We start from the raw sequence: 115,343 nt of genomic DNA on the forward strand, positions 1-115,343 counted from the left end.
GAAAGACTCCACCCGTACACGCTGTGCTTTTGAGGTTGGTGCATTTGATCAAGGTGCGAATGTCACTTATTTAGGCCCCAGTGGTAGCCAAATTGGGCATAAAGAATCGATTGCAGATACCGCGCGCGTGCTAGGTCGAATGTATGATGGAATTGAATATCGTGGTTATGGTCAAGAAATTGTTGAAACGTTAGCAAAATATGCAGGTGTGCCAGTCTGGAATGGCTTAACGACCGAAGCACATCCAACCCAAATATTAGCCGATTTTATGACAATGAAAGAGCATATAGGAGATCGACCATTAAGCAGTATTAAATTTGCCTATTTAGGTGATGCTCGGAATAATATGGGAAATTCATTAATGGAAGGTGCAGCGTTAATGGGGATGGAGATTCGATTAGTTGCACCAAAGGCTTGTCAGCCGGAAGCCGAACTTGTGCAAAAGTGCCAAGATATTGCCAAAATGACAAGAGCAAACATTATCTTAACTGAAGATGTGACTTTAGGCGTTAAAGACGTCGACTTTTTATATACTGATGTATGGGTATCAATGGGTGAGCCTAAGGAAGTTTGGGATGAGCGAGTTAAATTATTAACACCTTATCAACTGAATGAAAATGTTATTAAACTTACCAATAATCCAAATGTCAAATTGATGCACTGTTTACCAGCTTTTCATGATATGAATACGACAGTGGGTAAACAAATGGCAGCACAATATGGCTTAACCAATGGGCTTGAAGTAACTCATGATGTATTTGAATCTGAGCATAGTATTGTATTTGACGAGGCCGAAAACAGGCTACATACCATTAAAGCGGTAATGGTTGCAACATTAACCAAAGACGAATAATATTATCACAATTAATACAAAGGTGTTTTGTTAACATAAGCGCCTTTCTTTTTGCCGACTTAATGTCGGCATAATTTTATCTAAAAGAATATTGAATCATGACCAAACAAGAGCGAAACAAAAATTTTAAAAAATACCTAAAACTGACCAATCCCATTCATTTTTTAGCAGTAGGATTGGGTAGCGGCATGTCACCGATTATGCCGGGAACCATGGGTTCATTAATGGCTATCCCGTTATGGCTTTTGTTTTATGGCTTACAGCCAGCTTTATACTGGATATTTATTTTAGTGACTTTTATTTTTGGTTGTTTTATTTGCCAAAAAACATCGGATGATACCCATACGCACGATTCAGGGCATATCGTTTGGGATGAATTTGTCGGCATGTGGATCACCCTATTTTTTATTCCGCAACTTTCAGTTATGTGGATTGCCATAGCTTTCGTGGCATTTAGAGTGTTTGACATGGCAAAACCTTGGCCAATTCGCTGGTTTGATAAACGTGTCCCCGGTGGATTTGGCATTATGGTAGATGATGTCATTGCAGCTATCTTTTCATCATTCACAGTTTTTGTCATGACATTAATTATTTAAGATGAAATTTTATACTAAAACGTATAGTTTCCTGAAAGTTTTTGACAAAAAAAGACTAAAACATTTTTTGTGACCAACCTAATTTGGTTGAAAGATTATTAAAGTAATCATAATCTTTGGTATGAATCAAATTAAATTCATACGAAGATCGGCGAATAATCACATCTTGTGTTGGTTTGACCGGTAAAATAATTTGGCTATCACAAGCGATATTTAAATCAAGTGCTGTCGTTGGGAATTTAAGATGAATAGGCACATCGCCCTTGATGACTAATGGTCTGACAGCTAATGAATGCGGAAACATTGGTGTAATAATTAATGCGTCTAAATGAGGTGCTAAAATAGGTCCACCCGCCGATAGTGAATAAGCGGTAGAGCCTGTCGGTGTTGCAATAATCAGCCCATCAGCTCGCTGTGAAAACGCATTGCGTTCATTAATGTAAACATCATAGTCAATCATGTGGGCAACCGTATTGGGGGTCACAACAATTTCGTTCACGGCAAAACTTGAATTAATTAAATTGCCTTTATCATAAATAGAAACTTCGAGTAAAAAACGAGGGTCATCGTCATATTCGCCAGCAATCACAGGGCTTAATTGTTCAATCACTTGTTCGTGTGATATGTCGGTTAGAAAACCTAAATTGCCACGATTAACACCGATCACTTTGATTTTATATGGTGATAAATAACGCGCGGAACGTAACATATTGCCATCCCCCCCCACAACAATGGCAAGGTCAGCTTGCTGACCAATTGTTTCTAACGAAGCGTAATGGCTAACGGGGAATTGAATGTGCTCCGCCAAGCGATCTTCCACTAACACACGAATACCAAGTTTAACAAGCCAATCATAAAGCACTTGATGGGTTTCAATTGCTTCTAACTTACGCGGAAGTCCAATTAGACCAATGCATTTAAATAGTGTTTGCATAAAATATCCTTGTAATTTATTACATAAACGCTATGTATTTTTTCGTGACAGGTCAAAAAATTACATATCAATGTACTGATAAGCTTGTAATCATAAAAATTGTCCCCATAATAACCGTTATTCACTAAGTTTTCGACTACATTATTTGGAGTACCTTATGACAGAACAAGATAAAAATACGTCAGAAAATGAAACTAGCATTGACACACCAGCAGAAGACACCATCGAACAAGAAGCAGCGCCACAGCCAAATCTTGAAGAGCAATTAAGTGCAAAAGATGCTCGCATTGCAGAGCTTGAGCAAGCCTTACAATTGGCGAAAAAAAATGAAAGCGAAGCCATGATTCGTGCACGGGCTGAAATTGATAATGTTCGTAAACGTGTTGAGCAAGATGTTGATAAAGCACGTAAATTTGCACTAGAAAAATTCTCTAATGAATTATTACCGGTTATTGATAATCTAGAACGCGCTTTAGAATCGACAGACAAAGCGAATCCAGAACATAAAGCGACTGTTGAAGGGTTAGAATTGACATTAAAATCATTCTTAGATACGGTCAAAAAATTTGGTATTGAAGTGATTAATACCGAAGATTCACAATTAAATCCTGATGTACACCAAGCGATAAGCATGGTTGAATCACCAGAACATCAATCAGGCCAAATCGTTAATACGATTCAAAAAGGTTATACCTTAAATGGTCGTTTAATTCGTCCTGCGATGGTCATTGTTGCTAAATAATTTAGTTTAAACCAGTTAACCGCCAACCCTTTGGCGGTTAATTTTATTTATTCCGTTGCTCTTCGCGGGCAAGCTTTTTCATTTTTTGCTCGATTCGTTGACGTTTTAATGGTGAAAGATAATCAACAAAGAGTTTACCTTTTAAGTGATCCATTTCGTGCTGAATACAGATAGCCAGTAATTCGTCGGCTTCAATTTCATAAGGATTACCATTACGATCAAGTGCTTTGATTTTGATTTTTTCAGCCCTTGGTACAAAACCTCGACAATCAGGTACTGATAGGCAGCCTTCTTCTATACCGGTCTCACCTTCTTGACTGATGATTTCTGGATTGATAATCACATAAACTTGACTTTTATCTTCTGATACATCAATCACAATAATTTGCTCATGCACATCCACTTGAGTTGCAGCAAGGCCGATTCCATTTTCGTCGTACATGGTTTCGATCATATTATCAATGATCGTTTGTAACTCTGGTGTGAACTGGGTAACAGGTTTAGCAACTTTGCGAAGCCGCTCATCAGGAAAACGTAATACCGGTAAAATAGCCATAAATTATTCGATCTACTCCTCAAATATCGGGTTTATTCAAGCAATTGCTCATTGTAAACATTTATCATACTGATGAATAGTCCTTGTTGGCTATTGCTAGTATTTATCTTATCAATTCAAGATAGTTAAATTATTTAAAATGAGTGCAAAAAGGTTATGATGAGTAAATATGAGTTCTTATTGCGAATTTCAATGCTTGGACACGGCAAACAAGCCATTTTTAAAAAAATTGGACAACTTTTTGCAAATGATTTACCTGATAAAATACAAAATGTGCCTTTTCTGTTAGATAAGCTGGGCTTATTGGATGTTCAATTAGCGCGTTTTTATGAAACTTCATATCTTCATTTTGAACCGACACTTGAATGGTTAGATTCACCCGGCTCACAAAAACACCTTATTGCCTATTGTGATAGTGATTACCCATTATTACTCAAACAAATTTGCTCTCCACCATGGTTACTGTTTGTTTTAGGTAATCGACAGTTATTACATTCTCCTCAATTGGCTATGGTTGGAAGCCGTGAATTTAGTGAATATGGAGCACAATGGGGACGATATTTTGCAGGTGAATTGGCTATTAATGGTTTAACCATAACCAGTGGCTTGGCGCTAGGGTTAGACGCTATTTGTCATCGTGGTGCACTTGAGGCATCGGGTCATACAATTGCGGTGTTAGGCAGTGGTTTAGCAAAGATTGCACCAAGATCAAATTTAAACTTAGCCAATGATATTTTGGCACAAAATGGTGCAATTGTGTCCGAATTTTTGCCGTTTGAAAAAGCTAGATCGGCTTACTTTCCTCGCCGAAACCGAATTATTAGTGGGTTAAGTTTGGGCACCTTTGTGGTTGAAGCATCAGAAAAAAGCGGCTCGTTAATTACAGCACGATATGCACTTGAGCAAAATCGCGATGTATTTGCCTTACCTGGTGATATTAATAATGAAAACTGCAGTGGAACTCACTATTTAATTAAACAAGGAGCTTATTTAGTTTCTAAACCGGCTGATATTTTAGAACATTATTGCAGTTATTTATCTGTAGTAAATAGCTCTCGTAATCAGCGAAAAGAAGAACAAAGTCATTCTATTTTGTATCCTGAAATTTTCGCTATGATTCATCATCAACCTATTCCGGTTGATATTATTGCTCAGCAAGTAAATATGTCAATTTCAGAATTAACCACCAAATTATTAGATATGGAACTAGAGGGATTAATTAAAACGGTAACCGGTGGTTATATTCGTAATCGTGTGATTTAAAAATAGGATGATTTCTATTAAAAAGTTTCAGAAAAGTAGTCGGTTCAGTATAATATCCGCCGATATAACTCGGCGGTATAGTTCAGTTTTTATTTATCTTCATGTTCTAGGGCAATTTCCGATAAGATAATACCGGTGTTATCAGCATAAATAAAATCACCCGAAAAGAAGGTCACTCCACCAAAATTAACACGAATATCGATATCACCAACGCCTTGATCTTCGGCTCCTACTGGTATAGCTGCCAGTGCTTGAATACCAATGTCAGCTTCAGCCAAATAATCAACTTGGCGAACTGCGCCATAAACAACAATTCCTTCCCATTGATTTTGAACGGCAATATCTATCAGTTCTGCGTCAATTAATGCACGACGAACAGAACCACCACCATCAATAACAAGGATTTTACCTGAACCATTCGATTGTAATATTTCGTATAGTAACCCGTTATCTTCAAAACATTTAACTGTTACAGCTTGACCTGAAAATGATGCAACTCCACCAAAATTACTAAATATCGGCTCAACTACGTTAACATCTTCTGGGTAATAATCGCAAAGAATTGAAGTATCAAACTTCATCATCAAGTCTCCTTTTGCTGTGGTATATAAGTTTGTCTAGTATAACGCTAACTCTAAGTAAAATGATATTAAATTTAAATAAAACGTGAACTAACTCAAAATAATTCCCAAACAATAAAGTAAATTAGTTAATAAAGCAAGTTTCACCATCTGTAATAACAAAGGAACCCCTTCTTTGTGCGTATTAAATTGAAAAACCATATAAATATGCTTAATAAATAACGGTAACGTTAATATAAACAAACCGCTCCAAATTGTGTGTAATTTATTGTATGCAAATAAACTTAGCGAACAAAATGCTACAAACAATAGCAATAGATGATAATATCGCCCCATACCTTTACCAATCATTACCACTAATGTGCGCTTATTACTTTTCCGGTCTATTTCTATATCACGAAGATTATTGATGTTAAGCACAGCAACAGATAATAACCCAGAGCCTAAAGCGGGTAAAATAATAGGTAAATAGAGTGCTTTGGTTTGTAAGTAGTAACTGCCCATTACCCCAATCAAACCAAAGAAAATAAGTACTGATAGATCGCCAAATCCATTATATCCATAAGGTTTTTTACCTATTGTATAGGTTATTGCTGCAACAATAGATAATAAACCTAATAATATAAAAATAAATAATTCATAAATATTATTACAAGAAAATATAAGTAAAATTAGCCCAAATAAAATGCATAAAAAAGCATTAATCCATAGAGCTATTTTTAGCTGCTTAAGTGTAATTAAGCCCAATTGTATACCACGAGTATGAGCAGTAAGATTGTTTTGATCGCTGCCTTTAATTTCATCTCCGTAGTCATTGGCTAGATTAGAAAGAATTTGCAATAATGACGCTGTAATTAACGAAAATAGAAGTATCCAAAAATTAAATTGGTGTTGCCAATAAGCTAATGCATTTCCTACTAATACCGCAGAAAGAGATAAAGGCAGGGTTTTTAACCGTAAACTAATAATCCATGGAAAAAATTTCTTATACATTCAACATGTTATTTATAATGAAAACTGTTAACCATAATAACAGGAATGCAGGAAAAGTTCACGATATTAGTGATAAAAAATACCCCTAATAAAGTTAAGATTATTTTTCCAATTATAGACTTTATCCATATTTATCATTTAACTGCGCATTTTTAAATATCGAAAAGCTTTCATTATTCTAAATACTTTTCTAACTTTTCCTTCCCGTAATGCTGATATAAAAATACCAAGCGTACTATATATTACGCCAAGTAAAAGTATCATAAATATGTTCAGCCAATTATCTGATAAGCTCAGTCCCATTTGATTGACTCCAGCAATCATATTGGTTGCCCAAGTTGAAGGTAGGGAATAAGAAACGCATCTCACCCATAGTGGCATTGCACTCAGAGGCCAAATAGTTCCTGAAAGATAGAACACAGGCGTGGTTAAAAATGCTAATGTAAGGTATATCATCTCTGTACGACGTAAACATTCTGTCAGTAATTTACTCAAGCCCAGTGCACCAAGTAATAGCGGGAATGTCATAACTAATATTTCAGGAATACTCGCCAATTGCCGATAACCAAGCATCCAAGGCCATAAACCAAATAGCACAATAGATAAAAATAACCAAATAGGTAATAGCCCACATAAACTGCCAAGCACGACAATTTTAGGAGGTTTGCCTTGGGGACGCGAATTTAGGGTGATATTAGTACGGGTTGAAGCAATTAAAAAAGAGTGTTGTAACAACATGACTAACAAACCAGGAAAGGTAATAGCAGCAAAACTGATACCGGCATTATAAAGAGGTTCTGTTTGACCTTTTATAGGCGATAAAATGATATTGATCTGTTCATCTGAAAATCCACTATTCCGCATTATTTTGGTGTTATATTCAGTCAATATCTGCTGATAAATTCCTTTTATATCAACTTGTATTAAACCATTGGCTAAACGACTTGAGGCATCACCATATGCAGGAATGGTAACTTCATCACCGCTTATTAGACGTTTTTCAAAATTTCTAGGAATAGTGATCACAGCAAAAAGTTTGTGATTATTAATATCATCATAAGCTTGTAGTGAGCTTTCGTAGATAATCGTATCAATTTTTGAGCTCATCTCTAATGATCGGATTAAACCGCGGCTTGTTGGGGTATGATCTTGATCTACAATTGCCACCGGTAAATTAGTAATAGTACCATTGATATAAACAAGACTCATTAATGATACAGACAATAGCAGTAATAACCACATTGGTCGACCTAATAGATAAAAGAATATTCTTATAAATGAAGAACCAAATATTTTAAACATCTAAATCTACCCTCTTACTGTGAATGTAAACGTCTTACTAGGCGCTTTTTGACTAATACGGTAATAATCACTGGATAGATCATTAAAATACTACAAGTTTTTAACACTGAAAAATAACTAGAGTGACGTAAAAACAGATCGAACAGTTTATTAAGTGCATAAGTTAATGGTTCTAATGATGAAATAAACCTAGCAATCCATGGCATGGATAGTTCAGGCACAACAACACCAGAATAAGTTAATGCAAGTCCAACCAACACACCTATATAAGTATAGGCATCAATGGGGGTTTTAGTAAATGTATATAGCAAAATACCAATGCTTTGTGCAGCAATAACATAGAAAAATACTACCGTCATCATAGCAAAAGGTGAACCTGATACACGCGCATTAGAAAATAAAACGAGCATGGCAATTTCAAAAATAAGCAGCATGGTAAACCAAATTGTATAAGGCGCTAATTTTCCTAAAACAAAAGGATAGTTAGGTCGAGTTCGCTTTGGTAATTGCGCTAATATATGAATTGTTGTGGTTACAACAAATAACTGCAATAAATGTACTACCGCCGAAAATTGTTGGAAGTACATTGAATTACCACTAGCATTAAATAATCCATCATAATTAAAATTAACTTTTGCCAATGGCGGAACTGGCATGCCAATGCTTGTAGCCAAAGTGGTTCGATATTGCGTATTTATCGTTGCTATTAAACCTGAATAATCCATGATCGAATATAAACCAGCACTATAGTACAAAGCATTATAGTAAAGCATTGGCGTTGGTTGGTGACCTGATAATACATCTGCTTCAAAATTAGGTGGAATATAAAGCAGTGCATAAATTTTTGCTTTTTGCAGATCACGTTCAGCATCAAAAATTTGATTGTCATAATTGATAAGATCTGCATGCGCTGCTGCATTAAGATTACGTATAATTTCACGCGATAACGTACTTTTATCGTGATCAATGTAGCCGACTGGCAAATCAAATAGTACACCTCGATAGAAGATGCTACTAATTAGAAAAAAAATAATTAGTGGCATAATCCACATTAACCAATGAAACGTAAACCGCCTAAAAATTTGCGGTATTTCATCATTAAATGCATTTATAAAACGGTGCCAGAAATCTAACATTATTTGTCCAACTTCCATAAAGTGCTCATACCAGCACGTAAACCTTCAACCGGTACAACGGGATAGAGTCTTACTTCAAAAGTTTTCAAATCAAAATCTCCTGTTGCTCGTGTTGCACGTTTCGTTGCATAATCGCCCATTGGTGCTATATAACGAATTTCAGCTTTAATCTCTCTATGATTAAGAGCTGGTACTTCAAGCGTAATATGATCGCCTTTACGAATATTAGACATAATATCTTCGCGCAGGTTAAACACAAAGTAAGCTTTAGGGAGTTGAATCACTGTTAATAATGGGCTATTAGCATTAAATAATTCGCCTACTTCAGCAGGAATAGAGCCTATTTCACCAGCTACTTGTGTTTTAACTTGTAAATCATCGTATTGTATTTGTAGCTGTTTAAGCTGTTCTTGAGCTTCTTCTAATTTGGCTGCATAAATTTCACGTTGTTCGATTCGATCACCATTTTTAGCTTGATCTAAATTAGCTTGAGCTGATTGAACCTGTTGAAAGGCTGAATCACGCGTTTTTAAAGCATTATCTAAGATTGATTGCGAAACATAACCTTTGGCCGAAATAGCTTTGTTACGATCATATTCTTTGGCGGCATTATCATATGCTACCTTGGCTTGCTCAAGTATTGCTTCGTAATAACGAATGCTTTCTTCACGTGTCCCATGATCCGAAAGAGCTAATTGAGCTTTTGCTTGGTCTCGCGCAGCTTCAGCAGCTTTGACTTGAGCTAACAGCTCTGGACTGTCGAGTGTAATGAGTACATCATTAGGTTTAACATCATCTCCGCGATGGACATGAATGACTTGCACTCGACCTTTGGCTTTAGACGCAACACTAACATTTGGAGCATCGACTTCACCTTGTAGGATAAGTTGACTATTGTGTGAGCGAATTAAGATCGTCATTGATATTAAAATAACGATTAACGCAATAATAGTAAAAATTTTTTTGTTCATAAAATTTTATATAGAGTGGTATTAAAGAGATAAGACATAGAGAATTAAAATTATTATATGCTTTGTCTAATAAACATACGCAAATTTTTGTCTCCGCATTATACGAAAAGTGCTTTGTTTGCACAATTAATGGCAATTTAATTTAAAAACCAAATAATATCAATGATAAATTACTATTTCAGTAAATACAGTAAATAATTTTGTATACCTCATTTAGATAACTTTTAATAATTATAACCTACCACTTTAATAGTTTTTATGTATAAATGTTATCAGTCAAAAGAAATAGATAAAAACCTAGTTATTTAGTATGATATTACTAAATAAAATAATAAGGTATAAAAATATGAAAAAAATAGTTGTTATTGGTGGTGGTGCCGGTGGATTAGAACTTGCAACAGACCTTGGTGATAAACTAGGCAAAGGCAATCAAGCCAAAATTACACTGATTGATAAAAACAGTTATCATTTGTGGAAACCTTTATTACATGAAGTTGCCACTGGTGTTTTGAATGAACAAGCGGATAAAATTGATTATGCAGCACAGGGACAACAACACAATTTCCAATTTGCTCAAGGTACGTTTACTAATCTTAATCGTGAAGAAAAGCAAGTTATTATTGATAATTTAAATAACGAATCCATTTCAATTCCATATGATATTTTAGTTGTGGCAATAGGCAGTACTTCAAATGATTTTGGCACACCAGGTGTTAAAGAACATTGTATCTTTTTAGATGATCAAAATGCTGCTATTCGTTTACGTGAAACACTTATTGCAAAATTTGCTAGTTTTTGTTCAATTATTGATAAAAATGAAGCAACAACTGAAGATAAAATTCGTATCGCTATTGTTGGTGGTGGCGCAACTGGTGTTGAATTAGCTTCCGAATTACCTCATATGGTTGAAACATTTGGTGCTTGTGGCCAAAATAAAATGTGTTCAGATTTGCTGGATGTATCGGTTATTGAAGCAACTGATCGTATTTTACCTGCGTTACCTGAAAAAACAGCATTAGGTATTACCGAAACATTACAAAAACGTGGCATTCATGTGTTAACAAAAACCATGATAACTAAAGCGGAAAGTGATGGCTTTTATCCCAAAGATGGAAACACCATTCACGCCGATATTATGATCTGGACTGCCGGTGTAAAAGCGCCTGACTATTTAAAAGATATTGCTGGTTTAGAATCAAGCCGTTCTAATCAGCTTGTAGTTAAACCGACACTGCAAACAACACGCGATGATAGTATTTTTGTTATTGGTGATTGTGCTTACGCAATGCAAGATAGCGGACGAGCCGCTCCTGCTACGGCGCAAGCTGCACATCAGATGGCAAAAATTTGTTATGAAAATATTGTTAACATGTTGAATAATAAATCATTGAAATCGTTTAATTATACTGATAATGGAACGATTATTTCTCTACATGATACAGCACAAGGTGTGGTTAAAATTGCAGGCAAACGAGAAATGAATGTTAAAGGATTTTTTGCTTTAACTATTCATCGCCTGCTCTATCGTATGCATCAAGCAAGTTTGTTGGGTATTTTCAAAACAATCCGATTTGCTAAAGCCAGCAAAGAGATGTACAAAAATAAATTTGCATCCATTTTTACACATCAAAATTAGTTTTTCCGCCTTAGATAGCTACTTACAAATCATTCTTTTATAAGTAGCTATTTGGAGTTATTTTTATTAGTATTGCTAGTTATATAACCCTTAAGATGGCGATATTATTTTGCGATCCTCACAATTAGGACACAAATTGAACATTAAATAAGCAAAAAAAATCCTAGTACAGTTACATGAGAATTATTTTTGTTAAAAACAGTTCGCCTTATAATATCTAGTTTAGTTAGTATAATGATTATATTTTTCTTTGATATGGAAAATTTAAGGTAAGGCATTTAAATTGAAAATTTGACACTTACGAACTATCAAAGATTTTAATCTTTCATCACCTGCCATTTAACAAAAATTAAATGAACGTTATGATAATAATACTCCTTATCAAGAAACAGTTATTTCACCAGTTGCTATGTTTAATTCACCATTGCTGATAAAGTTGATAGCAATGGTAGGATTAAAATAACGTTAACTTCTTGACAGGTGCAAAGCTTTTACGATACAGATGATTAATACCGTGTTGTTCGATTGCCGCTAAATGTGCTTTGGTCGGATAACCTTTATGCTTAGCCAGGCCATATTGTGGATACAACTTATCAAGCTCAACCATTTCACGATCACGAGTAACTTTAGCCAAAATTGAAGCTGCACTGATTTCTGCAACTAATAGGTCGCCTTTCACTACGGCTTGTGTTTGAACGCCAAAATTAGGACAACGGTTTCCATCGACTAACACAAAATTGGGTTTAATAGATAACCCAGTTACAGCACGCTGCATTGCTAGCATAGTGGCATGTAATATATTTAATTTATCGATTTCATCCACTGAAGCGCGGGCAATATTCCACGCTAAAGCATCTTGTTTGATTATGTCAAACAGTTGTTCTCGCTTTTTTTCAGTCAATTTTTTAGAGTCAGTTAAGCCTTTAATTGGCTTGTTTGGATCTAAAATGACGGCAGCAGTAACAACATCGCCACAAAGTGGACCACGCCCGACTTCATCGACACCAGCAATTAATGTGGCATCTGGATAGGTAAATTCTAACAACAATGTGCATCCCCTAATACATCAAGTACTGCTTTAGCTGCTTGCTCATCGGCATTACAACGGATTTGTTTATGCAAAGATAAAAATGTTTGTTTTAGCTCAGTATTATCACCCTCTAACAAGGCAATAATGTGATTAGCGATATTTTCAGGTGTGCAATCTTGCTGTAATAACTCTGGGACCAGCGCTTTACCAACTAAAATGTTAGGTAAAGAGACATAAGGTGTTTTAATTAATTTTTTAGCGAGCCAAAAGGTGAAAGGTTTCATTTTATAGCCTACAACCATAGGACATTTGGCTAACATACATTCTAGTGCCACAGTACCAGAGGCTAAAATTGCCGCATCGCTAGCAATCATTGCTTCACGGGCATGACCGTCTAATAATTGTATGTCAAGTTGTGGTGCAACTTCTGCTTTAATCTGTTCAAACTCTTTTCGTCTTTTTTTATTCACTAATGGTACAACAATATGTAAATCAGGATAACGTTGACGTAATAGTTGCGCAGCTTCTAAAAAAGGAGTCGATAATAATGTCACTTCTGCATGTCGACTACCGGGTAATAAAGCTAAACAACGGCAATTTAGTGGCACATCTAATTGTTGACGCATTGTCGTTTGATCTGGATTAAGTGGAATATCATCAGCCATCTTATGACCAATAAAGCGACAAGGCACATCAAATTTATCATAAAAGGTTTTTTCGAATGGTAAAAAAGCCAAAATGAGATTGGTATTACGTTTTATTTTGAAAACCCGTTTTTGCTTCCAAGCCCAAACGGAAGGGCTAACATAATGAATCGTTTTAATACCGGCTTGTTTTAATTTACCCTCTAAGGAAAGATTGAAATCGGGCGCGTCAATACCGATAAATATATCGGGGTTAAGTTCAATGAGGCGTTTGCTGATATCTCGGCGAATAGATAAAATACGACGTAATCGTCCCAATACTTCAACAATCCCCATAACTGACAATTCATCCATTTCATACCAAGCTTGACAGCCTTCGGCTTGCATTTTAGGACCAGCAATACCAACAAATTCAATATTGGGATGATAATTTTTTAGCGCACGAATCAATCCCGAACCAAGAATATCGCCAGAGGTTTCTCCAGCGACTAAGGCAATGGTTAATGGTTTATTGGTCATTAACGGATAATGCCACGCGTTGAACGGGCAAAAAAGTCAACAAATAGTTGGGTTTCAGGATATTGTTCGGCAATGGTTGCAATTTCAACTTTAGCTTCATCCAACGTTAAGCCATTTCGATAAAGGACTTTGTAGCTATTGCGAATCGCTTGTAAGGTCTCTTTGCTAAACCCTCTACGCTTCAAGCCTTCATAATTTACGCCATGAGGAGTTGCATGATTGCCTTGGGCAATAACATAAGGAGGAACGTCTTGCGCAACGCCAGAACAACCACCGACCATAACATGCGAGCCAATCACACAAAATTGATGAACAGCTGTCATGCCACCAATAATGACATAATCGTCTAATTGTACATGTCCTCCTAAAGTAGCGTTATTTGCTAAAATACAGTGATTACCAATATGACAATCGTGTGCAACGTGAGCGTTAATCATCAATAAATTATCACTACCAATACGAGTTAACTCGCCACCTTGAACTGTACCACGGTGAATAGTGACGCTTTCGCGAATCATATTGCGATCGCCAATTTCGGTGCGCGTCGGTTCGCCACGATATTTTAAATCTTGGTTTACTTCACCAATTGAGACAAATTGATAAATGTGGTTATCTTTACCAATTTTGGTGTGACCGTTGATGACAACGTGTGATTTTAAAAATGTTCCGTCACCAATTTCAACATTTTCACCAATAAAACAAAAAGGACCAATTTTGACGTTATCGCCGATTTTAGCACCTTTTTCAATGACTGAACTTGGGTGTATTTCTGTTGCCATAGTGTTTCCTTAAAACAATTTGGAATATGTAAAATACCAAATATTATTTACGAGCACACATCATTTCTGCTTCGCAAACTAACTTACCATCAACAGTTGCAACACCATGGAATAGTGCTATACCACGACGCTCTTTAATATATTCAACATCCAATACAAGTTGATCACCTGGTACGACAGGACGTTTAAACCGTGCTTTATCAATTGAAGCAAAATAATAGAGCTGACCTGGTGATAACTCATCAATACTTTTGAATGCGAGTATTCCTGTTGCTTGAGCCATTGCTTCTAAGATCAAAACGCCAGGAAAAATAGGTTTATTTGGAAAGTGTCCCTGGAAAAATGGCTCATTCACAGTGACATTTTTTATCGCTTTTAATGTTTTACCTTTTTCGTAACTAATTACTCGATCAACCATTAAAAATGGATAACGATGAGGTAATAAACTGATGATTTCTTCAACATCAAGGGCATTAAGTTCGGTAGTCAAAATAGCTATCCTTATACATTATTTACTATAAATTTTTTACATTATAACTGAGGATACCGCTTTCACTCAAGGATGATTTAATTTTCGGCAAATTGCTTATCCTAGTTTATTATCAGTACATTAATATAAATTTATTAAATAAATGATTTGTAAACACTATATTATCATGTTAAATCATATATAATAGCTAAAATAATTAGCTAAATAGTTTATAACTTGGAGAAGTAGAATGAAATCATTGATTAAAATGACCTTAGTCAGCAGCGCAATTGTATTAGCATTAGCTGGTTGTGATGATAAAAAGTCATCCCAAATAACAATTTCAACTGATGCACAAAAAGAAGCGTATGCATTAGGTTCTTCGTTTGCAACATACATGAAGACAAACTTAGAACAAAATGAAATTAAACCAGACCAAGAATATTTAATTAGTGGTTTTAATGAAACATTCCGAGATGCATCTCAACTTTCGAAAGATGATGTTAAAACTATTTTAGATGCGTTTGGTAAACGAATTCAAGAAGAAAGCAAAGCACGTTTTGAAAAAGAAAAAACTGAAAATACAGCTGCCGGTGACAAATTCCGTGAAGAATTTGCTAAACAAGATGGTGTTAAAAAAACTAAATCTGGATTGCTTTATCAAATTCTTGAAGAAGGTTCAGACCGTCATCCAACAGCTGAAGATACCGTTATTGTTCACTATACAGGTACATTAACAGATGGACGTAAATTTGATAGTTCTTATGATCGCGGCGAACCAGCTACCTTCCCTCTTAATGGTGTTATCAAAGGTTGGACTGAAGGAATTCAATTGATCGGCGTGGGTGGTAAAATCAAACTTGTTGTACCACCTGATTTAGCTTACGGTGACCAAAGTCTTCCTGGCCAAGAAGATAAAGCAGGGATCCAACCAGCATCCACATTAGTATTTGAAGTTGAATTGCTTGGTATTGATGGTGATAAAAATCAAGAATCTAAGCCATCTCAAAAACAATTAGAACAATCAGCTCAATAATTTGATTAGTTCATTAAGTTACACTCTTATTGTGATGGGTCCTGCTTATGGGACCCAATCTGCTTATTGTGCATATCAATTTGCACAAGTTTTATTATCTAGTACCCCTCATACCATCAAAAATATCTTTTTTTATTCAGATGGAGTTTATAATGGTAACCGCTATACCGATCCTGCCAGCGATGAGTTTGATTTAGTGTCTGCATGGCAGGAATTAGCAAAAACATACTCCTTAAGTTTAACTGTTTGTGTTGCAGCAGCACAGCGACGCGGTGTTATCAAAAAAAATCTTGCAGATCATTTTCAATTAACTGGCCTTGGCGAATTAAGTGAATCAATTGCCACTACAGATCGCACTATTCAGTTTTAAGATTAAGGATTCAAATGAAAAAAGTAGCAATTATGATTAGCTCACCACCTCATGGAACGGCCAAAGGTCGCGAAGCACTTGATATCACATTAGCCACCTCAGCTATTAACCATATTTCTGTTTTTTTTGTTGATGATGGCGTATTTCATTTGTTACCTAATCAGCAACCAGATCAAATTTTAATGCGCGATTATATTGCAACTTTCAATATGCTTGAGCTTTATGATATTGATGATGTATATGTATGTGAATCTTCACTTAAATCAAGAAACCTAATGCAGCTACCTCGTAATATCCCTAGTAAACTAACCAATAATCAGTTATTAACTCAATTATTAACCATTCAAGATGTAATATTACGATTTTAATTTTATATTGAATTACAAAATCTCATACTACAACAATAGATTTGATATCTAAACAAAAAACATTCAGAAAAAGCATTGATTTTTTTATTTTTGTTTTTTAACAAAATAACCAATTTTTCATAAAAGATACATTTTCGCGTTGATAGATAGACTAATGGAATTTCCGTAAGATTAAAGCAAATAAATAATCCACTCTATTTTTATTATGCTTAAATAAAGTGGATTATAATTCATTTAATTTAGTTTTTATTTTATTAAACTAGAATAATTTCTTCATTTGATCGGCAATTTTTTCGGCCTGAGTACCGACAACAATTTGTGCACCAGTCTTACCTAACTTAATCACGGCCATTGCACCTAGCGCTTTAGCCGCTTGTTCATCAATAAGATCAGAATCATTAACGCCTAAACGTAAACGTGTAATACAAGAGTCAATGTTGGTTAGATTCTCTTTACCACCTACAACGGCTAAATATTGTTCAGCAAGTTTTGTTGTATCTATATTGCCTTGTACTGATTTTGTCATTTCACTTTGTGTTGAATCTACCTCATCTTCACGACCCGGTGTTTTAAGATTAAATTTAACAATTACAAAGCGGAATGTGGCATAGTAAATAATAAAGAAAACTAAACCTTGAAGTATAAGCATATACCAATGTACTGCAAGTGGATTGCTTGATTGTAGTAACATATCGGTTAACCCTGCGCTGAAACCAAACCCACATATCCATTGCATTGAAGCGGCAATAAACAAAGAAATACCTGTTAAAACGGCATGTAATAAATAAAGTACTGGTGCAACAAACATAAATGCAAATTCTAGCGGTTCAGTAACACCAGTCAAGAATGCCGCAAATGAAGCAGCTAACATGATTGAAGCCGTTTTATCTTTATTACCTTTTTTCGAGGTATGGTACATCGCTAATGCCGCACCAGGTAAACCAAACATCATAACAGGGAAAAATCCAGCTTGGTAACGACCAGTAATACCTACTGTTGCTAATCCAGCTTCAATTGATTTTTGCCCACCTAAGAAGTTAGGAATATCATTGATACCAGCAACATCAAACCAAAACACAGAGTTTAAAGCATGGTGTAAACCGACAGGAATAAGTAAACGGTTGAAAAATCCATAAAGACCAGCCCCTACAGACCCCAATTCTTTAATATATTTACCGAACGAAACAAGTGCATCATAGATAGTTGGCCAAATAAAATATAAAACAGCCGATATTAACAACATAACTATTGAGACAATAATAGGGACAAGTCTTTTTCCACTAAAGAAAGATAGTGCTTTATGTAATTCAACCTGACTAAAACGATTATAAAGTTCGGCTGCAATAATACCGACAAGAATACCAATAAATTGGTTATTTATTTTTTGGTATGCAGCTGGAACTTGTTCTAACCAGTCATCAGCTTTTGTATCAATACCATTAAATAGTGCAATCGAGCTAGGAGAAAGTAAAGTAGTAACCACTAAAAAACCGACTAAACCAGCTAGTGCGGCTGCACCGTCTTTATCTTTAGACATACCATAAGCCACACCAATAGCAAAAAGTATTGGCATATTATCAATAATTGCGCCGCCAGATTTAATTAAAAAAGCGGCGACAATGCTATTTTGCCCCCAACCATTAGGGTCAATCCAGTACCCTAAACCTAGTAGTATTGCAGCTGCAGGTAGTACTGCGACAGGTACCATCAGTGAGCGCCCAATACGTTGCAAGTAAGCTAAAATTCCCATAAGTTAACCTCATATATTTTTAAGGGCATATAAAAAATGTCATAAAATTTTACATTTTTAAACGATGATAAGTAAGACTTCTTTATTTCACTCTATATTATTTTACTTCGCAAATTAATTATTACTTTTTTGTGACAAAAATCACTATATTTTTTGATTAATTGTCTTAATATAGTACAATTAATCCAACATATTTTACTTTTAAAAAAAAGAATTTATTTAATTATATCAAAAGAGGTGATATCTCATGAGACTTATTCCTTTAGACAATGCACAAGAAGTCGGTGCTTGGGTTGCACAGCGTATTGTTAATCAAATTAACCAATTTAAACCAACAGCAGATCGACCATTTTTACTCGGTCTACCAACCGGAAGCTCGCCGTTAGTCATGTATCAACAATTAATCAAACATTATAAAGCTGGTCATGTTAGCTTTAAACATGTCGTGACTTTTAATATGGATGAATATGTAGGCCTTCCTGAAGATCACCCTCAAAGCTATCACACATTTATGTACGAAAATTTCTTTAACCATATTGATATTGATAAAAACAATATCCATATATTAGATGGTAATGCGCCAGATATTGATGAAGAATGTCGTCAATATGAAGCAAAGATCAAAGCTTATGGCAAAATCAATATTTTTGTAGGTGGGGTTGGACAAGATGGACATATCGCATTTAATGAGCCGGGATCTTCGCTTTGTTCTCGCACCCGTATCAAAACATTAACTGAAGATACGCGCATTGCCAATTCTCGCTTTTTTGATAACGATACGAACCAAGTACCAAAGCATGCACTAACTATTGGTGTTGCAACTTTAATGGATGCTCAGGAAGTCATTTTATTAGTTTGTGGTCATAACAAAAGCTTAGCATTACAAGCTGGTGTTGAAGGTAGTGTTAATCATCTTTGGACGGTGACCGCACTACAAATGCATCCAGCATCAATCATTGTTTGTGATGAGCCAAGTACTGATGATCTTAAAGTGAAAACATTAAAATATTTTAAACAAATGGAAGCTGATAATCTTAAAGTAACCATTTTATAAAGGATAAATCAATGTACGCATTAACAAATTGTCGTTTTTATACAGGTTATGAAATTCTTGAAAATCACGCTGTCATTATCAACGGTGATAAAATTGCTAAAATCTGTAAACAAAGCGAATTACCTGCGGATATCAAGATTGAAAATTTACAAGGTGCAATTGTTGCACCAGGTTTTATTGATATCCAAGTCAATGGTTGTGGTGGTGTGCAGTTTAATGAAACGCTTGATGCATTAAGTGTTGAAACGTTAGAATCCATGCAAACCACAAATCTTATTTCTGGTTGTACTAGCTATTTGCCTACATTAATTACATCTACTGATGAGTTTATGATAAAGGCAGTTACAGTGATGCGTGAATATTTAGCCACGCATGCCAATCAAGCACTGGGTTTACATCTTGAAGGCCCTTATATTAGTCCAGAAAAGAAAGGCATTCATGACGAGAATATTATTCGCCAACCTTCACAAAAAATGATTGATTTTCTTTGTGAAAATGCTGATGTCATTAAAATTATCACTTTAGCACCAGAAAAAGTTGAAAGTCATTACATTAGGCAACTGGTTAATGCTGGGATTCATGTATCAGTTGGTCATTCTAATGGTCATTATGATGATTGTCGTCGTGGATTTAACGATGGTATTCGTTTAGGAACACATCTATTTAATGCCATGCCTTATATTTCTGGACGCGAACCAGGTGTAGTTGGTGCAATTTATGATGAACCAGAAGTTTATGTAGGTATTATTGCTGACGGTCAACATGTAAGTTGGGCAAATATTCGCAATAGTCACAAAATTAAACAAGATCATTTAATCTTAATTACCGATGCAATGCTACTTGCTGGCTCTAATTTAGAATCTGGTGTATTTGCAGGTAAAACCATTTATTACAAAGATGGTCGCTGTGTGGACGAAAACGGTACACTTGGTGGTTCGGCATTAACCATGATTGAAGCAGTAAAAAACGCTGTTGAATATGTAGGTATTGCATTAGATGAGGCGTTAAGAATGGCGACACTTTATCCAGCCAAAGCAATCGGTGTGGATAAAGACCTTGGTAGTATTAGCGAAGGGAAAATCGCCAACTTAGTTATTTTTAATCGTGATTTTACTGTCACTAAAACCATTGTAAATGGAGAAATACATCTTTAGAATGCAGATAGTTAATAAAAATATTGAGATGTAATATGTTATTTAATTATCTGAATTTAGTGGGAAATGCTGAGCTAATTAAACAACTTAATTATGCAATGATCTACCGTTTAATTGTTCAGCAAGCTCCTATTTCCCGTATACAACTGGCTGAAATGAGTCAATTAGCACCAGCCAGTATTACAAAAATTACTCGGCAATTATTAAAAAATCAGCTGATCAAAGAAGTTGATGCACAGCAATCAACGGGCGGGCGACCTGCGGTTTCCATTGAAGCTAAATTTGAGCATTATCAAGCTATTGCGGTGCAATTAAGCCGCTTTCATGTCACTATTGAACTTTTTGACTTGGGGTCTAAATGCCTAATATCCAAAAGAGATCCTCTTACTCATTTTACCGAACAGCAAGTACAAACATATTTAATCGCTTTAATTAAAGAATTCATACAGGAAAATATAAAAAAAATAAAGCAGTTAGTTGCAATATCTGTTGTGCTCCCTGGCTTAATTGATTCTGTTAATGGAATTGTCCGATATACACCACACATCCAAGTGAAAGAATGGGCTTTAGGAGAAGTACTACAAACGGAATTCAATGTATCTATTTTTTTGGGAAATGATATTCAAAGCCTAGCATTAGCCGAAAGTTATTTTGGGTCAACACAACATGTTGATGATTCCATTTTAATCCGTGTACACCGAGGTGTAGGCTCTGGCGTTATTGTTAATCAACAACTACTAACAAATCATAATCAAAGCGCTTGCGAAGTTGGACACATTCAAGTCGATGCATTAGGTGAACGCTGCCATTGTGGTAACTTCGGTTGCCTAGAAAACCGCGTAGTCAATAAAGCCATTGAAAGCCGAGCGAAGCAGATGATTGAGCAAGGTTATAGATCAAGATTAACAACAGATCACTGTGAGATTAATCATATCTGCCAATATGCTAACAAAGGAGATGAATTAGCAATAAAACTCGTCAAAGATGCGGGTGAAAACCTTGGCAGAGCAGTTGCAATTATGGTTAATATCTTCAATCCTCAACGAATCGTGTTAGCCGGTGAACTCACCAAGTCGCCCGAAATACTATTAAATGCAGTCAATAGTGCATTAAATGCTCAAAGCTTAGAAGATTTACGAAAAAATCTGACTATTACTTGCTCATCACTTAATGATAGATCGGCAATAGGAGCATTTGCACTAGTGCAGCAAGCTTTATTTAATGGCTCATTATTAATGACATTGTTGGACGATAAAGAACAGTAATCGATTATTATAAATAATAAAGCCCGACCAATCGGGCTTTGCCATTTTATGTTTAATTTAGGCTAAAATGCGTAACATTCTTCGTAATGGTTCAGCCGCACCCCATAATAATTGGTCACCAACAGTAAAGGCAGATAAATAATCTTTACCCATATTAAGCTTACGTAATCGGCCAACTGGTGTAGTTAAGGTACCTGTTACTGCGGCTGGTGTCAGCTCTCGCATGGAAATATCACGATCATTTGGCACGACTTTTACCCAATCATTATGAGCAGCAAGCAGTTTTTCAATTTCAGGCACACTGATATCTTTTTTCAATTTAATCGTAAATGCTTGGCTATGACAACGCAATGCGCCAATTCGAATACACAGCCCATCTACAGGAATAACTTGACTGGTACCTAAAATTTTATTGGTTTCTGCTTGTCCTTTCCATTCCTCTTTGCTTTGGCCATTATCAAGCGCCTTATCGATCCAAGGAATTAAACTACCCGCTAATGGCACACCAAAGTTATCAGTAGGCAAACTACCATCACGCATTTTTTGGGTCACTTTTCTCTCAATATCTAAAATAGAAGAATGCGGATTTTGTAACTCTTTGGCAACCTCAGCATTTAGCATGCCCATTTGAGTAAGCAGTTCACGCATATGGCGCGCACCACCACCTGAAGCCGCTTGATAAGTTGAAACCGAAACCCAATCAACAAGATTTTCAGCAAATAAACCACCGAGAGACATTAACATTAAGCTCACAGTACAGTTACCACCAACAAAGGTTTTAATACCTTTATCTAAAGCAGCATCAATGTTAGCTTTGTTCACTGGGTCGAGCACGATAATTGCATCATCAGCCATACGTAATGTTGATGCTGCATCAATCCAATAACCTTGCCAGCCCGTTGCACGTAGTTTTGAATAAATCTCGGAGGTATAATCCCCACCTTGGCAAGTAACAATAATATCTAACGCTTTTAATGCATCAATATTATCTGCACTTTGTAATGTGCCTGTTTTACCGCCAAAATTAGGAGCAGCTTGACCTGCTTGAGAAGTAGAAAAGAAAATAGGATTGATATAATCAAAATCGTGTTCTTCAACCATACGTTGCATAAGAACAGAACCTACCATTCCACGCCAACCGACAAAACCAACATTTTTCATATTTTATTTCCAAAAGTAGATGTTATAAAAAGATATTTTCACTATTAAAGCAAAATATCTTCATAAAACAAGTCAGATAAGAATTATTTTTGTAGGCAGGGCTTTAATAACATGGTGTTATATATTGAAAGATAAAATAACCACAATAACCAGTAGAAAAACGAATCATCATCTGCAACTAAATACCACTTCTAGAAATTTTTATTTACTATGTTAATATATTGATTAATTTTATTTATTGAAATGATAAGGTTACTAGTTGACTTATTTATAACAGCTTATATGTGCCTAACGTATTTCTTAATTGGATTATTTCTGAGTCCATGTAGGTACATAAAGAGTAAAAAAGTTGTATGTTTTGTTGGATGTCTTATTCCCCTTTATTTATCATATAAAATATTGCCTTCTTTCTTTAATGGAATATTAGATGAGGTTTCTGAATTTACACTGATCATCTTATTGGGTTTTAGGTTTTGTCAGTATTATGACATTTGTTTCGTTTATTCTAACTTATCAAATGAATAAACGTAAAGCAAAACGATTAAACGAAGAACATAATAAAAGCCACAGAAGAGCAATAAAGAAATAAGATAGAAAAAAATAAAAAAACTTAAAAAATAATCTTTATTTGTTGCCAAAACAGCTCTATCTTTAAAAAAGGTAAATTTGTTGCCTAAAAAACAAAATTACCTCATTAAAATAGCTTGTTAAATACTATAATTGGATTGATTAGATTGTCTAAAATTCCTCTTTTTGGCTTTTATTATCAATTATTGAGGCCATGTTATAGTGTTCTATGCCTTGTACAGATGTTTCAATTATTTCTGGTAATAAATCGCTTAAATTATCTTCATCAGTTCTTAACATAAAGGTTGTTAATAACATCGGCACATTTACACCAGTAATGATTTCTATATTAGGATATTCAGCAATCAGATTGACTAAAATATTAAATGGTGTTCCACCTTTTAAATCAACAAAACATAAAACGTTTGAGCTTTCATGTATTAAATTTTCTAGCTTTTGTTCAATCTGCTGTTGAAAATCATCTAACGATTGACCCATTGAAAAGGGTACGGCTTCACACAGAGTTTGTTTGCCACATATCATTTCAGTCGTTTCAATTAAACTATTAGCCGTTATGCCGTGAGTACTTACTAACACTGCAATCATACACGACTCCTTTTAGTAATCTAAGCAACGATAATAACGACGAATTGACATTGGATGACGATTTAAGTGCTCAATATATGCGTCAATACGATTATTAATGGCTCGGAAAACAAATGGGGAAAGATTACCCCGATATTTTTCAGAGATACCTGGCAATTCGTAATCTTTAGTATCAATAATGGTATAATTACCACAAATCTGAGGTAGGAACTTTGCAACTCTTTCACTTAATGGGCGCTGAGTATCTTCACCAACATAAACAGTAACAGCAGTATCACGATCGATAACTTCTAATGTTCCATGGAAAAACTCAGCTGATTTAATGGACTTTGAGCGTAACCAGTGTTGTTCTTCCCAATAACACATAGCATGTGAGTAAGTTGCTCCCCATTGATTACCCGACCCTATAAAATAATGCATTGTATCATTATGATGTTTATCGGCAACTTCTTGTCCAAATTTATCTGCTTTTTTTGCAACAGCAACAATGTTTTTTGCAAAATGATGATCCATTTGTCCATAAAAATCATCATAATCCGGAAATTCACCCGCTAAATACATTAGACGGTCAGCAGTCATAAAGAATTTTAATTGTTCATTCATTGGATAAGAAATAACATGATGAACCATTTTACCTAATGGTGAATTCGCTTTATCCAAAAATGCCAAAACAGTTGCACCTATTTCTTTTTGGATTTTATCGATTGCGTCAACCACTTCTTGAGTGGAACCTGTTACTGATGAGATAATAATTAACGTATCTTTAGTTATGCGCTTATTACCAGTTACTAAATATTCAGCTGCATGTTGAACAAAAGTCTCAATTGCTGATTTTTCTTTCATGTGGATAACCGCTTGCATGGAAGATGCATAAGTGCCACCAATACCTAACCAACATACATTGCTATAGCCACGCTGGTGGATATTATCAATAAAATCATTAATCTTTGGACGTAAAGCTAATGCGCCATTCATACTGTCTAGTTCTTTTTGTTCATCAAATTTTCTCATTTTATAATCCTCTTAATTTTAGATTTAGTTATTTGGTCAAATTCTGGGTATGTTGATTTCTCAAGATTATGACCTTTTAACTGTGATACCTGATAACTTAACAAGTGAATGGGCACTGTCATAAATAATGAAGTTAACAATTCATCACATTCAATATTTAGGCAAAAATCTATTGTTTTTAAGCTACTTGTATTTTGAGAGTAAATAGTTAAAACATTTGGAACATATTGATTCAAAAATTCTTTTAAAGTTTCCGCTCTTTGTACTAATCGCCCATGTGGTTCAATAAAAATAATACAGTCGTCAGTATGTAGACCTAGGTATGGACCATGCATATATTCTTCCAGCTCTTTACCAAAAGCCGTATTTCGCACTGTTTCTGTAAATTTCGTTTCGCCTTCCCTAGCTACACCATAAGTTGCACCATAACCAATGAGAATGACTCTTTGGGCATGATAAAAAAGATCTTGATATCTATTAACCCAAATTTTTGATTGTTTTATAATTTGTGGAAGCGATTGTGTAATATTGCGCATTTGTTCAAACAAATCGTCAAACTGTTTCTGGTTTATACGCTCTGTTTTTGTGCCAATAACAAGTGTAATTAACATTAAATCAAGAATAGTCACACTATAACCAACACTGACATAAGGCATTTCTTCAATAGGCATACCCATGGATAACACATGGTTGCTTACCTTATATAATGGACTTTTCGGATTGCTAGTAAGGGTGTAGATAGTTTGATTATTATTAACAAACTGTTCAACCAAATAAATGGTTGAATAACTTTCTCCTCCTTGTGAAATAGCAAAATACAAGGTATTTGGATCATTATAGTACAAATAGTTAGCAGCCATTGATGGATCTTCAATATAGACGGGCACCTTTAATAATTTACTCATAAAAGGCCTTGCACCATAAGCGGCATTAGCACTTGAACCTGTTGCAAATATAACAATTGCGTTAAGTTGTTTAACTTTACTTAAATCAATGGTATTGCCAAATAATGTTTGATAGTTATCTAAAATATTTTGATAATATTCAGGTTCTAATGCGACATAATCTGCGATACTTTTCATTTTTTTCTCCTTACTAGCCTAATAACCCACTCCAAGCTCCCAAAATACCAATAGCAGCAATTAATAAGAGAATCCAATGGGCTTTAATCCCTTTTTTGACTAACACAAAGATAAATAGTGTAAAAAGTAAAGGTAAGATTTGCGGTATAACACCATCAAAAATATCTTGTAAAGATGAAGCATTAGTTCCTGAACCTAATTTTAATGGCATATTTAATATCACCATGGTGGCAACCATAGCCCCAACTACACAAAGTCCCAAAACTGATGCACCATAGGATAATTTATCCATTAATCCAGTCTTTTGAACTTTTTCAATAAACGATGCACCAATGTTATATCCGATTAATAAACCAAAATAACGTGTTAACATTGCAGGAATATTGAAAATTAATAAAAATAAAAGAGGACCTAAAATATTACCTTCAAGTGCTAAAGAAGTACCTATTCCGGTCGCTATGACACGTAGTGTTCCCCAGAAAAATGAATCACCTAAACCACTTAATGGTCCCATTAACGCTATTTTGACGTCATTAATAGAGCTTTTATCAAAATTACTATCTGTCGCATTTTGTTCTTCCATGGCAATAGAAATTCCTAAAGGAAAAGTAATTAACCATGGTGTAATATTGTAGAATTCTAAATGCCGTTGATAAGCATCCGTTAATGCTTCTTTGTTATTGCTGTAAATTTTCTCTAAAGCAGGACGCATAGAATAGGAATAACCTAAGTTCATTTGTCGTTCATAATTCCATGACCATTCAGCAGTAAAAGATCGCCAAAACGTGCTTGTTAATTCTTTTTTAGTTATTAATTTAGAATTCTTCATTTTCATAATTGATCTCCTGTACACCTAACGTGTTGCCAGTATTATTATTTAACCTTTGATTGCCATCTTCTGTTACGTCTTTTTTTCCATTAAATGCGGAATAACCTGTCAAAATTAGAGCAATACACGCACCGAAGATGGCCACTCCAGTAACAGGCACTTTCATATAAACAGCCAAAGCAAAACCAAGAACAAAGAACGTTGCATTGGTTTTTTTTATCATTATTTTCATTAACATAGCAAAACCAAACGCAGGTAATAAGCCCGTTGCGATACCTAAACCATCTATAATAAATTTAGGAATCATTTCTAATAAGTCATTGATCGCCGAGCTGCCAAATAGATAAGATAATCCTACAACTAAACCAATTGGAAGATTAACAGAAAAGAATCCACCTAATAGATTCATTCGGTCCATACCTTTACCATTACCTTCACATGCGTATTGATCGGCTTTATGAACAAAATAAGGAAGGATAAAAAGAAAGCATAAATTTTTAACTAATAAAACAAATGAAGCAATAGGAATACCTAGCGTTAAAGCTATTTCCGTACTTTTACCTGCACCTATTGCAAAGGCGGTACCTAAAATACTCCCTGAGATAATTTCAGGGGGAATAGAGGCTCCAATAGAAAACGATCCAACAAAAGCTAATTCTAATGTTGCTCCAATAATAATGCCTTGTGTGATGTCTCCCATGACTAAACCAACCAAGGTACAAGTTACTAATGGTCTTGATAACATTGATGAACCTAAAAGGTATTCACTATTGGCTAACATCGCAACCAAAGCTAATAGAAATGCAGTTAATTCGATACTCATTTTTTGTATCCTCTAAACTATTTTTGAAATTTTTGCTTTGATTCACTTGGGATTTGCTGAATGTAAACATCAACACTATCTTGTTGTAATCTCGTTAATAAATCTACCTCGAGAGCAGTTAGATTGATTGTTTTAGAATAATTTTTAGTTCCTTCACGTGGTTTAGTTCCACCTAAATTGAGGCTTGTTATTTTACCGTGTGTGTTTCGTATTAATTTTTCAGCATCAGCAACAGACTCAACAACTATTAGCATTTGATATTTATCCGTTATACCTGAGTTAATGGCTGCAATGCTATCATCTATTGACTTCATTACTAATTTTGCATGTTCAGGTTTAGCTAAACGGATAGCTGACTTACGTAACTCATCATTTGCAACGATATCATTAGCAACTAAAATGGTATTTGAGCCAACATTTTCGAACCATGAAACAACAATCTGACCATGCAATAATCGGTGATCAACACGTAATAATTTAATCATTGGTATACCTCCTAGGTAAAATCGACTACATATTTAGTATTGCAAGCAAATTTATACTCAATAGCAATCGGCTCGCTATTAATATCAAAATAGTGATTAGAAATTTTAAATAATGGGTCGTTGAAGTTGCATCGTAATTGTTTAGCTAATTCAGCATTGGCTACAATTAATTGTAAATTTTGTACTAATTTATCTACTTTTTTCTTTCCAGAATTAGTAATTTCAAGCGCTGATAAAATTTTTATTATCGACATTTTAAAGTCTGGAAAATGGTTCAAAGGTAATAAAAAAATTTCTTTAACTACATTGTTTTTAGCAACTTCTAAAAAACTAATATAATAGATGAGTTCAGATGGTTTTATTTTTAGTAATTGGCTATAGTAACTTCCAGCTTGTCTTAGATAAGATTCTTTTATGATTTTCTTATAATTGTAATAAATATGAGGTTTAATAATTCCGGTCATATTTAGAATGGTTTTTGTAGAAAGTGTTGGAGCAATAAACAAACCAACACCTTTTTTCCTAACTACCATATTTTTATCAACTAACAGATCAATAGCTTTTCGGATGGTTGTTCTACTTACATTATAATCTTTTTGTAATTGCCCTTCTGGGGGTAATTCTGATCCTACTCCATATTGCCCGGTGTTAATTTGCTCCATTAAATGAGCAGCTATTTTTTCAAATAAACTCATTTAGTTTTCCTTGTACTTGAAAATATTGTGAGCAGATAAATGATATCTAAATTTATTTCCTACTAAATATTGAACGGTATGCTCAAAAGGCTGAAAATTAACATCGAAACTGTAACTTGATACCTTATAAATCGGCGTACCTTCGACCACTTGTAAATTCGTTGCTTTATCCCCAGTTGCTATCTGGTAAATAATTTCTTCACGACCATGACTTGGAACAAGGTGATAATGATCTTTCAAAAATTGATAGAGAGAAACATTATTTAAATCTACTTGGTCTAAATGTTGGAATTTTTCGGATGATAAATAGGTGATTTCATAAGATAGAGGAATTGTACTCAATAAACGTTGCCTTATAATTCTAATTAATTGTTCATTTGAACAAAAAAATGTTCTTAGCTCTGCTGGCATTTTTATAATTTTATTAGTAAGGACTTTTATTTTGATTTGAGTATTATCATCTTTTTTGACTTCTTCACTAAATGAAGACATTTTTAACATATTTATCTCAAAGACTTTACTGTACTCTAAATTTTTTTCATTTTGAGATAAATAACCTCCCATTATTAAATCATTTAATGCTTTTCTCACTGTTGTACGACTAACATTGAAGTGTTCGGCAAGTCCTCTTTCTGTCGTTATCTTCTTAATAACAGATGGATTTGCTTTAATTTGTTCTTCAACATAAGTTTTAGCAGCAATATCACGATATTCCAAAAACATTTTCCTCATATTTTTTGGATTCTTTTATTCAAAAGATGTATCTGAATCTACATAATAATCACCAAAAAATAAATAAAAAAATACAGGTTGTTAATTTTTAGTTCCAGAATTGTTGCCTTGATCACAATTTTTGTTATGAAGGATAATTAAGGTAAAAATAAGAAATGGTAGAGCTAAATAATCGTTATAGTTGAAATTTATAGAAAAAAGGTAAACAATCGTTTTAATTATTTATTATGGCTGTTAGCGATGAATTAATTGTTTAGAAGACAATAAAAAAGCCCACTAGGATAAAGCAGGCTTTTTTTATTTAAAATTGGTCGGCGAGAGAGGATTCGAACCTCCGACCCACTGGTCCCAAACCAGTTGCGCTACCAAGCTGCGCTACTCGCCGTTAGATGTTCTTTGCATTCTATAAATGGGGTGGCTAATGGGATTCGAACCCACGACAACTGGAATCACAATCCAGGGCTCTACCAACTGAGCTATAGCCACCATAGAATCAGGACGAGATATTACGCATAAAAAATAATATTGTCCAGTACAATTTAAAAAAAATACGCCGACTGGTCATATAAAAAGCGCCAAGAGTATAAAATTTGATATCTCCCAATGCCGATTTAATATGACCATTTTTAATGCCAATATTATCTTCTAAATAAATAATCCGATTATTATTAGCAATTTTAATTTAATTTTACTTATGTCTACTAACATTTTTGCTTAAATATTCTTTTTGCTATAAATCTTTTTATTACTTCAAGTCTAGCATTTGCATCATCACTAACCACACCTATAGTTGAGGTAATAGATAGTCCTACAATAACTATTCTAGGGGTAGATCCCTGTCAATTTTCATTAAATTATGAGAACCATATGCAACAAATGCAAAAATATTGGCATTGTTTAAGTAACAGCCGGTAAGAATTCAAATTTTACCAAATTTATTTTGGTCATATCACTTGTTGTTTCATTTTTTATCTCCATATTCTATCTATTAAGCAATATTAGATTGTGAAATATTTTTACACTATTTCAATATAGTAAATTTAGTCATCAGAAACGGTTCAAAATATGTAATATTTTAGTAAAATAACCTGACTTTTTTTAATTATTGCAATAATGTAAAGACCTAAAATTAAATGACAATGGCGACTGCAATTATGATAAATATTTTATTAATTGATGATGATATTGAACTATCACAAATGCTTAGTGAATATTTGACTAATGAAGGTTTTAATATCAAAAGTGTTTATTTGGGTAAAGATGGTATTGATGAAGCACTATCAGGTAAATATCGCGCAGCAATTTTAGATGTGATACTACCAGATATTAATGGCATTGATGTTCTTAAAAGCATCCGTCAACAATGTAATATGCCAGTGATTATGTTAACAGCAAAAGGCGATAATATTGATCGAGTTTTAGGGTTAGAATTAGGTGCTGATGATTATATTCCTAAACCTTGTTATCCCCGTGAATTATTAGCAAGATTACGTGCTGTTTTACGACGTTTTGATGAACGTTCAGTTGAAATAGTTGATGATAAAAAATACCATTTTAATGGTTTGACGTTAGATCTACCACAACGATTATGTACTTGGAATGGACAAGTTATTGACTTAACTTCAACCGAATTTAATTTATTAGTTTTATTGGTAAAGTATAGTGAGCGTGTGGTAACCAAGGAAGAATTGTCAGAAATTGGGCTTGGTCGAGCTCGAGAACTTTATGATCGTAGTGTTGATGTTCATATCAGCAATATTCGTCAAAAATTACATCAAGTTGCACAAAATGATGTAACAATTGAAACGATTAGAGCGGTCGGTTACCGTATTCGTTAACAACCTAATAGGCTTGATATGAATCGTCGATTATTTTGGAAAATACTCATTATATTTGGAGTTATTTTCTATCTTACTTTCCAATTAACCTGGATTGCATTTTCTATTTATGTAGAAAATAAAAATCAAAGATTCCTTAATCATATGCCGACAAAAGTCGATATGATTGCCCAGTTATTACATGTTGCAGGTGAAGATGAAACACTTAATTTTATAGCACATATGCCTGAGCGAGAAAGAGTTTTATTGTCAATAAAATTAGTTTCTCCACTAAATGATCAAGTTAATATTTTGACAGATGAGTTAGAAACACCAACTTATGCTTATCAACGCATGGCTGTAGCACCTGACGGAACACTTTATTCTGTTTCATTTAAGGAAGATAAGGATGAGCGTGGTAGAAAAGCATTGTTCAATATGCCAATGCTAATTGTGTTAATGGGAATATGTGTTGGTCTTGTTTTTAGTCTTTTTTTAGCATGGAATTTAACTAGGCCAATGAGGCTATTAAGACAAGGTTTTTTCAGAGTATCTCAAGGCGATCTTTCGGTCAGATTATTCAATAAATTAAAACCTCGCCGCGATGAGTTAAGTGAGCTAGGTAAAGATTTCGATATGATGGTTGAGCAACTTAATATCTTGATCTCTGATCGTCAATCTCTCCTTCATGATGTTTCTCATGAGCTTAGAACGCCACTTGCTCGTTTACAGCTAGCAATTGGACTTGCTCAACAAAATAAACAAAATATTGATACGGCTTTGGCTAGAATAGCGTTAGAATCAGAACGATTAGATCAATTAATTGGTGAAATTCTAAATTATTCTCGTGCTGAAATGAATAATCGTACTGATGAATATTTTGACTTAAAAGACTTAATAAGAGTAGTAATCAACGATGCTAACTATGAGGCTAATCATCAATTAATTGATGTACATTTCATTTCATCATCTATTACTCATTCAATTGTTAAAGGTAATTCAGAACAGATACGCCGCGCTGTTGAAAATATTATCCGTAATGCCATTCGCTTTTCAAAAGCTGAGCAAGCAGTAGAGGTTTCATTAAAAGAAACAGGCAAGTATTTGCAAATTGAAGTTAAAGACCGTGGACCAGGTGTTGAAGCAAATAAATTATCTAGTATTTTTGAACCATTTGTCCGAATTCAATCTCCACAATTAGGCAAAGGTTATGGTTTAGGGTTAGCAATTGCTAGAAAGACTGTCATTATGCATAACGGTACTATCCAAGCAAATAACCGTGATGGTGGTGGACTTGTTGTGACAATACGTTTACCTTATTGGAGAAAACGTTAATAATAAAAATAGATTAATAACAATCAGTATTAACTGTTAATACATACTCTTTAACTAATCCTTCCAGCTTGATTTTATCGTGACCCATAAAATTTAAGTTTTTCATAATAGCATTTGGATCGCTTTCTAATATAGCTTTATATTGTGCAATATATTGGCTAGCGATCGGTTTGTATGACCAGTGCCATTCTTCCGGTTGATATCCTCCTTTTCTTCCATCATTAAATGCTTGGCAAAACCCATATTTAGGAAGATTTTCTTGCAGCCATTTATAAAGAATTATGCCTTTTTTATCATATCTAAAATATTCTGAAGAAACACTCGTAATATCGATATCTGTACCCCAATGATGGCGAGATGTACCTGGCATTGATGAATATTTTAAGATCTGTTTCGCTATTTTTTGCGGATCATGGAGCTTAGCAGACAATACATCCCATTTCCGCTGCCAAATACCATTTTGGTAAGTGTAACTCCTCGTTGCGCTTACTACGATAAAAGGAATGTCTGGATGAACTTTTTTAAAGTCATTATAAGCCTTTATAAGTTGTCCAGTTGGCTCTTTCTGCAGGTACATGCCTTTTTTATTAACAGGCAATATAGTTGAGTCCAATGCGATAAAATCACCGTCTTTTTTTTCATCAAACTGCCCGATCAATTTATTTAATGGGATTTGTTTTGCCATAGTAAAAGTAGAAAATAGAAGTAACGCTAAGTTTAAAGCCAAAATGCCAATTTTTTTAAATATTATGGATTTTTTCATCTTTTGGTTATTGCCAATATTCTATTAGCCAGATTAAGTTAAAAACAGTATAATCCTTTTCTTAAAAATTGAAATAGCCATAATGTGTAAAAACGAGGCCTTATGTTAACACCATCTACATCTTCTAACACGTCTGTTAATTGTTCAGGCGCTACAAATAAAATGAATCTTAATACAACTAATCTTCCAAACGAAAAAATAAATTTACTCAATTTTACACGCCAGCAATTAAGAGAATTTTTTATTTCGCTTGGCGAAAAGCCTTTTCGAGCCGATCAAGTGATGAAATGGATTTATCATTTTGGGATAGATGATTTTGATCAAATGACCGATATTAATAAAAAGTTACGTGAGCAACTAAAAACTTTAGCTGAAGTTAAAGCACCAATGATTGCAATGGAGCAACGCTCATCAGACGGCACAATTAAATGGGCACTTGATGTTGGAAATAATCAAATGATTGAGTCTGTTTATATTCCTGAGCGTGATCGTGCAACATTATGTGTTTCATCACAAGTTGGTTGTGCATTAGCGTGTAAATTCTGTTCCACAGCTCAACAAGGATTTAATCGAAATTTAACTGTCTCTGAAATTATTGGTCAAGTATGGCGCGCATCAAATGCCATTGGTGTAACCGGTAAACTGGCTGATAGGCCTATCACCAATGTTGTTATGATGGGGATGGGAGAGCCACTACTTAATTTATCTAATGTGGCACCAGCTATGGAAATCATGTTAGATGATTTTGGTTATGGTTTATCAAAAAGACGTGTAACACTATCAACGTCAGGAGTTGTTCCCGCTTTAGATAAACTAGCTGGTATGATTGATGTAGCATTAGCAATCTCACTCCATGCACCAAATGATACTATTCGCAGTGAAATTATGCCAATAAATGAAAAGTATAACATGGCAATGCTACGAGATTCTATTTTACGCTATCTTTCTACTTCAAATGCCAATCATGGTAAAGTAACAATTGAATATGTATTACTTAATCAAATTAACGATGGCGTTGAGCATGCCCACGAGCTGGCAAAATTTCTTAAAGATGTACCTAGTAAAATTAATTTAATTCCTTGGAATCCATTCCCTGGAGCACCGTATGCTCGCTGCTCTAATACACGCATTGACCGTTTTATGAAAACTCTGATGGGATACGGTTTTACAGTAATTGTTCGTAAAACACGTGGTGATGATATTGATGCAGCATGTGGGCAATTGGCTGGCGAAGTTGTTGACCGCACCAAAAGAACACTTTATAAAAAACAAAATCTAGTTCAGCAAACAATATAAAGATAAATCTTTATAAAGGAAGAATAGATGCAAAAATCGTTAATTATATCTAGCTGTTTTTTGATGGTGATACTATCGGGCTGTCAAACAAAAAACAGCTATGAGTTTGATCCTGAAAAGGCGGCTTTAGCTAGAATGCGACTTGGATTAGGTTATCTTGCTAAAGCTAATGAGTCAGAAGAAAATGTCAAAGCAGCACACTATAATCTTAAATTAGCGGCAAAGTATTCCCCAAATAATCCTCAAGTTATGTTAGCTATGGCAATGTTTGATCAACAAGTTGGCGAATACAACGAAGCCGAAATAATTTACAAACGAATTACGCAGATGCAACCAGGTAATGGATTATATCATGTGCATTATGGTTCTTTTTTATGTGGTCGGGATCGTTATCAAGAAGCAAAGCAGCAATTTCAGCAAAGCCTTGATTTAGATCGCCACCGTTGGAAAGCCGATGCTTATGAGCAATATGGCTATTGTGCTATCCAAAATAAAGATAAAAAAACAGCTGACTTAATGTTTAACCTACTTTTTCAATATGATGCAAACCGTCGAGATAGCGTCAAACAAACAGCTAAACTTTATCAAAGTAAAGGCGATATAAAAGTCGCAAATTATTTATTTTCAGTAACAAAAAAATAAATCATAACGAATGAATATTCAATAATAATTAAAGTAATATAATGTAAACCAAGAGTATATGTCATGAGTTTTTGGGCTATTTTGTTGTTAGCACTGGCTATGTCAACCGATGCCTTTGCTGTCGCTGTATGTCGTGGAGTTTCGCTTAAATCAACCCCATTTTTAGGGGCACTCAAAGTCGGGATTTTATTTGGTGTTGTCGAGGCTATTACGCCATTACTGGGTTGGTTAATTGGCTATATTGCACTGCAATATATAGAACAATGGGACCATTGGGTTGTTTTTACTGTCATGTTATTTTTGGGTATTAACATGATTTACAGTAGTTTTAAAAATTCTGATGAAGATTGCCAAGATGATAAAGGAGCCTCATCAAAAAAATCTTCTTTAATATTAATTTTTACAGCGATATCAACCAGTATCGATGCATTTGCTGTTGGGGTTGGGCTGGCATTAGCGAGCGTCAATATCTGTTTTGCTGCAACAATGATTGGGATAGCAACCTGTTTTATGGTTACCATTGGGCTATTGCTAGGCAATAAATTGGGATGTTTAATTGGAAAGCGAGCAGAATTTTTAGGTGGTTTGGTACTTATTGTGATTGGTATAATTACACTTTATCAGCACCTATTTAATTAATCTTTTCTGACGTCCATCTAGCATATTTATGTAATTATCCATGAACCGTTAACACCTAAAGATAGCAGTTTATGAAAAGCACTTCTATTTGCTCTTTTTTTAAATTTTACAAAATGTCATATCAAAACTATGTGTATCTTGATTATAACCTGCTTTGAATGTTCCTTTATCATGATGATTTTATAAATTGAGTAATCATCTGTTAATGATTAAGTTACAAATCTTTACTGGTTAACATGACCATTTTGTAGAATTTCTATATCAATTTATATTTTATATCTATCAATTAAATTTTATATTTTTATTTAGCTTTAACTAATAGTTCTCGGAAGGGGGAATTATGAAAAAAAACCATCCGCATCAGCGGATGGCTTAAGTTGATTTATATCGGTTGGATTATTGACGAAAATTACATCATTCCGCCCATACCACCCATGCCGCCCATGCCGCCAGCAGCACCTAAATCAGCTTTATCATCTTTAGGTAAATCCGTCACCATACATTCAGTGGTAATCATAAGACCAGCAACAGATGCAGCGTATTGTAATGCACTACGAGTTACTTTAGTTGGATCTAAAATACCCATTGCAATCATATCGCCATATTCTTCAGTGGCAGCATTGTACCCATAGTTACCTTGACCACCTTTAACTGCATTAACAACGACTGATGCCTCTTCACCACAGTTAGTCACGATTTGGCGTAATGGTGCTTCCATTGCACGAAGTGCAACTTTGATACCCACGTTTTGATCTTCGTTCGCACCGTTAAGTTCTGAAATTGCTGACGCAGCACGAACAAGAGCAACACCACCACCAGCAACAACACCTTCTTCAACGGCTGCACGGGTTGCATGTAAAGCATCTTCTACGCGAGCTTTTTTCTCTTTCATTTCAACTTCAGTTGCAGCACCCACTTTAATTACAGCAACACCGCCAGCAAGTTTTGCTACGCGCTCTTGAAGTTTTTCTTTATCATAATCAGACGTTGACTCTTCAATTTGTTTACGAATTTGTTCAACACGAGCAGAGATTAAAGACTCTTCACCAACGCCATCAATAATTGTAGTATTGTCTTTATTGATAACAACACGTTTTGCTTGACCTAAATCTTCAAGTGTTGCTTTTTCAAGCTCCAAACCGATTTCTTCTGAAATAACAGTACCAGCAGTTAAGATAGCAATATCTTGTAACATCGCTTTACGACGATCACCAAAACCAGGTGCTTTTACCGCAGCAACTTTAACAATACCACGCATGGTGTTAACAACTAATGTTGCTAATGCTTCACCTTCAACATCCTCTGCGATAATTAATAAAGATTTACCTGCTTTAGCTACAGCCTCTAAAACTGGTAATAATTCACGAATGTTAGAGATTTTTTTGTCTACTAATAAGATATAAGGGCTTTCTAATTCAACAGTTGCCGTTTCTGGTTTGTTGATAAAGTATGGAGATAAATAACCACGATCAAATTGCATACCTTCAACAACATCAAGCTCATCTTGTAAACCTGTGCCATCTTCAACAGTAATAACACCTTCTTTACCTACTTTCTCCATTGCTTGAGCAATTAAAGTACCAACAGTTTCGTCAGAGTTAGCTGAAATTGTACCTACTTGTGCAATCGCTTTAGAGTCAGCACAAGGAGAAGATAATTTTTTAAGTTCTTCAACTGCGGCTACAACTGCTTTATCAATACCGCGTTTTAAATCCATTGGATTCATACCCGCAGCAACAGCTTTTAATCCTTCATTAACAATCGCTTGAGCAAGCACGGTTGCAGTAGTTGTACCGTCACCTGCTGCATCATTTGCTTTAGAAGCGACTTCTTTCACCATTTGTGCGCCCATATTTTCGAATTTATCTTCTAATTCAATTTCGCGAGCAACAGAAACACCATCTTTAGTAATAGTTGGTGCACCAAATGATTTATCTAATACTACGTTACGTCCTTTTGGACCTAAAGTTACTTTAACTGCATCAGCTAATACATTAACGCCTTGAAGCATTTTGATGCGAGCGTCATTACCAAATTTTACATCTTTAGCTGCCATTTTCGTATTTCTCCTAAATTCTGTCTATCGTTTAATTATATGCCTATTATGATTGAACAATGGCTAGAATATCGCTTTCTGATAAGATAAGCACTTCTTCGTTATCGATTTTTTCAGTTTTAACGCCATATCCTTCATTGAAAATTACGGTATCACCCACTTTAACATCTAACGGCTGTACTTGACCATTTTCTAAAATACGACCATTACCAACAGCTAAAACTTCACCTCGTGTTGATTTACCAGCAGCTGAACCTGTTAAAACAATACCTCCAGCTGATTTTGATTCTATTTCTTTGCGTTTAATGATTACGCGATCATGCAATGGGCGAATTTTCATTAGTTATCTCCTAGCACTAATTTTAATTAAGATAATTATTAACAAAAATCATATAATTATGATTTTTTAATGTAGTGCACAATATATGGGGATATTTTAAAATTCTTCAAGAGAAAAAAATTAAAAAAAAGTCCAATTGATTATTTATTCATCACTCTTATGTTTAAACTCACCTTCAATAATGTCACTATCTTGCTCATGTGTTTGTGATGACGAAAATTTTGATGTTATTGGTATTTTTCGAATAATAAATTCCACAATATGTTTTTGAACATGGGGTATTAATAAAATGACACCTAAAATATCAGTTAAAAACCCAGGAATAAGTAAGAAAAAACCAGCAAAAAGTAAAGCTACACTTTTAATGATTTCATTTTTAGGACTTTGGTTATTTGCTATTTTTTGTTGCATGATACTAAGATTCTTCAAGCCTTGAGATTTAACTAATGAAAAACCAAGAATAGACGTTGCAATAATACAAATTAAAGCAAGAAAAACCCCCATTGTATTTGCAACTGTTATGAAAAAACTAACCTCAAAATAAACATAAATGAAAAACATAATAAAACCAATAAATCGCATATAACAATTCCTATAAGCATAGTGACATATTATTAGAAACTAACTATTAATATGAAGATTATTAGCTATTTTTCAACCAAACGGCACATTTTTTTTAAAAAATCTTACAAAAGGGATTGACGGATAATCACTAATCGTGTTTAATGTGCATCCATTGTTGCCCGGATAGCTCAGTCGGTAGAGCAGGGGATTGAAAATCCCCGTGTCCGTGGTTCGATTCCGCGTCCGGGCACCAATCACCAAATTCTAAGACCTGCTTCTAGCAGGTTTTTTTATGCCTAAAGCCTTTTAGGATAAGCCTTTCATCTTGTTTCACTACTCAACCGAATTCAACTGAAATTACCCCAAATCAAGTGGAAAATCGGATACAAACCCGGTTACATTTGGTTCGATAATGGCGTGTATCCATAAAATGGCTTTAAAGATTGTTTATAAAAGTAATTATGGGAAACTATTGCTCTTAATGAATATATTCAATCTGTAGCAGATTTAATTAACTTTGCTTTCAATACTTATGTAATATCAGCTACAAATATGATTTAGATGATAATACTACTATAAGGCTTACTTAAATCTTATAACAATTACTTATTAAGTTTTCCATGGTTTTACCTTAATGCATAAATTTTGTGAGCTATTTCACAAAAATAATGTAATATTTGCAATATAAATTCATTTATTGCATTTGGATAGTGTGAATATTCAAGAGTTAATACAAAAAATTACCGATATCACCATTTGGAAAAAAGGGGATCAACGAGCACCTCATAAACCATTATTGCTTCTATATGTACTATCACAATATAGACAAGGCCACGAGCGTTTATTTAATTATGGTACGGAAATTGAAGCTCCTCTTTTTGATTTATTGAATCGCTTTGGGCCACAGAGAAATCATTATTATCCAAATATGCCCTTTTGGCGTTTACAGAGAGATGGCTTTTGGCAATTGACTAATATTGAAAATTGTATTAATAACAATAAACCGAGTAAAGAACCAACCAGCAAGCAGCTTACATCATGCCAAGTTTATGGTGGATTTGATGAACCAACCTACCAATATCTAACAAAACATCCTCTTATTATTAATCAATTGGCTGAAAAAATTTTAAATCAGCACTTTCCCGAAAGTGTTCAGGAAAATTTAATCAATCAACTTGAATTTGATTTTACTGATTTTTACCGTCAACGAGATCCAAAGTTTAGACAGTTGGTGTTACGGGCTTACAACTATCAATGTGCTATCTGCGGTTATGATTTAAGGCATGACTCAGTTTCAATTGGTCTTGAAGCTGCCCATGTAAAATGGAAACAGCATGGAGGGCCTTGTATTGTAAATAATGGTTTAGCTCTTTGTTCATTACATCACTCCGCTTTTGATATGTGATCCTCGCCAAAATATTAGACAGTGCCCACCTCTATCATTTTTTCATTTTGGTAATATTGTTGTTCATATTGTTCAGGTGATACCCAGCCATTGGCTGAATGACGGCGTATCCGATTATAATAGATTTCAATATATTCAAATAGTGCTTTATTAGCCAGTTTCCTCCTTTTGTAGTAACAGTCATGAATAATATGTGTTTTGAGTGTATGAAAAAAACTTTCAATAACCGCATTATCAAAGCAGTTTCCTCTTCGACTCATGCTTTGCCTTAGCTCAAATTGCTTGAAATCAGTGCTGCCATATTGGCTTCCTTGGTCACTATGGATGAGTACATTTTTAGGAAATTGACGCCCAAATAAGGCTTGTTTTAATGTATTACACACTAAATGGCGGTCTATGTAGCGACTCGTTTGCCTAGCAATCACTTTTCGTCCATATAAATCGATAATCACCGACAAATATAACCAACCTTCACCCGTTTTAATATAAGTAATATCGGTTACCCATGTCGTATTCGGCTTATCAGGGTTAAATTGCCTATCTAACGTGTTGGGCGCAATATTGTGATAAGCCGTATCTGTTTTATACTTGAATTTACGTGCTGCTTTACTCCGTAATCCCAATTGTTGCAAAACACGGCTAATTGTCCTTTCTGAAACTTGATAGCCCGCTTCTCTTGCATCATGAAGCAGGCTTGGCGCACCCAAACGGGCTTTATGTTGCCAATACTGCTTTTGGATATACTCGCTGAGTTTGGTTGATTTGTTTGCTCTTTTTAACCAAGCATAATAACCCGATGAACTGACACCAAGTAATAAGCATATCCTAGTAACGGGATAGCAGATTAAATGATTTTTCATATAAGCGTACTTCAGCGTCTTGGATTGTTGATGAAGTACACATGCGCCTTTTTTAGTATATCATTGGCCATTTTCAGTTCTTTAATCTCTTTTTCTAACGCCATAATCCGCTGTTGCTCAGTTGTTAACTCTCGACGGCTGGTTTTATTCGGGAAAAGTTGCCTAATCCATTTATCTAGGGTTGATTTACCCACACCTAGATGGTTGGCAAGTTCGCTGATAGAAAGGTGTGCATTAGATAACGCATAATCCACTGATTGTTGTTTGAATTCGATACTAAATTTTTTGACCATGATATTGTAACTATCCCCTAAAATAGTACAGCACAAAAGTAGAAAATTCTCTTTATTAACCCACAGAGGATTTAAATATGAAAAAAATGACTGAACATCAGATTGTATCTATTTTAAAAGAAGCTGAAGCCGGTATTCCTGTCAAGGAGCTCTGTCGTAAATATGGCATGGGTAATTCAACTTTCTATAAATGGCGGGAAAAATACGGTGGTATGGAAACTTCGGACATCAAACGCTTAAAGGAGCTGGAGGCTGAAAACCGTAAGCTTAAACAGATGTTTGCCGAACTGAGCTTAAAATCCCAGCTTCAGGAAGAAATTATAAAAAAGCTTTAGTGCCCACAAAGGCACGTAAAACGTGGGCACAGCAACTAAAATAAAATCATTCAGTTACTATTACTATGAGTTGTGCCATTGTTGGCTTAAGCCGTTGTGCTGACTATTATCAACCTAAGTTACTGGATGATTCGGTGATTGTTTCGGTGTTGAATGCTATCACAGACCAACATTTACGCTGGGGCTTTCCCAAATGTTTTAATCGCATCAGAAAGCTTGGCTATAAATGGAATCATAAACGTGTTTATCGGGTGTATTGTGAATTAAAGCTTAATCTCAGGGTAAAGCGTAAACAGCGCATTCCTCCACGAAACCCAGAAAGGCTATCAGCACCCAATAAACAAGGTGAATGTTGGTCAATGGATTTTATGAGTGACAGTAGTCGTAATCAACGTCGCTTTAGGACATTCAATGTCATTGATGACTTTAATCGTGAGGCGTTAGGTATTGATATTGCAGTAAGCTTACCGGCAGTGAGAATTACCCGTTATTTAGATAAACTGGCCGAATATCATGGGTATCCATTAAAAATACGCGTCGATAATGGGCCAGAATTTACAGGAAAAACCTTTATAAACTGGGCTAAATCACATGATATAGCCATTGATTATATCCAGCCCGGTAGTCCTTATCAAAATGGCTATATTGAACGATTTAATCGTACCTATCGCACAGAGGTATTAGATTTATATTTATTTAATAATCTGGAACAAGTAAGAAAGGTAACCGAAGAATGGCTAACCAGTTATAACACCGAAAGACCTCATGAAGCACTAAATAATATGACGCCGATTGAGTATAAAACACTAAAACAGGCAGCTTAATTTTCTACGTGAGTTGTGTACTAGGTTTGGGGTATTTACAATATTATTTGTGTTTTCAATAGTTAAATTCAATTGTTTATACAGAGCAATTGACGTCTATTAATCGGCGTGGACGATCAAAAATAAAATAAGTATAGTGAGTTATTGGTTTTGTGTTTTATTTAGTGAATTATCTATAGTAATTAAGTGAGAATTTATTTTAATATATTTTGATGATAAAAAGAGGAAGGAGGAAAATCAGCAAACACTTCCTCTTTTTCTGAAAATAGTCATAAAAACCATTAACAGAATGCGCTGATGTGTGAGCACCATATTAGAATTTATAGTTAAAAACATAACAAAAATTTCTAAGTGCTATTCTGGACTGATTTTTAGCGCAACTTAGTATACCTCTCTAGAGTGTTTCACGTAAAGTTCTTTTAAAAAGTCAAAATTACTCCAGACAGTAAACCATTGTTGGATTTTTTTATGTTTTTTAAAATTACACATGTTGGCCAATAATGACACATCAGTAATTCCATAATTATTTTTCAATAGTTCTTCTTTTATATTTATATCTACATAGGGGCAAGATAATATATCCATCAAAAGCAATATTGATTCAGTGTCTCTCCTATTTTTGTTTTTAATTATTTTATTTTTAATTGAATTAACAACAATACTGTGTAGTTGTTTATATTTTTTCTTATCTTTTATATAAAACAAAATAGTAATTAAAGCAAAGTAGCTTAGATGCAAATTTTTATTTTGACTAAGATCGATATTAAAGTAGGAAGCGAGTCTTAATTCTGAAAATGAATATTCTTTCCCTAATTCTGCAACACTTAGTAATAAATAAATTGTTTCTATATGCGTATGTTTTTTTATCCGGTTTGCATCTAAAACTATACAAATATTTTCATATAAAAAATGCTCAATTATATTTTGGTTTTCTTTATTCAAATTTGATTTTTTTAAGAAAAATAGTACCTTACCTATAATTCTAGATAATCTTATTGTCGGGCTAACTTGAGGGTTGATTGTATACACAAAGAAAGTAAAATTTAAAATATTTCTTATAGATAAAATCAAATTTTCTTGCTTTTTATGTTGTAAACTTACTTTATTATATTTTTTAAAAATTAATTCTATTTTTCGTTCAATTATGGAAAGTGTATAGTTTAATATATTTTTATACTCGACATTACTTTCTTTGAGGATTATTTTAAAATCACGAATAAGGGTATTATTGTTAATATATATATTTCCTTTTGTAGTTTTTTCTTCAAGCAAATTTAAATTATCATTTTCAACTGTTTCTAACTTAAACTCTAATCTTTCATTTAAAATTGAAGATATTTTTGTTTTTGCTATGGACATTTCAGTAATGATAGGTTTTTGATAATCAATCAATTTGGATGTGTTGAGATTTAATTTATATTTGCGAATATTATCTTGAATCGTTTGTATTAAAATTTCCTTATGACTATTATTGTTATAAAATACAAAGTAATCATCAATATAACGGAAAATATTATAATTAACACCTTCGATTAGTCCATTATCCATCAAATTTTGTTTTATACTTAAATCGATGGATTGTAGTATTATTTCAGCAAATATTCTTGAGATTTCTGGACCAATAATTATTCCATTAGTTTCATTATAGTTACTTTCTTGCATTAATTTATCAAACGCACCAGCAAAAGTTTTAGCACTCAACGATATTGCTTCTTTAGTTTGTTTAAACCCATTAATAGCCCAAGAAATTGAGTGTGTATAAATGCTGTCAAAACATTTAGATATGTCTAATTTCATTAAATTATTATATTTTTTCTCTTGTTCATGAAATAATGAAGAATCATAGAATGCGTGAATGTTACTTACATCTCCATAAACAAAAAAAGATCTTAAGTTCTCAGACTCTTCTTCATCTAATTCTAAATTGGAATATGTATTATCAACTAGTTGGTTATAATGAGTTCTATCTTTATAAAAAATATATTGTGCAACTTTAACTGGTTTGCGGATAGAAAAAGAACTTAGTGAACAATAATAAATGATTAATTCTTTATATCTTTCATAAAAATCAATAATAATTAATTGTGTTAGGGGGTGAGGAATTGATAATTCACGGAATATATTGCTATGATGAGTTATTTTGAAATTATAAGGTATTGTATCACTATTAAATTTTTTATCCTTCTCATTATAAATACGATTATTTCCAATTTTTTCTAAAGTTGATTCAATTTTTAAGTTAAATAGAATTTTTATTAAAGAATCTAAGGCATCAGAACCGTGAATATTTATCCAACTTATTTTCTTAATGCCATTAGTATTTTCAAATTTTATTCTGTTTTTTAAGATGAAATCATAGAAGTTTTTATTATTAAATATTATTGGAACTTCGAATGGAAGAGTATCTGATAATATACATCTTTCTTTTTTATATTTTAATTTTATAAATTTATTCATACACTATACTTCCATAACTGTTGGATTTCTTTTATAAATTTTTTAGGAAAATTAACATAGATTTTTTCTTTAAATCCTTTTTTAAAAGAAAATGTTCTTAACTGAGTTTGAAGAGATGGATCAGTAATTAAATTTACTTTATTTTTTAAGTGGTTATCTAAATCTTCTAGTTGAGAATAATCTGTAATAAATTTATTAGAAAAATAAATACCAGTCATTACATTTTTTTTGTTATGAACTAAACGAGTATTTGATGTTAAATAACGTAATCTACTTTTTAACATGACATTTGCTTTATTAGGGGATTTTATAAATTGTCTAAAATAAGATTTAAAACATAGTTCGATTTTTTTTATATAATTATCGTATCTTTTTTGTGTTAAGTTTATTTTTTCTAAACTTCCACTTTTTATGTGAAATGTATAACCAAGATAGTCAAATGTCTTATTCTCATTATTTTTAATAACAACTTTTTTATTATTATTTAGTTTCAGTTGCTTTTTTCTAAGCTGGTCATTTATTATTTTAAGATATTCTTTTTCAATGATTTCATTTGTAAAATCACTTGATGGATTGAAAACAATAATAATATCATCTACATAACGGGAGTAATATGAGCATTCAGGGTGAGTTTTAAAGAAATCATCAAAACTTTTCATGTAATGTTCAGCTAAATAAGCACTTAATCCAATCCCTCTTGGAATACCTATTTTATTAGCATATTTTTTTTCTAAACATTCAAATATATAACATATAGTTTTTCTTGTTTGCAAGGATAATTTAGGGTCATCTTGGATAGTTTGGATAACATCAACTCTGGGAATACTTTCATAAAAAGATGAAATATCTATTTTGAATGTCATTTTGGAAAAACCATTCGATAAAATAATTTTTAGCTGTGATAACAAAAAATTTCGATTGGCTTGTTTAATAACATATAAGTTTTTTAAATTAAATTGCAATTGTTTAAGTAGAAAAAATATTTCAGGAGTATCGGTGTTAGCTGTATAAATATCCTTTCCTTTCAATTTATTATGACTTAGAGATACTTCATAATTATTTGATAGTATATTTAGACTAATATTTTCTAATTTTTTTATTAATAGTTCCTCCTTTTCTTTTTCAAATTCCTTTTTGATTTTTCTATAATACTTTAATGCGATCAATCTACCAAAATCATGTTTGTCCATTCTCAGATAATTTTTAATTTTCTTTTTTATACAACTTATTTTTTCTGTAAGAATTACGACATCAGGGAAATAAATTTTTTCGAGGTTATTACCTTTTCTATTTTCTAGATCGTATATTTTTCTAATGTTTTTTTCGGAAAATGATTGTTTTATCATATGCGGATCCTTAACTAATCTTAAAAGAGAAGTTCAAGTTTTTATTGAAAAGTTTTGTTATTCTAACTTAAGTCTAAGATTTTCCATGCAATAAAAGGCAAGCTTATCAAACAGGTTAAATTTAAGCAACTTTCATTCGTGATGTAATTCTGGATATTTTAATATCCTAAACTCAATTTCCATAAACATTATACGAATATAATTGATCCTCGTCAAAAAAGTGGACAAAAGTCACCTCTATGATATAAACAAAAATAATAGGAGACAAATATTGTAAATACCCCAAACCTAGTACACAACTCACGTAGAAAATTAAGCTGCCTGTTTTAGTGTTTTATACTCAATCGGCGTCATATTATTTAGTGCTTCATGAGGTCTTTCGGTGTTATAACTGGTTAGCCATTCTTCGGTTACCTTTCTTACTTGTTCCAGATTATTAAATAAATATAAATCTAATACCTCTGTGCGATAGGTACGATTAAATCGTTCAATATAGCCATTTTGATAAGGACTACCGGGCTGGATATAATCAATGGCTATATCATGGGATTTAGCCCAGTTTATAAAGGTTTTTCCTGTAAATTCTGGCCCATTATCGACCCGTATTTTTAATGGAAACCCATGATATTCGGCCAGTTTATCTAAGTAACGGGTAATTCTCCCTGCCGGTAAGCTTACTGCAATATCAATGCCTAGCGCCTCACGATTAAAGTCATCGATGACATTGAATGTCCTAAAGCGACGTTGATTACGACTACTATCACTCATCAAATCCATTGACCAACATTCACCTTGTTTATTAGGAACCAATAGCTTTTCTGGTGTTCTCTGGGGGATACGTTTTTTGCGTTTAGCTCTAATATTAAGTTTTAACTCACAATACACCCGATAAACACGCTTATGATTCCATTTATAGCCAAGCTTTCTGATGCGATTAAAACATTTGGGAAAGCCCCAGCGTAAATGCCGGTCTGTGATAGCATTCAACACCGAAATAATCACCAAATCATCCAGTAACTTAGGTTGATAATAGTCAGCACAACGGCTTAAGCCAACAATGGCACAACTCATAGCAATAGTAACTGAATGATTTTGTTGTAGTTGCTGTGCCCACGTTTTACGTGCCTTTGTGGGCACTAAAGCTTTTTTATGATTTCTTCCTGAAGCTGGGATTTTAAGCTCAGTTCGGCAAACATCTGTTTAAGTTTACGGTTTTCGGCCTCAAGCTCCTTTAAGCGTTTGATGTCTGAAGTTTCCATTCCGCCGTATTTTTCCCGCCATTTATAGAAAGTTGAATTCCCCATGCCATATTTACGGCACAGTCCTTTAACGGGAATACCGGCTTCAGCTTCTTTTAAAATAGATACAATCTGATGTTCAGTCATTTTTTTCATATTTAAATCCTCTGTGGGTTAATAAAGAGAATTTTCTACTTTTGTGCTGTACTATTTTAGGGGATAGTTACAACACCATTTCACTTGTATAGCAATTTGATATACAATATATACTACAGTACTTTCATACTAAATTAAAAAACGGCAATTAAAATGAGAACTGAAACCAAAGAATCGCCTATTAATATTAGAGCTAAGGCATCCCAAAAAGAATTGATTGATATTGCGGCTCATTTACTATCTAAATCACGCACTGATTTTATTTTAGAAGCGGCCTGCTCAAAGGCTGAAGATGTTTTGCTTGATCAGCGTCTTTTTTTAATCGACGATGAACAAATAAATGCCTTCAATCATGCAATAGAAGCCTCTTTTGATAGTAATGAAAAAATTCAAGCTTTATTGTCGCGAAAGTCACCATGGGAAAAATAGAAGCGCCACACTTATTGAATGAACATCATGATTTTACGTCATTTGATTGTGAAGAGTTGTCTTTGAATGAATGGTTGAAGAAAAAATCCTTAAAAAATCAAAAAAGTGGTGCTTCCCGTACATTTGTGATTTGTGACAATAACAAAGTAATCGGCTTTTATTGTTTATCAACTGGAAGTATCCAACATCGACAACTAACATTGAGTAGATTTAAGCGCAATATGCCCGATCCTATTCCGGTTATTATCTTAGGCCGTTTAGCTATTGATAAAAATTACAAAGCAAAAGGATTAGGTGCGGCATTATTAAAAGATGCTATATTACGCTCGAAAGAAGTCTCTAAACAAGTTGGTTCTAGAGCACTATTGGTACATAGCTTAACAGATGAAGCTAATGTGTTTTATATTAAATTTGGATTTGTTGATTCTGGGATTCAGAAAAGAACAATGCTAATCTCTTTATGGTAATAAAATTGAACTTAATTGTACATTTTTAAAGCGGTTCAATTTAGGGATACAAATACGGGTACATTTTTCATTTAAATTTTTCAAATCCTGTAACCACAAGGCTTCAACCCACATCTTCGATTCCGCGTCCGGGCACCAATCACCAAATTCTAAGACCTGCTTCTAGCAGGTTTTTTTATGTCTAAAACCTTTTCAATTTCCTTTTTTCTAACATAATATCTAATTCTAAAGACATCTCCACTTTTAAAATGGTAATTTTTACCATATGCTAAAATATCTTGGTTATCTAATTTAACTTTAACTCGATAATAGGCAGCTTTTTCATTATTAAATTGTTGAGAATAGATACTTAACGACTTTAACTTATTTAAATATAACGTATTGCTTGAAATTTTATTGATTATTCCTTTTTGCTGGCCAAATTTTTGATAGGGGAATGCATCGTATCGAATTGATACAGGTAAGCCTACTTTAATAAAACCAATAGCACTAGATGGAATAAATAAATTAGCTTCAAGTGTAGGATCTTCAGAGAACAACGTTGCTATAATGACATCATAACCAATGCTTTGTCCTTTTGAAACCATAATAGTACTGATTATTCCACCTTTAGGTGCTACGATAGTCATCAATTTTTGTCCATCATTTTCAATAAGTTTTTCTTCAATTGAATTTATTTCTTGTTCAAGAATGGATCTATTTTTTCTTGGAGTGGTATTTGAAGTAATTCAGCTTCTACATCATAACTTTTGCGATTTATAGAAGCCAATTTTTGTTCTAGATCAAATAATATTGACTTTTGATCAAGTGATTCTGATTGTCGGTTACTATAGTCAATTACTGATACAGCATCGGGATTAAAGAGCTTTCTGTACTTTTGTGATATTTCATCAGCAATTCCGACCCGTTCTGTTTGTACTGCTTTTTGAGATTGTAAAATAATTTTTTCTTCTTCAATATTTGTCTTTGTTTGTTGTATTGATATTTTTTTGACATTAATCTGTTCTAGGAAGATTTTGTTCTAAAGTATTAGGCTATCTTTTTTATTAAGCAGAAATTTTTGCACTGCATCATAAGTGGAAATATATTTTAAATTTCTTAGAACAAATAAAGGCTGCCCTATTTTAACAGTTTGATTTTCTCTTACTAGAATCTGATCAACAATGTTAGGCTCTGAGGATAAAAAAGTAACAACTCCATCAATTGGCAATAAGGCACCACTTACATGGATTTTCTTGAATAATCAAAAAAAATAAAAAGAAAAATTATTGTAATAAATATCATTAGAAAAAAGTCATTTATTAGATTTATGCTATACGGACTAATTAGCATTATTTGGTCGACAAGTGTCACTTTATTGTTTTCTACACAGTCTTTTCTAAAGAGAGATTTATTTGATTCATATTATTAGGCTAATCTCTAATACATTAAAATTGTTTAATTATTTACATATCAGCTAAACGTCGGTGTCTAAATTGATAGTTGTAATGTAAAAAATAAGGTAAATCTTCAAATAGCAACATCAACTATTTTCTGGATCTTCAGGTAGAAGTTTTACCCATATTTTTTTATATCTAAAATCGATTTTAATTATATGATTATAAAAAAATCATAACCTAACACCCCATCAAATGGCATTTCATTGGTTATTTCATCAAATACTCCGAAGTAATTTTTATCATTTGGAATATCGACGAATGCGAGTACTGTAAATGGAAAAGGAATGTCCTCTTGCCTCATTATTTCAGCTTTTTTAGACAGCCTTTGTGACATTATCATATTAGAGCCAGCACCTGTATCTAGTGCTAATGTGTAATTTTTTCATTATCCGTTACACTTAGCAAAAAATGTCCTTTAGGACTGGTAGAAAAAGGGACTTCTAACCAAACACTTGCTAATTGAAGGGTGAAATCATCAGATATGGTTAATTTGTGATTTCGAGTAACCATTTTATCTATAAGTAGCCCTAAACCAGCAACAGGTATCTGTTTTTCATTCATCTCTTTTTGTTGATTAGCTATTTTATTACCCGATTCAATATCTAAAACAAATCCCCAAGGTTGATATTCATCAACAACCAACTGTTCATAAAACAGATTGTTAATGGTTAAATTATGTAAAATAAATTGCTTTGTATAGCGTACATTTCCCAGTCCATCAGTGAATTTTAGCTTATCTTTTTTTTCCACTTTATCTTCAAATTTATTCAGCACATTCAGCGGTAAACTTAAAGCTGTTGTTGAACCTGTATCTAATTTGAAATCCACATTTTCATTATTGATTTTCAGGGTTACCATCTGCTGACCCAGATCATTTACATCTAACGCCCACTCTACTTCTTTAGCTTGAACTAATACGGTAAATAACGCAAAAACAGAGATAATTACTCTTTTATTCATTTAAATATCTCTACAATATATAGTGTTATATCATGCGGTAATATGAATTACGGCATGATATGATAAGGTTGAAATTCAATTAAAGGCTAGAAACGGGGGTATACAGCTAATGCCGTCTTTTAACCATCACGACAACAAAACGTCAAAAGGAACCTAAAGTGATGGTAACAGGCACTGCTCTGTTAATGAAGCTGTGCTGCCTCAATCAGACGAGCAATTAGTCATGCATAATGAATCTGATGCTATCGAATATGAAGTCTTGCCAACAAATGATGCTGCTTTGGAGTTTGACATCCACTTTGTACCACTGGTTTAAAATATACCAAAAATATGGCAAAGCAGGTTTTTCAATGAAACCCAGCCCACAACGAGGAAAAGCTGCTAAAAAATAGCCCCAAAAGTTAAAAAAATAGTGAATTAAAAGCGCTCATTATCAAGATAAAAATTTGGTAAAGTATTGATCCCTTGATAACAAATGGCTAATAGGGCGTTATTGGGTGATTGTGGAACTAGATAATATATAAGAAGTTGGCTCCTCCAACAGGACTTGAACCTGTGACATACGGATTAACAGTCCGCCGTTCTACCGACTGAACTATGGAGGAACCGAAATGTAGCGCGCATATTATAGATTTTATGGTACTATGTCAATAGTTAAATGCTTTTTTGTCTAAAATTGCCTCCTTTATAATCATTCAAGTGTTAGGATTGTCTTGAATAAGTGTTTTTGTCTGAGTAATTGTTGTGGATGCGAACCGAGCTCTTGTTGTGGGATGCTCTGTTTTAGATCGCGATAATAATCAATCCAATAAGGCAAAATTTGATTTGTTGTTACATCCTTAAAATTCATTGGATATAATGCGAAATAATCACTACCTTGTTTAGTTTTAAAGGCATAAGTAATCAGTTCACTGCAATAAAAACCCTCCGCATTGGGATGAAAGCTATGATTGTAAGGTGATCCTAAGCAATTTTTAGCTCGCTTTAATGCATTTTGAATAACAGCCAAATCATGGATTCTTCCAATGATATTACGTCTAGCCGCACCAACAAAATCAGTCAAAGATTGTTCAATTACGCCATATTTTTGTGTCGCTTCAATGACGCTATTATTGCCAATATATAAACCGACATGATTGATATTTCTTGTTATCTCATCCATATTAGGCACTGCGCCAGAACGGTTTATAGCATCACTAAAATCATTATCGTCGTTAAGGCTTTGGAAGATGATATCGCCACTTTGAATATTATTGATTTTTAGCACGATAACGCCATAGCGAAAACATTACACAAGTTGCAATAATAAATTTAAGTGCATCAATACCAACAAATGGAAAATACCCTACTTTTAACGCATCAATAAGCGTAATATGTAAATAGCCCATTAAATAAACAACGCCAAATACAAATAACAATTGATGCGCACAAGCAAATGCAATTAAGCCTAAAATAAAGCGACGATCATATCCCTTTTCTGCTGCAAAACCAGCTAAATAGGCACTAAATACATAGCCATATAAGTAACCCGAAGATGGTGACGCTAACGCCATAATTCCACCACTGCCATTAGCAAATAGCGGTAATCCCATCGCACCTAAAAAAAGGTATTGGATTATTGCTAATGCGCCTAATTTACGACCTAAAAAAGCACCAATTAGCAATACTGCCAATGATTGTAATGTAAATGGAACAGGATAAGTCGGAATACTAATATTAGCGGCTAATCCTAAAAGTAATGCTGCGCTGGTGGTGGCCAATAATTTACGTTGCCAAGAAGATAAATTGACCAGTGTCGTGATAAATGTTGGATAATACGAAGTGAGTTGTTGCTTCATTATTTTCTACCTTTGATACATAAATAGTAGAACTATAATAGCGCAACGCACTTTAATGTAAACTGTTTTTTATATAAAAAGTTTACATTAAAGTGAAGTTGTTGCTATCCCACTTTAAGATAAAGAGCGTGATAGCAAAAAAACAAGGTTTTGCTTAAACTAAGTATGGATTGCTGATTCGTTCGTGACCAAAACTTGACATTGGACCATGTCCAGGCACAAAAATAAAGTCATCGCCAAGAGGTAATAATTTGTTAGTAATTGATGAAATTAAATCGGTATGGTTACCTCGAGGAAAATCAGTTCGTCCGATACTGCCTTTAAATAATACATCGCCGACAAAAGCCAGTTTATCCAAATGATTAATAAAAACAATATGTCCTGGTGTATGGCCTGGGCAAAAAAGAACATCAAGGGTAATGTTACCTACTTGAATCTGGTCGCCTTCTTTTAGCCAACGATCAGGTAAAAAGCTATCCGTATAAGGAAAACCAAATTGTACGCATTGCTGTGGTAAATTTGTTAGCAAAAATTCATCTTCTTGGCTTGGTCCAATAATCTTTACATTATAATGTTGAGCTAATGTGGTTGCCGCACCAACATGATCCAAATGTCCATGGGTTAATAAAATCTGTTTAATATTTACGCCCAGTTTTTCAACGGCTTTTTTCAGTAGTTCTGGTTCACCACCAGGATCAATCAATGCGCCTTCCATGGTTTGATCACACCAAATAATGCTACAGTTTTCTTGAAAAGCGGTAACGGGGATGATTTGATACTGAAACATATACTTATCTCCTTGTTTTTTAACGATGGTTGGTTAGATTTTGGCCGTCTTCTTTTTTTAGTTGCGCAAAAATAACGCTGGATAGCACTGTAACCACACCGAGTATAACAAATGTTAATTGAAATGCATGAATAGTACTAGCTGAGTTGCTAATTAATCGCAGTAAAACTGCCCCAAATCCTGTACCAAAACTAATAGCAAGTTGTTGATTCACTGCCATTAAACTATTGCCACTACTTGTATTTTCGTTTTCTAAGTTCGCTAAGGTTATGCTATTCATCGCGGTATATTGTATAGAATTGATACCACCGATACAAAATAGCAATAAACTGATTAAGATAAGGGGCGTCGATAAATTTAGTAGAGACATTAAAATAATCATCACGCCCGCTAAAATGGTATTAGCAACGAGCACAAAACGATAGCCTAAACGAGCTAAAATACGAGGAATAACGATTCGAGTACAAATTGAAGCAATAGCCATTGGCATTAGCATCACACCGGCAAAAATAGCCGAGTAGCCAAAACCGACCTGTAATAACAAGGGAATTAGAAAAGGTACGCCAGATATCCCTAATCGGCAAATTAAATTGCCAATAATGCCTATTTTGAACGTATGAATCTTAAAAAGTGATAGGGGAAATAATGGTGTGGGTTTCTTTTTGGCATACCCATAATAGATAAGTAAAAAAAAGAAGCTGATTGCGGCAAGTAGCAATGAAAAATAATATGTTTGATTTTGGTTTAAAAACTCTACACTTAAAGTGGCACTAATAAAGGCAATCACAATAAATATAAAGCCAAACAGATCAAAAGGCATGCGTTCACCCTTTAGATTCGGCATATATTTCCAACTAATTATCACGCCTAAAATACCAATGGGTAAATTAATAAAAAACACCCAATGCCAACTCACCATATCAACCAGATATCCCCCTAATACTGGTCCCAAAACAGGTCCAATTAAACCAGGAATGGTGGCAGTATTTAAGGCGGCTAAAAAATCACTACGCTTAAAAGATTTAATTAATACTAAACGTGATATCGGTACCATCATTGAGCCACCAATACCTTGAATAACGCGCGAGATATCTAAAAAAATTAATGAATTAGATAAAGCACAAAGCAATGAGCCAAGTGTGAACAGTGAGACAGCCATCACAAAAATATTTCTAGTGCCAAATTTATCCGATAAAAAGCCACTGACTGGAATAAATAATGCTAGGGTTAAAGCATAACTTATCACTGCCGATTGCATATTTAAGGGTGATTCATTAAGATCTTTTGCCATCGTGGGAAGCGCAGTGTTTAATATCGAGGTATCAAGCGATTGCATAAAAAATGCAAATGCTGCAATCCATGGTAATATTCGATAAACAAAAGGCGGTAACTGTAATTCGCTATTCATTTTAATTTGGCCTGAAATTAATTTAAATGCTAGGTGAGCGGTTGAATATAAGCTCGGAAAATTAAGCTCTCTTACTACCTATTTTATTAAGAAAGAGAGTGGATGAATGCTATTTTACAATATTATTTGTTAATTATTGGCTTTTTTCTTATTTTTAACAGGCTTATATTACCAATAGCCAGCTATTAATGAACCAAAAATATTGTGCCAAACCGAAAATACTATAGCGGACAGCATTGTTAAAAGAGAGGTAATCGATCGAACAAACAGTTGATGAAATTGTTTGGTCATGTAAACCTGCTATGGGTATAATTAATAATAAAGTTATTTTAGTTGTTTTGTGTGATTTTTATTCTATTAATGCTACTAAATAGCGTTAAAGTATTTGTTAAAATCGTGTTCAGTATGTGATCTGCTGATTCATTGCGTAATTGGGTCAAAATTTTAAATACTTCAGCGATATATTCAGGGCGATTTATTTGTCCTTGGCGGCCACTTAATGGCATATCGGGGGCATCCGTTTCAAGCACAAGGCTCTCTAGCGGTAATTGAGCAATTGTATTGCGAGTTTTGTTCGCTCGTTCATAACTAATTACGCCACCTACACCAATATAATAACCCAGCTTAACAAATTGCATGGCTTGCTGATAGCTACCTGAAAATCCATGTATTACACCACGACAAGGTAAGTTGGCTCGATGTAATTCGTGGTACATAATATCGTGCGCTTTGCGTGAATGAATCAAAACGGGTAAATCAAACTGTTTGGCAAGCGCTAATTGTGATCTAAAAAATAATAATTGCTGTTGCCAATCAATACGTAAATCATAGCGATCGAGTCCGATTTCACCAATGGCAATTAATTTTTTAGGTTTCGTTTTAACGATATCGGTTAACCGATCTAAATCAGCTATGGTATGTTGATAAATAGGATGCAATCCCAAAGCGGCATAGAGTTCATGGTAATTATTCGTTAGTTGTAAAACAGTATCAAAATAGTTAGCACTAACTGCAGGTATGATTAACCCAACAATATCCGCTTGGCGAATCTTATCTATTGAATCGGCAAGATAATCGGTAAAAGGTGGAAAATCAAAATGACAATGTGTATCAATAAACATAATACCCTCCCCTTATTTTACCGTTGTTTGATGTAATAAAATAGGCAATAAAAACCGCTGGCAAGCAAATATAATTTGTTCAATTAATGTATCCGTTAAGTCAGGATAAAGGCGAGTATAATAACTGTCGCACTCAGCAGATCGGTTACATTCGCCTTGCCAAGTATTTAAAAGCTGATTGTTAGCTTTATCGCTCGCGACAATCTCACCGGTTTTTTTATTATAAGCAGCCATTAACCAACTCCATGCACTTTGCACTGGCAATAATAAAGGCTGATTAATACCGTGTAAATAACCCTCCACTAATGTGGTTAATATTGCAATTGCTTTATCATGGGGTAAGTGTAAAAAACGCCATTCAGTATCTTCCCGACCATAGAGGCGGCTTTGATTTTCAACTTGATCTGGATTTAAGATACAATAAACTAAATGATCAATCCACAGCGAAATACCATCTCGAATCGACAGTTTTGCAGGACGCCATGCCAATATACCGTCTTCTTGCACATGGGTTAACCAACCTTGTAATTGGACATGTTGCCCATTGGTCAAAATAGTTAAATTGACCTCTTGCGTTGTCATAACCAATCGTTCTTGGTTAATTTTATTCGCTAATGGTTGCAATGATTCGACTTGTTTATCATAAATAATTTCACCAAAGGCACCATCTGGTAATTCACCCGTTAAAGCTAAACGTTGATAAAAATCATCGAATTGTTGCGGTTCATTGCTGATCAGCTGATTTAAAATCAGCAAGTTCAATTGATAACGTTTTAAACTATCAAGATTAAAATTTTCGGCATCGGGTAAGGTATCATCCAGATAATTGATATAAAAATTAAACCGTTTTTGTAAAAAAAATCGAATAGAGTGTTGGTAAAATCGTTTTAATTCATCGAGATTGATATTATCGACATCAATAACAGGTATTTCACTAATAAATAATTGGCTTTCACCTTGTTGCAATGCCGCAGGTAACCACTCATCGGCATAGCTTTTTGGTTCTTGTAAAAAATTTTGAGGATTAAACGGTGTGCGTGTATGGTTTACACGTAAAAAATCCAAGCTGTTAGTAGAACTAACCATGTTATTTGCAGGTATATTATAATATTGGGCAATATACTCCCAAAGTTCATCAACTAGTATAGAGGGATAACGTTCACTGTTATCTTTCATCTCACGACCAATATAACTGATATACAGCTGTTTTTGCGCAGATAAAATTGCCTCTAAAAAAAGGTAACGATCATCGGTGCGACGACTGCGATCGCCTCGTCTTGGATGCTGTGCGATTAAATCAAAGTCAAGTGGAAGCAACGTTCTTGGATAATCCCCATCATTCATTCCCAATAAACAAACAACTTTAAAGGGAATGGAGCGCATTGGCATCATGGTACAAAAGTTTATCTTACCGACTAAAAAACGATGTGCTAAATGATTTTGTTCTAAGCGTGATTGCATAGCGTCATGCAAAATCGTGATAGAAATACTATCCATATAATTGGCAGACAAACCACTATTAATCAACGCTTGCCATTCTTGTGCTATCATCAATAAAATGGATTCACGTTGTGAATTGCTGACAAAAAAATCATTAATCAATTCAAGACAACAAGGCTGCCAATCAATGAGCGGTTTTTCTTCGTTTAAGATAACAAACCACTTCTTTACCACTTTAATAAATTCGGCTAATTGACCGATTAGTTCGGCATCTAAACCGGTTGCACCATCATAAGGTAATATCTGTTGCCACCCCCCATGCTCACTACTCATCGTATAGCCAAGTAATAACCGTTCAAGCCCAAATAACCAACTATGTGCACTATCAAGCCCAAAACGAATGCCTGACTCAACAATCCACGTCCTCAACAAGGTTAGCTGTGATTGATTAATTGTAAATTTTTCAGAAACAGCCGGGATCTCAAGCAAATTAAAGAGTTCTTCTGCTGTAAATCGACTATTTGGAAAATTTAAAATAGCAAAAAAACCTTGAACAATCGGATCGATATTTCGTGCTTTTTGATCTGAAATAGTAAAAGGTAAATAGCGCTTCTCATAAGCATTACCAAAAACAGCGCGAATATAAGGCACATACTTATCAATATCCGACACCATAACTATGCAATCGCGTAATTCTAGGGTGGGATCTGTGTCAAAAACTGATAGCAGATAATCATATAATACTTCAACTTCACGTTGCTCACTATGGCAAGCATGAAACGAAATTGACTTGTCTGTTGCTGCAATATGCTCATTACCAAAATCGTTTTGATACAGATCTAAAATATCTTGCTGAATAGCATTTAATAAACAAGATCGCCCCTGATCGACAAAAGCTTCAATATCTTGTTTATTATTAAATTCCTGTAACAGGAATAGATTATCACGGCCTAGTTTTCCCCACGAGGTTAAAAGGGGGTTGGGGATTTTATCGGGGGTATTGAATATATCTGACAACTGCTTTTCAACAATATCTCCCCAATACCATTTACACGGATTGTTAAACATCAAATGGACATCAATATGTTGCCCTAGTGCTGATAGTATCGAAAGATAAATAGGGGGAAGAGAAGTAATACCAAAAATAAAAATACGATTAGGTAACGGATCTAAACGTGAACGATCAAAGTGATTATCTAACAAAATTTCAAGCATTTGTTGATAAATATTAGCGCGATGATAAGGTTGACTGATGGATATTAGCTTTCGCCACAGCTCTGCTTGCCACCTTTCATCAGAATGATGATTTAATTCGCTAACAGTATGATTGGCTTCCCATTTTGCAAGCCAATCAGGGCGATAAACTAAGTATTGGTCAAATAACCGCGCAATACGCGTTGCAAGCTGATATCGTTTTTTATCTTGTTTATCAATATCCAGATAATGTTTAAGTGCGCTAAACTCAGGTTGTTCAATAACTTGGGGCAATAAATAATACAAACGCCAACTCATTGATTCAATACTATAACTATTTTCAATGGGGGCATCGGGCAATAATTTTTGATAAAGTTGCCAAATAAATTGAGTTGGAAAAAGAAAATCAACATTAGCTACAATACCCAGTTCATCCGCTAACGCAATTTGCAACCATTGTGCCATACCTTGGCTTTGCACCATGACTACATCAGGTGTAAATACATCCTCTAATGGTTGCCTGCGCATCAATTCACTCAATAGCGTCTTGAGTAAATCAACCTGATTTGAATGATAAATGGTAAACATAATAACACTAATTATTGATAAGAGAGGACTAAGATTATCGTTGATCGTTATTAATAAATCTAGTTGTTATGCTCTTTTCATAAGAAACTCCTTTCTATTATTAAATAAGTTTTCACTAAATTAGTGAGCAAATCATATATATTTGTTACCTTTATCTAAATAACCTATCCAATCTAGTATTTATGATCGATACTGTGATGGATAATGACTTTTTACTCTTTATCGCTAATCTTATTACATGATTATAATTTATAGTTGAACATTATACTTTTGTTTGATTTCCGCAAGCGCTTCTAATGATGTGGCATTAAACGCTTCGACCATCCATTCGGGCCAGCCTTGTCCTTTAATAATGTTGTCTTTAAATTGGGTTTCTTGTTCCCATTTGTATTTGCCATCGTTTAAACCGGCTAATTTGTTCGCGCACATAAAGTTATTGACCCAACCCCAAACAAAATAACTACCTATGCCACCACGTAATGGGTCTAACAAGATATGGTCGATTGTTTTATGGGTATTCGGTTTGCACACCATTAAAATAGTGGTGTTGAGTGAGTAGCGTGAAAAGTTATGCACCACCACCCCTTGTAAATCTGCCCAGTCATATTCTTTTATGCGTTTTTTATTGGGGTGCAAAAAGGTTAGTGGATTGCGTAACACTTTAAAATTAAAAAAATAGCTTTCATTGATATACACTTTACCCGTTTTACGATTAAAAATAATGGGGCTACCTCGGCGTGTAAATAAGTTATGATATAATTCAGGAATACAAAGATACATAGCAACAATACAGGCAATCAATGTAACTATCACTGTAATGAATATAGCTGACTCTGTTATAGGACTTAAATCCAAAATCAATGAAAAACCCAAATATATAATGGGTATTGAAAGAATTAAAACAATTATAAGCATAAATGAATAAAAAATTTGACTAGATTTTGTTTTACGAATAAAAGCACAGTAGTTATCATTGGCATAGAGCAAGCGATCATCGGCATCGGTTAGAGAGTTGCCGCCTTTTACTAAATCGCCTATCCAACCAAAAATTTGGGGTTGATATTGTGATGGCATTGTTCTGCTCCTTAATTTAAATTTTATTGTTTTTAGTCACAATTAATGGCACGCCTTCACGGTTATTGTAAAGTAGGCGGCGTTATCCTTTCCCGCCCTGAGCTATTAAAACTTATTGTTTGACATGATGTCGTTGTTTGATTTCGGCGAGCTCTGCTTGCGATGTGGCATTAAACGCTTCAACCATCCATTCGGGCCAGCCTTGTCCTTTAATAATGTTGTCTTTAAATTGGGTTTCTTGTTCCCATTTGTATTTGCCATCGTTTAAACCGGCTAATTTGTTAGCACACATAAAGTTATTGACCCAACCCCAAACAAAATAACTACCTATGCCACCACGTAATGGGTCTAACAAGATATGGTCGATTGTTTTATGGATATTCGGTTTGCACACCATTAAAATAGTGGTGTTGAGTGAGTAGCGTGAAAAGTTATGCACCACCACCCCTTGTAAATGGGCCCAGTCATATTCTTTTATGCGTTTTTTATTAGGATGCAAAAAGGTTAGTGGATTGCGTAACACTTTAAAATTAAAAAAATAGCTTTCATTGATATACACTTTGCCCGTTTTGCGATTAAAAATAATGGGGCTTCCTCGACGTGTAAAAATGTTTTGATAAAATTCTGGTAATATTGTCGAATAAATTACAAAAGTAAAAAGGAACATACCAGCATTCAATATAAAAAGAATTGTTATATCATCTATTTTAATAACATCGAAAAAAAAGTAAGAATAAATACTCATTGCGAAAATATAACCAATTAGGACAATACAAAATAGAAATAGATAAAAAAACTGATCAGATTTTGTTTTACGAATAAAAGCACAGTAGTTATCATTGGCATAGAGTAAGCGATCATCGGCACCCGTTAAATAGTTCCCGCCTTTGTCTAAATCGCTTATCCAACCAAAAATTTGTGGACGGTATTTTGATGGCATTTTATTCTCATTTTATTTATTCTTCCTGCTTCGGTTAATGATAAGTGGAATTTCGCCATCATCTTGTGCATTAGGGCAGAATTAGATTGCTATACCACTTTGCCCATGCTTGCCAAACTGCAACGGCTTTTGGGCTATTGCGTTATATTGTGCCGTTGTTTAATTTCGGCGAGCTCTTCTTGCGATGTGGCATTAAACGCTTCTACCATCCATTCGGGCCAGCCTTGTCCTTTAATAATTTGGTCTTTAAATTGGGTTTCTTGTTCCCATTTGTATTTGCCGTCGTTTAGGCCGGCTAATTTGTTCGCGCACATAAAATTATTAACCCAACCCCAAACCAGATAACTACCTATGCCGACACGTAATGGATCTAATAATATATGGTCGATTGTTTTATGGCTATGGGGCTTGCATACCATTAAAATAGTGGTGTTGAGTGAGTAGCGTGAAAAGTTATGTACCACCACCCCTTGTAAATGGGCCCAGTCATATTCTTTTATGCGTTTTTTATTAGGGTGCAAAAAGGTTAGCGGATTACGTAACACTTTAAAATTAAAAAAATAACTTTCATTGATATACACTTTACCCGTTTTACGATTAAAAATAATGGGGCTTCCTCGGCGTGTAAAAAGGTTTTGATAAAATTCAGGAATCAGAAGATATAAAGCAAAAAAACAGGTGATGTTCATCAATAATAATACAATATCCATAATTTTTTCATCATTATTAACTGCAGGAGTCATAGTAAAAACGAAATAAAAATAAATACCTATATAAAAAGAAAGACCAAATATTGATATAAAACAAATAAATAAATAAAAAAACTGATCAGATTGTGTTTTACGAATAAAAGCACAGTAGTTATCATTGGCATAGAGCAAGCGATCATCGGCACCCGTTAAATAGTTACCGCCTTTGTCTAAATCGCTTATCCAACCAAAAATTTGGGGTCGATATTGTGATGGCATTGTTTTGCTCCTTATTTTAAATTTTATTGTTTTTAGCCACGATTAATGGCACGTCTTCACGGTTATTGTATTGCACAATGATTTGATATTTTGCAATATTAAACACACCTATTGTGCCAGCGATCCATTTATTGATAATAAGCCCATTTTGCACTGGCTCGACGCTATTGGTTGTGGTTTTATCAGTAAAATGATTAGCCGATGTGGTTAAGGTAAATTCGTCTGGCTCGTCAATTTTGCTATTATCAGGTATTGGGAGCTTAGTCAGTACGCCGACATTACGATCATACTTATCAAAATAGTCGGCTTTATCAAGCGAGATAAGGTATTGATCGCTATAGTTTGCGTTCACAGCTAATAACGTTATTTGTTGCGAGGTGATACGGTATTTTAGATCGATATATTTTTCGGGCTGTGGATCTGGCTGGCTTTTTAGATTTGGGTAATCATTAATAAATAAGCGAATTAGCGCAATTGCACTTTCGCTTTGATTGTATTTGGCAAAATCGGGAATATCCAAATAAAAATAGATATGCCGTTGAAATGGATTTGGGGCATCGGGCTCAGGTACACCTGTTATTGATGGGGCATGATATAGCGGTTTTAAACGAATAAAAGTTTGAATATTATAGACCATGATCGCATAGTCGTTGAGCGCTAAGCCAAAACCCGCGTGAGTGCTATATTCATCTTCGTGATAAGCTTGATAGCCTAAATAGTCCAATTCTTCTTGCTTACCAAAGCAGCAACGGTTTAACCAGTGTTGAATAGCTGTAAATTTATCGTACTTTTTACTAAACATAACCGCGATTGAACCACCAATCATTAAAGCAACACCCGCAATAACAGTTACCCATGAACCAACTAATGCTACAATTGCACCAAAACCTAATGCAATCGAACCACCTAACCTATAAATAAAATATCTATTATCTTCCATATTTATCATATCAAACGAACTTTTTAGTTCACCGATCGCATCTAATACCGTGATCGTAGCCGTGGCTCTGGAAACGGTTTTAGAAATTATGGCATTGAACTTAAGCTTAGCTTCTATTGCTGTTGCACCTTTACCTGCTTTAATCGCTTCAGTCATTTGCATATTGAGTTTGATATTTTTATATTGGTTAGTTAAGTCGATGCTAGTTAGTACCAGTGACACCAGATCTTTAAGCATTTTCCCTTTTAGATCGGTTTCACCGTCACCTTCTTTTGCTTCATCCCATTCTTTAAGCATATCGCTAATGTTTATTAGGGTCAGGGTACCTAATATACCGTTCACCGCAAGATTGATGCTAAAAGTTATGTTCCCCGTTTTGACGTTTTGATTAGCGGTTTGTAATTCTATCTTATTATAGATACGTTCTAATTCATGTTGCGCTTTGTCTATCACGCCTCCTGCTTTTGATATTTTTTCGTTTATTTTAGCTTTAGCTCGCTCTAGGGCTTTATCACTGATTTTGCGTAATTTATCAGTGATTGACGCTTTGCCTTGATTCACTTTTTCTATGTTTTCAAGCAGTGTTTTTTGTTTATGGATTAATTTGAAATAATCTTTATACTTTTGCTCCATAAATTGTTTTAAGCTGTATGGGCTTAATGTGCCATTAGTGCCGTTGATAAAGTCCACAAACAAGGCTTTACTGGCTTTATCAGGAAAGCATAGGGTAAATTTTGCTTTTTGCATTTTGCCCGAGCTGGTTTTAATGGGCTTTTCATCAATATCAAAACTTTCTAAAAAAGCAAGCTCGTGCGGGTGATAAACGCCACGATTGTAAAAACCCCGATGCATTTGGGTTAATAAATTTTGAATTTTTACGATATTTTCTGGTCTAATTTGCACGTTTATTTCAACGGGTAGTGCCCCTAGTTTGGCAAGTTCATCAAATGCATTAAGCCGCATCCAGTGCGATTTTATCGGTTTAAATAGGGTGTCTTTAGCCAGTGTTGCCTGTTTTTTTAGTGCCGTGCGGTTAAGTAAACTTTCACTATATTGGGTTGATGCGTGAGTTTGTTGTGTTGAATTAGCAAGGTTGGATAATTCTTTATTTACCGCTTCAAGGCTTTTATTTAATTCCCTATTCTTGGTTTCATAAGCCTTTTTTTCGCGCCTGAGTTTTTCTTGTGCTACGGGATCACTCGCTGGAATTTGTTTTTTTTGTTGTTCAAGCTCGTCAATTTTTTGTTTATTTTGTTCAATTTTAGCTTCTAGCTCGGCTTTGTTTTTTTCTAATACACTTTTTTTATCGTTTAGATCTTTATCCCCTTTTTTTTCTTCCATTGCTGTAGAGGCTGTACCAATAAACTCCGTTGTTTTAGATAACCAATCGTTTGGTGTTATCAATTCGTTAGTTTTTAAGTCTACGTAGACCTTTTCGTCACGATCGATACCTTTAGCGTTGTGATATTCGGTGATGTAATAGATACTTTCAGGATTACTGAGCAGCTCGTCCCATAGGGCACTGTCTTGATCGAGTTTAATTTCAGAATGGGTGGTATCGACTAAAATAGATCCAACTTCTGATGCGTGCACCAATTGCGTCGTTTCGGTGCTAAAATCAAATTCACGTTGCCAAAAATGATTGGTGTTAACGCTTTTGGGTTTGGTTTTGCTAAATTGCGAGACAATGTCTTGTTTACCAAACAACCAACGCAAATAGGTAAAATAGTCTTGCGACCACTCTTTATGGTAATTAACTACTTCGTTATAGGCTGTTTCTAATTCCCTTTTGAAGGTATCAACTTTACCTTGATCTACACAGCTATCAAACTCTTTGAGTTTTTCCTTTTTCATCGATTTTAATTTGCTTATTGTCACCGCATTTTTTGGTGGTGACGACATTATCACACCAATATAACTATCAGGAGAACGATTAGCGAGTTCGATTTCATCTTCTTTTTCCAGTATTGCGATTTGTCTGTTGAATGAATCTTCAATCGAGGTTCGGTACTGCTCCATTAATTGTAAAATTACCCGCTTTTTAAACATTACTGGTTGATAATAATTAAATTGATCTTTCAATACTGGGTTGATCGTTTGGATCAAGTTTTTTGCTCGTTGTTCATAGATTTTCGTTGTTTTATCTAAATCGTCAAAACCATCGATTAATTCTTCTGCTAAATTCACTTCTTTTGCGGTTAATGGTATTTCGTTAAATAGATGCAGGTGCGATATCCGTTGGGTGTTAAGCTCTTCGGCGATACCGAAGGTGTCTTCTAGTACTACGCCACAAGATATTGGTTTATTGCCCTGATATAGAAGATTTGCGTGATTGGCAAATTTTTGCCTTTGGCTTTTTAAACTGGTAAAGGGATGGACTGATTTAAAATTCTCCAGACCTTGCTCTCCAAAACGAAACTCGAGCACTTTGCTTTTATCATTATCATCATGTTCATGACTATAACCAAAAATATCTTTAAACGGCACCGCTCGGTTACCGGTTGCCTCAGACGGTGAGTCTTTGAGTTTTTGTATATCAATTTTGGTAAAACGCGATAACACTTGGCTATCTTGTTCTTTGAGATAATCGTCGAGGGTCTTTTTGGGCCAAGGTTGTGAAGAATAAGCCACCCACGCTTGCGTAAAGCGCTTATCATCAAGATGAATAAACGAGGCTGGAATGGTGTGACAGGCATCTTTACACGCTTTTGATAATGGCCTTGGCTGGGTATGGGGCAGTTCGTGGGCGTCTTTTAAACGTAGTGCGCCGTCAATGCATTCATACGCATGAAGTATTCGGCTCTCAATATCATCACCTTGTTGTTGCATCACATAGACATAACCGTTACGCAAAGTGCGAAATACATAGTCATAATATTCTAAGGGATCTTCTGGCATGCGTTGTTTAAAATCTAACGTTTTAGCATAATTCGCCAGTTCTTGATAAGTGCGGTTAACCTGTTTAATTTTAGTGAATTTTGTTTTTATCACGGCTTGACGCAGTAAAAAGACCGGTAATCCTGTTCGCTCACAGGCAAGGCAACGATCGGCGGCTTCGTTTTTATATTGTATCGCGATGTTGGCTATTTTTTGCATCTTACGCTCTTTAATTCTTTAATTCTTCAATTCTTGTTTTATCGATTTTTGTGATTTTTCAAAAGGAATCTATTGGCTTTTAAGGTTAATCAATGTCGGGTATAGGCTGAGTTCATCATCTAAAGCGGTGTGGAATACCTGAGTAAGTCTCTTTGCAGCAAATAGATTCAATAATGAATCTTGTGATAATGAGCTTATTGAATTCAGTGACACTTTATTGAGCGATAACGAACTTAATACGGTTATTGCCTCATACAAAGACGGTTTATCATTGACCGATAGGAAGTTACTTAACGCGGAGATTGTTGACATTAAGGTTTGATAGCTAGCTGAATGAAAAGAAAAACTGGCTTTTTGATTGAGAGTCGCCTCAATGGAGAAGGCTTTATCGTAACGAGTAGAAGTAATCACATAACGCCAAGGCTGATTTAACCACTCATCACCGTCAACATACCAAACCGAAATCGACGAGCGCAGCCCCTCAACGGTTAAGGTATAGCCGTTATGGCTAATGCAGCCTAAACCCGCCATTAATCCGTCAATCAATCCTTTACCTAATTGTCCAAAAAGGCGATTAAAGCCATTCGCCATATTGTTTTCCTATTTTCCCTAAAATCGCTATATTTTATTGTTAATGATGTTATTCGTTTATCGTTCTTTATATTATAGTTTTAAGCATAAACGATAATGGGAACAGAGTATAAATCATTTTAACGCAAAGTTAACCTTTTTTGATGGATACTTTTGCTTAACGTAAGGAATTTTTGTGAGTTAAGCAGGTATCAGATATAAGGTATGTAGTAGCGACTTAACGCCTTTGTTTGAAAAAAGCAATTTAGGCAACGTCATACTTTGTTAAGTACATTTTTCAACCAGTTAAATTAAAAATAATTTTATGCTCAAACGGTATAAATTTCTGGATATATTTAACAAGAAATTCCGTCTTTTTAATAGAGAAAAGCTCATTTTTATTGCTAATTATGTTATAACTATATGAAATTTAAAGATTAATTGGTAGAATAAAAAATCACAATGTTCTCTCTATTTTTTTCTAAAATTACTTTAATAAAAACAATGCATTATAAAATCATGGTTATTTTAAAAATCATTGAAAAAGTTGGTAGAAATTTGGTGTTAAATATTTTAATGATAAAACAATGTGTTATAATTGGTCTGTTCCCTATACACATAGGGATAAACGACACACACACACACACACACACACACACACACACTGTTCCCTATACACATAGGGATAAACGCGCAAAACTGGTATGTTAAATGTGAAAATGAGCTGTTCCCTATACACATAGGGATAAACCGTAGCATTAGTGTTGAATGCCTGTAGGGATGCTCTGTTCCCTATACACATAGGGATAAACCGTTCACCATGCGTAACTAAATGACAACTATATGTCTGTTCCCTATACACATAGGGATAAACCGTGAATAAGGAAGAATTAGATGAAGTTTTGTTACCTGTTCCCTATACACATAGGGATAAACCGACGCAATTAGGTCACGATTAAAACAATACTATCTGTTCCCTATACACATAGGGATAAACCGCCGAAATCCGCACCGAACAACAAACGGTCGGCCTGTTCCCTATACACATAGGGATAAACCGTTTACTGCTCTAGAATTGCTTAAATTTGATTTCTGTTCCCTATACACATAGGGATAAACCGCAAGAATGTACAACGGCGCTTATTGGGTTGAACTGTTCCCTATACACATAGGGATAAACCGTACCCTGAGATGGCGAAACGACTAGATCCAACCTGTTCCCTATACACATAGGGATAAACCGCCCTTGCGTTAAGGCTTCATTTCGTTGTTTGGCCTGTTCCCTATACACATAGGGATAAAACCGTGACAAAATTTTTATTTATAATTTATTGAAAGATTCAATAAATTATGTGATAACTATCATACAGATCAAAAAGTCATTAAACCTATCTACCTTAAAGTAAAAAGAGCGATAAGCGCTTTGACTAAGATGTGATATGCCAAGTATTTAAAGATGCACAAGAAAAAAGATTAAACGATTACGTGTACAATTTTCAATAATGTTTAGATGACTATGTAAAACATGCAGTATAAACAGTTCGGCGTTTTCTAATGAATTATGTGAATTTAATAGATTTTATGTGACTTTTAAAGGTGTTATTGAAGCAAGTTAACGTTGTGCAAACTAATATTTATGAATCTCTAAATTAAAAATATTCTACTTGAAAAGTAGAATATACTTTTTTAAAGTAGGTAAGATCATTTAAATAAGATCTTTTTTACCACGCTCTACAAGTCCCAAACAAAGTCTCTGGGACACAATATTCAAAAAACAATTGAGTATTTATCCCTCAAGGCTTTTTTAATATCATATAAAGGAGTGTTGCAATGTCAGAAAAAAAAGAACTCACCACTAATAACGGTGCCCCAATAGCCGATAATCAAAACTCCCGAACTGCCGGTCCTCAAGGTCCTGTGTTGATAGATGATTTTCAGCTTATCGAAAAACTTGCTCATTTTAACCGTGAAAATATCCCTGAACGACGAGTCCACGCCAAAGGTTCTGGCGCACATGGTACTTTTACAGTCACCAATGATATCACCCAATATTCTTACGCTAGCCTATTTGCCAGTGTTGGTAAACAAACTCCAATTTTTGCTCGCTTTTCGTTAGTAGGAGGAGAGCGAGGCTCATCTGATACAGCGCGAGATCCCCGTGGGTTTTCAGTCAAGTTTTATACCGACCAAGGCAATTGGGATATCGTAGGCAATAATACCCCGGTATTTTTTATTCGTGATCCACTCAAATTTCCTGACTTTATTCATACGCAAAAGCGTGATCCCAAAACTAATTTGAAAGATCCACAAATGATGTGGGATTTTTGGTCTTTATCGCCAGAATCACTTCATCAAGTCACTATTTTATTTTCGGATCGTGGCATTCCTGATGGTTATCGTCATATGCACGGTTATGGTAGCCATACCTATAGCTTAATTAATAAAGATGGTATACGAACTTGGGTTAAATGGCATTTTCGAACCGAACAGGGAATCAAAAATATCCATCCTAAAAAAGCAACGGAAATAGATGGAACCAATCCAGATTCTGCACAAGAAGATCTGTTCAAAGCCATTGAGCGAGGAGACTATCCAAAATGGCGGCTTTATATACAAGTTATGACCGAAGAGCAAGCCAATAACCATCCTGAAAATCCGTTTGATGTCACTAAAGTGTGGTCACAAAAACAGTATCCATTAATTGAAGTTGGCGTGATGGAACTTAATCGTAATCCAGAAAACTATTTTGCGGAAGTTGAACAATCTGCCTTTGAACCAAGTAATGTGGTGCCTGGAACAGGCTTATCACCAGATAAGATGCTACAAGGCCGAATTTTTGCTTATGCCGATGCACACCGCTATCGTATTGGTACTAATTATCAACAATTGCCGATCAATGCGCCAAAATGCCCTGTGCATAATTATCAACGCGATGGCGCAATGCGTTTTTATACCCCTGATAATGCCCCTAACTATGAGCCTAATAGCGTCGATAGCGCACCAAAACAGCAACCACAATATGCCGAACCGCCAATGCATGTCCCAGCAGGAACAATGGATAGGCATGATCATCGTGTGGATGGGGATTATTACTCACAGCCACGCGCACTATTTAATTTAATGAATCCCGATCAAAAACAACTGCTTATTGATAATATAGTTGGCTCAATGAAGAATGTGAAGCGGGACATTCAAATTAGACAGCTCAAACACTTCTACAAAGTACATCCTGATTATGGCGCTGGAGTTGCCAAAGGACTGGGGGTTGATGTTGACCTAATAAAAAGCTAATACTCAAAATAACAATGCCGACTAAAATTGGTCGGCATTGATATTTTTATAATAGCGATATTTATAGCTTAACCATTTGCTTCAACTTATTCAATAATCCTGAGTAATCCACTTTAGCAAAGTCAGTTACATCAACTTCGAGCAATTTACCTAGAACAAATTGATCATACCGCCGTATTTTGCAAACTTGGTAAAATTGATCCTTGTTGATTAAGTCATCAGCAAGATTTCGATTTTCTAACGCATCGCCATAATGATAGTGTTGCATTATATGACTCAAATGGCGTTCAGGTGAACGATCACGCTGGTAACGACGTTGCCATATCACATCAAAATCAGCAACTAAGCGAATGGTTATCACTTGGTAGTAATATTGCTCAGTAAATTCACTTAGTTGCTTTTTTTGCTTATCACTAAATGGGTATTCAGAAATAATCACCTTTTTACCTGCATCCATATACAGTTTTAAAACACCGTAATAAAATTGCCAAGCTTTGTGTTCTAACGCTTCTTTTTCAGCTTTACAATTAAAGCCAACAGACTCAGCATATAAAATTTTGGCTTCATCGGGTGTTATAACAAAGCTATCTTTAAATTGCTGTTGCAATTGATTAACTAGATAGGTTTTTCCCGTACAAGGACAACCTGCCAGTAAAATTAAATATTTCTGCATACTAACGCACCTTAATTAATCCGACTATTAACGTTAAGAAACAAACTCATTTTATGTTTCACAATTTCTTTAACTGCTTGATTAGCAGGAATAATATTGTGTCGTAACGATTTATTCACTTCGGTATCAGCAAACTTATCTTTGACAACTTGGGTCCAATTTACTAATAATTCAGTGCCTACATTAAATTTACGAATACCATTATTAATCAGTTCAGGGTAATCTTCTTCTTTGACACCGGTACCGCCATGAATAACCAAAGGAATATCAACCATAGCATGAATCTCTTTTAATAGTGGAATATTCACCTCTGTTTTTGATTTGAATTGTCCATGATTAGTACCAATGGCAACAGCTAATGCATCAATCCCCGTGGCTTGAACAAACGCTAACGCATCTTTCGGTTTGGTATAAATTCGATCATTAGAATCAACATGAATGCCCTCTTCTGTTCCGCCTATAGTGCCTAATTCACCTTCAACCGATACGCCACGCGCATGTGCATATTCAACCACCGCACGGGTTTTTAAAATATTTTCTTTAAATGGTAAGGAAGAACCATCAAACATCACTGAGGTAAAGCCACTATCGATCGCTTCTTTGATATCATCAAAATTTTTTGCATGATCTAAATGTAATACCGCATCAACAATTTCTTCATCGGCAATAGCTTTTACCGCATTAACCAATACTTTAAAACCTATATAGCGTGCGGTATCAATGCTAGTTTGTATAATAATTGGCGCCCCGACTTCTTTCGCTGCTCGTAGCATATCAGGTAACATTTCTAAGTTATGCGTGTTAAATGCACCGACGGTAAAATTGAGTTTTTGAGCTAATAAAGTGACATCTTTTAGTGTGGTATACATAATCATTTCCTTTAATCTCGTTGAACCGTAACTTGTTTGGCAATGTTGCGCATGGAGTCCATCTTATTCATCCAAAAATCAATATCGTCCATTGAACCATGTTGTGCTGCATCGGCACGTTTATGGTTGTACAAATTCATTAATGCTTTATAACCCTCTCCAATTGATTTTTTATGTTGTAAACTCTTTTCTAAATACTCAATCGCAAAATCAACATGATCTAATTGGCAATAAAGTAGTCCTGTTTTTTCACATAATGTGGCTAAAGTTACTGCATCATCTGTGTGATTAATTTGTTGTAACAATTGACTAATTGATTGTTCAATTTGGTCTATTTGCGATGATGACTGACTGACTTTTATTTCTGGTATATTTTCTGATTCTATTTTAGATTGACTTTTTTTGAAAAAGTTAAACATATCAAACTCCTAAACTAAAAGTTCTTTAATAACGGGCTTAAAATCCATGCATAGAGTAACGCCGCCGTAACCGTATCGACATCGGTTGCCGTTGCATTAATAAAGCCCATTTGATTAAAGATAGTCACCAGTAATGCCGGTAACAAAGTAATAAAGAAACCATGGGCAATGCCACCAATGAGAGCCCCACGACGACCACCTACTGCATTACCAAATATGCCAGCTGTACCGCCTGCAAAAAAGTTGGTTAACATGCCAGGTAAAATCATGGCTAATCCAAAAACTGGCAAAGTTAACATCGCAATCACCGTACCAATTGATGTGGTAATAAACCCTAAAATTACCGCATTTGGGCTATAAGGAAAAAACACAGGACAATCAAGCGCCGGTATGGCATTAGGAACCACTTTCATCGCAATGCCTCTAAATGCGGGTACAATTTCGCCGAGCAATAACCTAACACCAGCTAATAACACATAGATGCCTACTACAAAAATAATCGCTTGCGTAAAGGCATACATCACATAATTTTGACCACCAGACAATGTTGAAGCATATTCTTCACCAGCAAAAAGAGCGGTAATAATATAAAGTGGTATCATTACCACCATGACTGACAAATAAGTATCTTGCAAAAATTCAAATGATTTAGGTAATTTCATCTCCTCAATTGAACGTTTATTTACGCCTCGCTCCCCCACAACATAAGCAACACCAGCTTCAAACAAGTAACCAATTGTACAAAAGTGACCTAGTGCTATGTCATTAGCCCCAGTTACTTTACGAATGATCGGCTGCGCAATAGCTGGCATAAATACCGCAAAAAGTGCACCAACAAGACCGCCGACTACAATTAACGCGATTCCTGAAAGTCCAGCAAAACTACCAAATACCGTGGTCATGGTTGCCATCCAGAGAATAGCCTGACCAGTTAAAAAGATATATTTCCAGCGGGTAAAACGGGCAATGAGAATATTAAAGATAAAAATCATTAAAAAAGTCAGCGCAATATCACGACCTAAGCCTAACTGATTCATGGCTTGGCCATTAATCGCTTCAATAGACGGGATAATCCCTTGCATATCAAATCCAGCGGTAAAAATGTGCCCGAAATAGGTCAAACTGCCAACAATGATACTAGCCCCCGCATTGAGCACTTGAAAGCCCAATAATGTTTTAAGGCTTCCTGAAATAATTTGACCTACTGATTTACGTTGCAACATCAAGCCAAACATAGCAATTAGACTAATCGTTATCGAAGCTTGCGTTAAAATATTATCAATAATAAAGTTAACCACGTTCATAGTATTCTCCTATTTTGCAATTTAAAGCAGTCCCTTTTTTTGCAACACTGGACTTAACTTTTCATCAATTTCAGCTTTCGAGACGATATTTTTGAGATAAACAATTGAGGTCTGTTCGCTAATATTGAATTTAGCAAACTGAGGGCGAAAATTTTCAGCCGTGATAATAATATCGGCATTCATAGAAGCAGCAGATGAAATATCCGTATGATCCAACTTGGCATCAATTCCCTTGGCCTTTAACACATCCTCAGTCGCCATTTGTGCGGCAAAACTACTGCCTAATCCCGCACCACAAACAAATAAAATAGTTAAATTACTCATTTTCAATCCTCCTACAATTTAATGGTTCAATCCGAATTAGGTTCATTAAATAAAATGTTCTTAAATTGTTGTACCGAATGACACATTGTTAATCTTTCAAGTTTTTGTTCATCATTAATCAATTCAATCAAACTACGCATAATATTGAGATGAGAAAACGAATCGATAGCTGCTAAACAAAATATGATTTTCACAGATCCCATTTCTGAATTACCAAAATCCACGGGATGACGCAAAGTAACAACACTCACCCCTAACTGGTTTACTCCATCTTCAGGGCGAGCGTGTGCCAACGCTAAATTTTTGCCTATGACGATATACGGACCATATTGCTCGACCGACGTAATCATGGCATCAATATAAGATGGTAAAATAAATTGTTTTTTTAATAATGGCTCAGCAGCAATTTTGATCGCTTGTCGCCAATTTGAACTATCTTGCTGCAATATAATGTCATTATCGGTAAGAATATCTTTCAACATAGGCTGGATTTTCCTTTTATTGATTTTAAGATTATTAATCGCTAAACACTGTTCGAGTTGGTTATAGATAGGTGCTGACACGATGCCGCCACTTTGTTGAATCAAATCAACCAATGAATAGAAAAGATCGGTCGCATCGACCAAATGATTTAAAACGCGTTGATTAGCACTGTGCTTAGCTAAAAAATCAGTGATAATAGGATGATTTTTCTCTTTTAAAATCGGTTCTAACACCAATACTGGATGAGCTAAGTGCGGTAATGGAAACGTGGAAAAAATTAAGTCAAAATCGAGTTGAGCTAATAGATCCTGATCATGACGCCCCAAAATGGCTAGCACATCAATACTAAAAAACTCTTTGAGTGTTTCAGCTAATAAATTAGAAGTTGCTATACCATGGTCACAAAATACTACTGCTTTAAAATAGTAACTTCTTTCTTGATTAATAGCGCTTGCAAAGGTAGAAAAATGGATAGTTAAAAAAGCAATTTCGTCATCTGATACTTTATGACTTAAGGTATTTTCAAGTTCTTGCATAAACATAGCAATAACTGAATAAATTGCACCGTAGTTTTGTTTGATGTTATCGAGTAAAGGATTAATAATATGAATATTATTACTTACTCGTGCAATAAGTCCTGCTAAGTGTTTACATAAATTTTCGTACAACTGCTCTTGTTTGGTTGAAAATGGAATTTGTGTTTTTTCTTCGACATAATTAACTAACTTAATCGCTAATAACTGCGCATTTAACCACTCTACATAGTTATTAATATCCTTGGTATTGAAAGCTTCTAACATATAAATAATGTATTGCTGTTCTTGCCGATTAACTTGCAAAGCAACATGCTGACAAACCAAATGAATAAATTTTGCTATTTCACCCAAATCATTATTATTAAAATTCGGCCTTATCATCGTAAGATGATGTTGCTGTTGATTACGAACCACCCAAATAGTGGTAAAAATCACAATTTGTTGAACATAAATTTCATCATGAATTTGGCTAATAGTTTGATGAGCTAGCCGTAATAGACTATCTATTAATTCTTGGGGAATATAATTAAATAACAACCTCTGTATAAAACTCATCTCATATAATGGTTTATCTAATTCAAGATTACCCACAAACTGATTAATGGCTTCGTACATCATTAAACGAATAGAACGCTCTAACCCGAAAAACTGCATACCTTGTTTTGGCAGGCTGATTAATTCAATATCATATTTTTTAAGTCGTTGTTTAAGTTTACGGATATCTTCATCTAAGACACTTTTCGATACAAAAAAAACACTTTTTTTATGACTGAGAATGGTTGGAGAGGCAGAAAAAGCAATAGACAGTAACAAATCAAACTGACGTTCATCTTTACTTAGAATCGATGACGTTGGCATGCCCAATAATGCATTATAAATTAACTGTTTTTGATCATGCGTCGCGTTTATTATAAAACCTTTATTACGTACGGTTGAAACTAAAGGAAACTGTCTTTGCATTAAAAACGCATTAATTTCTTGAATTTCATTGCGAATGGTTCGCACACTAATCTGAAATTCGTCTGATAACATCTGGGAAGTGACCGGATAGTCGATGGAAATAAATTTTTTAAATAACTCAATGGTTCTTGTTCGCATAAACTTATTCACTTATTTACTTCATAGATTAAGTATAAGTGAGATAGATTTACTTACCTAGTTGGTATTTTTGCCAATAAAAATGGCAAAAATTATTGATTAATGCGATGGTTATCACACTGTTTTATCAAATAGATACTGAGATGTCTCAATTAATCACCAAACGGTATAGACTCCTGAATATTTTTACAAAAAATATAACCTAAAAGTGAATAGTTGGGTAAATATCCAGCCTATTTTCGTGTTTTATATTCAACGGATTTTTCAGTTTAATGTTATAACTGATGGTTTTATAACATTTAATGTTACTGGTTAAGAAAACGAACGATTTCAATCGAGTTTTCTTTAGTACATTATAAATAGTCTGAGGGATGTCCATAAAAGGTTTAGCCAAATCAGTGACAGTCTTCTTCTTTATGATATAAGCGTTCGCTATATCTCTTGTCGGTGATAAAGCATTAGTTTTGTTTTTTATGTATATTCATTACCGTACTTTCTAAAATTACTGTAGCTTCTAAAATTATTGTAAATAATGCGAGTAATTCTAACAAATAAGGAAATAATACAAATAAGGTCATTAAATGTTAGAAAAGAGTGATTGAGCAAGCTAAAAATAGAAATGGTATTATTATTTTAGTCAATTCTATGGTCTACGTAGCACAATTACTCATAGAATTAGGTCATAACGGTATTGAGATAATCAATACCGTTATGACCATTCAGTTAGATTTTGATGGCTGATTTTTGCCGAACAATTTCAAATAAACAAACACCCGTTGCTACCGACACATTAAGTGATGACACAATGCCAGCCATGGGAATGCTGACTAATTCATCACAATGTTCTTTTGTTAAACGGCGCATCCCTTCACCTTCCGCACCCATCACCAAAGCAAGTGAAGTCGCTGTTGATGTTTTATAAAAATCAGTTTGATAAAGCGTTCTATCTGCCTCGCCAGCAGTCCCCACAATCCAAACTTGATATTCATCTTGTAACATTCGCATCGTGCGTGCCAAATTGGTCACTCTAACCACCGGTATACTTTCAGCCGCTCCACACGCTACTTTTTGCGCTGTCGAGTTAAGGGGGGCTGAGCGATCTTTTGGCACTATAATAAAATCCACACCCGCGGCATCAGCGGTTCTTATGCAAGCGCCTAAATTATGCGGATCGGTCACACCATCTAAAATTAAGATAACGGGGTTTGTTTGCCCTTCCATAAGTAAAGGAATATCATTTTCTTGATAACCTCGACTTGGTTTAACCATGGCTAAAATACCTTGATGTACCCCATTTTTAGATTTTTCATCTAACCATTGGCGATTAGCGATTTTCACTGGCAAGCCAAGCTGCTCTAATTGACGCACAACGGCGATAAGGCGTTTATCTTCACGCCCTTTAATAATAAATACTTCAATAATTCTTTCTGGCGAACGTGTTAATAATGCTTCAATGGCGTGCAGGCCATAAACTGTTTCACTCATTTATTTGCTACTCTTTTGTTTTATTACTTGATTTTGGTTTCGATTTGCTACGTTTTTTACTTTTAGCTTTCACTTCAACTTTCGTGTTTAGTTTAGCACTTGATTTTGCCTTTTTTTTAATACTTTGTTTAGCACGACTTTCGCTAGTTGTTTTTTTACCTTTTCGCTTAAGCGGCAAATCAGCATGCGGATCGGTTTGGGCTTGTTTAGACTTTTCTTTTGCTGTTTTACCTTGACGTTTTGGCTTATTATTACTGCCAACCAGCGAAAAATCAATTTTACGTTCTTCTGGATTAACATTATCGACTTTTACTTGCACTTTATCGCCTAAACGATAAGTAAAACGTGTATTTTCACCAATTAAACGATTGTGCGAGGCATCATAAATATAATAGTCGTTTTCTAACGAGGAAACATGCACTAAACCATCAATGAAAAAATCGTCTAATCGAACAAAGAAACCAAAATTAACCACGCTTGAAATCGTACCGTTAAATACTTCACCGACATGATCTTGCATATAATCACATTTGAGCCAATCAACCACATCACGCACAGCTTCGTCAGCACGCCGTTCGGTCATTGAACAATGTTCACCAAAGTAGAGCATTTCGCTAGTGGTATAGCAATGTCCGCCAGTCTTACTGGTTTTATGCTGTTGGTCAGCTAAGATCCATTTAATCGCTCGATGTAATAACAAATCTGGGTAACGACGAATTGGCGAGGTAAAGTGCGCATATTCCTCAAGCGCTAAACCAAAATGCCCTCGATTTTCAGGATCATAAATGGCTTGCTTCATGGAGCGTAAAATTACCGTTTGCAACATATCATGATCAGGACGCGTTTCAACCACCGTCATTAATTCGGCGATATCTTTCGGTTTTGGACTGGCGCCACCACCCAGCGATAAGCCAAGCTCACTTAATACTCTGCGCAGATTGCTCATTCGATCTTCATCTGGCCGGTCATGCACGCGGAATAATGATGGCACTTGCGCATCAATCACTAATTTTGCTGCCGAAACATTGGCTAAAATCATACACTCTTCAATAATTTTATGTGCGACATTACGTTGCGCAAGCTCAATACTTTCGATACGCTTATCAGCATTAAAAATAAATTTTGGCTCATCTGATTCAAACCCTATCGCACCGCGTGCAATTCGTGCATTATCAAGCACTTTATATAATCCATATAGATTCTCAAGATGTGGCACTAACTCTTGGTAATGTTGACGTAGCGCTTTATCACCCTCTAAAATTTTAGCTACTTTAGTATAGGTTAATCTGGCATGTGAATTCATCACCGCTTCGTAAAACTCATAGCCTGTTAATCGCCCTTTGTTAGACACGGTCATTTCGCAAACTAAACATAAACGATCAACTTGTGGATTTAACGAACAAAGTCCATTAGATAATACTTCGGGAAGCATTGGTACAACTCGTGATGGAAAGTAAACCGATGTACCACGCAAGCAGGCTTCTTTATCTAAGGCTTTATCAGGTCTAACATAATAACTCACATCGGCAATCGCCACCCATAAACGATAGCCCCCACCACGATTTTTTTGGCAATAAACCGCATCATCAAAGTCCCGTGCATCTTCACCATCAATAGTGACTAAAGGCAATTGACGCAGATCTTTTCGCCCTTTTTTAGCACTTTCTGGCACTTGTTCGGTAAATTTGCTCACTTCTTTTTCAACAGCTTGTGGTAATTCATAAGGAATTTCGTGGTTTCGTAGTGCAATATCAATCGCCAAATTGGTTCCCATGATCTCACCAAGCACTTCTTTTATAATACCGACGGCTTTTTGACGACGTTCCGGGCGTTGCTGTAATTCAACCACGACTACCGTTCCCATACGAACCGTGCGATCAGGTTTGCCAGCAATTAAAATATCAAAGTTTAAACGGCTGTCATCAGGCACAACAAAACCAATGCCTTGCTCAACAAAATATCGCCCAACAATTTGATTATTGCGTGGTTCTAAAATTCGTACAACCCGAGCTTCCATTTTTCCACGATATTTAGTGCCCATTGGCTGCGCTAAGATCACATCACCTTGTAAAACTTTTTTCATTTGCTCTGGCGATAAAAAATAGTCTTCAAGACGCCCTTCAACGCGTAAGAAACCAAATCCATCACGATGCGCAATTACACTGCCTTTAACCATGTCGAATTTTTCAGGTAAGGCATAACATTTACGGCGCGTAAACACAACTTGCCCGTCACGCTCCATAGCCCGCAAGCGACGATGCAACGCCACTTTTTGTTCTTCATCTTTAATAGCAACAGCTTGGGCAATTTTTTCTAAACTTGCCGGTTTTGCTTCTTGTTTAAGGTAATCTAAAATAAGCTCACGGCTAGCAATAGGGGAATCATACTTCTCAGCTTCGCGATCAAAAAATGGATCTTTTATCATAAGGGATATCCTGTGACTAATATTAGCGCTAGCATAACATAGAGTGCTATAACTTAAAATGAAGATTCAATTTATAAACAAGCGTCAAAATGTTGTTAACCTATTTTAATGTAGGATTTTGTCAGTATTCGATACTAGACTTAAAAAACGATAAGAATCAAAATTCCAAATAATGGGAACGTTTGTTGCCGAAAAATAAAGCCTTTTTATTTTTGTGAATGGAGTAAATTGGGTGCAGTGGTTTCGGACGTTTGTCGTTTAGGTGCTCCAAATAGCTATAATGACCACGTCCGAGTTAGTTTTTTGCGAATTCCCCTAAAAACCCCCCCGCGCTGGGCAGCAGAATGAGACCTTCTGCTGCCCAGCGCAATTACTCGTATCATCCTGATACTCGCCCTCATCGAGGCCATCTTTGATTTGCTTAGATGCTCGAATTTGTTCCAAACAAATTTGGCTCTCGGCAAAGCATAGCATAGCCTTGCCAAACATCCCTATTTAGCGTGCTAACTGACTATATTAGCGTCATATTCTGACACAGGAATAAGACAAACAACATAGTCAATTATTTTTGGAGGTTATTTTGTTTTTATAATTATCTTGATGATTTTATTTTAATTACCGCGTATACGGCGTTAAAGGCGTTATTCTTTCATCAGCTTAGAGGGAGCTATTTCTAAACTGCCTATACGGCGTTAAAGATTTGACGTATAACCATTTTACCTTCTAGAATTTTCTAAACCGCCTATACGGCGTTAAAGAAAGTGACAATTAGTACATTTGGTGAAGCAATTTTCTAAACCGCCTATACGGCGTTAAAGAGATATCAGGATCTGCAGCCGGATTTTACGCATTTCTAAACCGCCTATACGGCGTTAAAGTCTATGTTGGACAGTTAAAATACGGCTTAAATTTTCTAAACCGCCTATACGGCGTTAAAGTGGATTTATTGCGACACAGCATTGAATGCGACTTTCTAAACCGCCTATACGGCGTTAAAGTGCCTGTTGCGGTGTGTGGCGCAACGGCAATGTTTCTAAACCGCCTATACGGCGTTAAAGTAACTGCAATTTATAACCGCATTTTAGAAAAATTTCTAAACCGCCTATACGGCGTTAAAGTAGAACTTAAGATTCGATAAGCCCTGCTTTATAAAGATAAACGACAATTTCATCTTTGAAAACCCTTTTTTTGAGCTGTTTTTTAATATACTGATTTTATTGAATTTTAAATTGTTGTTAGAAAAAGGGTTAGCAGAAGTTTTAATTCAAAAAAATTCTAAAAAAATAAATTAAATAAAATCAATACGTTTTCTGACTAATTGTTAGTTAGTAGTTGGTTGTTTTTTTCAAAAAAACAACCAATCACCACTATTTGTTTTGTTCCCGCTCAATCGCACGATAGCCAATATCATGGCGATAAAAACAGCCATGCCAATAAATACTTTTTATTTGCTGATAAGCACGCTGTTGTGCATCGAGTACCGTATTTCCTAATGTGGTCACACACAACACTCGTCCACCGTTGGTGTATAAGTTGCCATTTTCTAAACTAGTACCGGCATGGAAAATTTTGCAATCATCGGTTGATTCTGCCGGTAGTCCAAAAATCGCATCTTGGGTATTATATTCGCCTGGGTAGCCACCTGCAGCTAGCACCACGCCTAATGCAGGTCTTGGATCCCATTTTGATTGTACGGTATCTAATTTACCATCAACTGCAGCCAAGCAGAGTCTGACTAAATCTGATTGCATTCGCATCATTATTGGCTGTGTTTCGGGATCGCCAAATCGGCAATTAAACTCAATAACTTTTGGATTACCTTCTTTATCAATCATTACACCTGCATATAAAAAGCCAACATAAACATTGCCTTCTTGCGCCATGCCATCAACCGTTGGGTAGATGATTTCATCCATTATTCGTTTAAAAACAGCATCACTCACCACTGGTGCTGGCGAATATGCCCCCATACCACCAGTATTTAATCCTGTATCACCATCACCAACTCGTTTATGGTCTTGGCTTGTTGCCATGGGTTCGACATTTTTGCCATCCACCATGACAATAAAGCTGGCTTCTTCACCATCGAGAAACTCTTCAATCACTACTCGGTGACCGGCATCACCAAAGGCATTACCGGCTAGCATATCACGGACAGCATCTTCAGCTTCTTTCACTGTCATGGCAACAATCACCCCTTTACCTGCCGCTAGCCCATCAGCCTTAATCACAATCGGTGCACCCTTTTCACGAATATAGGCAATGGCTGGAGCGACTTCGGTAAAGTTTTGATATTCTGCGGTGGGGATTTTGTGGCGAGCTAAGAAGTCTTTAGTAAAGGCTTTTGACCCTTCAAGTTGTGCAGCGGCTTTAGTTGGTCCAAAGATTTTTAATCCCGCTTTTTGGAAGCTATCAACAATGCCAATTACTAACGGAGCTTCGGGTCCCACTATAGTTAAATCGATTTGTTCTTGTTGGGCAAAATTGAGTAATCCCCCCACATCGGTTGCTTTAATATTAATATTTTCTAAGCCTGATTCAAGTGCAGTACCTGCATTACCTGGCGCAACAAAGACTTTTGATACTAATGGCGATTGTGTGACTTTCCAAGCAAGTGCATGTTCACGCCCACCATTACCTATGATTAAAACTTTCATAAAAGATCCTTTAAATACTTCAACCTAAAAAAGGAGTGTCAATTTTTAAGTTTGACAAAACCAAGTAATCTATTTTAATAAATTAATGACTGACTCATTTTATAAATCATTAATGTCTAAAGTGGCGCATATGAGTAAAAATCATCGCAATATTGTGCTCATTCGCCGCTTGGATCACTTCGTCATCGCGAATCGATCCACCTGGCTGAATAACACAAGTCACCCCTGCAGCGGCAGCAGCGTCAATTCCATCTCTAAATGGGAAAAACGCATCTGATGCAACAACAGAACCTGCAACGTCTAGATTTTCGTCTTGCGCTTTAATGCTCGCGATTTTTGCGGAATAAACTCGGCTCATTTGACCTGCTCCAATACCAATTGTCATGTTATCTTTTGCATAAACAATGGCATTCGATTTAACAAATTTAGCCACTTTCCAACAAAATAGCGCATCGGAAAGCTCTTGGTCTGTTGGCTTACGTTTGGTGACTACCATTAATACATCTGGCGATATCATGCCTACATCACGATCTTGCACTAACAAACCACCATTGACACGTTTAAAATCTAAACTTGCCGACGCTGATGTTGACCACTCGCCACATTCAAGCACGCGCACATTTTTTTTAGCTTGTATGATGGTGAGTGCTTCTTGGCTGACTGAAGGTGCAATAATCACTTCAACAAATTGTTTATCAACAATCGTTTGGGCGGTTTTAGCATCTAACGCTCTATTAAACGCAATAATGCCACCAAAAGCTGAAGTTGGGTCTGTTTTAAAGGCTTTTTCATAAGCGTTTAGAATGTTATCGCTAACGGCAACACCACAAGGGTTTGCATGTTTTACAATCACACAAGCGGGCTCGTCAAATGATTTTACGCATTCAAGTGCAGCGTCGGTATCAGCAATATTATTATAAGAAAGTGCTTTACCTTGCAGTTGCTTTGCTGTGGCAATCGAGGCTTCTTTGACATCTTGCTCAACATAAAAAGCTGCTTGCTGATGGGCATTTTCGCCGTAACGCATATTCTGTTTTTTAATGAATTGTAGATTTAACGTCCTAGGAAACTCACCCGATGGTTCATTGGTTTCACCCATATACGGGGGGACTAATTGCCCAAAATAGTTGGCAATCATGCCGTCATATTTAGCTGTGTGTTCAAAGGCTTTAATTGCAAGGTTAAAGCGGTATTCAAAAGAAAGGGAATTTTGGTTATCATCCATCATGTTAATGATATTGGCATAATCACCACAATCAACCACAATGGCGACATATTTATGATTTTTAGCGGCCGATCGTACCATCGTCGGGCCACCAATATCGATGTTTTCAACGGCTTCTTCTAACGTGCAATTGGTGTTAGAAACCGTTTGTACAAATGGGTAAAGATTGACAACCACCATATCGATTGGCGTAATTTGATGTTGTTGCATCACGTCATCATCAATCCCTCGTCGCCCTAGAATCGCCCCATGAATTTTGGGATGTAACGTTTTAACTCGTCCATCCATCATTTCAGGAAATCCGGTATAGTCAGAAACTTCTGTTACAGGTATCTGGTTTTCCATTAACAATTTTGCCGTTCCCCCTGTTGAAAGAAGTTCCACATTTCGTTCTGATAAGGCTTTGGCAAACTCTAAAATACCGGTTTTATCGGACACACTAAGTAAAGCACGGCGGATGGGACGAAACTGCTGCATGAGGGAGGCTCCGAAGTTGATATCTACAATCTTAGTTATTGAGCCAACATTATATATAAATTAAAGATAGATGTTGAGTATTAACTTGTTAAAAAATATCGAAACAGTGAATGATAATGTTTGACTTTTATCATAGAATTAACGCTTAACAATTATGGTTGCTCCTCCTAAAGCTGGAGCAACTTTTCTTTGGTCGACTTGACTTTAATTACACATAATCCAATCTGCCATTCAAAGATCAAGAAATAAACGCTAAGGATAGACGCATATCCCATTGTAGTTCCAATCTTTGCTATTGTTGCTAATCATACCATCTGTCGTTGAGACCATGAAATGATGAGTGCTATCCTTCTCATCATTTGTCCAGAGATATGAAGTGGCTCGAAAATCGGTGTAACTTAACAAACTACCCCATTCGCTGAGAAAACCTGCGCCGATCCGGCGCTGGTAATTATTATTATTTGATGGCGGCGTGGCACCAACTGAACCTTCACAGAGTGCAATGTTTCCACTAAAACAACCTGCATTGGTAAGATCTTTTACTTGTGGAAGACGATATCCTAGGCTTGTACACCACGTTGCTGTGGCGGGAGCTGAATCAATTTTACTTCCGCGACTGACAAACCACTTTTGCAAAACAAATCCATATTTTAACACCGTTTGCCCACTACTATCTTTACCCTCTAATTCGAATAACTGTGGTAAGGTAGGTTTTGGCATTGGATTAGGTTTGTCGCTGTCCCATTGACCTCTTGCTTCTGGACCTGTTAGTGTAACCCGAACATTAGTACCGCTTTTATTCGGTGTCATGGTGGCAGTTATCCCCCCTTGCGTGACCGGAGCCCAAACTAGTGGACCACTTTCACTTCCTATTATATCTAAATAAAAATATAAACCATCAGCACCTGTGGTCGGAAAATTACGGTTATAAGATGCGGGTGTGGTAGATTGAGTAATAAAACCTTGACCAGATTTCCATATGTCAGCAGGACCGATGGAATCCACTGTTTCATTTTGTATATTATCAGTTTTTAAGTAACAAATTGCAAAAGATGCTTTTGGATTGATATAATAAGTTTCTGTCCTGTCTTCGAAAAGACTAATTTTAGGTGAACCATACAGCGTACTTAAACTACTACCTGAGCTTCTTAATACCACTTTATAAGGTGAATTACAAACATTCAAAACTTCACTACGCTCCACTGCGTGATCATATTTATCGGTGATGTTAACCTCTAAACTACCTGTTGCACTTACGCCATTTGTGCCCTGTCCATCGCCATCATCATCTCTCCAGTAGTTATAAGAATCACCAATAAGTGCACTTAAATCGATTGAACTCTTTGATGTGGGTATAAACATACTAATATCAGCAAAACTCTCATTTACATTAGGTAATACTATTGGGGTTGCGGGTGATGAATTATTGTTTTTTTGAGTAATAGTTGTACCATCCGATAAGGTGATACCTAATAATCCATCAGTTTCATAAGCTTTTGTTATACCATCATTAAACGTTAAATATGGTGCGGTACCTTGGATGGTATTGATGGTAGTGGCTGATAAAGCTTGTGAATCTAATGAATATGATAACAATAACGAAGCCAATACTAAAAATAATTTAGATGATAAAAATAAAGTTGCAGAAAATACTCGGCTAGAGCGATACTTTAAAAAGTTTAATACATAAGGTTGCCAGTTCCTTATGTTCAGGCCATACAACATAACTTCCCATCCGTCAAGTGATCTTTTGTGTTATTTATCTTTTTGGGTTGTTAGCTTTTAGAATAAGCTACATTTATTTTAATTAGTTTAAATTATAACCGCTTAGAAAGAAATTGACTACTTTTTTAGTTAAATATTTGTAAATATTTGTTAATTGTTTTTCAATTAGGTTTTGTGAAAAGCCTGAAAATTTTCAGAAAGCTAGTGTTTGAATATAAAATATTTTTAATTGAGTTGAAATTGTTGGCGTATTCTAGCCTCAAATAAATAGCAATAAATAATAGCCTTCAGATGTTGTAAAAAATTAGTGTGTTTTTTATAGAAAAAACATGCAAATATCGCATTGATTTTATTTATTTTTATTTTGTAAAGCGCTAAACGTTTTTAAAGTGAAATTAAAAAAAATCAGGCATAAATATGCCTGATTAATCAAAAAAGATCGAGTAAGATCTTTAATCATCACTATAGCCTAAACTTCGTAATGCTCGTTCATCATCCGCCCAACCTGCTTTGACTTTTACCCAAAGCTCTAGATGGACTTTATTATCAAAAAATGACTGCATGTCTTTACGAGCTTCAATCCCTATTTTTTTGATCTTTTCACCTTTATTGCCGATGACCATTTTCTTTTGTCCATCGCGTTCAACTAAAATTAATCCATTAATTCGATACATTCCATTACGTTCGTCAACTTTGAATTGTTCAATTTCAACAGTTACCGAATAAGGTAATTCATCACCTAAAAAACGCATCAGTTTTTCACGGATGATTTCCGATGCCATAAAGCGTTGCGACCGATCGGTAATGTAATCTTCTGGGAAATGGTGTTCGCCTTTGGGTAAGTGTTTTTTGACGATATTTTTGATAATATCAACACCTTCACCTTTTTCAGCGCTAATTGGCACAACATCAAGAAAGTTAATTTTTTGGCTGATTGTTTGAATATGCGGTAATAGTTGTGTTTTGTCGGTAACGTTATCAATCTTATTAATGACTAGCAAAACTGGACTTTTGCAGTCTTTTAGTTTGTTAGCGACCATTTCATCATCGTCATTCCAATGTGTCCCTTCAACTACAAAAATCACTAGCTCCACATCACCAATTGAACTGCTTGCTGCACGATTCATTAAGCGATTAATGGCTCTTTTTTCTTCAATATGGAGTCCAGGTGTATCAATATAGATAATTTGGTCATTATTCTGTGTGTCGATACCGACAATGCGATGGCGGGTCGTTTGCGCTTTGCGTGATGTAATCGAAACTTTTTGACCAAGTAACTGGTTTAATAGTGTTGATTTACCTACATTTGGTCGCCCAATAATGGCGACAAATCCACAATGTTGTGTTGTTTCTATCATTTTATACCTAATTGGTTGAGTGCTTCTTGTGCGGCAGTTTGTTCTGCTTTTCGGCGACTTAAGCCACGACCTAAATATTGGCGACTATCGTTATCGATTTTGCATTGAATTAAGAATTCTTGCTCGTGGTTATCGCCGATGACTTCTAGTATCAAATAGCATGGGCGGGGGCGATGAGTTCCTTGTAAATATTCTTGCAATCTTGTTTTTGCATCTTTTTGTTTAATACCTGGTTGGATTTGGTTTAAACGGCTTTGATACCACGATAAGATTAGCTGGCGAATTGTCTCAATGTTGCTATCTAAGTAAATGGCACCAATAATGGCCTCAACGGCATCAGAAATAATCGACTCACGACGAAATCCACCACTTTTTAATTCGCCTTGTCCTAAAATTAGGTGATCACCTAATTTGAAATCTTTGCCCATTTCGGCAAGTGTTTGCCCGCAAACTAACGTTGCTCGCATTTGGCTTAGGTCGCCTTCGTCTTGTTTGACAAAACGGTGATAGAGTTCATCGGCAATGACAAAACTTAAAATAGAATCCCCTAAAAACTCTAAACGCTCGTTATGTAGTTTATTAGCACTTCGATGAGTAAGTGCTAATTCAAGTAGAGATATATCTTGAAACTGATAACCGATTGATTGTTGTATTTGAGTAAATTTTTTCATAGTTTTGGTTTTTAATGTATGCGACCAATACGACTAAAGCGGATTCCCGTTGGCCATTCGTTTGGTTGTTTTTCAAAGCTGATCCAAATTGCTGTTGCTTTACCAACAAAGTTGGCTTTGGGCACAAAACCAAAGTATCGGCTATCGCCACTGTTATCTCGGTTGTCGCCCATCATAAAGTAATGATCTTGTGGCACGACCCAAGTGGCAACAGGTTGATCTTTTTGGTGATAATAATAGTTTGGATCTTCTTGCGTACCTTGCGTTGTTAAAATATTGTGTGGCATGCCACCTAAAGTTTCTTGTTGAATGTTCATATTCAATGTCACGATAGATTCAGAATTGACAATACCTTTATCAACATATTGATCTAGCGTATAAAAATTAGGGTTTGATTTGAACTGTTCGTGCACTTCTTTCCAGTTACTTGGTTTGCGTTCGCTGTAATGTAAATCGAGTGGCTGTGATTGTTGCCCTACACAATTGGAATCCGTTATTTGGCATGCTGGATAGATTAAAATTTGCTTTTCTTTAACCAGATAGACGATTTTGTCGCCGGGCAAACCAACAACGCGTTTAATCAAATCCATTTGGGGAATATTTGGGTGTTTAAATACAGCCACATCACCACGTTTGGGTTGTCCTGTCGGGATGATGACGGAGTTGGTAATAGGATCACGTACGCCATAAGAGAATTTTTCAACCGCAATAAAGTCGCCGACTAATAAAGTCTGCATCATTGACCCTGATGGAATTTGAAACGGTTCATAAATAAATGAACGAATAACAAACACCACAAACAAAACAGGAAAAAACGATGCTAAGCTTTCGACCCAGCCTTTGGGTTTACCAACTTCGGCAAGTATTTTTCCATCTACTTCGCCATTGCTTTGGATTCGAACTTCTTCAACTTTACGCTGCCTTGCTGGTTTCCATTTAAATTTTTCTAAAAACCAAAAAATACCCGTAATAAATGTTGCTAGTGTTAATATGATGGCAAACGTCCCAGCCATTTTTCTTCCTCTTTAAATAAATCTTCTTATCGATTTGTTTTTAATTAATTAATCTTTTCCTACATGCAAAATCGCTAAAAACGCTTCTTGCGGTAATTCAACATTACCAACTTGTTTCATACGTTTTTTACCTTCTTTCTGCTTCTGTAAAAGTTTCTTTTTACGACTTACATCACCACCATAACATTTGGCTAATACGTTTTTACGTAGTTGTTTTACGGTTGAGCGTGCTATGACATGATTGCCGATAGCCGCTTGAATGGCGATATCAAATAGTTGACGAGGAATAAGATCTTTCATTTTTTCGACTAATTCCCGCCCTCGATATGGAGCGTTATCTTTATGGGTGATTAAAGCTAATGCATCCACTCGCTCACCGTTAATTAATACATCCAATCTTACCATGTCAGCAGCTTGGAATCGTTTAAAACTATAATCTAATGAGGCATACCCACGCGAAGTCGATTTTAGTTTATCAAAAAAGTCTAATACAACTTCCGTCATTGGAATTTCATACGTTAAAGCAACTTGATTACCATGATAAACCATGTTGGTTTGCACGCCGCGTTTTTCAACACATAAAGTGATGACGTTACCTAAATAAGTTTGTGGAACAAGTATGTTACATTCTGCAATCGGTTCACGTAATTCCTGTATATTATTTACAGCAGGTAATTTTGCTGGGCTATCCACGTAGATAATGTCATTTGACGTGGTTAACACTTCATAAACAACCGTTGGTGCGGTAGTAATCAGATCGAGATTGTATTCACGCTCTAAACGTTCTTGGATAATTTCCATATGCAATAAACCAAGAAAACCACAACGAAATCCAAATCCTAAAGCGCCTGAATTTTCGGGCTCATAAAACAGTGAGGCATCATTTAGGCTTAATTTACCAAGGGCATCACGAAAAGCTTCGTAATCGTCAGAACTGGTTGGAAATAGTCCCGCATAAACTTGCGGTTTAACCTTTTTAAATCCCGGTAAGGGGGTTTGTGCAGGTGCTTTTGCTAAGGTTAAGGTATCGCCGACTGGCGCACCTAATATATCTTTGATAGCACAAACAACCCAGCCCACTTCGCCACAATGCAAGCACTGTTTGTCGACTTGTTTCGGCGTAAAAATTCCAAGACGATCAACATTATAAGTCATGCCTGTACTCATGACTTTGATCTTATCCCCTTTGTTTAATTCGCCATTTTTAATGCGGATTAATGAAACCACCCCTAAGTAATTATCAAACCACGAATCGATAATAAGTGCTTGTAATGGTGCATTCGAATCACCTTCTGGTGGAGGAATGTCACTAACTAATTGTTCAAGCACATCAATAACACCTACACCAGTTTTAGCCGAACAGCGAACGGCATTACTTGCATCAATGCCAACAATGTCTTCAATTTCGGCCGCTACGCGCTCTGGTTCTGCAGCGGGTAAATCAATTTTGTTAAGAACAGGGACAACTTCAAGATCCATATCTAACGCAGTATAGCAGTTTGCTAGCGTTTGTGCTTCAACGCCTTGCCCTGCATCCACAACTAATAAAGCCCCTTCACAAGCAGCGAGCGAACGCGAGACTTCATATGAGAAGTCAACATGACCTGGCGTGTCGATGAAATTGAGCTGATAGATTTCGCCATTTTTAGCATGATAATCAAGTGTTACACTTTGTGCTTTAATTGTAATGCCTCGCTCACGTTCAAGATCCATTGAGTCGAGCACTTGGGCTTCCATTTCGCGATCTGAAAGTCCACCACAAATTTGAATTATGCGGTCTGAAAGCGTTGATTTACCATGGTCAATATGGGCAATAATTGAAAAATTGCGGATATTTTTATTCATATTAATAAATTATAATTAGTATCTTGGTTATTAACAGTTAACTATCTAAAGCGTTTTTTGGTTATTACCAATATTGCTAATAATTACATAGTCAGAAAGAGGAACATTTTACACATTTATCACTGCTAAGCATAGCGTTATCGAGAAGTTTGCACTTATTTCTGGATAATATTTTGCGCAATACGCTCAACGGTCGTTAGCGGTAAATTACCAATAACAATAATATTTTTGTGCCCCACGTTAGTTGAATATATAGTCCTTCCACCTTGTTGAATAATTTGGTTGGATTGCTTAGCTTGTTCAGCGGAGATATTAACCGTAAACGAAAATACACCATCTGAAAACAGTTTAGTCGCAATATCAGAACTGTAAAAATTTAAATTATAGGTGGCTATTTCTTTAAATCCTTTAGGTAACCAAGCCAGTCGCCATTGGTCGAACGCATTATTTTGTTTTTCGATCGATAATAAAATTGGATAAGTTCGGCTGTTAATGTAGTTTGCTAGCTCTTTTTTATCAAAATTTTTATCAAGTTGGATCACTTTTATCTGGTTAATAATGATGCTATTTTGATCTAATAAATCGATCCTAATCGGTAAAGAAGTATCATCATCAATCCAAATTACGTAGCTATAACGATCCTGTTCTTTGGCGATGATTTTGACCAACTGCGCACTTCGATTAGCTGTCCTTGCTTTGCCTAATGCAATAAAGTCGTAAACATCTTTGAGGTCGTTAAAATTATTATAAATAACGTCAGGAAAAGCCTCGATAATGCGCGAACTAGTGATAGAAAAAGATGCGCTATCAGGCTGAAAGTAACTGGTTATGCCCTTATGCAAGATAATCTCTTTATCGGGACCTTCAAGATAACGCAAATATGCATTAATATCTTCTTTTGCAATAGCGCCTAAATGGCTATATTCGAATGTGGTTACATACTGATTTTTATCTTGAGATAAGAAGTAAATACGGTAATCTTGCGTTTGTACAGCACTATTCATTTTGTTTAATAGCGCTAAAGCTTCCTCAGTATCGTTGGCATAAATCGATACTGAAAAAAACGCAAAAAACAGAGTGAATATAATATTTTTACTCTGTTTTATAATATGTTCAACGAAATAATTTGGTAATTTCATTACGAATTAATGAGCATTTAATCTTTTTTGTAATTCATAATCTTGTACAAGCAATCTAATTTTGTCATATTGTCGTTTTTCAAGTAATTGCTGATCGTTTTGTTGATGAATTCCACCCACCTGAGCTACATTTACGCCAACAGGTACAGTGTTTAATGTAGGGCTTACACTCGTATTATCTGTTCGCCCTTGATGATATTGCACGCCTGCAATAATGCCAAGAGTTACACACGCAGCAAGTCCAACTTGGCTTACTTTGGAAAAAAAATCTTTAACATGAATCCAAATTAAATTCTCTACTTTTGGTGGTGTGGTTGTTTCAATATTAGGCTGATCAACAAGTTGATTGTATAAATCTTCATTCGCGATCGCTTGAGCAATTTGGTTAGAGATATCTAAAGTTAATAAACTACTATGCAACTCACCTCTCATTGTGTCTCTTACAATATGATAGCGATGCCAACATGATTGCAAATTTTCATCATGTGATACTTCATCAACTATGTAATCGTTTGTAAGCTCACCATCCATAAGTAATGAAAGTTGCTCTTTCTGTTCTATTTGCATAGTAAATACCTTAAATTTAGGACTACTTTTTATAAATTTATTTGTAGCCATTAACTGAGTAATGGTTTAATTTTTTCATCTATTGCATCACGCGCTCTAAAAATACGTGATCGCACTGTTCCAACTGGTGTATCCATTATTTGAGCAATTTCTTCGTAGCTTAAACCATCGATTTCGCGCAAGGTGATTGCGGTTTTTAAATCATCGGGTAGCGCTTCGATCGCTGCAAATACGGTTTTTTTTACTTCGTCTGAAAGTGCTAAATTTTCAGGGTTATTAAGATCTCTTAATGCATTCGCTCCTTCGTAACTTTCAGCTTCGCTAGCATCAATATCTGATGATGGCGGTCGTCGTCCTTGAGAGGTTAAATAATTTTTAGCTGTATTAACCGCAATTCGATACAACCATGTATAAAAAACACTTTCACCTTTAAAAAGGCTTAACGATCGATATGCCTTAATAAAAGTCTCTTGCACAACATCAGGAACTTCGGACGCTAATACATAACGAGAAACCAAATGAGCCAATTTATTTTGATAACGAACCACAAGTAAATTAAATGCGTTTTTATCTCCGCTAAGAACACGATCAACTAATACTTGGTCTGTTACTTGCTCCCCCATTAAAGGCCTTTCCTTATTATGTTAATAACTGTCAATCGGCCCAAATTTGTGCTGACATACAGTTAGATTCTTAAATCAAAAAAAAGTTCCCATTATTTTAATAGAAATTTGAGTATATTGCTTACTAATTGTAAATTAACTGTAAAATTTTGCTCTTTTTTTATATTAACAAACCTATTTTACTTATTTTTTGACACAATGATTAAAATAAAAATCTTTGTCAAACTTTTAATTGAGTGGAGTGATCTTTCGTTCGCCACAGTCATTATATGCGATTTGATAAAATTGAGGTAGATTAAAATTAACTGAGCTAGTAGTAAATGTAAAACGATCGTCAGATAGAACATAAAAATCATTGATATCTTTAACCATATTATCCTTTGAACCATTGCAGTTACGGTAAATTTCGATTTGATTATGTTCATTTAGAATGTAAAGATCAAAACCTAAATGGGTATCTTCAAAGAAGAATTGAATAATCCCTTCATAAGCAATGCTGTCGATTTCTTTCGGTAATTCACTGGTTTCGTCTAAAATGTTCAGCGGTCTACCTTGTACTTTGTTATTTGATACCGCACCATAAAAATCGATCGCATTTTCAAATTGATGGCATGAAACGCCTAATCGCTCAAAAAATAGATACCAAGAAGATCCGCCAATTCTTAATGGTTTAACTTGTGTTAAGTTGTTTTTTGTAGTAGTTAAACGTAAATCAATGCATTCATCCATCAGTTTTTTCATTTGTTGTCTGATTTCAGTACCTAAATATTCACTATAACAAAAAATTTCGATTGAATTGGGCAAGTCTGCATCTTTGTGCATACGATTTAATAATGCCTTAATGGCTTCCAACATCGATAGTGAACCACTAAAATGCAGTATGCGAATTTCGTTCCACGAATTTCGATAAAGAAGATCAATCGATCCAACCAAACTTAATTCGTGTTTGCCATAATTAAGTACGCTATTGGTAACTTCATCGTCTAATTCAATGTTAGCTGTCGGATCATCTTCTAGATTTAAAATAATAGCCAAATGACGGATTTCGCATGGACCATATAACTGTTCTTCGGTTGCTGCTGGCACGTCAATGGGAAAGTAATTTTTTAGATCCGCAATCAATTGATTGATTTTTGAGTTATTTCGATTTTCACCGTCATGATAATAAAAGGTGGTAGTATCAGCAATTAAGCCATTAAAATAACACCACCCAACCAGTTTTACTAAGTATTTGCTGTATTCTAAATATTGATGGCCAATAATTGATTGCAACATGGGTTTTTGATTGTAAACATACCACCCCGACCGATTGATGCGATCTTCAGCTACATGAATAAATGTTAATGCGTCTTCTTGCAAATTACCAGAGATATTGAGCTTTAAAGTGGTGATCTTGCCTGGCAATACTTCAAAAGCAGCATAGAGTTTACGCGTTAAGATCGCTAAATCCTGAGGACTAATCAATGAGTCTAAATTATTGCGGCGACCAAAATTGAGTAAATTTCGATAACCTATCATCATTGTGTTTAACAAGATTTCGTGTATTTCTCGAACTTGTCCTATTTTCCAAGTTTGACAAGCATCTAATTTTGCAATTTGTTGTTCATTCCATCCCCAATCTTTAACTAAATCACTAAGAATGGCACGACGCCAAGAATACGATTGCATTGGAATAGAAAGTTTTTCATTCACTTTTAAATAAAAGCAATTGCGAATTAACTCTAGTCGTTGAAAATCATTAATTTCAATGAGATATTTACTAATTCTGTCTAACAGCATGTAATACGAATCTAGATACATTCCTGTATGTATTTCACCATTTTGAATGAGTTCTCTCATTTGATAAGCAACCGGCTTATTTTGTGGATAAATCCATGAATATGCTTCTAATAATAGGGTTTTAAGTACCGCTTTAAAGGGTGAGTCAATACTTTTATACAGTTGCCATAAACTTGCGCCAAAATATTCTTCAGCCGATAATCCTGTTAGTGGACCAAAATCAATCCATTGATCTCGTTCAATTAAATTCAGATCAACCATTGCTTTAACACATTTTTCATAAGTAGGATAAGTAACATTATTTACGGTGAAGTTATAGGGCACTACAAACCACAACAAAAATTTTCCCGCTAATAAATTTGCGGAGCGGTAAAACTCTTCAAGTAATAAAATATGCTGCGCAGATCCGCAATTTTCGCCCATTAAACATTCATGATGCTTATTAATAAAACGATCGGCATCAACCACAAATAACGTTAATTTGACTTGTAAATCAGCTGCCCAATTTTCGATTAAACGGCATTTTTTTTGTAATGCTTCTTTTTGATTATCGGTTAAACTGTTTTCAATGCATATCCAAATATCAAGATCAGATTGAACCGATTGTCCAATAGAACACGTACTTCCCATCGAATATAAAGCTGATATTGCTAGAGGGGTGTTAGTTGACGTTTCGTTTGAATTTACAACAAAATTGAATTTGCTTTTAAGCAGTTTATTTGTATCATCAGATAATTGATAACAAGCAATACCTGAAGGTATATCACCTTCCATATATCCTGGTAATTCAGGAGTATGATAATGAAAAAGGGCAGGAAGTAATAAAAATACTTGTTGAAATTCAGCAGACATACCAATAAGAGCACGCTCACGTTTCAAATTAGCAAGATCTTCAAGTTCTTTTTTTATGTCATTGATATAATATTGCATAGCTTCAATTAGGTAATACACGCGTATTAAACTAACGCATTTGGTAAATCTAACATGTTATTTGTATAAGGTAAATAGGGCATAAATTTAAATCCCGAATAAAATGAATAATTATGATAACAATTGAAAATATAGCTAAACAGATTAAAAAACAAGAATGCACTAAATTTGTTGATAACAAAGCTGCAGTATTATTGCCGATCGTCGATATTGATCATCAGTTGCATCTAGTATTTCAAGTTCGATCAAAAAAACTAAAATGGCAACCAGGAGATATCTGTTTTCCTGGTGGACGAGTTGAATTAACTGACATCAATCCTGAATACACCGCCAAACGCGAAACTGTTGAAGAATTAGGTATATCCCTCAATCAAATAACGATTTTAGGACAATTACCTAAATTTATTGCAACTTTAGGCATAGCCATTTATCCATTTGTAGGCACAATAAACACACTAGATGATTTGCAACTAAACCATGACGAAGTTGAACAAATTTTTACCGTTCCTATTGAGTGGTTTCTCCATAATCCCCCACAGCGTGCAACAATGTTTGTAGGGCATAAACCTGCCGATGATTTTCCTTTCAATATTATTGTGAATCGATCACCAGAATGGCAAAAACGATCTGAACATTTGATCTATTTTTACCATTATAACAATTGGGTCATTTGGGGGTTAACAGCACAAATCCTTAAGCAATTTGTCGATAAAATCCAAGCATAAGCTATATGGAAAATATAATTTTAAAAAAATAATAATAATCTTACTTATTTGGAGAAAAGTTAACGCTTTTTTTAACAATTTATTTCATTTTAAACAATTAGTGCTAGGTATTCTTCCATTTTATGAAAAGATCTTGAGGATTATCGCTGAACGTCTTATAAAGGTATCTAGTTGTTTTACTAATCATTCCTGCCAAAACAACTAGATACCTTAACGATGTCTTAACGCTTTTTACAAGCAGACAAGGACAAAACTTTAGGAGCTCCGCCAGGTCGAATACTCTCGAAGCAATACTATTAATATATCTGCAAATTAAATAAGCGTTAAACAGTGATTTTCTATTTTAATAATTCAAAAATGAAGGATTCTATCATGAAATGTTTTAACAAAACCTCTATTGCTTTAGCCGTATTTTTATCATTACCTGTTGCCAATCTTTATGCTGCTCAACCGTTAACTGCCAAAGAAAGTAGTCTTTTAGTACCATTGAAAGAAATCTCAGTAACCGGAAGTTATTTACAAGCTGATAATGCCGCGAATGATATTTCGCACGCTGCCGATGAAGCCGGCGCTAAATACTACTATATTACTGCAATGGAAACTCCAGCCAATGGGACTTCATCAGATCGTGCTATTGTTTATGCTAATATTTATCAATCTAATGCACCAATTGCCGTACAAAAAGATGAAACCAATTATAATGGTGTGGTTTCTTATGAACGTTCAAAAGCCCTTTACTATTTACCATTCGAAGTCGTTAAATTGAAAGGTAATTACAATAACACTTCCCAAATTACTGAAGATGCAAGTAAATTAGCTGCTGAAAAAAATGCCTATGCGTTTTATATCTATTCTATTTCGTCGGCTGATAACAAAAATCAAGCGCAAGATATTGAAGTTGCCTTATACAACCAAGATGCACCGGTTAGAGATTATATCGCCACAACTGATATACACGGTCAAGATGCTTACGAAATAAGTAGCGAAGCATTTAAACATATGACGCCATACAAAACAATTAGTTTCCATGGTGTATTTAACAATACTTCCGATATCAGTGCAGCTGCACAAAAACATGCAGTTGCTAATGATGCACATTTTTATTATGTAAAAGAAGTAACATCTAACTCAGCAAGTACAGCACAAACTGTTTTTGTAAATCTATACAAATAAGATAGTGCATTACTAAAATCACTCCCACGAGAACAACCTATTTTTCCTCGTGGGTTTACAATTAAAACAACTTAATTAAATAATTGATTTATTATATTTTTTAATTAAAATCAATTATTTGTTCAGTAAGGAAAAATGGCTATTTTGTTTTTAATTAAAGCTACATTCTAGCAAAAAATCATCAAGTAAATGACTATATGGCTTGGATGCAAGAGTAACAATCACTCAGTTGCGGAATAAGAATTCTAATACTGCCCTTTTAAAATCAATAACTTAAACTAAAATTAATTAGCTAAAATCTAAATATAACTGACAAAAACCGAGTATAACTGAACTCAACCGCCAATTTACCGCCATTTATTTTATATTAAATAATGGGTTTAATGTGGTTGCTTCTTCTAGATGATCGGGAGCAAGATGGGCGTATCTCATCGTTGTTTTTATGTCTGTATGGCCAAGTATCTTTTGCAAAACAAGTATATTTCCACCATTCATCATAAAATGACTAGCAAAAGTGTGGCGCAATACATGAGTTAATTGCCCATCAGGCAACTCTATTCCTGTTCTGTCAATCGCTCTTTTAAATGCGTTTTCATGTGTACCTCTAAATATTTTTTTGTTTTCTTTTGGGATCTGGTCATATAGTTCTTTTGTTATTGGAACAGTTCGATTACGCCTTCCTTTTGTCTTAATGTATGTAATTTTATATGGCGTGATTTGAGATAATTTTAGATTGGCTATTTCTGACCACCTTGCTCCTGTTGAAAGTCCTATTTTTACCATTAATGATAAATACGTAACGTTGCTATTTTGACATTCATTTAATAATAGTTTTATTTGATCATTAGTTAAAAACGCCATTTCAGATTCATCAGTTTTAAACTGTTTGATATTTTCAACGGGGTTCGGGCGTTCCCACTCTCCTAATCGAGCCAATTCATTAAACATGGCACGAAGATAAACCAATTCGAGGTTTAACGTACGTAATGACACTGTTTTTACTGAATCGGTTCTATACAGTTCGCCAGTCATGCGTTTTTTTCGATAATTAGTAAATGTTTTAGTCGTAAAATCGCCAACTAATGGATCATTAGTTGACTGGCAAATAAACTCAAGAATCTTTTTTACACGCTTTCCATCTTTTAGTGTTTGCCCATGTGATTGATACCAGATATTAACTAAATCAGATATTCTTCGCCGATCTTGCTTTTCAGCAATCCACGGCTTAATAGCTACTTGTTCTTCAATATAGGCTTCATAAGCAAGTGCTTCACCTTTTGTTGTGAACGTTTTACGAATTCTACGCCCACCCTCTAGGTATTTTTCAAATAGCCATTTGCCATTACTTTGTTTTCTTACACTCACTTTATATCAAGACTCCTAATGCTCTTCCACTGTGGTATAACCTTGTTTAGGAATATTTGGTACATGAGGAAATGCCATACGAAGAACGCCATCTTTAGTTAATTGTTTAACATACCCTTGTCGTAATCTATCTGGAGTTCTATTGACTAATATAGCAAGAGCGGATAATGAGATATAGTGCCCCTTACAAAGTGCGATTAAAACCGTTTTCATTTCATCAAAAGTAATTCTCTTTTTTATGGTTGGCGAGGCTATTTTTTCTAAACTTTGAAGGAACCCATTATCAAGTTGTGTCAACTCAAATATAAATGGCTTATCTACACGTTCATCAATTATTCTTCCTAATAAATCCTTATTGGTTGATGAAGTATTTTTATAACCGGAGCTCGGCTCCTTATAACCGGAGTTTTTATTTTTATAACCGGAGTTATTGTTTCTTGATGTCAAAGAACCATCTCTATATATGTGGTCATGTTGAATATTTTCACCATCATTAGCATAAAGAATATCTTCTGGCATAAGCAACTCTTCTTCACCAAATAACTTATATATTTTATTTTTTTTCTCTCCTTGAGATATAAGGAATCCTTTTCTTTCTAAATTAGGTAAGGCGAGCGTGACCTCTCTTGAATGCTTAGAGGTTAACTCACAAGCTCGTTGGTGATTTATCCAATTTTCTTGTGCGGTTGTAGCCAATATCATTTTTTCAAAATCATCTAATTTTGAAAAATTGTCATATCCAAATTTTTTAACTAAATAGTCGACAATATTATGGGGTATTAAGCTTGTCGTTGATAACTCTAATAAAGTCTGCTCGATATCATATTTTTCTCTTAAATTGGGAACTTTCCAATTAGCTTGTTCCCAACCTGAGTATATTCGCGGAACTCCGGAACCCGCTCGCTCCCCTAAACCAATATATAAAAACATTTGTTGCATTTTTTGGTTGCGACATTCACTGTTCCCTCCCTTTATTGCATCTTCTTTAGATATGAGCATTAGACCAGGATTTCTAAAACCAAACATATCAGGTCTTTTAACCACTAAAATGGAAACTCTGCCTGTTAAGTAATCAGCGTGAACTAAGGTATTAACTAAAGCCTCACGAAGTGCTTGATGTATACCTGAATCAGATTGACGTACACCATCTGTAATATTGAAAGGTACTTTTAAATCTGACACTAATTTTGGATAAACAAGTTGATAAAAGTCAAAAACATTTCCTGACCAGCTGCCATCATAAAATACGCGATCTATCCAACGTGTATCTATTTTGTTTTCAGGTCGCTCTATATAATCAACAGAATATTTGGGGATAATTTCTGTAATGGCATCCCATTTACCAAACATGAGTAATCCTGCAATGGTTAACCCTTCTTTTTTCGTGTATCGATCTTTTCTCCACCCGCCAATTTTGCTTAAAAATGAAAGCAAATTTTCTTTTAAAAAAGGATGTTCTGGATGCCTAGCAGAGAATATATTTCTGTATTTTTGTAAGCTTTCTATTTCAATATCATCAATCGTAAAATTATCTAAAATACGAGAGTCTGTTCCTTGTGGATCTTGTTCTAAAATCATTTGCCGTATTTTTGCTTCATCGCATTTAATGTCACTATCATTCATTCGGATATAAGCATTAACGATGCTATTGTTAATATAAATAGGTTTTTTATCTCTTGTTGCTGGATGAATACGAATAATTAATATCGTTTTGTTATCAATACTTTTTTCTAAAATATCTTTGTCGGTTAATAAATTATAATTAACTTTTTCCTTATTATTTAATGCAGTAACTAATTCTTTCTTTATTTTGGTTACATCTTTAATACCAATAAGATTAAATTTATGAGATTTTTCTTCCACACCAAGAATAACCCAACCACCTTTAGAATTTGCCATTGCTGAATAAGTGGGCCAAAAATCTTTGGGTAATTGACCTTGGTGATCTTTCCCTTGTGCAGATTTAACCTCAATCTCTTCTGTTTCGGTTAAAGATTCAATATCAGCGAGCGTGTTTATTTCAATCATGATATTCACCTAAATATTTATCATCCAACCTAAACCTTACCCATTTTTTATGATTAAGTATTTTTTAAAATGCTCGCCTTTAATAATTGATATTCATCATCAGTTATTGCGCTGCTATTTTTTAATGCCGCAATACGTTCTAATTTTTCTAATGTTTCGCTTGTTATTTCAATTGTTTTTTTTTCTGTTTTTACTCCATCAATGTTTGATTTACCTTCGCCAGTGCAAAGCCATAACAGATTAGCTCCCGTATCTAATGCGCACTGTATTATGTATTCTGCTGGAATTGTATTTCTGACAACTCTATTGGAGAGAACGCTAATTCCCACGCCAAAATATTCACATAACGCTTTCATTGTTTTTAATCTGTAAGCGCTAACCATTCTATCTATTATGTTTTTAGCACTATCAAATTGAATCATATTAACTCCCAGAATACCAAAAAGAAAACATACCTGTAAGGTATTGACATAAACCTAAAAGGTATTCATAATAAAAAATACCGATTAGGTTATTTTTTTACACTAATCAAACCAAATATAATCGAATATAAACCAGTTAGAGGAAATAATGCACTATGAAACAAGATTTATCAATAACTTTCGGTGCTGCATATATGACTGTTGAAGAATATGCAAAACATTCTGGAATGAAAGAAAAAACTATAAAAGATTATGTCCATAAGGGGTATTTACCAATTCGCAAAAAGAATATCACTGGCAAGCGATCAATTATTTTAATCAATAATGCGGCTTTAGTTGCTGAAGCGCTGGCGGACAGAAGCCCAACGATTAACATTTAAAAGGTTTAGCCATGAGTCATGTAATCTATTTGAGTTCCAAAGTCGCTAATAAACCGGCTTTAATTTTTATTCAGATTAATAACCATAACCCTAAAGGTTGGGTTGAGAAACCGAATGGGCAAGCAATTAAATTGCATCAGCCACTAACAGGTAATAAGCATGAACAACTTTCAACGCGCTCGCAATCTTGAGTACCTCCGTAACCTTCACTTATTAATAAGCGGTAAGCGTAGCTTGGCCAGATCAGCTTTTAATAATTTAAAGCCTGGGCAAAAACGGTTATTGCTAGCAGCATCAGGTATCAAGCAGCGCACAACCATCATTTACAACGCAGATAGTCAATTTTCCCACACTTGGGAAATGCGATATGACGATCTGACCGATAAAGAAATCGACAACCTAAAAAAGGGATTGTGTCGTTTGCAATCAATTATTGATGCGTTCGCAATCTGCGAATCTGCCGACTTTATAAAAGAAACAAAACAGGTGGCATAAATGAATATGACAATAGTTAACGAGGATGTATTACTGCAAGCATTAAAACAGGCTAGAGAAGAAACTAAGACTGGACTGTGTGACCTATTTACAGCAAAACTTGAACGGTTAGCGGCTCACATTCGAACTGATTACTTATCACCAATCGAGTCTGCTGAACTTCTTGAACAAGAAGCCGAAGCAATGCGGCAAAAGAATTATGAAAACGTGGCCTAATGCATGATGTTATCAAACGAACGAATGATATCGTTTAATTAGAGCTCGATAATCTAATTGCTAATCGCAAAACGTTTCAAGGTAACTCAGCAACACACTGCATTTAATGCAACGTATCGCTCCCTGAAAACGCCGTCAATTAATTGAAGGATGTCAGCTTTGCATTGACTGTCAGCAATTAAAAGACCAGCAAAGGTTAATTAGTAAAAAACACAGCGAAAGAAATATTATCGCAACGATCCACCATGCGTCCAAATTGTCATAGGCTAACGGCTTCTAATATTAAATTTGATAACACAATTGAGAATAAAAATATGTTTGATGAATTTCAATCAAAATCACTTAAAGTCATTCGGTTATATTGTTATCTATTTGGATTAATTGCTAGTTATAACATGCAAGTGATTATTGTTCCTAATGAGCTGGCAACAATCTTAAACCGTAATCTAACTGTTAATATTTCATGTGGTGATGCAGTCATGATTTGTGAAACCATTGATGCATATCATTTAGATGTGGATAGAGCAGTAGATATTATTGAATTGGAACTCAATGACGAATAAGAAGAACAAATTTTACTAATCAATAATTAAACTGGACAGTTGTCCCAAATCTTTTAAATTTCAAACAAACAAAATGCATATAGATTAAGGAGCACAAATGAATATTAAAAAATCGTTTTTAAAGTGGCCGGGAGGAAAAGGTCGCATTATTGAGTTATTACTATCTTATTTACCAACCAACGGACGATTTATTGAGCCATTTGTTGGCGCTGGTAATGTTTTTATTAATGTCGATGCCAAAAGTTATATTTTAACGGATAGCAACAGTGATTTAATTAACGTTTATCATTGGTTAAAAAGTGATGCAACAATATTGATAAATGAAACCAAAGCACTTTTTGATAGCGAAGTTGATTTTTATGAATTAAGAAACCAGTTTAATCTATCATCTAAAAGGCACACATTAGAACAAGCAGCAAAATTTATTTGGCTAAATCGACATTGCTTCAATGGTCTTTGCAGATATAACAGAAATGGCAACTTCAACGTGCCAAAAGGTAAACATAGTAATACTTATTTTCCAGAACAAGAACTCATTAATTTTAGTAAAAAATTATGTGACACCGATGTGTTACTAACTGCATGTGATTTTAGAACAACAATTACCAAAGCAGAATCTAACGATATAATTTATTGCGATCCTCCTTACCTGGGTCCGTTTAATGGATCATTTGTGGGTTATACTTCAAACAGTTTTGATTACATAAAAACGCAAGAGTTAGAAAAATGTCTGTTTGATGCAGTCAAACGGGGGGCAATTGCTATTATTTCTAACAGTGATAATCCAATAACGCAAGAAATCTTTAATAAATTCAATATCCATTCTATTGAATCTCCGCGCTCGATAGCAGCCAACGGCAATCGCAAGCCAGCAAAAGAGATTATTGGCGTGTTAACGCCAGAAATGATTAACAACTCACAACAAAAGGACCTCACAAAATAATAAGGCAAGTATTTAAAGTCATTTGAAATTCAATCGTTGTTGCATCGGCACATCAAGCAATTAAACCAGTGTTTAATGCTGACGATCAGGCGATATTAATAAATTTAACAAGATAAAGGCAAAAAGACGTAACAAGCCTATAAGTATAGCAAAAGCCCGCCTATCGGTTAAAAATTTTTAATAAACAAAGCATAAAATAATATGAATACAATCACGAACCTACCATCAATCAGCAACAGGGCGAAATCTGTCCTGTTTTTGGCTATGCGTGATTTTTACGATACCGTCGGGCAATTTTTACCAACAAAATATATTCAGCCAAAATCACAATACGCCACAGCTTGCAGGCCTCCAAAAGATTTAACGATTATTGAGCGTCCACTATGGGAACAAATCCCACATGAATATGATTATTTCCATTCATATTTTAGGGATACGCCTCAGTTTATTGGCAGATACTTCGCTAGAAAATATCTAACGCTGTATCAAGAAAAAGGCTCAAAAGTTGCTAACACCTATTTACGAACCTGTGGATTAACTCGCTGCACCGAAGTACAGAAAAAATATTCATTAAATGTCGAAAAAAGTTTAATTGCTCAAGCATTCTATAAACAGCTATCGATATTACCGAGCTTGGACAAAATCGACGTTGAAGAACTTGGCGGACAGATTGCTAGCTATATGCACAATTTAATCACCCACTTTTTAGAAACAGATGAATTTAAGTTAAGCAATAACGTCCATGAATTAGCTATCTATAAGTTTGTATTAGAGCAGCTCAAACCATTAAAAATTACAGCGCCCTACTTTGCCAATTATAAAAAAGATGAAATCAACGAACAGCAAATTGTTATCGCACTAGCCAAGCTTACTGATGATAAATGGTGGCAAAACAAGTTAACACGCACTTGGGCTTTTCAACGTGAACACTTGGCAATTGCTGCGGGACAAGTTCAGAAATCCGCAAGCCCATATGCAAGCCGCACATGCGTAGGTGAATGGAGAGAGCAAAAAAGGAAAAATCGGGAGTGGTTGAAAAATCAATGTATAGAAAATACTGAAACGGGTGAACAATTTGAGCTTGTTTTACAGGTCGATAAATCTAATGCCAACCCAGCTATTCGTCGTTGTGAGCTTATGGTTCGTATGCGGGGATTTGAGGACATCGCCGACGAGTACGGTTATGAGGGGGTATTTATAACATTGACTGCACCGTCAAAATATCACGCCGTACATGCTAAAGGTGGGTTTGTCAAAAACTGGAACGGCGGCACACCACGGGACGCACAACGCTACTTATGCAAAGTATGGGCAAAAATCAGGGCAAAGCTCAATCGTGAAAATATCAAAATCTTTGGCTTTAGAGTTGCTGAGCCTCACCATGACGGTACGCCACATTGGCATATATTAGTTTTTATGCTACCTGACAATAAAGATAAAGTTTATGACATTATGTATTCATACGCACTAGAAGAAGACGGCAACGAACCGGGTGCGCGTGAAAACCGTTTCAAGTTTGAAGAAATTGAAAAAGAGAAAGGCTCAGCAACGGGTTACATTGCTAAATATATTTCTAAAAACATTGACGGTTATCAACTTGATGGCGAAGTCGATGACGAGACAGGACAAAACTTAAAAGAGATGGCGAAGAACGTAACGGCTTGGGCTAACCGCTGGGGTATTCGTCAGTTTCAGCAAATCGGCGGCGCACCTGTGACCGTGTGGCGTGAACTGCGTCGGCTCGGCAGCCAAAAAGTCGAAAGCCCAGCAATCGACCCAGTACTTGCCGCAGCTGATGCAGGCGACTGGGCGGCATACACAGAATTACAAGGCGGTGCTATGGTACAGCGTAAAGACTTGCGCGTCAGAATTTCGTACGAAGAAGCACAAAACCAATTTGAGGAAGACGTCAAAAAGATTAAAGGGGTATTTTCCCCCATTATTGGCATGGCATCTTTTATATGCACTCGTTTAATAAAGTGGGCTATTGTCTCTAAAAATAGGCGCGAACGCGCCCCTTGGAGTTCTGTCAATAACTGTACGGAGATCAAAAAATCACCAAAGTACGATCGACGTCAAAAAGTGATAAATGAGCTAAAAAAACATCAAATAAATTACAACTCGCACCAGTTAAATCATCTTTTAGCGGGGCGGGAACTAAAATTTAGTGATAAATTGCTAATAAAATGGATTAAAGACAAGTTGGCCATAATCGATTTACACCAGAAATGGATCGAAATAGGGCCAGATATTGAGTTTTTTTAAATTTCGTAAAAAAGTTTCAAGAAAGCATATATTTAAGCAAAAAAACATAGATGTAATTTAAATAATACCTTTTAATTGCTTTTTCCACTGGTTAATTCATCGTTTGATATATTCAATGACAATATTTTTATCATTTATACCTAAATTTTTTACCATTTGTCGATAACTTTGCACATCATTAAGAACTAAATTAATAGCTGATTATTTAAACTGCGGTTCGTATTTAAAGGGTTGATAAAAAAATAACGTTTTTTTTAGTTAAACTCTTGATAACAGACTGAAAATATGTAATATTTTGTTTTCAAGTAATCAATATAGTAATGTCTCAGAAATACGGTAGCTGAAAGGTATACTCACAACGGAGTATTTAAAAATAACGATTATTAATGCGATTATTACAGTACATGATTATTTACATATCTGGCGGTTAGCCAAACAAGCCAAAGACTTTACATCTATAAATGTGTTAACTGGCATGTTAATCAATGACGAATCAAATTAGGCAAATTACGATTAACCATAAAATTGATTTAATATTGTTTATGCAAGACATAAATAAGACAGTTAACCCCCTAACCTATAGCGTTTTTAGCAAAACCAAAGAGATTGTTAAAATTATTTATTAAAACAAATCAATCCTATACAAATTACCTGCAATAGTGCCGAGCGGTATCGTGCTAAATGTATCCATAGCAGTGTGAGTTCCCAAAAAGTTTAAACTAAAATGAGATTAATTGAATGACAGAACCAACTACAACAACATTCACAGCGATTATCAGTGCTTTTTCAATATCGATTATTTATCCAAATATCGAAAATGGCATGATTTTAGGTGCGCTTTGTGGCTCAATCTTACTTGTAATTAGCGAAGAGCACATCTCCGTATTTCGCCGTATCATCTTATTTTTTATATCTTTTTCGATAGGAATGTTGCTAGCCGAAATGACATTAAATCTATTAATACCTTTATTCCCGTCAAACATTCAACCAAAAGTACCGCTCGGACTTGGTGCATTAGTCGCTTCGGCCGTTAGTGTCAAATTATTGCTTTGGTTAATTAAAAAGTTTGACGATCCATCCGACTTATTTAATAGCTTTAGGAGAAAGAAACCATAAATGATAACAACTGAACAATTGCAAAATGTGGCTAATAAGCTAGAAGTTGAGCTGGCTATGGTGCAAGCGGTGACAAAAATTGAGGCTTGCTCATCAGGCATTAAAAACGGCTTACCGGTAATTCTATTTGAAAGGCATATCTTTTACCATCAGCTTAAAAAACACGGCTTTGATATAGAAAAATTATCAAATACTTATCCTGATTTAATCAATCCCACCGCTGGTGGTTATTTAGGTGGTGCTAGTGAAAACTATCGGCTAACTCTTGCCAAACAAATTGATATTGATTCCGCAATTGAAAGTGCTAGCTGGGGCTTATTTCAAATTATGGGTTTCCACTGGCAACTACTTGGCTATGAATCAGCTCAGCAATTTGAACAACATATGACTGAAAGCGAAGAAATGCAATTAGATGCGTTTTACCGTTTTGTTACTCATAAATCGAATTGCAAGCTATTACAAGCAATGAAAGATAAAGATTTTTCAACGTTTGCAAAACTTTACAACGGTCCAGCTTATAAAAAAAATAGCTATGACTTAAAACTCAAAGAGGCATACGAAAACTATGCAAAATCTATTAAAAAGTAAGCTATTACCGTGGTCACTATTACTGGTTTGTTTATTGTTAAATTGTGTGCAAAATCAACTATTGAGCACTAAAAATAAACAATTGCAAACAAGTAATCTACAACTACAGAATGATAAGCAAAAGTTAATCGAAATCATTGATGATAAAAACAATGAATTAATTGAACTTAGTTATCAGTATCGGGCAAATGAACAAAAATTGATAGAACAAAAAAATCAACTGCACGCGGTTGATACGTTAAATCGTCAATATCAACAACAATTGGAGCTACTTATCAATGAAAATAAACAATTACGCATATGGTCTAATACTGATCTGCCTGATGTTATTAAATGGCTGTACACTCGGCCAGAAATCAAAGGAAGTGAAGATTATCAAAACTGGATGTCCAGCCGTAACGCCTTGCTATCTTCCCATGAATAATTTACGGCGGAATCGTTCATTAATTGACGACAACCAAGCCATCTTAACGGCATGGCATCAATGTGCGATTCAAGTCGAAATGATTTATCAATGCCAGCAAGAACAAAATCAGCATGGGAAAAATTAAACAATTTCTGGTAAAAGTTTTAGAGGATGATTTTAATAATGGAATGTATAGTTTCCAACAAATAAAAAAACTGAACCCTGTAAATCACAGGATTCAGTTCTTGCAAACAAGCCTGATTTATAATTCTTTAGAGCCCAAACGTGTAGCATGTTTAAGATAAAGGTCTATCGGATCTGGTTTAGTCGGATGAACACCCGCAATTTGATTGATAGCATCCAGATGATCCATTTGATAATCAGAACGGATAACCTTACCCAAATGAGAACTATAACGACCAACTAAACCATCGTTATGCTTACGCTCTTTTCTGAAAAACGTAGCTAATTTAGCCAGAACAGTATGCGAAGGATCAGCAGTATTTAAGCCTTCATTAACCACTCTTGATTTGATAATGCCACTCCAAGAATAATAGTAAACACCATTACTTTCCTGCTCTTTACCTTCGCCACCCCATTTTTTAGGGAGACCTTGCGGATATTTTAAGTTAAATTTTTTAATACTTTGAGTCGACATGTTTTTCAGTGATTTTTCAAAATCATTTACTAAAAACGGTTTGTTACTAAACAGACCAATAAATTTCATAAATGCTTTAACTATCACATCAGCAGTAGGACCTGTCATCTTACCAGAGATAATCTCCAACATTAAATCTGCAAGCTCAGAACCGTAATTCATTCCATTTACAGATGTTACTGAAGCCACCATGCTAGGATGGAGAGCTGCGACGTAACGACAGGTAAGTGCACCTTGACTATGCCCAATCAGATTTACTTTTTGGCTACGCGTTTTTTCACGTATATTCATCACTTCATTTTTCAACTGTTCACCAGCTGCTTCAGTTGAATCGGTAGCAGAAATTGCAACTGTATAAACAGCATAACCTTGTTTTTTTAAAGATTCAGCGATCTTAAAGAAATATGGGTATCCCTTAATTCGGTTGAACCCAAACAGCCCATCTACCAGTACGATTGGATATTTTGTTTTCACAACTTTTAAGTTAGATATTGTTTTATCCATTTAACCTTCCTTAATTATTCTTATATATGAGTTATTATTGTTATTTTATAAAAATTTTACAAAGACGGTTTAAAAATCTAAATTAAAAGTAATTTCTTGCATAATGCACTAATTCTGTTTTTTTATGCAGAAATTAACCGTAAAAAAACGATATCATTTTCGATATAATAATGCAAATTTAATTTTTAAAAAATTTTCATTTACTTTACTAAAAAATCCTAAAATGATGTTTATTTTATATACTTTAATTAGTCTGTTGTTACGCATGAATTAGAAACTACATTAACGATATGCACATTATTTTTAATTACGTTCACAGATCCAATAAAATATTTTAATTTAAAAATCAATTTTTTAAATTAAAAATCTTCCATGCAAATAAATTCTTCTTAATTGTTTCTGCAAAAATACGGTTAAATTGTTTAAAAGTAAAATTGAGCTTCGCCAAAAAATTTGACAAAGCTTGTGAAAACCTCATCATTAGTTAAAATTCACGTAGAAAATTAAGTGGTGTGTTTTTGTATTTTATATACAATCAATGTTAGATTATCACGTGTTCAGAAAATCCTCACTTCATTTACAGTAATTTGGAAAACAACTGTAATGGGTATACATAAAAAATTAATATTTTATCCACGGCAAGAGATATAACGGCTACATCACAACGAAAAAAGATGCCATATAACCTATATCCCAATGTAAACATAGCAGTTTCAATCAAATGTCATCAAGTAACATAAATAAAAAGCAGGAATATCCTCCCGCTATTCTATTGATTATCTTTTACTTCAGAATCATTTCTATTTTTTATCTTCAATAATAATTCATGCAATAAACACAAACCAATTTTTATATCATTTTCTGATAGCTCAGCATCAATCATTAATTTATTAATAAATTCGGCTTGCTCTAGTTTGATATCATTTTTTTTTATTTCATCCATCGCCTACCCCCCTTTTTTATACTGTTATTATATACAGTATATTTATTGCGGGAATTATTATCAAGCAGAAATTTTATAATCTATTAATCAACACTCTGATTCTTTAGATGTTTTATATATAAAAATGTATAAAAATCATAAGGAAATTATGATAATAACACAATAAATAGCAAACTGATTTTTAGATTTAAAAATAAAAACAACCGCCAATTAATCGCCATCCGAAAAATAAATAAAAAAATATTTAATTATTTAGTTGTTTTCATTTGTTTTATTTAAAAATAGAAAGACACCGAATCACTCAGTTGCGGAATAAGAATCCGCTTTTCTCTTTCGTAGCTATATTTCAATTAATATGAAGTGATATCTGGTACGGATAGTGAGGCTTGAATCCGCACACCTTTCAGAACTAGAACCTAAATTTATCATTTATACTAATTCCACCAACCCCATTTAGAAACAATAGAAAAAGTAACTTGGTAAAAATAGACTGAATGATTAGCTATCAAAATAGTGAGGAGATTGAATTGGCTGGGGTACCAGGATTCGAACCTGGGCGTGGCGGGATCAAAACCCGCTGCCTTACCGCTTGGCTATACCCCAATTAATATAAAGTAATACTAGTGCGGATAATAAAATTTAAATCTTCACACTTTTCCGAGCTGGAACTGAATCTAGCGCTTCTACCAATTTCACTATATCCGTTTAGGAATAATCGAAAAGCAAATTGCAAAAATAAACTGAATCATCAGATATCAAAACATTAAGCAGATTGAAATGGCTGGGGTACCAGGATTCGAACCTGGGCGTGGCGGGATCAAAACCCGCTGCCTTACCGCTTGGCTATACCCCAACAAAGATAGAAGTTAATATTAAATGGTGCGGGTGGAGAGACTTGAACTCACACACCTTGCGGCGCCAGAACCTAAATCTGGTGCGTCTACCAATTTCGCCACACCCGCACTGAATACTCCCGGTAAAAGTACTACCTAATATTAATGGTGGCTACGACGGGATTCGAACCTGTGACCCCATCATTATGAGTGATGTGCTCTAACCAACTGAGCTACGTAGCCATTCATTTGCAACACCATAACCAACGTTGCGAGGCGCATTATGCTTGTGTTACGTCAAATCGTCAACCCTTTTTTTAAGATATTTTGAAAAAAAATGATGATTGATTAAGATGCAATCAAATCCAGTTTAATAACGCTTCAATTCGCCTTTTTTGTAACTCAAAATAAATTTGTTTTCCTATATATCCTTCAGCAATGATTTGTTGCACATTGACATCATTGGCAATTTTATAAGCTTTTTTTAGATAATTTGCTTGTGTAAATGATGTTGTTTTAGCAAAAACTTGGCTTGCAATAATTAATTGGTCAAGATGCGAAGGATTGCGCCATACATCAATACTATTTAGTAAAGAAACAATTTGTTCTGCAGTAAGTGTTTGCACTCTCTCAAGATCATGACGATATTGCTGAACCATGATGGCTACTTTAGTATAGTTATTGGGAGCTTTAAATTTTGCACATAATACTTCAGCTGTTGACTTGTTAGGTAACTGTGCACACAACACAGCAAAACGGATAGTTAAATCATCTGTTAATAAAGCAGATTTTTTTAATGCATTAATAATATCGGTTGATAAACCTAACGATGGAAACAGCAACTTAAGTGCTCCACATTGTTGTAGCACTTGAAAATAGATTTGGGGATTTAAAGTCGACAATGCCTTTTCAGTTTCCTTCCATACACGCTCTGGTGTTAGATAACTAACCTCACCAGCGGATACCATTTGTTTCATCAGTTCTAAAGTTTGTGGCGCTACTATAAAACCTAATTGGTGAAAACGCGCAGCAAAGCGTGCCACACGTAATATACGTAGTGGATCTTCTCGAAAAGCTGGTGAGATATGGCGCAAGATTTTATGTTTAATGTCATCAACACCATGATAAGGATCGATGATATTGCCGTTTTCATCCATGGCTATGGCGTTAATGGTTAAATCACGGCGCATAAGATCTTGTTCTAATGTGATTTCTTTACCAAAATCGCATATAAATCCAGTATACCCTTTACCGAATTTACGTTCAGTACGAGCCAATGCGTATTCTTCTTTTGTGTCAGGGTGTAAAAACACTGGGAAGTCTTTACCCACTTGTTGATATCCTAACGCCAAAAGCTCGTCTGGGGTAGCGCCAACAATAACCCAATCATGGTCGGCAACTGGCAGATGTAACAATCTATCTCGTACTCCTCCCCCTACAAGATAAATTTTACTCATCTATCACATCCAACGATCTTTTTTGCGTCGACTAGATATAATACTTGGTAATATAAGTCCTAAAATAAGACCTCCGCCAGCAACAAGACCACCATAGGTAAACCAAGTTACAATAAGATCTCGACGTTTATCATCCACTTGATTTAGCATTGATTCAATTCGTGCTCCTTGCTCTTTTACCTTTTGCTCTAAAGCTTCATTTTTATTTTGTAGTGTTTCAATTGATTTTTCAGCCGATTGCAATTTTTGGACATAATCACTCACCAATTTTTGTTGATAAGCTTCAGCGTTATCAACTCTATCTTGATATTCTGCCAGCTTTGCTTCTAACAATGGTAAGCGTTCTTTATAGCTAGGTTGTTCATTTAGTTTAGAAGTTTCAATCCAAGCTACACGCCCATTTTTAAGTTGAATGCGGGTATATTTACCATCTGCGCTCTTTTCAAGCTCAACGACTTTTTCGCCAGCTTTAACCGCGTTAGAAAATGCATATTGTGAACCAGGGCCACGATGCAAATAAACATCAACATCATCAGACACATATTTGTCTATAGCGTAAGTATCAAAAAAAATCGCAAAAAGCGAAAGCATCGCAATAATATTTTGTTTTTTCATTATATTCCCAATATTTACCTATAAATAATCTCATAATAACACAAATAACCAACAATTCGCATATTCATTTTATGATAAATGGTTTTAAAGTCTAAATTAAAAGCAAGGACCTGATAAATGAAATCGATTACAATTTATGAGATCTTAATCACAAAATATGAAATTAAAGATATTTTTTTAGGTAAATTGCTTTTATTTTATATAAATGACAAATTATAAGATTGGAGTCATTATGAATTATCGTCTTAAAAATAACTATATAGATGTCTTGTTCCGCACTACTCCTTATGCTGAATTATGCTATTTTGGTAAACGATTACATAATTTACAACCTAAAGCGGTTGAAATGCTGCTCCCTGCTGTACCTAATTCTCGTATAGACACTAATGTGCCGTTCACCCTTTGTCCGGAAGAAGGTTTAGGTAATTTTAGTACGCCAGGGCTTGAAGGACATCGAAATGGTAAAGATTGGTCTCCCGTTTTTGTTACCAAAGATGTCATTAACACAGATAATAACATTACTATTATTAGTGAAGATAGTATTGCTAAACTTCGTTTAACTAGTTATTTTATTTTAGATAAAAGTGGAGTGCTACAATGTCAAAATACCTTAACCAATTTGGGTAACGAGCCATATCAAGTTAATCGTTTTTCGGTTACACTTCCTATTCCTGAACGAGCTCAAGAATTAATGGCGTTTAGTGGTCGTTGGATTAAAGAGTTCTTCCCCCATCGAATCAAAATATCCCATTGCGGTTATTTACAAGAAAATCGCCGAGGTAGAACATCACACGAGTATTTCCCTGGTATGATGATTGGTACAGAAGGTTTCAAAGAACAAACTGGCGAAGTTTGGGGGATTCATTTGGGTTGGAGTGGTAACCATCGTATTCAAGTTGCCGTCAAAAGTAATGGTAAGCGTTTTATTCAAGCTGAAGCATTATATCTTGCTGGTGAAATATCACTCGCTAAAAATGAATCTTTAAGTACACCTTGGTTATATGCGACCTATAGTGATGAAGGCTTAAATAAAATGAGCCACCACTTTCATGAGTTTTTACGTAGTCACATTATTAAATTTACTAAAAATAAACCCCGTCCTGTCCATCTCAATA

General features: G+C 35.0%; 104 protein-coding genes, 8 tRNA genes, 2 pseudogenes and 2 CRISPR repeat arrays (2 of these 116 running past the window's edge). Of the genes and pseudogenes, 36 read left to right on the forward strand and 78 right to left on the reverse strand.

Features of this window, described 5'->3' with window-relative positions:
• Both argF and A9G23_RS06080 read left to right on the forward strand, forming a co-directional pair.
• Positions 1–853, forward strand: partial view of an ornithine carbamoyltransferase gene (argF, locus tag A9G23_RS06075; protein ID WP_065586748.1) — the 3' portion only. It extends 158 nt beyond the left edge of the window; only the last 853 of its 1,011 coding nucleotides appear in the window; the start codon falls outside the window, past its left edge; it ends in the stop codon at positions 851–853.
• 98 nt (positions 854–951) lie between these two features.
• A complete protein-coding gene (locus tag A9G23_RS06080) occupies positions 952–1,449 on the forward strand; it encodes a phosphatidylglycerophosphatase A family protein (RefSeq protein WP_065586749.1) in 498 nt (165 codons plus the stop codon).
• Positions 1,450–1,504: 55 nt separating this feature from the next.
• Here the strand turns inward: A9G23_RS06080 and nadK are convergent, their stop codons facing one another.
• Positions 1,505–2,383, reverse strand: coding sequence for an NAD(+) kinase (nadK, locus tag A9G23_RS06085; RefSeq protein ID WP_065586750.1), 879 nt, complete (start codon positions 2,381–2,383; stop codon positions 1,505–1,507).
• Between the two features lie 157 nt (positions 2,384–2,540).
• Between nadK and grpE the strand changes: the two genes are divergently transcribed.
• Positions 2,541–3,125, forward strand: coding sequence for a nucleotide exchange factor GrpE (gene grpE / locus A9G23_RS06090; protein WP_065586751.1), 585 nt, complete (start codon positions 2,541–2,543; stop codon positions 3,123–3,125).
• Between the two features lie 43 nt (positions 3,126–3,168).
• On the opposite strand, the gene def is transcribed toward grpE, so the two are convergent.
• Complete coding sequence (def, locus tag A9G23_RS06095; protein ID WP_065586752.1) at positions 3,169–3,681, reverse strand: peptide deformylase; 513 nt, start codon at positions 3,679–3,681, stop codon at positions 3,169–3,171.
• Positions 3,682–3,837: 156 nt separating this feature from the next.
• Here def and dprA point away from each other — a divergent pair, with 156 nt between their 5' ends.
• Positions 3,838–4,944, forward strand: coding sequence for a DNA-processing protein DprA (dprA, locus tag A9G23_RS06100; RefSeq protein WP_081296969.1), 1,107 nt, complete (start codon positions 3,838–3,840; stop codon positions 4,942–4,944).
• Between the two features lie 89 nt (positions 4,945–5,033).
• Here the strand turns inward: dprA and rraA are convergent, their stop codons facing one another.
• The 5 genes from rraA to A9G23_RS06125 all read right to left on the reverse strand — a co-directional run bounded on the left by rraA (position 5,034) and on the right by A9G23_RS06125 (position 9,927).
• On the reverse strand, positions 5,034–5,525 hold the full coding sequence (gene rraA / locus A9G23_RS06105; RefSeq protein WP_065586753.1) for a ribonuclease E activity regulator RraA: 492 nt from the start codon (positions 5,523–5,525) through the stop codon (positions 5,034–5,036).
• A 90-nt stretch (positions 5,526–5,615) separates the two neighbouring features.
• The gene (locus A9G23_RS06110) at positions 5,616–6,518 is read right to left on the reverse strand and encodes a 1,4-dihydroxy-2-naphthoate polyprenyltransferase (protein WP_065586754.1); all 903 of its coding nucleotides are present in this window, start codon (positions 6,516–6,518) and stop codon (positions 5,616–5,618) included.
• Between the two features lie 138 nt (positions 6,519–6,656).
• Positions 6,657–7,820, reverse strand: a complete 1,164-nt coding sequence (locus tag A9G23_RS06115) for an ABC transporter permease (RefSeq protein ID WP_065586755.1) — start codon at positions 7,818–7,820, stop codon at positions 6,657–6,659.
• A gap of 14 nt (positions 7,821–7,834) precedes the next feature.
• The gene (locus tag A9G23_RS06120) at positions 7,835–8,956 is read right to left on the reverse strand and encodes an ABC transporter permease (protein ID WP_218058742.1); all 1,122 of its coding nucleotides are present in this window, start codon (positions 8,954–8,956) and stop codon (positions 7,835–7,837) included.
• Positions 8,956–9,927, reverse strand: coding sequence for an HlyD family secretion protein (locus A9G23_RS06125; protein WP_065586756.1), 972 nt, complete (start codon positions 9,925–9,927; stop codon positions 8,956–8,958). The genes A9G23_RS06120 and A9G23_RS06125 overlap by 1 nt, the downstream gene beginning before the upstream one ends.
• 346 nt (positions 9,928–10,273) lie before the next feature.
• Between A9G23_RS06125 and A9G23_RS06130 the strand changes: the two genes are divergently transcribed.
• On the forward strand, positions 10,274–11,563 hold the full coding sequence (locus A9G23_RS06130) for an NAD(P)/FAD-dependent oxidoreductase (RefSeq protein WP_065586757.1): 1,290 nt from the start codon (positions 10,274–10,276) through the stop codon (positions 11,561–11,563).
• Positions 11,564–12,017: 454 nt separating this feature from the next.
• Here A9G23_RS06130 and rnhB read toward each other — a convergent pair whose 3' ends face one another.
• The 4 genes from rnhB to fabZ are packed head-to-tail and all read right to left on the reverse strand — an operon-like array spanning position 12,018 to position 15,025.
• Positions 12,018–12,608 (reverse strand): ribonuclease HII, encoded by a 591-nt coding sequence (rnhB, locus tag A9G23_RS06135; protein ID WP_065587047.1) that lies wholly within the window; start codon positions 12,606–12,608, stop codon positions 12,018–12,020.
• Complete coding sequence (gene lpxB / locus A9G23_RS06140; RefSeq protein WP_065586758.1) at positions 12,602–13,756, reverse strand: lipid-A-disaccharide synthase; 1,155 nt, start codon at positions 13,754–13,756, stop codon at positions 12,602–12,604. Before lpxB ends, rnhB begins: the two co-directional genes overlap by 7 nt.
• Complete coding sequence (gene lpxA / locus A9G23_RS06145) at positions 13,756–14,535, reverse strand: acyl-ACP--UDP-N-acetylglucosamine O-acyltransferase (protein WP_065586759.1); 780 nt, start codon at positions 14,533–14,535, stop codon at positions 13,756–13,758. Before lpxA ends, lpxB begins: the two co-directional genes overlap by 1 nt.
• A 43-nt stretch (positions 14,536–14,578) precedes the next feature.
• Positions 14,579–15,025, reverse strand: coding sequence for a 3-hydroxyacyl-ACP dehydratase FabZ (gene fabZ, locus A9G23_RS06150; RefSeq protein WP_065586760.1), 447 nt, complete (start codon positions 15,023–15,025; stop codon positions 14,579–14,581).
• 229 nt (positions 15,026–15,254) lie between these two features.
• Here fabZ and fkpA point away from each other — a divergent pair, with 229 nt between their 5' ends.
• From fkpA to tusC, 3 genes are read left to right on the forward strand one after another with little or no spacing between them, the layout of a single operon-like run.
• Entirely contained in the window at positions 15,255–16,040 is a 786-nt protein-coding gene (gene fkpA, locus A9G23_RS06155; protein ID WP_065586761.1) for an FKBP-type peptidyl-prolyl cis-trans isomerase, read from the forward strand.
• Between the two features lie 4 nt (positions 16,041–16,044).
• A complete protein-coding gene (gene tusD, locus A9G23_RS06160; protein ID WP_081296992.1) occupies positions 16,045–16,410 on the forward strand; it encodes a sulfurtransferase complex subunit TusD in 366 nt (121 codons plus the stop codon).
• A 14-nt stretch (positions 16,411–16,424) separates the two neighbouring features.
• The gene (gene tusC / locus A9G23_RS06165) at positions 16,425–16,778 is read left to right on the forward strand and encodes a sulfurtransferase complex subunit TusC (RefSeq protein ID WP_065586762.1); all 354 of its coding nucleotides are present in this window, start codon (positions 16,425–16,427) and stop codon (positions 16,776–16,778) included.
• A gap of 259 nt (positions 16,779–17,037) precedes the next feature.
• On the opposite strand, the gene nagE is transcribed toward tusC, so the two are convergent.
• Entirely contained in the window at positions 17,038–18,528 is a 1,491-nt protein-coding gene (gene nagE, locus A9G23_RS06170) for an N-acetylglucosamine-specific PTS transporter subunit IIBC (RefSeq protein WP_065586763.1), read from the reverse strand.
• A gap of 247 nt (positions 18,529–18,775) precedes the next feature.
• Here nagE and nagB point away from each other — a divergent pair, with 247 nt between their 5' ends.
• The 3 genes from nagB to A9G23_RS06185 are packed head-to-tail and all read left to right on the forward strand — an operon-like array spanning position 18,776 to position 22,001.
• Positions 18,776–19,582, forward strand: a complete 807-nt coding sequence (gene nagB / locus A9G23_RS06175; protein ID WP_065586764.1) for a glucosamine-6-phosphate deaminase — start codon at positions 18,776–18,778, stop codon at positions 19,580–19,582.
• 11 nt (positions 19,583–19,593) lie between these two features.
• Positions 19,594–20,736, forward strand: a complete 1,143-nt coding sequence (gene nagA / locus A9G23_RS06180) for an N-acetylglucosamine-6-phosphate deacetylase (RefSeq protein WP_065586765.1) — start codon at positions 19,594–19,596, stop codon at positions 20,734–20,736.
• A 35-nt stretch (positions 20,737–20,771) separates the two neighbouring features.
• Positions 20,772–22,001: an ROK family protein gene (locus A9G23_RS06185; protein WP_065586766.1), complete on the forward strand. Its 1,230-nt coding sequence runs from the start codon at positions 20,772–20,774 to the stop codon at positions 21,999–22,001.
• A 57-nt stretch (positions 22,002–22,058) separates the two neighbouring features.
• Here A9G23_RS06185 and asd read toward each other — a convergent pair whose 3' ends face one another.
• The 11 genes from asd to A9G23_RS06240 form a co-directional block, all read right to left on the reverse strand.
• Positions 22,059–23,162 carry an aspartate-semialdehyde dehydrogenase gene (gene asd / locus A9G23_RS06190; protein WP_065586767.1) on the reverse strand — a complete coding sequence of 368 codons (1,104 nt, stop codon included), beginning with the start codon at positions 23,160–23,162 and terminating at the stop codon, positions 22,059–22,061.
• Positions 23,163–23,900: 738 nt separating this feature from the next.
• Positions 23,901–24,335: a PTS sugar transporter subunit IIA gene (locus A9G23_RS06195; RefSeq protein WP_065586768.1), complete on the reverse strand. Its 435-nt coding sequence runs from the start codon at positions 24,333–24,335 to the stop codon at positions 23,901–23,903.
• 12 nt (positions 24,336–24,347) lie between these two features.
• Positions 24,348–25,346, reverse strand: a complete 999-nt coding sequence (locus tag A9G23_RS06200) for an SIS domain-containing protein (RefSeq protein WP_065586769.1) — start codon at positions 25,344–25,346, stop codon at positions 24,348–24,350.
• Positions 25,343–26,428, reverse strand: a complete 1,086-nt coding sequence (locus A9G23_RS06205; RefSeq protein ID WP_065586770.1) for an SIS domain-containing protein — start codon at positions 26,426–26,428, stop codon at positions 25,343–25,345. Before A9G23_RS06205 ends, A9G23_RS06200 begins: the two co-directional genes overlap by 4 nt.
• A 13-nt stretch (positions 26,429–26,441) precedes the next feature.
• Positions 26,442–27,263 (reverse strand): PTS system mannose/fructose/sorbose family transporter subunit IID, encoded by an 822-nt coding sequence (locus A9G23_RS06210; protein WP_065586771.1) that lies wholly within the window; start codon positions 27,261–27,263, stop codon positions 26,442–26,444.
• A complete protein-coding gene (locus A9G23_RS06215; protein ID WP_065586772.1) occupies positions 27,244–28,080 on the reverse strand; it encodes a PTS mannose/fructose/sorbose/N-acetylgalactosamine transporter subunit IIC in 837 nt (278 codons plus the stop codon). The genes A9G23_RS06210 and A9G23_RS06215 overlap by 20 nt, the downstream gene beginning before the upstream one ends.
• A gap of 17 nt (positions 28,081–28,097) precedes the next feature.
• The gene (locus A9G23_RS06220; protein ID WP_065586773.1) at positions 28,098–28,565 is read right to left on the reverse strand and encodes a PTS sugar transporter subunit IIB; all 468 of its coding nucleotides are present in this window, start codon (positions 28,563–28,565) and stop codon (positions 28,098–28,100) included.
• Between the two features lie 11 nt (positions 28,566–28,576).
• Positions 28,577–29,260, reverse strand: coding sequence for a GntR family transcriptional regulator (locus A9G23_RS06225; RefSeq protein ID WP_065586774.1), 684 nt, complete (start codon positions 29,258–29,260; stop codon positions 28,577–28,579).
• On the reverse strand, positions 29,261–29,977 hold the full coding sequence (locus tag A9G23_RS06230) for a GntR family transcriptional regulator (protein ID WP_176700605.1): 717 nt from the start codon (positions 29,975–29,977) through the stop codon (positions 29,261–29,263).
• 323 nt (positions 29,978–30,300) lie between these two features.
• Positions 30,301–30,377: transfer RNA gene (locus A9G23_RS06235), tRNA-Pro, on the reverse strand.
• A 25-nt stretch (positions 30,378–30,402) separates the two neighbouring features.
• Positions 30,403–30,478, reverse strand: a tRNA-His gene (locus A9G23_RS06240).
• A gap of 671 nt (positions 30,479–31,149) precedes the next feature.
• Between A9G23_RS06240 and A9G23_RS06245 the strand changes: the two genes are divergently transcribed.
• Together A9G23_RS06245 and A9G23_RS06250 are read left to right on the forward strand one after the other, a co-directional pair.
• Entirely contained in the window at positions 31,150–31,830 is a 681-nt protein-coding gene (locus tag A9G23_RS06245; protein ID WP_065587049.1) for a response regulator transcription factor, read from the forward strand.
• Between the two features lie 18 nt (positions 31,831–31,848).
• Entirely contained in the window at positions 31,849–33,144 is a 1,296-nt protein-coding gene (locus A9G23_RS06250) for an ATP-binding protein (RefSeq protein ID WP_065586776.1), read from the forward strand.
• Between the two features lie 13 nt (positions 33,145–33,157).
• Here the strand turns inward: A9G23_RS06250 and A9G23_RS06255 are convergent, their stop codons facing one another.
• Positions 33,158–33,907, reverse strand: coding sequence for a M15 family metallopeptidase (locus tag A9G23_RS06255; protein WP_065586777.1), 750 nt, complete (start codon positions 33,905–33,907; stop codon positions 33,158–33,160).
• Between the two features lie 162 nt (positions 33,908–34,069).
• On the opposite strand from A9G23_RS06255, the gene A9G23_RS06260 reads away from it, so the two are divergent.
• From A9G23_RS06260 to A9G23_RS06270, 3 genes are all read left to right on the forward strand, one after another.
• Complete coding sequence (locus A9G23_RS06260; RefSeq protein ID WP_075508417.1) at positions 34,070–35,203, forward strand: bifunctional tRNA (adenosine(37)-C2)-methyltransferase TrmG/ribosomal RNA large subunit methyltransferase RlmN; 1,134 nt, start codon at positions 34,070–34,072, stop codon at positions 35,201–35,203.
• A 27-nt stretch (positions 35,204–35,230) separates the two neighbouring features.
• Positions 35,231–35,845, forward strand: coding sequence for a tetratricopeptide repeat protein (locus A9G23_RS06265; protein ID WP_065586779.1), 615 nt, complete (start codon positions 35,231–35,233; stop codon positions 35,843–35,845).
• Between the two features lie 63 nt (positions 35,846–35,908).
• Positions 35,909–36,484, forward strand: a complete 576-nt coding sequence (locus tag A9G23_RS06270) for a manganese efflux pump MntP (RefSeq protein ID WP_065586780.1) — start codon at positions 35,909–35,911, stop codon at positions 36,482–36,484.
• 409 nt (positions 36,485–36,893) lie between these two features.
• Here A9G23_RS06270 and groL read toward each other — a convergent pair whose 3' ends face one another.
• The 3 genes from groL to A9G23_RS06285 form a co-directional block, all read right to left on the reverse strand.
• Positions 36,894–38,540, reverse strand: coding sequence for a chaperonin GroEL (gene groL, locus A9G23_RS06275; RefSeq protein ID WP_065586781.1), 1,647 nt, complete (start codon positions 38,538–38,540; stop codon positions 36,894–36,896).
• Between the two features lie 46 nt (positions 38,541–38,586).
• Entirely contained in the window at positions 38,587–38,880 is a 294-nt protein-coding gene (locus A9G23_RS06280; RefSeq protein WP_065586782.1) for a co-chaperone GroES, read from the reverse strand.
• A 144-nt stretch (positions 38,881–39,024) separates the two neighbouring features.
• A complete protein-coding gene (locus A9G23_RS06285) occupies positions 39,025–39,462 on the reverse strand; it encodes an FxsA family protein (protein ID WP_065586783.1) in 438 nt (145 codons plus the stop codon).
• 159 nt (positions 39,463–39,621) lie between these two features.
• On the opposite strand from A9G23_RS06285, the gene A9G23_RS06290 reads away from it, so the two are divergent.
• Together A9G23_RS06290 and A9G23_RS06295 are read left to right on the forward strand one after the other, a co-directional pair.
• Positions 39,622–39,697: transfer RNA gene (locus A9G23_RS06290), tRNA-Phe, on the forward strand.
• Between the two features lie 459 nt (positions 39,698–40,156).
• Positions 40,157–40,846 (forward strand): annotated as a pseudogene (locus tag A9G23_RS06295) (phosphorothioated DNA-binding restriction endonuclease); the annotation flags it as partial.
• A gap of 17 nt (positions 40,847–40,863) precedes the next feature.
• On the opposite strand, the gene A9G23_RS06300 reads toward A9G23_RS06295, so the two are convergent.
• A protein-coding gene (locus A9G23_RS06300; RefSeq protein ID WP_141674920.1) for an IS3 family transposase occupies positions 40,864–42,002 on the reverse strand; the annotation gives its coding sequence in 2 pieces (ribosomal slippage) (positions 40,864–41,756 and positions 41,756–42,002; 1,140 coding nt in all).
• 77 nt (positions 42,003–42,079) lie between these two features.
• Here A9G23_RS06300 and A9G23_RS06315 point away from each other — a divergent pair.
• A pseudogene (locus A9G23_RS06315) lies at positions 42,080–43,161 on the forward strand (IS3 family transposase).
• Positions 43,162–43,542: 381 nt separating this feature from the next.
• Here the strand turns inward: A9G23_RS06315 and drt3b are convergent.
• The 3 genes from drt3b to A9G23_RS06330 form a co-directional block, all read right to left on the reverse strand.
• Positions 43,543–45,618 carry an antiviral reverse transcriptase Drt3b gene (drt3b, locus tag A9G23_RS06320; RefSeq protein ID WP_065586789.1) on the reverse strand — a complete coding sequence of 692 codons (2,076 nt, stop codon included), beginning with the start codon at positions 45,616–45,618 and terminating at the stop codon, positions 43,543–43,545.
• Positions 45,615–46,964, reverse strand: a complete 1,350-nt coding sequence (drt3a, locus tag A9G23_RS06325; RefSeq protein ID WP_065586790.1) for an antiviral reverse transcriptase Drt3a — start codon at positions 46,962–46,964, stop codon at positions 45,615–45,617. The genes drt3b and drt3a overlap by 4 nt, the downstream gene beginning before the upstream one ends.
• Before the next feature lie 312 nt (positions 46,965–47,276).
• Positions 47,277–48,358, reverse strand: a protein-coding gene (locus A9G23_RS06330; protein ID WP_442899768.1) for an IS3 family transposase whose coding sequence is annotated in 2 segments (ribosomal slippage) — positions 47,277–48,112 and positions 48,112–48,358 — 1,083 coding nt in all. Because the reading frame shifts where the segments join, the coding sequence is not laid out codon by codon here.
• Positions 48,359–48,511: 153 nt separating this feature from the next.
• Here A9G23_RS06330 and A9G23_RS06340 point away from each other — a divergent pair.
• Together A9G23_RS06340 and A9G23_RS06345 are read left to right on the forward strand one after the other, a co-directional pair.
• Positions 48,512–48,787: a type II toxin-antitoxin system TacA family antitoxin gene (locus A9G23_RS06340; RefSeq protein ID WP_065561594.1), complete on the forward strand. Its 276-nt coding sequence runs from the start codon at positions 48,512–48,514 to the stop codon at positions 48,785–48,787.
• Positions 48,784–49,254: a GNAT family N-acetyltransferase gene (locus A9G23_RS06345; protein WP_442899770.1), complete on the forward strand. Its 471-nt coding sequence runs from the start codon at positions 48,784–48,786 to the stop codon at positions 49,252–49,254. The genes A9G23_RS06340 and A9G23_RS06345 overlap by 4 nt, the downstream gene beginning before the upstream one ends.
• 149 nt (positions 49,255–49,403) lie before the next feature.
• On the opposite strand, the gene A9G23_RS06350 is transcribed toward A9G23_RS06345, so the two are convergent.
• The 17 genes from A9G23_RS06350 to A9G23_RS06425 form a co-directional block, all read right to left on the reverse strand.
• The gene (locus A9G23_RS06350) at positions 49,404–49,883 is read right to left on the reverse strand and encodes an HlyD family efflux transporter periplasmic adaptor subunit (protein WP_065586793.1); all 480 of its coding nucleotides are present in this window, start codon (positions 49,881–49,883) and stop codon (positions 49,404–49,406) included.
• 392 nt (positions 49,884–50,275) lie between these two features.
• Positions 50,276–50,464 (reverse strand): biotin/lipoyl-binding protein, encoded by a 189-nt coding sequence (locus A9G23_RS06355; RefSeq protein ID WP_065586794.1) that lies wholly within the window; start codon positions 50,462–50,464, stop codon positions 50,276–50,278.
• Between the two features lie 380 nt (positions 50,465–50,844).
• Positions 50,845–51,033 (reverse strand): hypothetical protein, encoded by a 189-nt coding sequence (locus A9G23_RS06360; protein ID WP_065586795.1) that lies wholly within the window; start codon positions 51,031–51,033, stop codon positions 50,845–50,847.
• A gap of 26 nt (positions 51,034–51,059) precedes the next feature.
• Positions 51,060–51,653, reverse strand: a complete 594-nt coding sequence (locus A9G23_RS06365) for a hypothetical protein (protein ID WP_065586796.1) — start codon at positions 51,651–51,653, stop codon at positions 51,060–51,062.
• Positions 51,654–52,182: 529 nt separating this feature from the next.
• Positions 52,183–52,258 (reverse strand) — tRNA-Asn (locus A9G23_RS06370).
• 86 nt (positions 52,259–52,344) lie between these two features.
• On the reverse strand, positions 52,345–52,920 hold the full coding sequence (locus tag A9G23_RS06375) for a YiiX/YebB-like N1pC/P60 family cysteine hydrolase (RefSeq protein WP_065586797.1): 576 nt from the start codon (positions 52,918–52,920) through the stop codon (positions 52,345–52,347).
• Entirely contained in the window at positions 52,904–53,491 is a 588-nt protein-coding gene (locus A9G23_RS06380) for a biotin transporter BioY (RefSeq protein ID WP_065586798.1), read from the reverse strand. The genes A9G23_RS06375 and A9G23_RS06380 overlap by 17 nt, the downstream gene beginning before the upstream one ends.
• Positions 53,492–53,645: 154 nt before the next feature.
• Positions 53,646–54,278, reverse strand: coding sequence for an MBL fold metallo-hydrolase (locus A9G23_RS06385; RefSeq protein ID WP_065586799.1), 633 nt, complete (start codon positions 54,276–54,278; stop codon positions 53,646–53,648).
• 19 nt (positions 54,279–54,297) lie between these two features.
• Positions 54,298–55,686: an MFS transporter gene (locus tag A9G23_RS06390; protein ID WP_065586800.1), complete on the reverse strand. Its 1,389-nt coding sequence runs from the start codon at positions 55,684–55,686 to the stop codon at positions 54,298–54,300.
• A gap of 168 nt (positions 55,687–55,854) precedes the next feature.
• Positions 55,855–55,977, reverse strand: coding sequence for a hypothetical protein (locus A9G23_RS11740; RefSeq protein WP_255306892.1), 123 nt, complete (start codon positions 55,975–55,977; stop codon positions 55,855–55,857).
• Positions 55,978–56,015: 38 nt separating this feature from the next.
• Positions 56,016–56,807: a TatD family hydrolase gene (locus A9G23_RS06395; protein WP_065586801.1), complete on the reverse strand. Its 792-nt coding sequence runs from the start codon at positions 56,805–56,807 to the stop codon at positions 56,016–56,018.
• A 12-nt stretch (positions 56,808–56,819) separates the two neighbouring features.
• Positions 56,820–60,029: an exodeoxyribonuclease V subunit gamma gene (gene recC, locus A9G23_RS06400; RefSeq protein ID WP_065586802.1), complete on the reverse strand. Its 3,210-nt coding sequence runs from the start codon at positions 60,027–60,029 to the stop codon at positions 56,820–56,822.
• A 249-nt stretch (positions 60,030–60,278) separates the two neighbouring features.
• Positions 60,279–61,103: a DUF6708 domain-containing protein gene (locus A9G23_RS06405; protein ID WP_065586803.1), complete on the reverse strand. Its 825-nt coding sequence runs from the start codon at positions 61,101–61,103 to the stop codon at positions 60,279–60,281.
• A gap of 112 nt (positions 61,104–61,215) precedes the next feature.
• Complete coding sequence (locus A9G23_RS06410; RefSeq protein ID WP_065586804.1) at positions 61,216–62,043, reverse strand: DUF6708 domain-containing protein; 828 nt, start codon at positions 62,041–62,043, stop codon at positions 61,216–61,218.
• Positions 62,044–62,177: 134 nt separating this feature from the next.
• Entirely contained in the window at positions 62,178–63,011 is an 834-nt protein-coding gene (locus A9G23_RS06415) for a DUF6708 domain-containing protein (protein WP_065586805.1), read from the reverse strand.
• A gap of 16 nt (positions 63,012–63,027) precedes the next feature.
• The gene (locus A9G23_RS06420) at positions 63,028–67,047 is read right to left on the reverse strand and encodes a toxin VasX (RefSeq protein WP_065586806.1); all 4,020 of its coding nucleotides are present in this window, start codon (positions 67,045–67,047) and stop codon (positions 63,028–63,030) included.
• A gap of 69 nt (positions 67,048–67,116) precedes the next feature.
• Positions 67,117–67,638: a hypothetical protein gene (locus A9G23_RS06425; protein WP_065586807.1), complete on the reverse strand. Its 522-nt coding sequence runs from the start codon at positions 67,636–67,638 to the stop codon at positions 67,117–67,119.
• A 582-nt stretch (positions 67,639–68,220) separates the two neighbouring features.
• Positions 68,221–68,922: direct repeats of the CRISPR family, unit length 29 nt; unit sequence CTGTTCCCTATACACATAGGGATAAACCG.
• A gap of 525 nt (positions 68,923–69,447) precedes the next feature.
• Between A9G23_RS06425 and A9G23_RS06430 the strand changes: the two genes are divergently transcribed.
• The gene (locus tag A9G23_RS06430; RefSeq protein ID WP_065586808.1) at positions 69,448–70,908 is read left to right on the forward strand and encodes a catalase; all 1,461 of its coding nucleotides are present in this window, start codon (positions 69,448–69,450) and stop codon (positions 70,906–70,908) included.
• A gap of 61 nt (positions 70,909–70,969) precedes the next feature.
• Here A9G23_RS06430 and A9G23_RS06435 read toward each other — a convergent pair whose 3' ends face one another.
• The 19 genes from A9G23_RS06435 to A9G23_RS06525 all read right to left on the reverse strand — a co-directional run bounded on the left by A9G23_RS06435 (position 70,970) and on the right by A9G23_RS06525 (position 96,533).
• Positions 70,970–71,581, reverse strand: coding sequence for an AAA family ATPase (locus tag A9G23_RS06435; protein ID WP_065586809.1), 612 nt, complete (start codon positions 71,579–71,581; stop codon positions 70,970–70,972).
• An 11-nt stretch (positions 71,582–71,592) separates the two neighbouring features.
• The gene (locus A9G23_RS06440; protein ID WP_065586810.1) at positions 71,593–72,450 is read right to left on the reverse strand and encodes a class II fructose-bisphosphate aldolase; all 858 of its coding nucleotides are present in this window, start codon (positions 72,448–72,450) and stop codon (positions 71,593–71,595) included.
• An 11-nt stretch (positions 72,451–72,461) separates the two neighbouring features.
• The gene (locus A9G23_RS06445) at positions 72,462–72,869 is read right to left on the reverse strand and encodes a hypothetical protein (protein ID WP_065586811.1); all 408 of its coding nucleotides are present in this window, start codon (positions 72,867–72,869) and stop codon (positions 72,462–72,464) included.
• A gap of 14 nt (positions 72,870–72,883) precedes the next feature.
• Entirely contained in the window at positions 72,884–74,173 is a 1,290-nt protein-coding gene (locus A9G23_RS06450) for a PTS sugar transporter subunit IIC (protein WP_065586812.1), read from the reverse strand.
• Between the two features lie 21 nt (positions 74,174–74,194).
• Entirely contained in the window at positions 74,195–74,497 is a 303-nt protein-coding gene (locus A9G23_RS06455) for a PTS sugar transporter subunit IIB (RefSeq protein ID WP_065586813.1), read from the reverse strand.
• A 26-nt stretch (positions 74,498–74,523) separates the two neighbouring features.
• Entirely contained in the window at positions 74,524–76,614 is a 2,091-nt protein-coding gene (locus tag A9G23_RS06460; RefSeq protein WP_065586814.1) for a BglG family transcription antiterminator, read from the reverse strand.
• A 723-nt stretch (positions 76,615–77,337) separates the two neighbouring features.
• Positions 77,338–78,099: a 23S rRNA (guanosine(2251)-2'-O)-methyltransferase RlmB gene (gene rlmB / locus A9G23_RS06465; protein WP_065586815.1), complete on the reverse strand. Its 762-nt coding sequence runs from the start codon at positions 78,097–78,099 to the stop codon at positions 77,338–77,340.
• 7 nt (positions 78,100–78,106) lie between these two features.
• Positions 78,107–80,524, reverse strand: a complete 2,418-nt coding sequence (rnr, locus tag A9G23_RS06470; protein ID WP_065586816.1) for a ribonuclease R — start codon at positions 80,522–80,524, stop codon at positions 78,107–78,109.
• A 670-nt stretch (positions 80,525–81,194) separates the two neighbouring features.
• Positions 81,195–81,643: a CRISPR direct-repeat array (repeat unit 29 nt; unit sequence TTTCTAAACCGCCTATACGGCGTTAAAGT).
• A gap of 248 nt (positions 81,644–81,891) precedes the next feature.
• Entirely contained in the window at positions 81,892–83,181 is a 1,290-nt protein-coding gene (gene purD / locus A9G23_RS06475) for a phosphoribosylamine--glycine ligase (protein WP_065586817.1), read from the reverse strand.
• Between the two features lie 109 nt (positions 83,182–83,290).
• Entirely contained in the window at positions 83,291–84,883 is a 1,593-nt protein-coding gene (gene purH / locus A9G23_RS06480; RefSeq protein ID WP_065586818.1) for a bifunctional phosphoribosylaminoimidazolecarboxamide formyltransferase/IMP cyclohydrolase, read from the reverse strand.
• Between the two features lie 252 nt (positions 84,884–85,135).
• On the reverse strand, positions 85,136–86,608 hold the full coding sequence (locus tag A9G23_RS06485) for a hypothetical protein (RefSeq protein WP_065586819.1): 1,473 nt from the start codon (positions 86,606–86,608) through the stop codon (positions 85,136–85,138).
• 452 nt (positions 86,609–87,060) lie between these two features.
• Positions 87,061–87,966, reverse strand: coding sequence for a GTPase Era (era, locus tag A9G23_RS06490; RefSeq protein WP_065586820.1), 906 nt, complete (start codon positions 87,964–87,966; stop codon positions 87,061–87,063).
• The gene (rnc, locus tag A9G23_RS06495; protein WP_065586821.1) at positions 87,963–88,637 is read right to left on the reverse strand and encodes a ribonuclease III; all 675 of its coding nucleotides are present in this window, start codon (positions 88,635–88,637) and stop codon (positions 87,963–87,965) included. Before rnc ends, era begins: the two co-directional genes overlap by 4 nt.
• Positions 88,638–88,648: 11 nt before the next feature.
• Positions 88,649–89,650: a signal peptidase I gene (gene lepB, locus A9G23_RS06500; RefSeq protein ID WP_065586822.1), complete on the reverse strand. Its 1,002-nt coding sequence runs from the start codon at positions 89,648–89,650 to the stop codon at positions 88,649–88,651.
• A 48-nt stretch (positions 89,651–89,698) separates the two neighbouring features.
• Positions 89,699–91,495, reverse strand: coding sequence for a translation elongation factor 4 (gene lepA, locus A9G23_RS06505; RefSeq protein WP_065586823.1), 1,797 nt, complete (start codon positions 91,493–91,495; stop codon positions 89,699–89,701).
• Between the two features lie 155 nt (positions 91,496–91,650).
• Positions 91,651–92,634: a MucB/RseB C-terminal domain-containing protein gene (locus A9G23_RS06510; RefSeq protein ID WP_065586824.1), complete on the reverse strand. Its 984-nt coding sequence runs from the start codon at positions 92,632–92,634 to the stop codon at positions 91,651–91,653.
• A gap of 6 nt (positions 92,635–92,640) precedes the next feature.
• Positions 92,641–93,201 (reverse strand): RseA family anti-sigma factor, encoded by a 561-nt coding sequence (locus A9G23_RS06515; RefSeq protein WP_065586825.1) that lies wholly within the window; start codon positions 93,199–93,201, stop codon positions 92,641–92,643.
• Positions 93,202–93,251: 50 nt separating this feature from the next.
• A complete protein-coding gene (gene rpoE / locus A9G23_RS06520) occupies positions 93,252–93,824 on the reverse strand; it encodes an RNA polymerase sigma factor RpoE (RefSeq protein ID WP_065586826.1) in 573 nt (190 codons plus the stop codon).
• 228 nt (positions 93,825–94,052) lie between these two features.
• A complete protein-coding gene (locus A9G23_RS06525) occupies positions 94,053–96,533 on the reverse strand; it encodes a class I adenylate cyclase (protein ID WP_065586827.1) in 2,481 nt (826 codons plus the stop codon).
• Positions 96,534–96,646: 113 nt separating this feature from the next.
• Here A9G23_RS06525 and A9G23_RS06530 point away from each other — a divergent pair, with 113 nt between their 5' ends.
• Together A9G23_RS06530 and A9G23_RS06535 are read left to right on the forward strand one after the other, a co-directional pair.
• On the forward strand, positions 96,647–97,258 hold the full coding sequence (locus A9G23_RS06530) for an NUDIX hydrolase (RefSeq protein WP_065586828.1): 612 nt from the start codon (positions 96,647–96,649) through the stop codon (positions 97,256–97,258).
• Positions 97,259–97,630: 372 nt separating this feature from the next.
• Positions 97,631–98,431 (forward strand): YdgH/BhsA/McbA-like domain containing protein, encoded by an 801-nt coding sequence (locus A9G23_RS06535; protein WP_065586829.1) that lies wholly within the window; start codon positions 97,631–97,633, stop codon positions 98,429–98,431.
• A 357-nt stretch (positions 98,432–98,788) separates the two neighbouring features.
• On the opposite strand, the gene A9G23_RS06540 is transcribed toward A9G23_RS06535, so the two are convergent.
• The 3 genes from A9G23_RS06540 to A9G23_RS06550 are packed head-to-tail and all read right to left on the reverse strand — an operon-like array spanning position 98,789 to position 102,246.
• On the reverse strand, positions 98,789–99,796 hold the full coding sequence (locus A9G23_RS06540) for a phage integrase (protein ID WP_065586830.1): 1,008 nt from the start codon (positions 99,794–99,796) through the stop codon (positions 98,789–98,791).
• Between the two features lie 15 nt (positions 99,797–99,811).
• Positions 99,812–101,824 carry an RNA-binding domain-containing protein gene (locus A9G23_RS06545; protein WP_065586831.1) on the reverse strand — a complete coding sequence of 671 codons (2,013 nt, stop codon included), beginning with the start codon at positions 101,822–101,824 and terminating at the stop codon, positions 99,812–99,814.
• A gap of 53 nt (positions 101,825–101,877) precedes the next feature.
• On the reverse strand, positions 101,878–102,246 hold the full coding sequence (locus A9G23_RS06550) for a helix-turn-helix transcriptional regulator (protein ID WP_065586832.1): 369 nt from the start codon (positions 102,244–102,246) through the stop codon (positions 101,878–101,880).
• Positions 102,247–102,401: 155 nt separating this feature from the next.
• Between A9G23_RS06550 and A9G23_RS06555 the strand changes: the two genes are divergently transcribed.
• The 11 genes from A9G23_RS06555 to lysC all read left to right on the forward strand — a co-directional run bounded on the left by A9G23_RS06555 (position 102,402) and on the right by lysC (position 109,363).
• A complete protein-coding gene (locus tag A9G23_RS06555; protein ID WP_065586833.1) occupies positions 102,402–102,626 on the forward strand; it encodes a hypothetical protein in 225 nt (74 codons plus the stop codon).
• A gap of 11 nt (positions 102,627–102,637) precedes the next feature.
• Complete coding sequence (locus A9G23_RS06560) at positions 102,638–102,817, forward strand: hypothetical protein (protein WP_065586834.1); 180 nt, start codon at positions 102,638–102,640, stop codon at positions 102,815–102,817.
• 43 nt (positions 102,818–102,860) lie between these two features.
• Positions 102,861–103,121, forward strand: a complete 261-nt coding sequence (locus A9G23_RS06565; RefSeq protein WP_065586835.1) for a hypothetical protein — start codon at positions 102,861–102,863, stop codon at positions 103,119–103,121.
• On the forward strand, positions 103,122–103,337 hold the full coding sequence (locus A9G23_RS06570) for a DUF2732 family protein (protein ID WP_065586836.1): 216 nt from the start codon (positions 103,122–103,124) through the stop codon (positions 103,335–103,337). It abuts the gene before it with no gap.
• Positions 103,338–103,651: 314 nt separating this feature from the next.
• Complete coding sequence (locus tag A9G23_RS06575; RefSeq protein WP_141669951.1) at positions 103,652–103,900, forward strand: hypothetical protein; 249 nt, start codon at positions 103,652–103,654, stop codon at positions 103,898–103,900.
• Between the two features lie 97 nt (positions 103,901–103,997).
• A complete protein-coding gene (locus A9G23_RS06580) occupies positions 103,998–104,843 on the forward strand; it encodes a DNA adenine methylase (protein WP_081296975.1) in 846 nt (281 codons plus the stop codon).
• A gap of 201 nt (positions 104,844–105,044) precedes the next feature.
• The gene (locus tag A9G23_RS06585; RefSeq protein ID WP_081296976.1) at positions 105,045–107,108 is read left to right on the forward strand and encodes a replication endonuclease; all 2,064 of its coding nucleotides are present in this window, start codon (positions 105,045–105,047) and stop codon (positions 107,106–107,108) included.
• Positions 107,109–107,846: 738 nt separating this feature from the next.
• On the forward strand, positions 107,847–108,224 hold the full coding sequence (locus A9G23_RS06590) for a putative holin (protein WP_065586839.1): 378 nt from the start codon (positions 107,847–107,849) through the stop codon (positions 108,222–108,224).
• On the forward strand, positions 108,225–108,812 hold the full coding sequence (locus A9G23_RS06595; protein ID WP_065586840.1) for an N-acetylmuramidase family protein: 588 nt from the start codon (positions 108,225–108,227) through the stop codon (positions 108,810–108,812).
• Positions 108,790–109,236 (forward strand): hypothetical protein, encoded by a 447-nt coding sequence (locus A9G23_RS11745; RefSeq protein ID WP_065586841.1) that lies wholly within the window; start codon positions 108,790–108,792, stop codon positions 109,234–109,236. The genes A9G23_RS06595 and A9G23_RS11745 overlap by 23 nt, the downstream gene beginning before the upstream one ends.
• Positions 109,136–109,363, forward strand: coding sequence for an Rz1-like lysis system protein LysC (gene lysC / locus A9G23_RS11665; RefSeq protein WP_218058722.1), 228 nt, complete (start codon positions 109,136–109,138; stop codon positions 109,361–109,363). The genes A9G23_RS11745 and lysC overlap by 101 nt, the downstream gene beginning before the upstream one ends.
• A 117-nt stretch (positions 109,364–109,480) precedes the next feature.
• Here the strand turns inward: lysC and A9G23_RS06605 are convergent, their stop codons facing one another.
• The 8 genes from A9G23_RS06605 to A9G23_RS06635 form a co-directional block, all read right to left on the reverse strand.
• Complete coding sequence (locus tag A9G23_RS06605) at positions 109,481–110,380, reverse strand: lipase family alpha/beta hydrolase (protein ID WP_065586842.1); 900 nt, start codon at positions 110,378–110,380, stop codon at positions 109,481–109,483.
• A gap of 769 nt (positions 110,381–111,149) precedes the next feature.
• Complete coding sequence (locus A9G23_RS11510) at positions 111,150–111,323, reverse strand: hypothetical protein (RefSeq protein WP_176700606.1); 174 nt, start codon at positions 111,321–111,323, stop codon at positions 111,150–111,152.
• A 528-nt stretch (positions 111,324–111,851) separates the two neighbouring features.
• Positions 111,852–111,926 (reverse strand) — tRNA-Gln (locus A9G23_RS06610).
• 175 nt (positions 111,927–112,101) lie between these two features.
• Positions 112,102–112,176: transfer RNA gene (locus A9G23_RS06615), tRNA-Gln, on the reverse strand.
• A 24-nt stretch (positions 112,177–112,200) separates the two neighbouring features.
• Positions 112,201–112,285: transfer RNA gene (locus A9G23_RS06620), tRNA-Leu, on the reverse strand.
• A gap of 37 nt (positions 112,286–112,322) precedes the next feature.
• Positions 112,323–112,399 (reverse strand) — tRNA-Met (locus A9G23_RS06625).
• A 116-nt stretch (positions 112,400–112,515) separates the two neighbouring features.
• Positions 112,516–113,613 carry a CCA tRNA nucleotidyltransferase gene (locus tag A9G23_RS06630; RefSeq protein WP_065586843.1) on the reverse strand — a complete coding sequence of 366 codons (1,098 nt, stop codon included), beginning with the start codon at positions 113,611–113,613 and terminating at the stop codon, positions 112,516–112,518.
• 3 nt (positions 113,614–113,616) lie between these two features.
• Positions 113,617–114,228: a TIGR04211 family SH3 domain-containing protein gene (locus A9G23_RS06635; RefSeq protein WP_065586844.1), complete on the reverse strand. Its 612-nt coding sequence runs from the start codon at positions 114,226–114,228 to the stop codon at positions 113,617–113,619.
• A 232-nt stretch (positions 114,229–114,460) separates the two neighbouring features.
• Here A9G23_RS06635 and A9G23_RS06640 point away from each other — a divergent pair, with 232 nt between their 5' ends.
• Positions 114,461–115,343, forward strand: partial view of an alpha-galactosidase gene (locus tag A9G23_RS06640; RefSeq protein WP_065586845.1) — the 5' portion only. The gene runs 1,235 nt beyond the window's last position; 883 of the gene's 2,118 nt are visible here — the first part of the coding sequence; the start codon lies at positions 114,461–114,463; the stop codon falls past the right edge of the window.

This window comes from Gilliamella sp. App4-10 (assembly GCF_001690495.1).
GTDB lineage: Bacteria > Pseudomonadota > Gammaproteobacteria > Enterobacterales > Orbaceae > Gilliamella > Gilliamella apicola_G.

What these genes read in the sequence shown, in the direction of transcription:
- A9G23_RS06080 (WP_065586749.1), top strand. Translation starts at nt 952, where the DNA reads ATGACCAAACAAGAGCGAAACAAAAATTTTAAAAAATACCTAAAACTG.
- nadK (WP_065586750.1), bottom strand. Translation starts at nt 2,383, where the DNA reads ATGCAAACACTATTTAAATGCATTGGTCTAATTGGACTTCCGCGTAAG.
- grpE (WP_065586751.1), top strand. Translation starts at nt 2,541, where the DNA reads ATGACAGAACAAGATAAAAATACGTCAGAAAATGAAACTAGCATTGAC.
- def (WP_065586752.1), bottom strand. Translation starts at nt 3,681, where the DNA reads ATGGCTATTTTACCGGTATTACGTTTTCCTGATGAGCGGCTTCGCAAA.
- dprA (WP_081296969.1), top strand. Translation starts at nt 3,838, where the DNA reads ATGATGAGTAAATATGAGTTCTTATTGCGAATTTCAATGCTTGGACAC.
- rraA (WP_065586753.1), bottom strand. Translation starts at nt 5,525, where the DNA reads ATGAAGTTTGATACTTCAATTCTTTGCGATTATTACCCAGAAGATGTT.
- A9G23_RS06110 (WP_065586754.1), bottom strand. Translation starts at nt 6,518, where the DNA reads ATGTATAAGAAATTTTTTCCATGGATTATTAGTTTACGGTTAAAAACC.
- A9G23_RS06115 (WP_065586755.1), bottom strand. Translation starts at nt 7,820, where the DNA reads ATGTTTAAAATATTTGGTTCTTCATTTATAAGAATATTCTTTTATCTA.
- A9G23_RS06120 (WP_218058742.1), bottom strand. Translation starts at nt 8,956, where the DNA reads ATGTTAGATTTCTGGCACCGTTTTATAAATGCATTTAATGATGAAATA.
- A9G23_RS06125 (WP_065586756.1), bottom strand. Translation starts at nt 9,927, where the DNA reads ATGAACAAAAAAATTTTTACTATTATTGCGTTAATCGTTATTTTAATA.
- A9G23_RS06130 (WP_065586757.1), top strand. Translation starts at nt 10,274, where the DNA reads ATGAAAAAAATAGTTGTTATTGGTGGTGGTGCCGGTGGATTAGAACTT.
- lpxB (WP_065586758.1), bottom strand. Translation starts at nt 13,756, where the DNA reads ATGACCAATAAACCATTAACCATTGCCTTAGTCGCTGGAGAAACCTCT.
- lpxA (WP_065586759.1), bottom strand. Translation starts at nt 14,535, where the DNA reads ATGGCAACAGAAATACACCCAAGTTCAGTCATTGAAAAAGGTGCTAAA.
- fkpA (WP_065586761.1), top strand. Translation starts at nt 15,255, where the DNA reads ATGAAATCATTGATTAAAATGACCTTAGTCAGCAGCGCAATTGTATTA.
- tusC (WP_065586762.1), top strand. Translation starts at nt 16,425, where the DNA reads ATGAAAAAAGTAGCAATTATGATTAGCTCACCACCTCATGGAACGGCC.
- nagE (WP_065586763.1), bottom strand. Translation starts at nt 18,528, where the DNA reads ATGGGAATTTTAGCTTACTTGCAACGTATTGGGCGCTCACTGATGGTA.
- nagB (WP_065586764.1), top strand. Translation starts at nt 18,776, where the DNA reads ATGAGACTTATTCCTTTAGACAATGCACAAGAAGTCGGTGCTTGGGTT.
- nagA (WP_065586765.1), top strand. Translation starts at nt 19,594, where the DNA reads ATGTACGCATTAACAAATTGTCGTTTTTATACAGGTTATGAAATTCTT.
- A9G23_RS06185 (WP_065586766.1), top strand. Translation starts at nt 20,772, where the DNA reads ATGTTATTTAATTATCTGAATTTAGTGGGAAATGCTGAGCTAATTAAA.
- asd (WP_065586767.1), bottom strand. Translation starts at nt 23,162, where the DNA reads ATGAAAAATGTTGGTTTTGTCGGTTGGCGTGGAATGGTAGGTTCTGTT.
- A9G23_RS06195 (WP_065586768.1), bottom strand. Translation starts at nt 24,335, where the DNA reads ATGATTGCAGTGTTAGTAAGTACTCACGGCATAACGGCTAATAGTTTA.
- A9G23_RS06200 (WP_065586769.1), bottom strand. Translation starts at nt 25,346, where the DNA reads ATGAGAAAATTTGATGAACAAAAAGAACTAGACAGTATGAATGGCGCA.
- A9G23_RS06205 (WP_065586770.1), bottom strand. Translation starts at nt 26,428, where the DNA reads ATGAAAAGTATCGCAGATTATGTCGCATTAGAACCTGAATATTATCAA.
- A9G23_RS06210 (WP_065586771.1), bottom strand. Translation starts at nt 27,263, where the DNA reads ATGAAAATGAAGAATTCTAAATTAATAACTAAAAAAGAATTAACAAGC.
- A9G23_RS06215 (WP_065586772.1), bottom strand. Translation starts at nt 28,080, where the DNA reads ATGAGTATCGAATTAACTGCATTTCTATTAGCTTTGGTTGCGATGTTA.
- A9G23_RS06220 (WP_065586773.1), bottom strand. Translation starts at nt 28,565, where the DNA reads ATGATTAAATTATTACGTGTTGATCACCGATTATTGCATGGTCAGATT.
- A9G23_RS06225 (WP_065586774.1), bottom strand. Translation starts at nt 29,260, where the DNA reads ATGAGTTTATTTGAAAAAATAGCTGCTCATTTAATGGAGCAAATTAAC.
- A9G23_RS06250 (WP_065586776.1), top strand. Translation starts at nt 31,849, where the DNA reads ATGAATCGTCGATTATTTTGGAAAATACTCATTATATTTGGAGTTATT.
- A9G23_RS06255 (WP_065586777.1), bottom strand. Translation starts at nt 33,907, where the DNA reads ATGAAAAAATCCATAATATTTAAAAAAATTGGCATTTTGGCTTTAAAC.
- A9G23_RS06260 (WP_075508417.1), top strand. Translation starts at nt 34,070, where the DNA reads ATGAATCTTAATACAACTAATCTTCCAAACGAAAAAATAAATTTACTC.
- A9G23_RS06265 (WP_065586779.1), top strand. Translation starts at nt 35,231, where the DNA reads ATGCAAAAATCGTTAATTATATCTAGCTGTTTTTTGATGGTGATACTA.
- A9G23_RS06270 (WP_065586780.1), top strand. Translation starts at nt 35,909, where the DNA reads ATGAGTTTTTGGGCTATTTTGTTGTTAGCACTGGCTATGTCAACCGAT.
- groL (WP_065586781.1), bottom strand. Translation starts at nt 38,540, where the DNA reads ATGGCAGCTAAAGATGTAAAATTTGGTAATGACGCTCGCATCAAAATG.
- A9G23_RS06280 (WP_065586782.1), bottom strand. Translation starts at nt 38,880, where the DNA reads ATGAAAATTCGCCCATTGCATGATCGCGTAATCATTAAACGCAAAGAA.
- A9G23_RS06285 (WP_065586783.1), bottom strand. Translation starts at nt 39,462, where the DNA reads ATGCGATTTATTGGTTTTATTATGTTTTTCATTTATGTTTATTTTGAG.
- drt3b (WP_065586789.1), bottom strand. Translation starts at nt 45,618, where the DNA reads ATGAATAAATTTATAAAATTAAAATATAAAAAAGAAAGATGTATATTA.
- drt3a (WP_065586790.1), bottom strand. Translation starts at nt 46,964, where the DNA reads ATGATAAAACAATCATTTTCCGAAAAAAACATTAGAAAAATATACGAT.
- A9G23_RS06340 (WP_065561594.1), top strand. Translation starts at nt 48,512, where the DNA reads ATGAGAACTGAAACCAAAGAATCGCCTATTAATATTAGAGCTAAGGCA.
- A9G23_RS06350 (WP_065586793.1), bottom strand. Translation starts at nt 49,883, where the DNA reads ATGACTATCGTAGCACCTAAAGGTGGAATAATCAGTACTATTATGGTT.
- A9G23_RS06360 (WP_065586795.1), bottom strand. Translation starts at nt 51,033, where the DNA reads ATGATAATGTCACAAAGGCTGTCTAAAAAAGCTGAAATAATGAGGCAA.
- A9G23_RS06365 (WP_065586796.1), bottom strand. Translation starts at nt 51,653, where the DNA reads ATGAATAAAAGAGTAATTATCTCTGTTTTTGCGTTATTTACCGTATTA.
- A9G23_RS06380 (WP_065586798.1), bottom strand. Translation starts at nt 53,491, where the DNA reads ATGAAGCAACAACTCACTTCGTATTATCCAACATTTATCACGACACTG.
- A9G23_RS06385 (WP_065586799.1), bottom strand. Translation starts at nt 54,278, where the DNA reads ATGTTTCAGTATCAAATCATCCCCGTTACCGCTTTTCAAGAAAACTGT.
- A9G23_RS06390 (WP_065586800.1), bottom strand. Translation starts at nt 55,686, where the DNA reads ATGAATAGCGAATTACAGTTACCGCCTTTTGTTTATCGAATATTACCA.
- A9G23_RS11740 (WP_255306892.1), bottom strand. Translation starts at nt 55,977, where the DNA reads ATGACCAAACAATTTCATCAACTGTTTGTTCGATCGATTACCTCTCTT.
- A9G23_RS06395 (WP_065586801.1), bottom strand. Translation starts at nt 56,807, where the DNA reads ATGTTTATTGATACACATTGTCATTTTGATTTTCCACCTTTTACCGAT.
- recC (WP_065586802.1), bottom strand. Translation starts at nt 60,029, where the DNA reads ATGTTTACCATTTATCATTCAAATCAGGTTGATTTACTCAAGACGCTA.
- A9G23_RS06405 (WP_065586803.1), bottom strand. Translation starts at nt 61,103, where the DNA reads ATGCCATCACAATATCAACCCCAAATTTTTGGTTGGATAGGCGATTTA.
- A9G23_RS06410 (WP_065586804.1), bottom strand. Translation starts at nt 62,043, where the DNA reads ATGCCATCAAAATACCGTCCACAAATTTTTGGTTGGATAAGCGATTTA.
- A9G23_RS06415 (WP_065586805.1), bottom strand. Translation starts at nt 63,011, where the DNA reads ATGCCATCACAATATCGACCCCAAATTTTTGGTTGGATAAGCGATTTA.
- A9G23_RS06420 (WP_065586806.1), bottom strand. Translation starts at nt 67,047, where the DNA reads ATGCAAAAAATAGCCAACATCGCGATACAATATAAAAACGAAGCCGCC.
- A9G23_RS06425 (WP_065586807.1), bottom strand. Translation starts at nt 67,638, where the DNA reads ATGGCGAATGGCTTTAATCGCCTTTTTGGACAATTAGGTAAAGGATTG.
- A9G23_RS06430 (WP_065586808.1), top strand. Translation starts at nt 69,448, where the DNA reads ATGTCAGAAAAAAAAGAACTCACCACTAATAACGGTGCCCCAATAGCC.
- A9G23_RS06435 (WP_065586809.1), bottom strand. Translation starts at nt 71,581, where the DNA reads ATGCAGAAATATTTAATTTTACTGGCAGGTTGTCCTTGTACGGGAAAA.
- A9G23_RS06440 (WP_065586810.1), bottom strand. Translation starts at nt 72,450, where the DNA reads ATGTATACCACACTAAAAGATGTCACTTTATTAGCTCAAAAACTCAAT.
- A9G23_RS06445 (WP_065586811.1), bottom strand. Translation starts at nt 72,869, where the DNA reads ATGTTTAACTTTTTCAAAAAAAGTCAATCTAAAATAGAATCAGAAAAT.
- A9G23_RS06450 (WP_065586812.1), bottom strand. Translation starts at nt 74,173, where the DNA reads ATGAACGTGGTTAACTTTATTATTGATAATATTTTAACGCAAGCTTCG.
- A9G23_RS06455 (WP_065586813.1), bottom strand. Translation starts at nt 74,497, where the DNA reads ATGAGTAATTTAACTATTTTATTTGTTTGTGGTGCGGGATTAGGCAGT.
- A9G23_RS06460 (WP_065586814.1), bottom strand. Translation starts at nt 76,614, where the DNA reads ATGCGAACAAGAACCATTGAGTTATTTAAAAAATTTATTTCCATCGAC.
- rlmB (WP_065586815.1), bottom strand. Translation starts at nt 78,099, where the DNA reads ATGAGTGAAACAGTTTATGGCCTGCACGCCATTGAAGCATTATTAACA.
- rnr (WP_065586816.1), bottom strand. Translation starts at nt 80,524, where the DNA reads ATGATAAAAGATCCATTTTTTGATCGCGAAGCTGAGAAGTATGATTCC.
- purD (WP_065586817.1), bottom strand. Translation starts at nt 83,181, where the DNA reads ATGAAAGTTTTAATCATAGGTAATGGTGGGCGTGAACATGCACTTGCT.
- purH (WP_065586818.1), bottom strand. Translation starts at nt 84,883, where the DNA reads ATGCAGCAGTTTCGTCCCATCCGCCGTGCTTTACTTAGTGTGTCCGAT.
- A9G23_RS06485 (WP_065586819.1), bottom strand. Translation starts at nt 86,608, where the DNA reads ATGTTGTATGGCCTGAACATAAGGAACTGGCAACCTTATGTATTAAAC.
- era (WP_065586820.1), bottom strand. Translation starts at nt 87,966, where the DNA reads ATGATAGAAACAACACAACATTGTGGATTTGTCGCCATTATTGGGCGA.
- rnc (WP_065586821.1), bottom strand. Translation starts at nt 88,637, where the DNA reads ATGAAAAAATTTACTCAAATACAACAATCAATCGGTTATCAGTTTCAA.
- lepB (WP_065586822.1), bottom strand. Translation starts at nt 89,650, where the DNA reads ATGGCTGGGACGTTTGCCATCATATTAACACTAGCAACATTTATTACG.
- lepA (WP_065586823.1), bottom strand. Translation starts at nt 91,495, where the DNA reads ATGAATAAAAATATCCGCAATTTTTCAATTATTGCCCATATTGACCAT.
- A9G23_RS06510 (WP_065586824.1), bottom strand. Translation starts at nt 92,634, where the DNA reads ATGAAATTACCAAATTATTTCGTTGAACATATTATAAAACAGAGTAAA.
- A9G23_RS06515 (WP_065586825.1), bottom strand. Translation starts at nt 93,201, where the DNA reads ATGCAAATAGAACAGAAAGAGCAACTTTCATTACTTATGGATGGTGAG.
- rpoE (WP_065586826.1), bottom strand. Translation starts at nt 93,824, where the DNA reads ATGGGGGAGCAAGTAACAGACCAAGTATTAGTTGATCGTGTTCTTAGC.
- A9G23_RS06525 (WP_065586827.1), bottom strand. Translation starts at nt 96,533, where the DNA reads ATGCAATATTATATCAATGACATAAAAAAAGAACTTGAAGATCTTGCT.
- A9G23_RS06530 (WP_065586828.1), top strand. Translation starts at nt 96,647, where the DNA reads ATGATAACAATTGAAAATATAGCTAAACAGATTAAAAAACAAGAATGC.
- A9G23_RS06535 (WP_065586829.1), top strand. Translation starts at nt 97,631, where the DNA reads ATGAAATGTTTTAACAAAACCTCTATTGCTTTAGCCGTATTTTTATCA.
- A9G23_RS06545 (WP_065586831.1), bottom strand. Translation starts at nt 101,824, where the DNA reads ATGATTGAAATAAACACGCTCGCTGATATTGAATCTTTAACCGAAACA.
- A9G23_RS06550 (WP_065586832.1), bottom strand. Translation starts at nt 102,246, where the DNA reads ATGATTCAATTTGATAGTGCTAAAAACATAATAGATAGAATGGTTAGC.
- A9G23_RS06555 (WP_065586833.1), top strand. Translation starts at nt 102,402, where the DNA reads ATGAAACAAGATTTATCAATAACTTTCGGTGCTGCATATATGACTGTT.
- A9G23_RS06560 (WP_065586834.1), top strand. Translation starts at nt 102,638, where the DNA reads ATGAGTCATGTAATCTATTTGAGTTCCAAAGTCGCTAATAAACCGGCT.
- A9G23_RS06570 (WP_065586836.1), top strand. Translation starts at nt 103,122, where the DNA reads ATGAATATGACAATAGTTAACGAGGATGTATTACTGCAAGCATTAAAA.
- A9G23_RS06575 (WP_141669951.1), top strand. Translation starts at nt 103,652, where the DNA reads ATGTTTGATGAATTTCAATCAAAATCACTTAAAGTCATTCGGTTATAT.
- A9G23_RS06580 (WP_081296975.1), top strand. Translation starts at nt 103,998, where the DNA reads ATGAATATTAAAAAATCGTTTTTAAAGTGGCCGGGAGGAAAAGGTCGC.
- A9G23_RS06585 (WP_081296976.1), top strand. Translation starts at nt 105,045, where the DNA reads ATGAATACAATCACGAACCTACCATCAATCAGCAACAGGGCGAAATCT.
- A9G23_RS06590 (WP_065586839.1), top strand. Translation starts at nt 107,847, where the DNA reads ATGACAGAACCAACTACAACAACATTCACAGCGATTATCAGTGCTTTT.
- A9G23_RS06595 (WP_065586840.1), top strand. Translation starts at nt 108,225, where the DNA reads ATGATAACAACTGAACAATTGCAAAATGTGGCTAATAAGCTAGAAGTT.
- A9G23_RS11745 (WP_065586841.1), top strand. Translation starts at nt 108,790, where the DNA reads ATGCAAAATCTATTAAAAAGTAAGCTATTACCGTGGTCACTATTACTG.
- lysC (WP_218058722.1), top strand. Translation starts at nt 109,136, where the DNA reads ATGTTATTAAATGGCTGTACACTCGGCCAGAAATCAAAGGAAGTGAAG.
- A9G23_RS06605 (WP_065586842.1), bottom strand. Translation starts at nt 110,380, where the DNA reads ATGGATAAAACAATATCTAACTTAAAAGTTGTGAAAACAAAATATCCA.
- A9G23_RS11510 (WP_176700606.1), bottom strand. Translation starts at nt 111,323, where the DNA reads ATGGATGAAATAAAAAAAAATGATATCAAACTAGAGCAAGCCGAATTT.
- A9G23_RS06630 (WP_065586843.1), bottom strand. Translation starts at nt 113,613, where the DNA reads ATGAGTAAAATTTATCTTGTAGGGGGAGGAGTACGAGATAGATTGTTA.
- A9G23_RS06635 (WP_065586844.1), bottom strand. Translation starts at nt 114,228, where the DNA reads ATGAAAAAACAAAATATTATTGCGATGCTTTCGCTTTTTGCGATTTTT.